This is a genomic window from Bradyrhizobium sp. SZCCHNS2022 (assembly GCF_032377575.1).
Taxonomy (GTDB): Bacteria; Pseudomonadota; Alphaproteobacteria; order Rhizobiales; family Xanthobacteraceae; genus Bradyrhizobium; species Bradyrhizobium aeschynomenes.
In genome coordinates, this window is record NZ_JAUHHZ010000001.1 from 3565831 (window position 1) to 3680334 (window position 114504).

General features: G+C 64.2%; 106 protein-coding genes (2 of these 106 cut by a window edge). 54 read left to right on the plus strand and 52 right to left on the minus strand.

What is annotated here, in order from left to right; genetic code table 11:
* Positions 1-345, plus strand: the 3' portion of a protein-coding gene (locus tag QXZ94_RS15815; protein WP_315721182.1) for an alanyl-tRNA editing protein. 387 nt of this gene lie to the left of the window's left edge; only the last 345 of its 732 coding nucleotides appear in the window; its start codon lies beyond the left edge, outside the window; the stop codon is at positions 343-345.
* Positions 346-397: 52 nt separating this feature from the next.
* Here QXZ94_RS15815 and QXZ94_RS15820 read toward each other — a convergent pair whose 3' ends face one another.
* Positions 398-889, minus strand: a complete 492-nt coding sequence (locus tag QXZ94_RS15820; RefSeq protein WP_315721183.1) for an ATP-binding protein — start codon at positions 887-889, stop codon at positions 398-400.
* 314 nt (positions 890-1203) lie between these two features.
* Between QXZ94_RS15820 and QXZ94_RS15825 the strand changes: the two genes are divergently transcribed.
* The 5 genes from QXZ94_RS15825 to QXZ94_RS15845 all read left to right on the plus strand — a co-directional run bounded on the left by QXZ94_RS15825 (position 1204) and on the right by QXZ94_RS15845 (position 5204).
* Positions 1204-1905 carry a DUF6881 domain-containing protein gene (locus QXZ94_RS15825; RefSeq protein ID WP_315721184.1) on the plus strand — a complete coding sequence of 234 codons (702 nt, stop codon included), beginning with the start codon at positions 1204-1206 and terminating at the stop codon, positions 1903-1905.
* A 185-nt stretch (positions 1906-2090) separates the two neighbouring features.
* Complete coding sequence (locus tag QXZ94_RS15830) at positions 2091-2369, plus strand: PepSY domain-containing protein (protein WP_172112682.1); 279 nt, start codon at positions 2091-2093, stop codon at positions 2367-2369.
* Between the two features lie 44 nt (positions 2370-2413).
* Entirely contained in the window at positions 2414-3043 is a 630-nt protein-coding gene (locus QXZ94_RS15835) for a cytochrome b/b6 domain-containing protein (RefSeq protein ID WP_315721185.1), read from the plus strand.
* Positions 3044-3188: 145 nt separating this feature from the next.
* Complete coding sequence (locus tag QXZ94_RS15840) at positions 3189-4229, plus strand: hypothetical protein (RefSeq protein ID WP_315721186.1); 1041 nt, start codon at positions 3189-3191, stop codon at positions 4227-4229.
* 102 nt (positions 4230-4331) lie between these two features.
* Positions 4332-5204 (plus strand): urea carboxylase-associated family protein, encoded by an 873-nt coding sequence (locus QXZ94_RS15845; RefSeq protein ID WP_315721187.1) that lies wholly within the window; start codon positions 4332-4334, stop codon positions 5202-5204.
* Positions 5205-5277: 73 nt separating this feature from the next.
* Here the strand turns inward: QXZ94_RS15845 and ahcY are convergent, their stop codons facing one another.
* The 3 genes from ahcY to QXZ94_RS15860 all read right to left on the minus strand — a co-directional run bounded on the left by ahcY (position 5278) and on the right by QXZ94_RS15860 (position 9516).
* Positions 5278-6699 carry an adenosylhomocysteinase gene (gene ahcY / locus QXZ94_RS15850; RefSeq protein WP_315721188.1) on the minus strand — a complete coding sequence of 474 codons (1422 nt, stop codon included), beginning with the start codon at positions 6697-6699 and terminating at the stop codon, positions 5278-5280.
* Between the two features lie 201 nt (positions 6700-6900).
* Positions 6901-8097, minus strand: a complete 1197-nt coding sequence (metK, locus tag QXZ94_RS15855) for a methionine adenosyltransferase (protein WP_315721189.1) — start codon at positions 8095-8097, stop codon at positions 6901-6903.
* 69 nt (positions 8098-8166) lie between these two features.
* The gene (locus tag QXZ94_RS15860; protein ID WP_315721190.1) at positions 8167-9516 is read right to left on the minus strand and encodes a hypothetical protein; all 1350 of its coding nucleotides are present in this window, start codon (positions 9514-9516) and stop codon (positions 8167-8169) included.
* 152 nt (positions 9517-9668) lie between these two features.
* Between QXZ94_RS15860 and QXZ94_RS15865 the strand changes: the two genes are divergently transcribed.
* From QXZ94_RS15865 to QXZ94_RS15885, 5 genes are all read left to right on the plus strand, one after another.
* A complete protein-coding gene (locus QXZ94_RS15865) occupies positions 9669-10769 on the plus strand; it encodes an aspartyl protease family protein (protein ID WP_315721191.1) in 1101 nt (366 codons plus the stop codon).
* A gap of 134 nt (positions 10770-10903) precedes the next feature.
* Positions 10904-12562 carry a caspase family protein gene (locus QXZ94_RS15870; RefSeq protein WP_315721192.1) on the plus strand — a complete coding sequence of 553 codons (1659 nt, stop codon included), beginning with the start codon at positions 10904-10906 and terminating at the stop codon, positions 12560-12562.
* A 186-nt stretch (positions 12563-12748) separates the two neighbouring features.
* The gene (locus tag QXZ94_RS15875; RefSeq protein ID WP_172112673.1) at positions 12749-13126 is read left to right on the plus strand and encodes a DUF2147 domain-containing protein; all 378 of its coding nucleotides are present in this window, start codon (positions 12749-12751) and stop codon (positions 13124-13126) included.
* Positions 13127-13402: 276 nt separating this feature from the next.
* Positions 13403-14095 carry an SGNH/GDSL hydrolase family protein gene (locus tag QXZ94_RS15880; RefSeq protein WP_315721193.1) on the plus strand — a complete coding sequence of 231 codons (693 nt, stop codon included), beginning with the start codon at positions 13403-13405 and terminating at the stop codon, positions 14093-14095.
* A 106-nt stretch (positions 14096-14201) separates the two neighbouring features.
* Entirely contained in the window at positions 14202-15332 is a 1131-nt protein-coding gene (locus QXZ94_RS15885; protein WP_315721194.1) for an acyltransferase, read from the plus strand.
* Between the two features lie 51 nt (positions 15333-15383).
* Here QXZ94_RS15885 and QXZ94_RS15890 read toward each other — a convergent pair whose 3' ends face one another.
* The 6 genes from QXZ94_RS15890 to QXZ94_RS15915 all read right to left on the minus strand — a co-directional run bounded on the left by QXZ94_RS15890 (position 15384) and on the right by QXZ94_RS15915 (position 21751).
* Positions 15384-16502: a cobalamin-independent methionine synthase II family protein gene (locus QXZ94_RS15890; protein WP_315721195.1), complete on the minus strand. Its 1119-nt coding sequence runs from the start codon at positions 16500-16502 to the stop codon at positions 15384-15386.
* A gap of 447 nt (positions 16503-16949) precedes the next feature.
* The gene (locus tag QXZ94_RS15895; RefSeq protein WP_315721196.1) at positions 16950-17666 is read right to left on the minus strand and encodes an ABC transporter ATP-binding protein; all 717 of its coding nucleotides are present in this window, start codon (positions 17664-17666) and stop codon (positions 16950-16952) included.
* Positions 17666-18412, minus strand: a complete 747-nt coding sequence (locus tag QXZ94_RS15900; RefSeq protein WP_315721197.1) for an ABC transporter ATP-binding protein — start codon at positions 18410-18412, stop codon at positions 17666-17668. Before QXZ94_RS15900 ends, QXZ94_RS15895 begins: the two co-directional genes overlap by 1 nt.
* Positions 18409-19446 carry a branched-chain amino acid ABC transporter permease gene (locus tag QXZ94_RS15905; protein WP_315721198.1) on the minus strand — a complete coding sequence of 346 codons (1038 nt, stop codon included), beginning with the start codon at positions 19444-19446 and terminating at the stop codon, positions 18409-18411. The genes QXZ94_RS15900 and QXZ94_RS15905 overlap by 4 nt, the downstream gene beginning before the upstream one ends.
* A gap of 7 nt (positions 19447-19453) precedes the next feature.
* The gene (locus QXZ94_RS15910) at positions 19454-20323 is read right to left on the minus strand and encodes a branched-chain amino acid ABC transporter permease (RefSeq protein ID WP_315721199.1); all 870 of its coding nucleotides are present in this window, start codon (positions 20321-20323) and stop codon (positions 19454-19456) included.
* 246 nt (positions 20324-20569) lie between these two features.
* Complete coding sequence (locus QXZ94_RS15915) at positions 20570-21751, minus strand: ABC transporter substrate-binding protein (protein ID WP_172182421.1); 1182 nt, start codon at positions 21749-21751, stop codon at positions 20570-20572.
* Positions 21752-21868: 117 nt separating this feature from the next.
* On the opposite strand from QXZ94_RS15915, the gene QXZ94_RS34420 reads away from it, so the two are divergent.
* Positions 21869-22318 carry a hypothetical protein gene (locus tag QXZ94_RS34420; RefSeq protein WP_409998491.1) on the plus strand — a complete coding sequence of 150 codons (450 nt, stop codon included), beginning with the start codon at positions 21869-21871 and terminating at the stop codon, positions 22316-22318.
* Between the two features lie 12 nt (positions 22319-22330).
* Here QXZ94_RS34420 and purU read toward each other — a convergent pair whose 3' ends face one another.
* Positions 22331-23194, minus strand: a complete 864-nt coding sequence (purU, locus tag QXZ94_RS15925; RefSeq protein WP_315721200.1) for a formyltetrahydrofolate deformylase — start codon at positions 23192-23194, stop codon at positions 22331-22333.
* A gap of 156 nt (positions 23195-23350) precedes the next feature.
* On the opposite strand from purU, the gene QXZ94_RS15930 reads away from it, so the two are divergent.
* On the plus strand, positions 23351-24193 hold the full coding sequence (locus QXZ94_RS15930) for a uroporphyrinogen-III synthase (RefSeq protein ID WP_315721201.1): 843 nt from the start codon (positions 23351-23353) through the stop codon (positions 24191-24193).
* A 39-nt stretch (positions 24194-24232) separates the two neighbouring features.
* Here the strand turns inward: QXZ94_RS15930 and QXZ94_RS15935 are convergent, their stop codons facing one another.
* Positions 24233-25207: a GDP-L-fucose synthase gene (locus QXZ94_RS15935; RefSeq protein ID WP_315721202.1), complete on the minus strand. Its 975-nt coding sequence runs from the start codon at positions 25205-25207 to the stop codon at positions 24233-24235.
* Between the two features lie 24 nt (positions 25208-25231).
* The gene (locus QXZ94_RS15940; RefSeq protein WP_315721203.1) at positions 25232-25906 is read right to left on the minus strand and encodes a Crp/Fnr family transcriptional regulator; all 675 of its coding nucleotides are present in this window, start codon (positions 25904-25906) and stop codon (positions 25232-25234) included.
* A gap of 290 nt (positions 25907-26196) precedes the next feature.
* Here QXZ94_RS15940 and QXZ94_RS15945 point away from each other — a divergent pair, with 290 nt between their 5' ends.
* The 10 genes from QXZ94_RS15945 (at position 26197) to QXZ94_RS15990 (ending at position 41003) form a co-directional block, all read left to right on the plus strand.
* Positions 26197-27066, plus strand: a complete 870-nt coding sequence (locus tag QXZ94_RS15945; RefSeq protein WP_376698597.1) for an ABC transporter ATP-binding protein — start codon at positions 26197-26199, stop codon at positions 27064-27066.
* Entirely contained in the window at positions 27063-28994 is a 1932-nt protein-coding gene (locus tag QXZ94_RS15950; protein ID WP_315721204.1) for a long-chain fatty acid--CoA ligase, read from the plus strand. Before QXZ94_RS15945 ends, QXZ94_RS15950 begins: the two co-directional genes overlap by 4 nt.
* A 202-nt stretch (positions 28995-29196) precedes the next feature.
* Positions 29197-30090, plus strand: coding sequence for a branched-chain amino acid ABC transporter permease (locus QXZ94_RS15955; RefSeq protein ID WP_315721205.1), 894 nt, complete (start codon positions 29197-29199; stop codon positions 30088-30090).
* A gap of 3 nt (positions 30091-30093) precedes the next feature.
* Positions 30094-31167 carry a branched-chain amino acid ABC transporter permease gene (locus QXZ94_RS15960; RefSeq protein WP_315721206.1) on the plus strand — a complete coding sequence of 358 codons (1074 nt, stop codon included), beginning with the start codon at positions 30094-30096 and terminating at the stop codon, positions 31165-31167.
* Positions 31168-31225: 58 nt separating this feature from the next.
* On the plus strand, positions 31226-32512 hold the full coding sequence (locus tag QXZ94_RS15965) for an ABC transporter substrate-binding protein (protein ID WP_315721207.1): 1287 nt from the start codon (positions 31226-31228) through the stop codon (positions 32510-32512).
* A gap of 164 nt (positions 32513-32676) precedes the next feature.
* Positions 32677-33516 carry an ABC transporter ATP-binding protein gene (locus QXZ94_RS15970; protein WP_315721208.1) on the plus strand — a complete coding sequence of 280 codons (840 nt, stop codon included), beginning with the start codon at positions 32677-32679 and terminating at the stop codon, positions 33514-33516.
* 123 nt (positions 33517-33639) lie between these two features.
* Positions 33640-34863 carry a phenylacetate--CoA ligase family protein gene (locus QXZ94_RS15975; protein WP_315721209.1) on the plus strand — a complete coding sequence of 408 codons (1224 nt, stop codon included), beginning with the start codon at positions 33640-33642 and terminating at the stop codon, positions 34861-34863.
* Between the two features lie 129 nt (positions 34864-34992).
* Positions 34993-36183, plus strand: coding sequence for a CoA transferase (locus tag QXZ94_RS15980; RefSeq protein ID WP_315721210.1), 1191 nt, complete (start codon positions 34993-34995; stop codon positions 36181-36183).
* Positions 36184-36351: 168 nt separating this feature from the next.
* Entirely contained in the window at positions 36352-36513 is a 162-nt protein-coding gene (locus QXZ94_RS15985) for a hypothetical protein (protein ID WP_172112654.1), read from the plus strand.
* A gap of 524 nt (positions 36514-37037) precedes the next feature.
* Positions 37038-41003 carry an autotransporter domain-containing protein gene (locus tag QXZ94_RS15990; protein WP_315721211.1) on the plus strand — a complete coding sequence of 1322 codons (3966 nt, stop codon included), beginning with the start codon at positions 37038-37040 and terminating at the stop codon, positions 41001-41003.
* 222 nt (positions 41004-41225) lie between these two features.
* Here the strand turns inward: QXZ94_RS15990 and QXZ94_RS15995 are convergent, their stop codons facing one another.
* The 6 genes from QXZ94_RS15995 to QXZ94_RS16020 form a co-directional block, all read right to left on the minus strand.
* A complete protein-coding gene (locus tag QXZ94_RS15995) occupies positions 41226-42746 on the minus strand; it encodes a tripartite tricarboxylate transporter permease (protein WP_315721212.1) in 1521 nt (506 codons plus the stop codon).
* Positions 42747-42876: 130 nt separating this feature from the next.
* A complete protein-coding gene (locus QXZ94_RS16000; RefSeq protein WP_315721213.1) occupies positions 42877-43419 on the minus strand; it encodes a tripartite tricarboxylate transporter TctB family protein in 543 nt (180 codons plus the stop codon).
* Between the two features lie 32 nt (positions 43420-43451).
* Entirely contained in the window at positions 43452-44438 is a 987-nt protein-coding gene (locus QXZ94_RS16005; RefSeq protein WP_315721214.1) for a tripartite tricarboxylate transporter substrate binding protein, read from the minus strand.
* A 132-nt stretch (positions 44439-44570) separates the two neighbouring features.
* Positions 44571-45368, minus strand: a complete 798-nt coding sequence (locus QXZ94_RS16010; protein ID WP_315721215.1) for an enoyl-CoA hydratase/isomerase family protein — start codon at positions 45366-45368, stop codon at positions 44571-44573.
* On the minus strand, positions 45368-46561 hold the full coding sequence (locus QXZ94_RS16015) for a pyridoxal-phosphate-dependent aminotransferase family protein (protein WP_315721216.1): 1194 nt from the start codon (positions 46559-46561) through the stop codon (positions 45368-45370). Before QXZ94_RS16015 ends, QXZ94_RS16010 begins: the two co-directional genes overlap by 1 nt.
* A 208-nt stretch (positions 46562-46769) precedes the next feature.
* A complete protein-coding gene (locus tag QXZ94_RS16020) occupies positions 46770-47975 on the minus strand; it encodes an alanine--glyoxylate aminotransferase family protein (protein ID WP_315721217.1) in 1206 nt (401 codons plus the stop codon).
* A 126-nt stretch (positions 47976-48101) separates the two neighbouring features.
* Between QXZ94_RS16020 and QXZ94_RS16025 the strand changes: the two genes are divergently transcribed.
* From QXZ94_RS16025 to QXZ94_RS16045, 5 genes are all read left to right on the plus strand, one after another.
* Positions 48102-48869 (plus strand): GntR family transcriptional regulator, encoded by a 768-nt coding sequence (locus tag QXZ94_RS16025; protein ID WP_315726298.1) that lies wholly within the window; start codon positions 48102-48104, stop codon positions 48867-48869.
* Between the two features lie 117 nt (positions 48870-48986).
* Positions 48987-51941 (plus strand): FAD-binding and (Fe-S)-binding domain-containing protein, encoded by a 2955-nt coding sequence (locus tag QXZ94_RS16030; RefSeq protein WP_315721218.1) that lies wholly within the window; start codon positions 48987-48989, stop codon positions 51939-51941.
* A 125-nt stretch (positions 51942-52066) separates the two neighbouring features.
* The gene (locus tag QXZ94_RS16035; RefSeq protein WP_315721219.1) at positions 52067-52495 is read left to right on the plus strand and encodes a GlcG/HbpS family heme-binding protein; all 429 of its coding nucleotides are present in this window, start codon (positions 52067-52069) and stop codon (positions 52493-52495) included.
* Between the two features lie 154 nt (positions 52496-52649).
* Positions 52650-53654 carry an SDR family oxidoreductase gene (locus tag QXZ94_RS16040; RefSeq protein WP_315721220.1) on the plus strand — a complete coding sequence of 335 codons (1005 nt, stop codon included), beginning with the start codon at positions 52650-52652 and terminating at the stop codon, positions 53652-53654.
* 75 nt (positions 53655-53729) lie between these two features.
* Positions 53730-54092 carry a VOC family protein gene (locus QXZ94_RS16045; RefSeq protein WP_172112644.1) on the plus strand — a complete coding sequence of 121 codons (363 nt, stop codon included), beginning with the start codon at positions 53730-53732 and terminating at the stop codon, positions 54090-54092.
* A gap of 1 nt (position 54093) precedes the next feature.
* Here the strand turns inward: QXZ94_RS16045 and QXZ94_RS16050 are convergent, their stop codons facing one another.
* The 4 genes from QXZ94_RS16050 to QXZ94_RS16065 all read right to left on the minus strand — a co-directional run bounded on the left by QXZ94_RS16050 (position 54094) and on the right by QXZ94_RS16065 (position 60397).
* Positions 54094-54966 (minus strand): GNAT family N-acetyltransferase, encoded by an 873-nt coding sequence (locus QXZ94_RS16050; RefSeq protein ID WP_315721221.1) that lies wholly within the window; start codon positions 54964-54966, stop codon positions 54094-54096.
* A 416-nt stretch (positions 54967-55382) separates the two neighbouring features.
* Positions 55383-56162, minus strand: a complete 780-nt coding sequence (locus tag QXZ94_RS16055) for an enoyl-CoA hydratase/isomerase family protein (protein WP_315721222.1) — start codon at positions 56160-56162, stop codon at positions 55383-55385.
* 72 nt (positions 56163-56234) lie between these two features.
* Complete coding sequence (locus QXZ94_RS16060) at positions 56235-56972, minus strand: esterase/lipase family protein (RefSeq protein WP_315721223.1); 738 nt, start codon at positions 56970-56972, stop codon at positions 56235-56237.
* Complete coding sequence (locus QXZ94_RS16065) at positions 56972-60397, minus strand: acyl-[ACP]--phospholipid O-acyltransferase (protein WP_315721224.1); 3426 nt, start codon at positions 60395-60397, stop codon at positions 56972-56974. The genes QXZ94_RS16060 and QXZ94_RS16065 overlap by 1 nt, the downstream gene beginning before the upstream one ends.
* A gap of 256 nt (positions 60398-60653) precedes the next feature.
* Between QXZ94_RS16065 and QXZ94_RS16070 the strand changes: the two genes are divergently transcribed.
* On the plus strand, positions 60654-61118 hold the full coding sequence (locus QXZ94_RS16070) for a hypothetical protein (protein WP_315721225.1): 465 nt from the start codon (positions 60654-60656) through the stop codon (positions 61116-61118).
* A gap of 116 nt (positions 61119-61234) precedes the next feature.
* On the opposite strand, the gene QXZ94_RS16075 is transcribed toward QXZ94_RS16070, so the two are convergent.
* Complete coding sequence (locus QXZ94_RS16075; RefSeq protein WP_315721226.1) at positions 61235-63325, minus strand: molybdopterin oxidoreductase family protein; 2091 nt, start codon at positions 63323-63325, stop codon at positions 61235-61237.
* Positions 63326-63682: 357 nt separating this feature from the next.
* On the opposite strand from QXZ94_RS16075, the gene QXZ94_RS16080 reads away from it, so the two are divergent.
* Positions 63683-64369 carry a GntR family transcriptional regulator gene (locus QXZ94_RS16080; RefSeq protein ID WP_315726299.1) on the plus strand — a complete coding sequence of 229 codons (687 nt, stop codon included), beginning with the start codon at positions 63683-63685 and terminating at the stop codon, positions 64367-64369.
* 64 nt (positions 64370-64433) lie between these two features.
* The gene (locus tag QXZ94_RS16085; RefSeq protein ID WP_315726302.1) at positions 64434-65432 is read left to right on the plus strand and encodes a TRAP transporter substrate-binding protein; all 999 of its coding nucleotides are present in this window, start codon (positions 64434-64436) and stop codon (positions 65430-65432) included.
* Between the two features lie 78 nt (positions 65433-65510).
* Here the strand turns inward: QXZ94_RS16085 and QXZ94_RS16090 are convergent, their stop codons facing one another.
* Together QXZ94_RS16090 and QXZ94_RS16095 are read right to left on the minus strand one after the other, a co-directional pair.
* Positions 65511-66242: a Crp/Fnr family transcriptional regulator gene (locus tag QXZ94_RS16090; RefSeq protein WP_172112638.1), complete on the minus strand. Its 732-nt coding sequence runs from the start codon at positions 66240-66242 to the stop codon at positions 65511-65513.
* A 585-nt stretch (positions 66243-66827) separates the two neighbouring features.
* Positions 66828-67541, minus strand: a complete 714-nt coding sequence (locus tag QXZ94_RS16095; RefSeq protein WP_172112637.1) for a helix-turn-helix domain-containing protein — start codon at positions 67539-67541, stop codon at positions 66828-66830.
* A gap of 137 nt (positions 67542-67678) precedes the next feature.
* Here QXZ94_RS16095 and QXZ94_RS16100 point away from each other — a divergent pair, with 137 nt between their 5' ends.
* Positions 67679-67996, plus strand: a complete 318-nt coding sequence (locus QXZ94_RS16100; RefSeq protein WP_315721227.1) for a cytochrome c — start codon at positions 67679-67681, stop codon at positions 67994-67996.
* Between the two features lie 15 nt (positions 67997-68011).
* Here the strand turns inward: QXZ94_RS16100 and QXZ94_RS16105 are convergent, their stop codons facing one another.
* Genes QXZ94_RS16105 through QXZ94_RS16115 form a run of 3 tightly spaced genes read right to left on the minus strand, consistent with a single transcriptional unit; the run spans position 68012 to position 71036 of the window.
* Complete coding sequence (locus QXZ94_RS16105) at positions 68012-69115, minus strand: ABC-type transport auxiliary lipoprotein family protein (RefSeq protein WP_315721228.1); 1104 nt, start codon at positions 69113-69115, stop codon at positions 68012-68014.
* 2 nt (positions 69116-69117) lie between these two features.
* Positions 69118-69897, minus strand: coding sequence for an ABC transporter ATP-binding protein (locus QXZ94_RS16110; RefSeq protein ID WP_315721229.1), 780 nt, complete (start codon positions 69895-69897; stop codon positions 69118-69120).
* Between the two features lie 2 nt (positions 69898-69899).
* Positions 69900-71036 carry an ABC transporter permease gene (locus tag QXZ94_RS16115; protein WP_315721230.1) on the minus strand — a complete coding sequence of 379 codons (1137 nt, stop codon included), beginning with the start codon at positions 71034-71036 and terminating at the stop codon, positions 69900-69902.
* A gap of 164 nt (positions 71037-71200) precedes the next feature.
* On the opposite strand from QXZ94_RS16115, the gene QXZ94_RS16120 reads away from it, so the two are divergent.
* Together QXZ94_RS16120 and QXZ94_RS16125 are read left to right on the plus strand one after the other, a co-directional pair.
* Complete coding sequence (locus tag QXZ94_RS16120) at positions 71201-71470, plus strand: hypothetical protein (RefSeq protein ID WP_315721232.1); 270 nt, start codon at positions 71201-71203, stop codon at positions 71468-71470.
* The gene (locus QXZ94_RS16125; RefSeq protein ID WP_315721233.1) at positions 71471-71974 is read left to right on the plus strand and encodes a phage holin family protein; all 504 of its coding nucleotides are present in this window, start codon (positions 71471-71473) and stop codon (positions 71972-71974) included.
* Between the two features lie 25 nt (positions 71975-71999).
* Here QXZ94_RS16125 and QXZ94_RS16130 read toward each other — a convergent pair whose 3' ends face one another.
* Positions 72000-74693, minus strand: a complete 2694-nt coding sequence (locus QXZ94_RS16130; RefSeq protein ID WP_315721234.1) for a bifunctional acetate--CoA ligase family protein/GNAT family N-acetyltransferase — start codon at positions 74691-74693, stop codon at positions 72000-72002.
* A gap of 255 nt (positions 74694-74948) precedes the next feature.
* Between QXZ94_RS16130 and QXZ94_RS16135 the strand changes: the two genes are divergently transcribed.
* Positions 74949-75938 carry a zinc-dependent alcohol dehydrogenase family protein gene (locus QXZ94_RS16135; protein ID WP_315721235.1) on the plus strand — a complete coding sequence of 330 codons (990 nt, stop codon included), beginning with the start codon at positions 74949-74951 and terminating at the stop codon, positions 75936-75938.
* A 26-nt stretch (positions 75939-75964) separates the two neighbouring features.
* Positions 75965-77509: an AAA family ATPase gene (locus QXZ94_RS16140; RefSeq protein ID WP_315721236.1), complete on the plus strand. Its 1545-nt coding sequence runs from the start codon at positions 75965-75967 to the stop codon at positions 77507-77509.
* Between the two features lie 42 nt (positions 77510-77551).
* Here the strand turns inward: QXZ94_RS16140 and QXZ94_RS16145 are convergent, their stop codons facing one another.
* Entirely contained in the window at positions 77552-79303 is a 1752-nt protein-coding gene (locus tag QXZ94_RS16145; protein WP_315726304.1) for a PHA/PHB synthase family protein, read from the minus strand.
* Between the two features lie 134 nt (positions 79304-79437).
* A complete protein-coding gene (locus tag QXZ94_RS16150) occupies positions 79438-79797 on the minus strand; it encodes a hypothetical protein (RefSeq protein WP_315721237.1) in 360 nt (119 codons plus the stop codon).
* Between the two features lie 161 nt (positions 79798-79958).
* On the opposite strand from QXZ94_RS16150, the gene QXZ94_RS16155 reads away from it, so the two are divergent.
* Complete coding sequence (locus tag QXZ94_RS16155) at positions 79959-80687, plus strand: CBS domain-containing protein (RefSeq protein WP_172112627.1); 729 nt, start codon at positions 79959-79961, stop codon at positions 80685-80687.
* A 64-nt stretch (positions 80688-80751) separates the two neighbouring features.
* Here the strand turns inward: QXZ94_RS16155 and QXZ94_RS16160 are convergent, their stop codons facing one another.
* The 6 genes from QXZ94_RS16160 to QXZ94_RS16185 form a co-directional block, all read right to left on the minus strand.
* Positions 80752-82020 carry a CoA transferase gene (locus tag QXZ94_RS16160; protein ID WP_315721238.1) on the minus strand — a complete coding sequence of 423 codons (1269 nt, stop codon included), beginning with the start codon at positions 82018-82020 and terminating at the stop codon, positions 80752-80754.
* 179 nt (positions 82021-82199) lie between these two features.
* On the minus strand, positions 82200-82661 hold the full coding sequence (locus tag QXZ94_RS16165) for a GNAT family N-acetyltransferase (RefSeq protein WP_315721239.1): 462 nt from the start codon (positions 82659-82661) through the stop codon (positions 82200-82202).
* Positions 82662-82665: 4 nt separating this feature from the next.
* Positions 82666-82965, minus strand: a complete 300-nt coding sequence (locus QXZ94_RS16170) for a hypothetical protein (protein ID WP_315721240.1) — start codon at positions 82963-82965, stop codon at positions 82666-82668.
* The gene (locus tag QXZ94_RS16175; protein ID WP_015665516.1) at positions 82962-83198 is read right to left on the minus strand and encodes a hypothetical protein; all 237 of its coding nucleotides are present in this window, start codon (positions 83196-83198) and stop codon (positions 82962-82964) included. Before QXZ94_RS16175 ends, QXZ94_RS16170 begins: the two co-directional genes overlap by 4 nt.
* Positions 83199-83221: 23 nt before the next feature.
* Positions 83222-84055, minus strand: a complete 834-nt coding sequence (locus QXZ94_RS16180; protein WP_315721241.1) for a hypothetical protein — start codon at positions 84053-84055, stop codon at positions 83222-83224.
* Between the two features lie 233 nt (positions 84056-84288).
* Entirely contained in the window at positions 84289-84645 is a 357-nt protein-coding gene (locus tag QXZ94_RS16185) for a hypothetical protein (RefSeq protein WP_315721242.1), read from the minus strand.
* Between the two features lie 308 nt (positions 84646-84953).
* On the opposite strand from QXZ94_RS16185, the gene QXZ94_RS16190 reads away from it, so the two are divergent.
* The gene (locus tag QXZ94_RS16190) at positions 84954-85160 is read left to right on the plus strand and encodes a hypothetical protein (protein WP_315721243.1); all 207 of its coding nucleotides are present in this window, start codon (positions 84954-84956) and stop codon (positions 85158-85160) included.
* 237 nt (positions 85161-85397) lie between these two features.
* On the opposite strand, the gene QXZ94_RS16195 is transcribed toward QXZ94_RS16190, so the two are convergent.
* From QXZ94_RS16195 to QXZ94_RS16205, 3 genes are all read right to left on the minus strand, one after another.
* A complete protein-coding gene (locus QXZ94_RS16195; RefSeq protein WP_172112594.1) occupies positions 85398-85661 on the minus strand; it encodes a hypothetical protein in 264 nt (87 codons plus the stop codon).
* A 652-nt stretch (positions 85662-86313) separates the two neighbouring features.
* Positions 86314-87252 (minus strand): hypothetical protein, encoded by a 939-nt coding sequence (locus QXZ94_RS16200; RefSeq protein WP_315721244.1) that lies wholly within the window; start codon positions 87250-87252, stop codon positions 86314-86316.
* Between the two features lie 102 nt (positions 87253-87354).
* Positions 87355-91242: a response regulator gene (locus QXZ94_RS16205; RefSeq protein WP_315721245.1), complete on the minus strand. Its 3888-nt coding sequence runs from the start codon at positions 91240-91242 to the stop codon at positions 87355-87357.
* A 140-nt stretch (positions 91243-91382) separates the two neighbouring features.
* Here QXZ94_RS16205 and QXZ94_RS16210 point away from each other — a divergent pair, with 140 nt between their 5' ends.
* Both QXZ94_RS16210 and QXZ94_RS16215 read left to right on the plus strand, forming a co-directional pair.
* Complete coding sequence (locus QXZ94_RS16210; protein ID WP_409998504.1) at positions 91383-92681, plus strand: NRAMP family divalent metal transporter; 1299 nt, start codon at positions 91383-91385, stop codon at positions 92679-92681.
* A gap of 188 nt (positions 92682-92869) precedes the next feature.
* Complete coding sequence (locus tag QXZ94_RS16215; RefSeq protein WP_315726308.1) at positions 92870-94501, plus strand: NAD-dependent malic enzyme; 1632 nt, start codon at positions 92870-92872, stop codon at positions 94499-94501.
* A gap of 70 nt (positions 94502-94571) precedes the next feature.
* Here QXZ94_RS16215 and rocF read toward each other — a convergent pair whose 3' ends face one another.
* Positions 94572-95546: an arginase gene (gene rocF, locus QXZ94_RS16220; protein WP_315721247.1), complete on the minus strand. Its 975-nt coding sequence runs from the start codon at positions 95544-95546 to the stop codon at positions 94572-94574.
* Positions 95547-95760: 214 nt separating this feature from the next.
* Here rocF and QXZ94_RS16225 point away from each other — a divergent pair, with 214 nt between their 5' ends.
* Positions 95761-96021 carry a hypothetical protein gene (locus QXZ94_RS16225; RefSeq protein WP_315726310.1) on the plus strand — a complete coding sequence of 87 codons (261 nt, stop codon included), beginning with the start codon at positions 95761-95763 and terminating at the stop codon, positions 96019-96021.
* A gap of 6 nt (positions 96022-96027) precedes the next feature.
* On the opposite strand, the gene QXZ94_RS16230 is transcribed toward QXZ94_RS16225, so the two are convergent.
* A complete protein-coding gene (locus QXZ94_RS16230; RefSeq protein WP_315721248.1) occupies positions 96028-97179 on the minus strand; it encodes an OpgC domain-containing protein in 1152 nt (383 codons plus the stop codon).
* 879 nt (positions 97180-98058) lie between these two features.
* On the opposite strand from QXZ94_RS16230, the gene QXZ94_RS16235 reads away from it, so the two are divergent.
* Positions 98059-98193, plus strand: a complete 135-nt coding sequence (locus tag QXZ94_RS16235; RefSeq protein ID WP_315721249.1) for a hypothetical protein — start codon at positions 98059-98061, stop codon at positions 98191-98193.
* Positions 98194-98347: 154 nt separating this feature from the next.
* On the plus strand, positions 98348-98662 hold the full coding sequence (locus QXZ94_RS16240) for a c-type cytochrome (protein WP_315721250.1): 315 nt from the start codon (positions 98348-98350) through the stop codon (positions 98660-98662).
* Positions 98663-98830: 168 nt separating this feature from the next.
* On the opposite strand, the gene QXZ94_RS16245 is transcribed toward QXZ94_RS16240, so the two are convergent.
* The 3 genes from QXZ94_RS16245 to QXZ94_RS16255 all read right to left on the minus strand — a co-directional run bounded on the left by QXZ94_RS16245 (position 98831) and on the right by QXZ94_RS16255 (position 100792).
* Positions 98831-99184, minus strand: a complete 354-nt coding sequence (locus tag QXZ94_RS16245; protein ID WP_172112587.1) for a phasin — start codon at positions 99182-99184, stop codon at positions 98831-98833.
* Positions 99185-99275: 91 nt separating this feature from the next.
* Positions 99276-99569 (minus strand): hypothetical protein, encoded by a 294-nt coding sequence (locus tag QXZ94_RS16250; RefSeq protein ID WP_315721251.1) that lies wholly within the window; start codon positions 99567-99569, stop codon positions 99276-99278.
* A gap of 203 nt (positions 99570-99772) precedes the next feature.
* Positions 99773-100792, minus strand: coding sequence for a GlxA family transcriptional regulator (locus QXZ94_RS16255; protein ID WP_315721252.1), 1020 nt, complete (start codon positions 100790-100792; stop codon positions 99773-99775).
* Here QXZ94_RS16255 and QXZ94_RS16260 point away from each other — a divergent pair.
* From QXZ94_RS16260 to QXZ94_RS16275, 4 genes are all read left to right on the plus strand, one after another.
* Positions 100773-101567: a hypothetical protein gene (locus tag QXZ94_RS16260; RefSeq protein ID WP_315721253.1), complete on the plus strand. Its 795-nt coding sequence runs from the start codon at positions 100773-100775 to the stop codon at positions 101565-101567. The two genes, QXZ94_RS16255 and QXZ94_RS16260, sit on opposite strands and share 20 nt — an antisense overlap.
* Entirely contained in the window at positions 101567-102859 is a 1293-nt protein-coding gene (locus QXZ94_RS16265; protein WP_315721254.1) for an MFS transporter, read from the plus strand. The genes QXZ94_RS16260 and QXZ94_RS16265 overlap by 1 nt, the downstream gene beginning before the upstream one ends.
* Before the next feature lie 118 nt (positions 102860-102977).
* Complete coding sequence (locus QXZ94_RS16270) at positions 102978-103640, plus strand: YqcI/YcgG family protein (protein WP_246739252.1); 663 nt, start codon at positions 102978-102980, stop codon at positions 103638-103640.
* Positions 103637-103963 (plus strand): cupin domain-containing protein, encoded by a 327-nt coding sequence (locus QXZ94_RS16275; protein ID WP_315721255.1) that lies wholly within the window; start codon positions 103637-103639, stop codon positions 103961-103963. Before QXZ94_RS16270 ends, QXZ94_RS16275 begins: the two co-directional genes overlap by 4 nt.
* A gap of 2 nt (positions 103964-103965) precedes the next feature.
* On the opposite strand, the gene QXZ94_RS16280 is transcribed toward QXZ94_RS16275, so the two are convergent.
* Positions 103966-104154: a hypothetical protein gene (locus QXZ94_RS16280; RefSeq protein WP_172112580.1), complete on the minus strand. Its 189-nt coding sequence runs from the start codon at positions 104152-104154 to the stop codon at positions 103966-103968.
* Here QXZ94_RS16280 and QXZ94_RS16285 point away from each other — a divergent pair.
* Positions 104135-104365, plus strand: a complete 231-nt coding sequence (locus QXZ94_RS16285) for a hypothetical protein (RefSeq protein ID WP_246739251.1) — start codon at positions 104135-104137, stop codon at positions 104363-104365. The two genes, QXZ94_RS16280 and QXZ94_RS16285, sit on opposite strands and share 20 nt — an antisense overlap.
* Before the next feature lie 224 nt (positions 104366-104589).
* The gene (locus QXZ94_RS16290; protein WP_315721256.1) at positions 104590-104823 is read left to right on the plus strand and encodes a DUF6894 family protein; all 234 of its coding nucleotides are present in this window, start codon (positions 104590-104592) and stop codon (positions 104821-104823) included.
* A 288-nt stretch (positions 104824-105111) separates the two neighbouring features.
* On the opposite strand, the gene QXZ94_RS16295 is transcribed toward QXZ94_RS16290, so the two are convergent.
* Positions 105112-106167, minus strand: a complete 1056-nt coding sequence (locus tag QXZ94_RS16295; RefSeq protein WP_172112578.1) for a hypothetical protein — start codon at positions 106165-106167, stop codon at positions 105112-105114.
* A 232-nt stretch (positions 106168-106399) separates the two neighbouring features.
* On the opposite strand from QXZ94_RS16295, the gene bamA reads away from it, so the two are divergent.
* Positions 106400-108721: an outer membrane protein assembly factor BamA gene (gene bamA / locus QXZ94_RS16300; RefSeq protein WP_315721257.1), complete on the plus strand. Its 2322-nt coding sequence runs from the start codon at positions 106400-106402 to the stop codon at positions 108719-108721.
* 50 nt (positions 108722-108771) lie between these two features.
* On the opposite strand, the gene QXZ94_RS16305 is transcribed toward bamA, so the two are convergent.
* Entirely contained in the window at positions 108772-109206 is a 435-nt protein-coding gene (locus QXZ94_RS16305) for a hypothetical protein (protein WP_315726311.1), read from the minus strand.
* 246 nt (positions 109207-109452) lie between these two features.
* Between QXZ94_RS16305 and QXZ94_RS16310 the strand changes: the two genes are divergently transcribed.
* A complete protein-coding gene (locus tag QXZ94_RS16310; protein ID WP_172182358.1) occupies positions 109453-109809 on the plus strand; it encodes a hypothetical protein in 357 nt (118 codons plus the stop codon).
* A 64-nt stretch (positions 109810-109873) separates the two neighbouring features.
* Here QXZ94_RS16310 and QXZ94_RS16315 read toward each other — a convergent pair whose 3' ends face one another.
* Entirely contained in the window at positions 109874-110473 is a 600-nt protein-coding gene (locus tag QXZ94_RS16315) for a DUF6456 domain-containing protein (RefSeq protein WP_315721258.1), read from the minus strand.
* Between the two features lie 54 nt (positions 110474-110527).
* Entirely contained in the window at positions 110528-111064 is a 537-nt protein-coding gene (locus tag QXZ94_RS16320) for a GcrA family cell cycle regulator (RefSeq protein ID WP_315721259.1), read from the minus strand.
* Between the two features lie 142 nt (positions 111065-111206).
* Here QXZ94_RS16320 and QXZ94_RS16325 point away from each other — a divergent pair, with 142 nt between their 5' ends.
* The 3 genes from QXZ94_RS16325 to QXZ94_RS16335 all read left to right on the plus strand — a co-directional run bounded on the left by QXZ94_RS16325 (position 111207) and on the right by QXZ94_RS16335 (position 114223).
* The gene (locus tag QXZ94_RS16325) at positions 111207-111824 is read left to right on the plus strand and encodes a helix-turn-helix transcriptional regulator (protein ID WP_315721260.1); all 618 of its coding nucleotides are present in this window, start codon (positions 111207-111209) and stop codon (positions 111822-111824) included.
* A gap of 769 nt (positions 111825-112593) precedes the next feature.
* Positions 112594-113589 (plus strand): hypothetical protein, encoded by a 996-nt coding sequence (locus QXZ94_RS16330; protein WP_315721261.1) that lies wholly within the window; start codon positions 112594-112596, stop codon positions 113587-113589.
* 358 nt (positions 113590-113947) lie between these two features.
* The gene (locus QXZ94_RS16335) at positions 113948-114223 is read left to right on the plus strand and encodes a hypothetical protein (RefSeq protein WP_315721262.1); all 276 of its coding nucleotides are present in this window, start codon (positions 113948-113950) and stop codon (positions 114221-114223) included.
* A 49-nt stretch (positions 114224-114272) separates the two neighbouring features.
* Here QXZ94_RS16335 and QXZ94_RS16340 read toward each other — a convergent pair whose 3' ends face one another.
* A protein-coding gene (locus QXZ94_RS16340; protein ID WP_315721263.1) for a quinone oxidoreductase crosses the window boundary here: on the minus strand, positions 114273-114504 show its 3' end. The gene runs 743 nt beyond the window's last position; 232 of the gene's 975 nt are visible here — the last part of the coding sequence; its start codon lies beyond the right edge, outside the window; its stop codon occupies positions 114273-114275.

The window sequence follows — 114504 nt, forward strand, 5'->3', positions numbered from 1 at the left end:
GAATTCAGCGTCGACTTCGACCTGCCCAAGGTGGCACCGGAGCAGCTGCGCGCCGTGGAGCACACCGTCAACACCGCGATCGCCGACGACCGCCCGGTGACCACCTTCGACATGGACTACGATGCCGCGCAAGCCACCGCCGGACTCTTCCGCGCCAAATCTGTCGCCCCCCCGCGCCAGGCCGACGGCCTGATCCGCATCGTCGACATCGACGGCCTCGACCGACAAGCCTGCGGCGGCACGCATCTGGTCTCGACGGCGCGGGCGCGGCGCATCCGGATTCTGAAGGTCGACAACAAGGGCCGGCAGAACCGGAGGTTCAGGATCGGGCTATGGAGCGATTAGCAACGGCCGCGTAGCCCGGACAAGCCGCTCATCCGGCTACGCGGGCTGATAACTACGGCCGATGCAGGATCACGTCGAACCCTTCCTCGGCCGTCGGCGCCACGAAGTAGGACGTAAACAGATCGAACTCCTCCTCCGTCACATTGAACGCGTGCCGCCCCTCGTCATTGCGCGCCCGCAGCCGCGCCTTGCAGATCTCGTCGGGGACGTCGAGATGATGCAGCTGATGCGGCACGCGGGCCGCCTCGAACAGGCCGCGCATCCAGGCACGGCTCGCCAGCGTATTGGCCGGAAAATCGAGCACGACCGAGACGCCAGCACGCAGCAGAGCCACGACATGCGGCCCCATGACGGCCCGCAGCCGCGACGAATTCCGGACATAGTCGGCAAGGCTGGTCTGCTCGCCCGGATAGAGCTGCGCCAGCCAGTCGTCCTCGGCTAGGACAACGGTGGCCGGACGCCGGCCGAGCTCCGCCACGAGCGTCGACTTGCCGGCAGCGATCTTGCCGCACACCAGGTGCAGCGTGGGTGGGTTCGGGGACATGATGAAAGACCTCCGGCGCCAGCTCGGGCGCTCGACACGTTCACAGATAGTTCGCAGGCAGCATCGCCCGGCCCGACCGATCAGGCCGGGTCGGTAATTCGGCGCCCTAGGGCCGCGCCTGCGAGGTGAACGTGTGAGATCATGCCGGTGATCTTGTCAGAGATCGGAGGCGTCGTCCAGGGAGCACCTTGCCGGCGTTGACGATCCGCGTGCCCATCCCGTTACAATGGCGTGCTGCGCCGATCACCATTCTCCCCTTGCGTTCGATGTGCGCAGCATCGGCACCTCCGGCCTATTCGATGACGAGCCCTTCCATGACGCCCGCCGAACAGATCTTCGACTATCGCTTTCCAACCGTCGACATGGCCATCGTGACGGTAAGCCGACGGCTGACGGAGCTCGCGGCAAGCCACGGCTGGACGGTCGAGGCATGGCAGGAGGGCGGGCTCGGCGACGCGTCAGGCCTGCTCCTTAGACTCGGGTCCGGTCGCATTGTTCTGCTGATGGAGATGCGTCACCAGATCGAGCATTTCGGCGCGACGGGACCGACCGCCTTCATCGATGGCGCCGAACTCGCCACACATGGCGTCGCGCTCCTGGTCACCGAGCTCCTTGCGACGCTGGGATTGAGCGAGCAGGAGACGAGCTGGATCGCGTCCCCCGAAAGCCAACAAGCCGCGCTGGACTTCATCAACCATCTTCGCTCCCGGCCGCCGCCGCCGTCGGTCGGACCGCCGCACAGCTACATGCACACGATCAATCCCCCGGACGGCGATACCGAAATCGAGTGCTATGGCGAGCTCGACCGCGATCGTTGTCCGATCCGGTGGATCAGGATGTATCCCGACGGACGGCTCGAGACCTGCAGTTTCGCTCAGGCGAATTGGCGCGACGTCATGCCGGAAGGCGCGATTCTGTCGCTTTCCGAGATCAATGCCATCAGCGGATTTTCCGCGCGAGAGATCTCGGCGTCCGACTTCGAGGCGGTGTGGCGGAAGGCACTGGGCTTCAAGTGATGAGCGAGACGTAACGTCGCGGATGCGGTGGCAAGCGCGGCGCCCCTTGTTTTGCAGCTTCGGGACGAATTTGGAAGTCCTCTAAGAGCGATTCCAGCTGCCGCTCCGTTGACACATTCGCGCCATTGCCGTCTCCACTGGAGCCACGATGCATCGTGTTTGATTTTGCTTCATTGGAGGGATTGATGAGACTGACCACCGCCGCCCTGCTCGGCGCCGCACTCGCCGGCTTCGCCATCTCGCCGGCCCTGGCCGACGGCTACAAGGACTGCACCAAGCTCGACAAGGCCCAGTGGAAGCCGGCGGCCGAGGCCGAGGCGAAAGCCAAGGCGCTGGGTTACGAGGTGCGCCGCTCCAAGATCGAAGGCTCCTGCTACGAGGTCTACGGCGTCAAGGAAGGCAAGCTCTACGAGCTGTTCTACAGCCCGGAAGATCTGAGCCTGAAGCACACGGTCGCCAAGTAATCGGGACTGCGTGCGGCTTCGCTGCACGCTGCGATCTGACGGCCATGCACGGCACAGCTCCCAGAGCCAGCGCGAAGAAACCAGACCAGGCAGAGACCGTGCTGGTCTGGGATCTTCCGTTGCGCCTGTGGCACTGGATGCTGGCCGTGCTGGTGCTGATCGCCTGGGTCACGCCGAACGTCCATGACGGGCTGCATAGGGTGGCGGGCTACGCGATCCTCGGGCTGCTCGCCTTCCGCCTGATCTGGGGCATCATCGGCACGCGCCATTCGCGCTTTCGCAGTCTCCGCGCCCGGCTGCGCGCCACGCCGATCTATCTGTGGAATCTGCGGCGCGGCAAGACCGGGCGCTATCTCGGGCTCAACCCCGCGGGCACGGCCATGCAGCTGGCGCTGCTGCTGCTGCTGATCGTCTCCGCCGTGTCCGGCGCGATGCAGGTCACGGTGCGTTTCTTCGGGCTCTGGTGGGTCGAGGACACCCACGAGGTGACGTCGTATCTCCTGATCCCCCTGGTCGTGCTGCATGTCGCGGGCGTCGTACTGGTGAGCCGTCTGCAGCGCGAGAACCTCGCCCGCGCCATGCTGACGGGGCACAAGCTGCTGCGCCGAACGACGCAGCGCGGTGTCCAACGCCAAACGGACTCATCGGGGACACACGGAACTCACAATCTCTGATCGTTGCGCGCGGGCCACAGTTCCCGCAAAAGCTGCCGACGACGCCCGCTGTGTTATTGCACCTCGCGCCCAAGCGCCGAACAATCGCAGGTATCGGATGCCTGACCGCTCTTGCCTGCAGGAGCACGGATCTTGGGGAGGCCGGATGATGAGCTCGCAGCAGTTCACCACGCGTGCGTTGTGCCGATCGGTTGTTCTCGCAGGCTGCGTCATCGCCTGGCCAGCTGGCGCCGCCGAACCGGAGGCAACGACGACGCCGGTCATCGCGGAGGTCACGGCCTCGACGACCGCCGAGCCGATGACCACCCCGCCGCTCTCGTCAGAGACGGCGCTGACGACGGCATCGATTGCACCATCGGCCGTGCTACCTGCGGAAGAGGCCGCATTGCCGACGACGTCAGGCGAAATGCCCAGGTCTACGGTAGCAAGCGCCGATCGCACCGAGATCCTCGACGAGTGCCCCGACATCGACGCCTGCGTCGATCGCTATCTGTTTGCGCTGTATGAGCGCGCGCCGAAGCTCGACAAGATCAGGGAGACCGAGCGGCGCGTCGTCACGGTCAAGCGCAAGGGTCGCATGGTGAAGGTGACGCGCAGCTTCACCAGGCTCGTGGACAATGATTTCACCTGGAAGGATCCGAAGGCCGCCGAGCGCGTCGGCCGCAGCATGGCGGACTATGTCATCGGCGGCATGGATCGCGGCTTCAAGCTGAGGCTGTTTCATGCCCTGCACGCCGCCGAAGCGGCAGGCCTCGCGCCCGGCATCACCAGCGGCTTCCGCGACGACTATCGCCAGGAGATCGCCAGCGGGCTGAAGGCGGCCAGCAACCGCTCCTATCATGGCGGCAGCCTGCGCGGCGGCTACGGCCACGGCCTCGCCGCCGACATCGTCAGCGTCAACGGCGCGACGCGCGCGCAGCGCTGGGTTGCGACCGAGCAGCTGTGGAAATGGGTCGACGCCAACGGCAAGAGCTTCGGCGTCGGACGCCCCTATCTCGACCGCGACCCGCCGCATGTCGGCCCTGTCGACGGCGAGGAATACACCAAGCATCGCACGCCGGCCGTGAAGCTCGCGGCGGCGGAGACGAAGAAGCATAAGCGGATCGCAGCGCGGTCAGAGCATCATGCCGCCAAGCGTGCGAAGGCGGTGCGCGCCTCGGCGCTGGGCTCGCGACGGACCGGCTGACGTCGCTCCCCCGGCGTGATCGACCCGCGACTTCCTATCCGGGACAGAAGCGGCCAAGAGGCGCTATGCTGACGGCTGTCCCGTCCGTCGCTTGAGAACAGCATGCCATCTCGTCGTCCGCCCGAGCCCGCTGATGCCGCCGCAAGGCGCGCAGTCCGTCCTGCCATCGTCTATCCCGCCGACTCTCTGCCGCGACCGGACATGACGATGCTCGATGCAGCGCGGCAGACGATGAGCAAGATCGACGAGGTGATCGTGCCGCCGCGCGATGCGCGCAGCTTTCGAGTCGCCCGTGGGCAGTTCTTCCGGATCGTCAGCCTAGAAGGCCCGCAGGTCGGCGACCTCAATCTGTGGAATGCCGACGACCTGTCCGAGCGCTTCTTCAGCGGCAAGACGCGCGCGCTGCATGCCACGCACGTCTCGACCGGCGATCGGCTGTGGAGCACCATGCCGAACCTGCGGCCGATGGCGACGATCAGTCACGACACGCTCGGCTGGTACGGCTTCGACGCCGACGGCGCCGGCATCCATGACGTGATCGGCACCCGCTGCGATCCCTACACCAATCGCCTGCTCAGCGGCGGCAGCTACGACTTCTGCTGCCACTCGAATCTGTCGCGTGCGCTGGCCGCCGAGCTGAACGCGGATCCGCGAGCGGTCGAGCATCACGTCCACGACGTGCTCAACGTGTTCATGTGCACCGGCTTCAGCCGCGACACGCACCAGTACTTCATGAAGGCGAGCCCGGTGCGTCCCGGCGACTACATCGAATTCCTGGCCGAGATCGACCTGCTCGGCGCGCTCTCGGCCTGCCCGGGTGGCGACTGCGGCGCGACGCATTCAAGCGATGCCGCCGCCTGCCATCCGCTGCGCGTCGAGATCTACGAGCCCGACCGGACGCGGCTGGCCGACTGGCCCTGGCCGTCGTCCAGCAACTATCACCGCGGCCACGGCGCGATGCGCGCGGGCGGCTGAACGGAGCTGGACAAACAAAAGGCCGGGGCGATGCCCCGGCCTTCGTCGTCTCCGCCGCGCGTGAGCGCTGCGATCAGTAGCGGTAGTGGTCCGACTTGAACGGGCCTTCCTGCTTGACGCCGATATAGGACGCCTGGTCGGGACGCAGCTTGGTGAGGTTCACGCCGATCTTGGCGAGGTGCAGCATCGCGACCTTCTCGTCGAGCGACTTCGGCAGCACGTAGACTTCCTTCTTGTACTTGCCGTCCTTGTTGTTGGCGTAAAGCTCGATCTGCGCCAGGGTCTGGTTGGTGAAGGACGCCGACATCACGAAGGACGGGTGGCCCATCGCATTGCCGAGGTTCACGAGGCGGCCTTCGGACAGCAGGATCATGCGCTTGCCGTCGGGGAAGGTGATCTCGTCAACCTGCGGCTTGATGTTGGTCCACTTCAGGTTCTTCAGCGAGGCGACCTGGATCTCGTTGTCGAAGTGGCCGATGTTGCAGACGATGGCGCGATCCTTCATCGCGCGCATGTGCTCGATGGTGATGATGTCCTTGTTGCCGGTGGCGGTCACGAAGATGTCGGCGCGCGGGGCTGCGTCCTCCATCGTCACCACCTCGTAGCCCTCCATCGCCGCCTGCAGCGCGCAAATCGGATCGATCTCGGAGACCAGGACGCGGCAGCCGGCCTGGCGCAGCGAGGCGGCCGAGCCCTTGCCGACGTCGCCGAAGCCCGCGACCATCGCGACCTTGCCCGACATCATCACGTCGGTGCCGCGGCGGATGCCGTCGACCAGCGACTCGCGGCAGCCATAGAGGTTGTCGAACTTCGACTTGGTGACGCTGTCGTTGACGTTGATCGCCGGCCACAGCAAGGTGCCCGCCTTCTGCATGTCGTACAGGCGATGCACGCCCGTGGTGGTCTCCTCGGAGACGCCCTTGATCGACTGCGCGATGGCGGCGAAGTAGCCCTTCGGCTTCTCCTTGAGCTGCTTCTTCAGCAGCGCGAAGAACACTTCCTCTTCCTCGGAGGCCGGCTTGTCGAGAAACGCCGTGTCGCCGTTCTCGGCGCGCAGGCCGAGATGCACGTACATGGTGGCGTCGCCGCCGTCATCGAGGATCATGTTGGGATGGCCGCCGCCATGCCAGTCGAACAGCTTGGCGGTGTAGTCCCAATAATCGACCAGGGTCTCGCCCTTGACGGCGAACACCGGAATGCCGGCGGCGGCGATCGCGGCAGCGGCGTGATCCTGGGTCGAGTAGATGTTGCAGGAGACCCAGCGGATGTCGGCACCGAGGGCGGCGAGCGTCTCGATCAGCACGGCAGTCTGGATGGTCATGTGCAGGGAGCCTGCGATTCGCGCGCCCTTCAGCGGCTGCTTCGGGCCATACTCCTCGCGCGTCGCCATCAGGCCGGGCATCTCGGTCTCAGCGAGCGAGATCTCCTTGCGGCCGAACTCGGCGAGCGACATGTCCTTGACGATGTAGTCGGTGAAACCTGGCTTGGCGGTCATGTGGGGTTCCTGGTCGGATGAATTCGAAACTGGTCGTGACAAACGAAGAGAGACGCGTCGAGGCGCAGTCCAGATCACTCTCCCCGTTCCTCACGGGGAGAGGCAACGGCGGCCTTCTGCCGCCGTCTTCAATCTAACGACACCGATGCGGAGCATCGGCTGTCATCTCTCCCCGCGCGCGGGGAGAGATGGACGTATGGATCACACAGCGCGCTTCAACGCCTCGACGAGGTTGGTCTTCTCCCAGGAGAAGCCGCCCTCATTGTCCGGCGTGCGGCCGAAATGGCCGTAAGACGAGGTACGCGCGTAGATCGGACGGTTGAGGTCGAGATGGGTGCGGATGCCGCGCGGCGTCAGGTCCATCGCCTGGGCGACGGCCTTCTCCAGCACGTCCTCCGACACCTTACCCGTGCCGTGGGTATCGATGTAGATTGACAGCGGCCGCGCCACGCCGATCGCGTAGGCGAGCTGCAGGGTGCAGCGGTCGGCGAGGCCGGCAGCCACGATGTTCTTCGCGACGTAGCGCGCGGCATAGGCGGCGGAACGATCGACCTTGGTCGGATCCTTGCCCGAGAAGGCGCCGCCGCCATGCGGGGCCGCGCCACCATAGGTGTCGACGATGATCTTGCGCCCGGTGAGACCAGCGTCGCCGTCGGGACCGCCGATGAAGAACTTGCCGGTCGGATTGATGTGCCAGATCGTCTTGGGGGTGATCCAGCCTTCCGGCAGCGCCTTGCGGACATAGGGCTCGACGCGCTCACGGACCTGTGCCGAAGTCATGTCCTCGACCAGATGCTGATGCGACACCACGATCTCGCGAACGCCGACCGGCTTGCCGTTCTCGTACTGCACGGTCACCTGGCTCTTGGAGTCCGGTCCCAGCACCTTTTCGACGCCGGAGTGGCGGGCTTCCGAGATCAGGCGCAGGATCTTGTGCGCGTAGAAGATCGGCGCCGGCATCAGGTCGGGCGTCTCGTTGGTCGCGTAGCCGAACATGATGCCCTGGTCGCCCGCGCCCTCTTCCTTGACCTCGCCGGGCTGCAGGGCGTCGACGCCCTGCGCGATGTCGGCGGACTGCGGATGCAAGAGGATCTCGATGTCGCAGGTCTTCCAGTGGAAGCCTGCCTGCTCGTAGCCGATGTCCTTGATCGCTTCACGGACAACGTGCTCGATGTGCTCGTTGGTGACCGAGGCGGGCCCCCGGGTCTCACCGGCGATCACGACCTTGTTGGTGGTGGCGAGCGTCTCGCAGGCGGCGCGGATGTGCCAGGGGTCGATGCCGGCCTTCGGTCCTTCACGGTAGAACAGGTCGACGATCTCGTCGGAAATTCGGTCGCAGACCTTGTCCGGGTGGCCTTCGGACACCGACTCCGAGGTGAACAGATATGACGCGCGCATCAAGCAACCCCTTCTTCGCCGCCCACGGCGGTCGTTTGTATTGATCCCAAGTTTCCTGATCCCAGGATGTCAATCGCGACGCCGCGAGATGACGTAGGACTCGTCGTAGAACCACAGCCCGTTGTGCTTTCGCAGGACCTCTCTGGCGGCGTCGAGCGCGCGGGACGAGTGGGCCACCTCGGTCAGGCGGTCTTCCTCGATCTGCGCGACATACACCGCCGCGTTCCAGGCTGCAAAGGCCGTCGAGGTTCCGATCGCACCGGTGACCTCGTTGGGCAGAGCCTCCATCTCATACCTGAAAATCGAGCGATTGTCCGCATAGGCGTTAAAATTTAAGTCTCGCCCACTGGAGCCCAACTCGTACTTGACGGCGCGCAATAGCTCATGCCGGCTGACCGAGAAAGGATTTTCTCCGGGCCACACCGCCTGGATGATGTCCAGGCCCGGATCCTGGCCGTGGGAGTGGATTCCGATCAGACGGCCGCCGGGCTTCAGCGCCCGCGCCAGCGGTGCGATGATGCGCTTGGCGCGGAAATTGACCGAGGAGCGGGCCCGATAGGGCTGCGAGGCGATGATCAGGTCGAAATTGGCCTCGACCCGCCCTGCCCTGGGAATGATGTTGTCGAGCAGGAAGCGGTGATCCTCGCGGTACAGCACCAGCGCGATCGGCCGCTCATACACCGGCATGCCGGTGCGCTGGGAGACGTTGGCGCGCCAGTTCTGCTCCAGGAACGGCTTCAGGGCCGTGATCTGGGCCTCGAAATCTCCCGAGGAATCGCCCTGCAGCACGACCTCGTGCCAGATCATCGACGCCGCCACCGACGGCGAGGCCGGCGTCAGCCACGGCGCCTCGGCATAGTTCATGTTGGTGAACACGAACACCGAGGCCGGATGCTCGAACAGGCGGTCCGGCACCTTTTCCAAGGTCAGCCGGACGTCCTCGAGGCTCAGTTCCTTGCCGGCGACGTAGAAAGGAATGTGTGGAAAACGGCCGTGCATCGTGCGCAGCACCTTCGACAGCACGGTGCCGTCGCCAACGCCGGCGTCGAACAGCCGCAGCGCCGGGGGGCGCGGATGGATGCTGGCGAGCTCGAGGCCGACGCGCTCGGCCACCACCCGCTTCTCGCTGCAGGTGTGCACGAACAGCAGGTATTTCTGCCGGTTCTCGAAGAAGCGGAAATTGCTCTTGGGATCGCGCTTCTCCGGCACGACGTCGAGCCGCGGCGGCGGCAGGGTGCCGGTGGAGGCCGCGATATAGGCCTGGATGCGATCCAGCGTGTCGATGGTGATGCGCTTGCCCTCGCGCAGCCGCTGCACGAGCTTGCCGTCGTTGACGGCACGCCGGCCGAACGTCGATTCCGCCATGTCCGAGTGGCGGCAGAACTCCGTGATCTGGGCGAGCAACTGGTCGTTCTTCATCGGCCGGAGGGGGTGGGAAGTGTGGGTGGGCAGATGCCCGCTAGCCCAACGCTGTAGCACCTTCTGCCCACCATGCAAAGCCGCCGGTCGGTACCTTGTTCCGCGACGCTTAGAAGCGATACAGTTCCCGCGGGATCAACGCTGGGATGCGCATGTCGAGGTATTTGGGGTCCACGCTATCCGTGGCCGCGCTGCTATTTGTCGCGACGCTGGGCCAGGCGGCCGCGGGCTACCTCGATGAGAACCCGGACGAGGTCTTCGCGGGTGTCTACGAACGGCTGGGCGCGCTGCCGCTGCAGGCCGCCCGCGACCCGTTCGTCTGGCTGCGGCTGCAGGAGCTGAAGCGCGAGCCCTGCGACCAGAAGAGCATCGGCGACCTCGCGCTGATGCTCGACAAGCTCGGCTATCGCCGCCAGGCCGCCGAGAGCCAATTCCGCTTCGTGAAGGAGTGCGGCGCCCCGCTCATGGCCCTGCACCGCGCCGCCGACACCTACATGAAGCTGACCGACTATCCCCGGGCGGTCGAAGTCGCCGACGAATATGTGCGCCGCGCGCCGTCCAATCGGGATGCGCATTATCTGCGCGCCACGGCGCTGGCCGGTGCCGGCGATCATCAGCGCGCCCTGACCGACTACTCCGACACGATCGAACTCTCGCCGGACAAGGCCCGGGTGGCCAGCCGCGTCTTCACGCAGATGGCCGAGGCCTATGCGGCGATGAAGCGCTATTGCGAGGCGGTCGCGCCGATCAGCCTGTGGGTGTCGTTCGACCCGGTGGCCCGCGATACCAGCCAGACCCGGCGGATGATCGCGGACTATGAGCGGCAGGGCAACTGCGTCGCCCCGACGGAGGCCCGCAACGAGCGATTTCCCCTCGGCAGGCAGAAGGACGTAGTGGTGGTCAAGGCGGAGATCAACGGCGTCAAGGGATCGTTCATCCTCGACACCGGCGCAAGCTACGTGTCCGTCCGTTCGGCCTTCGCCGAGCGAGCCAGGCTGCCGCTGAACGCCGGCAGCGACATCACGCTGATGAGCGCGAACGGAGAGACGAAAGCGCGGCTGTCCCGCGCCGACAAGGTCAAGCTCAACTCGCTTCTGGCGACCGGGATTCCGGTCGCGGTTCAGGCCGGCGATCAGAAGGATTACGGCAGCGGCATCGACGGGCTGCTGGGCATGAGCTTCCTCTCCCGCTTCGACGTCCAGATCGCCGCCGATTTCGTCGAGGTTCGTCCCCATAAGGCGCGAAAGCCGTAGCACAGTTCACATCGGCAATGACGGCCCTCCTCCTTGGCGTCCTGCTGAGTCAAGGAGGACACGTCGGCGCGACTTGAACCCCGCCATGCCCGGCGGCAACAAAGGACCAAAGCCACCAGCCGCCATGGTCCTGCATGCGCCGTTCGCTCCCGCTGCTCTGCTTGCTTCTCGCGCTGCTCGCGCCGCCGGCCTCCGCCCAATCCCGCTCGCAACTCGGCCCGCTCTGCACCACCGAGACCACGCCGGCGGACCAGATGATCGCCGCCTGTAACAAGATCATCGCGCTGAAGGTATTTTCCGGCAGCCAGCTGGCGACGATCTATTTCTGGCGGGCGGTCGGCTGGAATAAGAAGGGCGACTATGCCCGTGTGATCTCGGATGCCACCCAAGCCCTGCGGCTGCAGCCGGCGCAGGCGATCTACAATTTGCGCGGCTCAGCCTATTACGACAAGGGCGAGTACGAGATCGCGATTGCCGACTTCAACGACGCACTCAAGAGCGGCCCCCCGAGCGGCACGATCTACCACAACCGCGGCAACGCCTATCGCGGCAGCGGCGACTACGCCAAGGCGATCACCGATTATGACCAGGCGATCAGGCTGACGCCGAAATCCGCGCTGTCCTGGCAGAACCGCGGCATCTCCAAGGAGGCGACCGGCGATCTCGACGGCGCGCTGACCGACATTAACGAGGCGATCCGGCTCGACCCGGCGCTGGCCTCGCCGCTGATCAATCGCAGCGTGATCTGGCGCGCCAAGGGGCATCTCGATCGCGCCATCGCCGACGGCTCCGAAGCGATCAGGCTGGCGCAAAGTCCGCCCGTCAACGTGATGACGCCGCCGGGCAGCGTGACGATTTCGGCGCATGTGCACCGTGCCCTGGCCTATGAGGCCAAGGGCGATCTCGACGCCGCCAAGGCAGACTATGCCGCGGCGCTGAAGCCCACGGCCTCCGATGCCGGCAGCAAGGCCAACCAGGCGACCGCGAAGGTGCGGCTGTCGCTGCTGTCGGAGCCGGTCGTGCGACCGCAGCTGCGAGCAGAGCCGGCTGCCGGCTCCGCTGCGGCGCCGGCCGGCCAGCGCATGGCGCTGGTCATCGGCAACGGCGCTTACGGCCATGTCCAGCCGCTGCCCAATCCGCCGCGCGACGCGCGTGCCGTTGCCAGGAGCCTGCGCGACATCGGCTTCACGGTTGTCGAAGGCATCGATCTCGACCGCGCGACGATGCAGGCCAAAACGCGCGACTTCCTGCGCGAGGCGGCGCGGGCCCAGGTGGCTGTCGTGTTCTATGCCGGGCATGGCGTACAGATCGACGGCCGCAACTATCTCGTGCCCACCGACATCGCGTTCGCAGCCGGGAGCAATGTCACGGCAGAGATGGTCGACATGGACCAGATCCTGGCCGGACTCGATGACCAGGTCCGCACCAACATCCTGATCCTCGATGCCTGCCGCAACAATCCGTTCGCGCTGCCGGACGCCGCAGGCACAGGGGCGAGCCGGAGCCTGAGCGCGAGCGGGCTTGCCGCGCCGTCCACGCTCGGCGTCGGCGCGACCTCCGGCGCGGGCACGCTGATCGCGTTCGCCACCGCGCCCGGCAAGGTCGCGCTCGACGGAGAAGGTGACAACAGCCCGTTCTCGGCAGCCTTGTCGCGGCACATCGGCACGCCCGGTCTTGAGGTGCAGCAGATGCTGACGCGGGTGCGCGCCGAGGTCGTCGCCGGCACCAGAAACAGGCAGGTGCCATGGTCGAACTCCTCGCTGCTCGGCGAGGTCTATCTGGCGGCGAAATAGACCGGCGCGCGCGCAGACGCTGCGACAGCCTGCCCCCTCGCAGCCACCTTCGCGACGGGTGCAGCACCGCCGAATCCTGATATCTTCCGACCAACAGAGACGAAGACCAGGGCCGTCGGCATGCCGCGTCACCGACACGATCCATGGGCAACAATCTGCGTCTCGAACGATACAGGGGAGGCTCGCATGATCGGTCGTTTTGTCCTTGGACTTGGTTTTTCGCTCGCACTGGCCGCGGGCCCGGTGCTCGCCGACGATGTCACCGGCGTCTGGCTGCGCGAGAGCGGCGCGTCCAAGGTCAAGTTCGCGCCGTGCGGCGGCGCCATCTGCGGCACGCTGGTCTGGATCAAGGACGGCACCGACACCCCGGCCAAGGTCGGCCAACGGCTGTTCTCCGGCATGAAGCCGACCGGGCCCAACGCCTGGGCCGGCAGCTATAGCAACCCCGACGACGGCAAGACCTATGACGCCAAGATGACGCTTTCCGGCGGCACGCTGACGACCGCGGGCTGCGCGCTCGGCGGCATCGTCTGCCGCTCCTCGACCTGGACGCGGGCGAATTAATACCACTGCGTCGGAAAAGGGCTTTGCTCCCTCCGTGTCGTTCCGGGGCGCCCGAAGGGCGAGCCCGGAACCCATACCCACAGGCAATAGTGTAAGGCAGGCTGGTTGTGGGCACTTTGTCGCCAAACATCTGTCTGTGGCTATGGATTCCGGGCTCGCCCTTCGGGCGCCCCGGAATGACGACGGATAGCGGGCAGTGTTTCTGACGCAGTAGCATTAGAGATCTCTTCGCGAATTCGCGATAGCGTCGGGGATCGAGGAGCATCAATCGTCAACATGGCAGCGAAGACGCAGGCGCGGCTGGGATTCGTGCTGTTTGCGGTGATTGCCGCGGCAGCCGCGACGTTCGCGCTGGTGCGCCGCTCTGCGACGCCCTCCGCCAGCGATCATCGGACGGTTCGCCAGCTCGTCGTCCATTACAACCTGCTGTCGCGCGCCGGTGACCCGATCGTCGTGCTCGGTGACAGCATCGTCGAGGCCGCGACATTGCCTACCAGCGCCTGCGGACACCCGATCGTCAATGCGGGCCTCGCCGGTGCCGGAACACGCAGCGACCTCGCCAGCTGGCTCAAGCCGGCGCTTGGACCCAAGCAGCCGTTCGCGATCATCGTCTCGCTCGGCGTCAACGATGCGCTCGTTGCAAAGCCGGACTCCAGCCAGGTCTTCGCCGGGCGCTACGAGGCGCTGCTGCGCGAACTCGCGACGCTGACGCCACGCCTCTTCGTCCTCGAGTTTCCGGCCGTCGAGGCGCGCGGGCCGTTCACGGCGACGATGGAAAAGACCGCGACGGCGAGCATCACCGGCTATCGCGCCGCACTGCCGGACCTGGCGAAGCGCACGGGTGTGACCTTCCTGGCTCTGCCGCCGATGGAGTCGCCGTTCACGCTCGAGGGCATCCATCTCAATGCCGCGGGCTACCGATCCTGGGACCAAGCGATCCAGCAGGCCACCGAGCTCGCCTGCCGCTAAAGCCGTCTCGTCGAGCCGTCATCAAGCACGGGCGAAAACAATCCTTCACTCCCTTCGGGCTAGGATCGGGCAGCGCCTTCCCTCGACACGGTTAACAAATCAACGCATGGCCTTGCCCGAAACACCGACGTCGCCAGGGACACACAAGCTCGTCGGACTGGAGCTGCTACGATTCCTCGCCACGATCTCGGTGCTGCTGTGGCACTATCCGCACTTCGCCTATGTCGCCGACGCGCCGGTCGGTCTCGTCCGCAGCGCGCTGCCGTTCTACAGCGTGCTGTTTCCGTTCTATGAGCTCGGCGAATACGGCGTCGTGATCTTCTGGTGCATCTCGGGCTTCATCTTCTTCTGGAAGTATGGCGCCCTCATCCCGAACGGCACCGTCGACGGCTGGAGGTTCTTCGTCAACCGGCTGTCGCGGCTCTACCCGCTGCATCTCGCGACGCTGCTGCTGGTTGCAGGGCTGCAAGCCGCCTACGTCGCACAGCACGGCTACGCCTTCGTCTACCAGAGCAACGATCTCGGCCATTTCGTCGCGCAGCTGTTCATGGCGAGCGACTGGCTGCCGCCGACCGGCGTGAGCTTCAACGGACCGATCTGGTCGGTCTCGATCGAGGTGCTGGTCTATGCCGCGTTCTTCCTGGGCTTGCGCTTCGTCACCACGTCGCCGCTGCTCAATCTGGCGCTGATCCTGGCGGGGATCGCGAGCGGCACGCTGGTCGGCAAATGTTTCGTATTCTTCTATGCGGGCGGGCTCGCCGCGATGGCGCGGCAGAGCGTTGCCGATGCCTGGTATCGGCCAAAGCTCGAGGCGCTCGCCGCGGGCGCCGTCGTCGGCATTCCCTTGTTACTCTGGCTTTCAGGCGCCGATCTGGCCGAGCGAGCGGCCGCGTTGCTGCTCATCTACACGCCGGTGCTGTTGTTCGTCTGCACAATCCCGCTGACACTGCCCAGGCGTGTCGAAGACCTGTTGCAGACTGCCGGCAACATGACCTACTCGTGCTACCTGCTGCACTTCCCGATCCAGCTGGCGATCGCGCTGGCCTTCGCATCCTGGCGGCAACCGATCCCGTATGACAGCCATATGTTCTGGATCGGCTTCATGGGGCTGACGCTGAGCGCGGCATATCTCACCTATGACTGGTTCGAGGCTCCCGCCCAGCGGCTGATCCGCCGCGCCCTGCTGCGCAAAAAAGAAGCGGGGCGGATTGCTCCGGCCCCGCTTCCACATCATTGATCGGCACGATCAGCGCGCCTGATCGCCAGCCGCGCAATCTCGGGCAGCTGACTACTTCCCCCAGATCTCCTCGGCGAGCTCGACGCAGAGGCGCAGCTTGGCCCACTGCTCTTCTTCGCTCAGGATGTTGCCTTCCTCGGTCGAGGCGAAGCCGCATTGCGGGGACAAAGCGAGCTGGTCGAGCGGAGCGAACTTCGAGGCTTCTTCCATGCGGCGCTTGATGTCGTCTTTCTTCTCGAGCTCGCCGACCTTCGAGGTCACGAGGCCGACGACGACGACCTTGTTGCCCTTGGGCAGGAAGCGCAGCGGCTCGAAGCCGCCGGCGCGCTCGCTGTCGTACTCCAGGAAATAGCCGTCATAGTTGGTATTGGCGAGCATGGTCTCGGCCACCGGCTCGTAGCCGCCCGAGGAGATCCAGGTCGAGCGGAAATTGCCGCGGCAGACATGGGTCGTGATCGTCATGTCGGCGGGACGCTCGGCGATCGCGTAGTTGATGATGCGCGAATAGATCTGCTGCAGACCGTCCGGATTGTCGCCGCGCTCCCTGGCCTTCTTCAGCTCGTCCTGCGAGCACAGATAGGCCCAGACCGTGTCGTCGAACTGCAGATAGCGGCAGCCGGCGTCGTAGAACGCCTTCACGGCCTTGCGGTAGGTCTTGCCGAGATCCTCGTAGAAGGCATCGAGATCGGGATAGACCTCCTTGGAGATCGACTTGCGGCCGCCGCGGAAATGCAGCACGGCCGGCGACGGGATCGTCATCTTGGCCGTCACATGCGCCGTATCGGCGTGCTTCTTGAGGAAGCGGAAGTGATCGAGCATCGGATGATCATCCGGGAAGTCCAGCTTGCCGATCACGCGCACCGCGTCGTGACGGGTCTGCACGCCGGTGAACTGGATGCCGGTGTCCGGGTGAAACAGCTCACAGCCGGTCAGCTTGGCGAGGAAATCGAAATGCCACCAGGAGCGGCGGAATTCACCGTCGGTCGCGAGCTTCAGCCCGGTCGAGGCCTGGCGATGGACGACCTTCTCGATCTCCATGTCCTCGATCTTCTTGAGATCGTCGGCCGAGATCTCGCCCTTCTCGAGCTTGGCGCGGGCGTCCTTGATCTTCTGCGGCCGCAGGAGGCTGCCGACTTCGTCGGCACGGAAGGGGGGCTTGGTGCGTTGCATGGGCTCACTCCTTGGAAGACGTCGATTCGTTGAGTATGCTTGTTGGACCGGGCGCGAGATGTCCTGGCTGGGTCACCCCGGCAAACCGTCGCGGACTGGGTCCATCCCCTACCCCGTATCCGATCGGTATACAATTCCGTCGGCGAGAGATCGTGCGGAGGCGTGGCGCGATTGCGGCACAGCATGGATCTTCTGGGCCGCTTTAGGCTCGTTTGCCGAACAATCCTGAGGTGACCTCATCAAATCCATCTCCAGGACGCGCGGCCGGCTGGATGGCAAAGCCCCCGCTGATTCTGCAAAGAGCAGCGTCCTGCATACCGATTGGGCGACGACGGGACCGTATCGCCACACCTTCGATCGCCTCCCACCCGCTGAACGCGCGAAGACAGCCGCTCCTGCAACCGAGGATGACGCCTCGCGTGCGGCCGTTCAAGCCCGCCGATCAGGTCAATGCGCCGCGGCGCTGGAGACGCCGAGATGCCGCTCGAGCGGCGCCGGATCGGCCTTCAGCGCGCTGGACGGCGCGTCGTGCACGATGGTGCCGCGCTCCAGGATCACGACGCGGTCGGCCAGCGCGAGCAGCTTCTGCGCGTGCTGCTCGACGATAATAGAGCACAGCCCGCCGGCGCGGCTGATGGTGCCGATCGCGGCCAGCAGCTCCTCGACGATGATCGGCGCCAGACCTTCGGTCGGCTCGTCCAACAACAACACCTTCGGATTGAGCGTCAGCGCGCGGCCGATCGCCAGCATCTGCTGCTCGCCGCCGGAGAGCTGGTTGCCGAAATTGTTGCGGCGCTCCTTGAGCCGCGGAAACATCTGGTAGACGCGCTCGACCGTCCACGGCCCGGGCTGAGCCACCGCGGTCATGTTCTCCTCCACCGTGAGCGAGCGGAAGATGTTGCGCTCCTGCGGCACCCAGCCGATGCCGGCGCGGGCGCGCTGGTCGGCGCGCAGTCCGGTGATGTCGGTCCCCGCCAGAGCGAGCTTGCCCTGGAAGCGCCGAGTGACGCCGACGATGGAGTTGATCAACGTGGTCTTGCCGGTGCCGTTGCGGCCGAGCAGCGCCAGCACCTGGCCCTCCGGCAGCTTCAGCGACATGTCCGGCAGTACGACCGCCTGACCATAGCCAGCGCGGAGGTTCTCGATTGAGAGCAGATCGGTCATCACGCGGCCTCGCCGAGATAGACGGCCTTGACCTGCGGATCGCGCGCGACCTCGTCAGGCGCGCCTTCCACGAGCAGCGCTCCGGAGACCAGAACCGAGATGCGGTCGGCGAAGGAGAAGACGAGGTCCATGTCGTGCTCGATCAGGAGCACCGTCACGTCGCGCGGCAGCGCGGCGACGGCGGCGAGAATATCCTTGCGCTCGCCCTCCGGCACGCCTGCGGCGGGCTCGTCGAGCAGCAGCACCCGCGGTTTGGCGGCGATCGCCACCGCGATCTCCAGCAGGCGCTGCTTGCCATAGGGCAAGGTCGCGGTGCGGTCGTTCATCACGTCGAGCAGGCGGAAGCGCTCCAGGGTCTCGGCAATCTCGGCGTTGATGTCGTCGCGCGTGCCCATGCGCCGCCACCAATTGCCGCCGCCGCCGAGCCGCTCGGAGACCGCAAGGCCGATGGTCTCGAGCGGCGTCAGATCCGGATAGAGCTGGTTGATCTGGAAGGTGCGCGACAGGCCGCGCAGCACGCGCTTGTGCACCGGCAGATCGGTGATGTCCTGGCCTTCGAGCAGGATGCGGCCCGCGCTCGGCTCCAGCACCCCGGTCAGCTGATTGATGACGGTGGTCTTGCCGGCGCCGTTCGGGCCGATCAGCGCGTGCCGTGCGCCGGGTACGATCTTGAGCGACAGATCGCGCGTGACATGGAGGCCGCCGAAATGCTTGTCGAGGCCGCGGGTTTCCAATGCGTAGGTCATGGCGCCTCGTTATCGGTGAGGGCCACCGCGGCCTTGCGGCCGGCGATCTGCCGAAGGATCAAATTGGGCAGCCACAGCGCGTAAGCGTGAATGCGGTGGCGGCCGACCAGCACGATGATGACGAGCACGAGGCCGATCCAGAACATCCAGTATTGCGGCGTGATCCACTGGAACAGCTCCTGCAGCATCCGGAACACGGCCGCGCCGATCAGTCCGCCATACAGATAGCCGGAGCCGCCGATGACCAGCAGCAGCACGAGGTCGGCGGAACGCTCGAACGAGAACACGTCGAGCGAGGCCAGCGCCGTGGTCTGCGTGAACAGCGCCCCGGCGACACCGGCGTAGAACGCCGCGACCGTGTAGATCGCGATCAGGCGCTTGTTGACGGGAATGCCGACCGCGGCGGCGCGCAGCGGATTGTTCTTGATCGCGCGGAGCGACAGGCCGAACGGCGAATGCACGATCACCCGCGCCAGCAGGAACAGCAGAAACAACACCGCGAGCGAATAGAAAAAGCCGGTCTTGCCGAACATGTCGAAGGCGAACACGCCGAAGATGGGCTGGATGTCGATGCCTTGGAGACCGTCGGTGCCGCCGGTGATGTTGGAGAAGCGCTCCGCGAGCGCCTCCATCAGGAGCGCGATGCCCAGCGTCACCATCAGCCGCGTCAGGTCGACGCCGCGAATGACGAGAAAGCTGGTGGCGAATCCGAGCACGGTGGCGGCAAGGCCGGCCGCGATCAGCGCCAGCACCGGCTCGTTGATGATCCCGTGCACCGACAGCAGGCCGGCGCAATAGGCGCCGACACCGAAGAAGGCGGCGTGGCCGAGCGAGACGATGCCGGCATAGCCGAGGATCAGATCGAGCGACAGCGCGAACAGCGCCAGGCGCAGGATCTCGGTCATGATCAGATAGCGCGAGGGAAACGCCAGCCCGACCGCCAGGACGATGATCCAAAAGGCGAACTCGCTCCAGTGCCAGCGGCCGTGCTGCCGGGCGTGGAAGCCGACCTCGGTTTGTGCGTTCGTGGTCATGCGATCCTCACCGCGTCGCCGTGCGTCCGAACAGGCCGTTCGGGCGCCAGATCAGGATCACGATCATGATGGTGTAGATGACGAAGGGTCCGAGCTTCGGCACGTAATACTTGCCGGCAACGTCGCCGATGCCGAGCAACAGCGAGGCCAGGAACGGTCCGGTGATCGAGGACGAGCCTCCGACGGTGACGACGATCAGGAAGTAGATCATGAACTTCAGCGGGAAATACGGGTCGAGGCCGAGGATCTCCGCGCTGAGCGCGCCGCCGAGGCCGGCGAGGCCGCAGCCGAACGCGAAGGTGAAGGCGAACACCTGGGGCACGTTGATGCCGAGACCGCTGGCCGCGCGCGGATCATCCACGGCGGCGCGCAGCCGGCTGCCGAACCGCGTCTTGGAGAGCACCAGCTGCAAGCCGAGCGTGAGCAGCCCGCAGATCACGATGATCATCAGGCGGTAGCGTCCGATGCCGACGCCGAAGATGTCGAACTGGCCCTGCAGTACGTCAGGCAGCTTGATGAAGATGCGCGACGAACCCATGATGTAGTCGACGGTCGCGACCGTCATGAACACCAGGCCGATCGAGAACAGCACCTGGTCGAGATGGCTGCGCGCGTAGAGATGCTGGTAGAGCGTCCGCTCCAGGAGCGCGCCGATCAGGGCGCTCGCCACGAAGGCCATCGGCAGCGCGGCGAAGAACGGCCAGCCGATCCGGTTGACGAGCACGGCGCAGACATAGCCGCCGGCCATGGCGAAGGCACCGTGGGCGAGATTGACGAAGTTCATCAGGCCGAGCGTGACGGCGAGCCCGCAGGCCAGCACGAACAGCAGCATGCCGTAGGCGACGCCGTCGAACAGGTTGGTGAGGATGGAGGTCATGGAAGTCTGGTCGGTCCCCGTCTCATCCCCTCGTCAGAAGGGCACGCCTACAACGCTTGCTCGGTCGCGCCTCCCCCGCGCGCGGGGGAGGTCGGATCGCATCGAACGATGCGATCCGGGTGGGGGAAACTCTCTCCACACGAGCAGTGTGCCGCGGGGCGCCCCCACCCCCGCCCTCCCCCGCACGCGGGAGAGGGAGCGCACCGCTTATGCGGTGCGCCTCGTGATCACCACACCAAGGCTAGCTCACTTCTTCGCCTTGCCCGGATCCTTGACGGCTTCGAAGGTCTGGAACTCGACGTTGTAGAGCTCGCCGTCGACCTTCTCCACCTTGCGGATGTAGATGTTCTGCACGATATCGCGGGTTTCCGGATCGATCGAGATCGGGCCGCGCGGGCTCTCCCAGGCCATGCCCTTCATCGCCGCAAGCAGCGAGTCGCCATCGGTCTTGCCGCCGCTCTTCTTGAGCGCCTCGTAGATCAGATGGATGCCGTCATAACCGCCGACGGCCATGAAGCCCGGGCGGCTGTTGAAGGCCTTCTTGTAGGCGGCGACGAACTCCTTGTTCTTGGCCGACGGATGCGCAGCCGAATACATGTGGGCCGTGACTGCACCGAGCACGGCATCGCCCATGTCGTTGAGGAGGTCGTCGTCGGTGACGTCGCCCGGCCCGATCACCTTGATGCCGCTCTTGTCGAGACCGCGCTCGGCATATTGCTTCATGAAGTTGCCGCCCTGGCCGGCCGGCACGAACACGAACATCGCATCCGGCTTGGAGTCCTTCATGCGCTGCAGGAACGGCGCGAAGTCCGGGTTCTGGAGCGGAACCTTCACTTCCTCGACGATCTCGCCGCCACCGGCAGTGAAGCGCTCCTTGAAGGAAGCCAGCGCGTCATTGCCCGGCGCGTAGTCCGAGGTGAGGGTCGCGACCTTCTTGATGCCGTTCTTGACCGCCCAGTCACCGATGATGGTCGAGGACTGCGGCAGCGTGAAGCTGGTGCGAACGATATAGGGCGACTTCTCGGTGATGATGGACGTACCGGCGGCCATGACGACCTCCGGGATCTTGCCCTGGGTGGCGAGCGGCGCAGCCGCGAAGGCGGCGGGGGTCACGCCGAAGCCGGCGATGACGTTGACCTTGTCGTTGACGATCAGCTCCTGCGCCAGCCGCTTGGTGTTGTCGGGCAGCGCGGCGTCGTCCTTGAGGATGACCTGGATCTTCTTGCCGGCGACGGTGTCGCCGTTCTGCTGCATGTAGAGCTTGATTGCGTTGTCGATCTGCTTGCCGGTCGACGCCTGGCCGCCGGTCATCGGCACGATCAGGCCGATCTTGAACACATCTTCGGCGCGCGCCGCACCGGACGCGAGTGCAGCCGCGGCGAGCGCCGCACTGGCGGCGAGCGTCAGTGTCTTGTTTCGCACGAACATTGAAACTACCTCCCTGGTCGGATCAGGACCGCAGCCCCCGGCCATTGTTGTCTTAACCGTGCGCTATCGTTCACGATGTCGCGCGCGCATCGCTGCGGACTCGGCACGATATTGTCAATGGCGTTCATGGGAGCGTTGGTGGACGGTCGGTTTCCGGAACAGACCATGCCGGCAATAGGTATAATAATACACCGACTTCGAACCGCCAAGTTTTTGCGAATTGATGGCAAACCGCTAGGGTCGCGCAGCGACGATGAAAGGTCCCTCTCCATGCCGGCCCGGACTGCATTTTTCGCGCGATCGCTTGCCGCGATGACCGTGCTGGCCTTGGCTGCGCCGGTCCTGGCCGGCTGCTCGTCGATCAACGAGAAGGTGGGTGCGGGCATGGGCGACCTGATGCCGCAATGGGCCGGCGGCCTGCCGGCCGGCGCTCCGCCCCGGCCGGGCACCGTCGAGTACGACCGTTTCATGCAGGAGCGCGAACGACAGCGGCAGTTGCCGGCAGCCGAACGCGACAAGGAGACGCAGTCGAGCACCAACGCGCAGGCGACCGTCTCCGGCCGCTGACGCCCGGCACCGTCAATCCATGAAGACGACCGTCTTGCGGCCGTTGAGAATGACGCGGTCCTCGAGGTGGTAGCGGATCGCCCGCGCCAGCACCCGCCGCTCGATGTCGCGCCCCTTGCGCACGAGATCCTCGGGCGTGTCGCGATGGCTGATGCGTTCGACGTCCTGGTCGATGATCGGACCTTCGTCGAGGTCGCGGGTCACGTAATGGGCGGTGGCGCCGATCAGCTTGACGCCACGCTCATAGGCCTGGTGATAGGGCTTGGCCCCCTTGAAGCCGGGCAGGAACGAATGATGAATGTTGATGCAGCGGCCGGACAGGCTGGCCGACATCTCATCCGACAGGATCTGCATGTAGCGCGCGAGCACGACGAGATCGGTCCGGGTCTCCTCCACCAGCTTCAGGATCGCCTGCTCCTGGTCGCGCTTGGTGTCTTTGGTGACTGGCATGTGGTGGAAGGGAATGTCGCCGAAATCGAGCCCGGCATAGGTCTCACGCGGATGGTTGGAGACGATCGCGGTCGGGATCATCGAGAGGTCGCGGGTGCGCCAGCGATAGAGGATGTCGACCAGGCAGTGGTCGAACTTCGACACCAGCAGCATCACCCGGCGCTGACCGGCACGGTCGCGCATCTGCCAGTCCATGGAGAAGCGCTCGGCGATCGCGGCGAAGCCGGTCTGCAGCGCCGGCAGATTGACGGCGAGATCGGCGGCCGTGAACACCACGCGCATGAAGAAGTGACCCGTCTCGAAGTCGCCGAACTGCTGGGCGTCGAGAATGTTCTGGCCGTTATGGGCGAGAAAAGTGGAGACGGCCGAAACGATCCCGGGGCGATCCGGGCAGGACAAAGTCAGGACATATTGGTGGTCGGACATGGCGATGACGTCACCGGGCGGATGATGTGGGGAAGAATGATGCGGCAGGCTTGGCCCCCGTTCGGGCCCTGCTCTATCACCCTCCGCGCCCTTGCGCCAACGCTCGACGCGAGGGCAGGATGAACAAAACATCACCTCTCATGGTGGAGCATGGCCATGGCTGACCGGCTGACCGGCAATCGCATCCTGATCCTGGAAACGCGCGAGGAGGCGCAGTTCTCGCGACTGCTCGCCGAGCAAGGCGCCGACGTGCTGCAATGTCCGATGTTCACGATCCAGGATGCGCCGGACCCGGCCCCGGTCGAGGCGTGGATCCGCCGCTGCATCGAGCGGCCGTTGGACGATCTGGTGCTGATGACCGGGGAGGGCCTGCGCCGACTGATGACCGTGGCGCGCCGAATCGGCGTCGAACCCGAGTTCATCGCCGCACTCGAAAAGGCGCGCAAATTCACCCGTGGTCCGAAACCGGGGCGCGCGCTGCGCGAGCTTGGGCTGGAATCGCAGGTCACGACCGAGAAGCCGACGTCGGAGGGCGTCGCCGAGCTGCTGGCCCGCTACGACCTGAAGGGACATAGGCTGGGCCTGCAGCTCTACCCGGACAAGGACCATTCGGCGCTGATCGGCGCCATCAAGGCCGGCGGCGCCGAGGTCGATCCCGTGCTGCCCTATGTCTACGACGCCAAGGCGGCGGATGCGAACATTCTCACCGCGATCGACGAGATGACCGCCGGCAAGGTCGATGCGATCGCGCTGACGAGCTCGGGGCAGCCGCGACGCTTGTTCGATGTCGCCAAGGCGCACGGTGTCGAAGAGCGGCTGCGGCAGGGTTTGGCGCGGACGCCCATCGCCTCGGTCGGGCCGGTGGTGACGGAGGAGCTGGCTGCGCACGGGCTGTCACCCTCGATCACGCCGGCGGGCGAGGCCTACTTCATGAAGCCGCTGATCTCGGCCATGGCCAGCACGCTGGGCGTGAAGGCACAACGAACCGCGCCCAACTGACGGTGTTGTCCCGCCTTGCGCCGGGACGACAGCCGAGTGCTAAGTAGCCGCCTGCCCCGTCTCCTGCAGGAACGACTGGTACGCGCGCGCGATGCCGTCCTCGAGGGAGGTCGTCGCACGCCATCCGAGCCTGGCAAGTCGCGACACATCGAGCAGCTTGCGCGGTGTGCCGTCGGGCCGGGAGGGATCGAAGCCGATGCGGCCGTGATAGCCGACAGCGGCCGCGACCACGCGGGCGAAATCGGCGATGGTGATGTCCTCGCCGGTGCCGATATTGACCAGTTCGTGATCCGAATAGGTCTTCATCAGGTGCACGCAGGCATCCGCCATATCGTCAACATAGAGAAACTCGCGCCGCGGCGTGCCGGTGCCCCACACCACGACTTCAGCTGCCCCGGCAAGCTTGGCCTCGTGGAAGCGCCGGATCAGCGCCGCCACGACGTGGCTGTACTCCGGATGATAATTGTCACCGGGGCCATAGAGATTGGTCGGCATGACATTGATGAAGTCCGCGCCATACTGGCTGCGATAGGCCTCGACCATCTTGATGCCCGCGATCTTGGCAATGGCATAGGGCTCGTTGGTCGGCTCGAGCGGCCCCGTCAGCATCGAATCCTCGCGCAGGGGCTGGGCTGCGAGCTTGGGATAGATGCAGGACGAGCCGAGAAACATCAGCTTCTCGGCGCCGTTCACATGGGCGGCATGGATGACATTGGTCGCGATGGCGATGTTGTCGTAGATGAACTCGGCGCGCAGCGTGTTGTTGGCGACGATGCCGCCGACCTTGGCGGCTGCAAGGAACACGACCTGAGGCCGGGACTTTGCGAACCACGAGAACACGGCAGCTTGATCACGCAGATCGATCTCGCTGCGCGACACCGTCGTGAGCGCGACGTCCTCTTGCGCCAGACGTCGCACCAGGGCGCCGCCGACCATGCCGCGATGGCCGGCGACAAAGACGCGTTTTCCGGCGAGGTCAAAGCGGGACGCCACGGGCCATCTCCTCAGTTGCATCGTCAATCACGCCGCATCACGGCTCTAATCCCCGTAGCAGCGCAGGCGATCGAGGTCGAGGACCGTCACCCCGCCATATTCCACCCGCAGCAGGCCCTCGCGCTCCAGCGTCTTCAGGCATTGATTGGCGTTCTGCCGCGACAGGCCCGAGAGCGCGCCGATCTCCTCCTGGGTGATCTCCAGGTGGCGCGTCGTGTTCGGGTAGAGGATCGGGTTGAACAGCGAGGCGATGCTGCGGGCGAGCCGCGCCGTCGCATCCAGCGTACGGCCGACCTCGACGAGGCCGATGAACTGGCCCAGCCGCTCGTTGAGCTGGGTGACCAGGAAACGGTTGAAGCCGACGCTGTTCTCGAACAGCCACATGAAGGTCGGCCGCTCCATCAGCGCGGCGCGCGTGTCGCGCAGCGCCACCACGTCGTAGCGGCGCGGCTCGTTCTTCAGCACGCTGCCCTCGCCGAACCAGGCGCCCGCCGACATGCCGGCAAAGGTCGTGGCCTTGCCGCCACGCGAGACCGTACTCATGCGTGCCAGGCCCGTCACGATGCCGGTCCAGTAGTCGAACTGGTCGCCGCGCAGAAAGATGTGCTCGTTGGCCGCGACGGAACGCTCGACGACGCCGGCCGAGGCGACCTCGACCTCCTCGGGCTTGAGATGGCGCGACCAGGGCGCGATGCGCAGCAGGGTGTCGGGGGCGATCAAGCCGTCATCTCGTCTCGTCGAATCTCGCGGCAATCATATTGCATCGCAACAATCACGTCATGAATTTTGCCTGGGAATTGTCAGGCGCAAGACAGTTCCTGATAGCGCTTTCCCCTATCGAGGACCACCGCATTCGAATCGGTGCCTCCCTGATGCGTGGAGGATGCCGGTCGGCCCTCGGATGCGGCAAAGTGCACCGCATCCCGCTGGCCCGTCATTCGTCGGATGGCGCGGAACCGGTGAGCGGGCTAGGATTGCGACGACAGCGACGAAGGATACGTCGCGACACGATGCTTGAAGAGCGCGACAAGCGCCGACAAGGACTTCGGGAGGACGACTTGGACTATACGTTGGAAGCGCGCGGAGTCTCGCTGCGTTTCGGCGGGGTGAAGGCCCTGACCGACGTCAGCTTCGGCGTGCGCGAGGGCGAGCTGTTCTCGATCATCGGCCCGAACGGCGCCGGCAAGACCTCGATCGTCAACTGCATCTCCGGCCGCTACAAGCCGACCGAGGGCCGCCTGTTCCATCGCGGCCGCGACATCACCGGCCTGCCGCCGAACGCGCGCGCCAATATCGGCATCGGCCGCACCTTCCAGAACCTCGCGCTGTTCCACCACATGAGCGTGCTCGACAACATCATGGTCGGGCGCCATCACCTGCTGAAGAACAACTTCCTCACCGGTTCGCTGTACTGGCTCACCGGCGCACGGCGGGAGGAGTTGAAGCATCGCGAGAAGGTCGAGCAGATCATCGACTTCCTCGACCTGCAGTCTGTGCGCAAGGCGCCGGCCGGCACCCTCTCCTACGGCTTGCGCAAGCGCGTCGAGCTCGCCCGCGCGATGGCGTTGGAGCCGCATCTGATCCTCCTCGACGAGCCGATGGCCGGGATGAACTTCGAGGAGAAGGAGGACATGGCCCGCTACATCGTCGACCTCAACGAGGAATACGGCATGACCGTCGTGATGATCGAGCACGACATGGGCGTCGTCATGGACATCTCGCACCGCGTCATGGTGCTCGATTTCGGCCGCAAGATCGCCGAGGGCGATCCCGCAGCGGTGCTCGCCGATCCCCACGTCAAGCGTGCTTACCTCGGCGAGGAGGACGAACTGCTGGTCGATCCCGACGATGCGCCCTCCATCGCGGAGGACGCTGCATGATGGACTACGCGGGCCGCGTCAAGCAGGCCGACACCTATCCGAAGCTCTTGCGGTTGAATGCAAAGGAGCACGGCAAGGAGATCGCGCTGCGCGAGAAGGACCTCGGGCTGTGGCGCACCTTCACCTGGGCGGACTACCAGACGCGCGTGCGCGATTTCACGCTGGGCATGACCGAGCTCGGGCTCGGCAAGGACGACGTGATCGGCATCATCGGCGACAACCGGCCCGACTGGGTCGCTGCGGAGATCGCAACCCATGCGATCCGGGGCCACAGTCTCGGTCTCTATCGCGACGTCCTCGACGACGAGGCGGCCTATCTCTTGAACTATGGCGAGGCCCGGCTGGTGTTCGCCGAGGACGAGGAGCAGGTCGACAAGCTCCTGAACCTCGCCGACCGCGTGCCGGTGCTCAAGCACATCATCTATTCCGATCCGCGCGGCATGCGGAAGTATGATGATCCTCGGCTTCTGCCGGCCGACAAGCTCGCCGAACTCGGCCGCGCCCGTGCCGCGCGCGAGCCCGATCTCTACGATCGCATGGTCGACGCGACCGAGGGCGAGGATGTTGCGATCCTCTGCACCACCTCGGGTACGACGTCGCATCCCAAGCTCGCGATGCTGTCGGCGGCGCGCGTGCTGAAGCATTGCGCCACCTATCTCGCCTTCGATCCCAAGGGACCGCACGACGAATACGTCTCGGTGCTGCCGCTGCCCTGGATCATGGAACAGGTCTATGTGCTCGGCAAAGGTCTGCTCTGCCGGATGAAGGTCAACTTCGTCGAAGAGCCGGACACCATGATGAACGACTTTCGCGAGATCGCGCCAACCTTCGTGCTGTTCGCACCGAGAGTATGGGAGCAGATCGCGGCCGACGTCCGTGCCGCCGTCATGGATGCCTCGCCGCTGAAGCAGCGACTCTATCATCTGGGCATGACGACAGGCCTGGCGGCGCTGGAGAAGGGCGAGCATTCTGGCCTGGCCGACATGCTTCTCTTCCGCGCCCTGCGTGACCGGCTCGGCTTCACGCGCCTGCGCTCCGCGGCGACCGGCGGCGCGGCGCTCGGGCCCGATACGTTCAAGTTCTTCCGCGCCATGGGCGTGCCGCTGCGCACCCTGTACGGCCAGACCGAGCTGCTCGGCGCCTACACGCTGCATCCCGAGAACAAGGTCGATCCCGATACGACCGGCGTGCCGATGGCCGAGGACATTGAGATCAAGATCGACCAGCCCGACAGCCAGGGCATCGGCGAGATCCTGGTGCGTCATCCCAACATGTTCTTGGGCTACTACAAGGCCCCGGAGGCCTCGGCCGCCGATATCAAGGACGGCTGGATGCATTCGGGCGACGCCGGCTACTTCAACGACGCGAAACAGCTCGTCGTCATCGACCGCATCAAGGACCTCGCGGAGACCGCGCGCGGCGAGCGCTTCTCGCCGCAATATATCGAGAACAAGCTGAAATTCTCGCCCTACATCGCAGAAGCCGTCGTGCTCGGCGCCGGCCGCGAGCATCTCGCCGCGATGATCTGCATCCGCTACTCGATCATCTCGAAATGGGCCGAGAAGAACCGCATCGCATTCACGACCTACTCCGACCTCGCTTCGCGGAACGAGGTCTATAAGCTGCTGCAGAAGGAGGTCGAGACCGTCAACGCGCATCTGCCGCCGGCCCAGCGCATCGCCCGCTTCCTGCTGCTTTACAAGGAGCTCGACGCCGACGACGGCGAACTGACCCGCACCCGAAAAGTCCGCCGCAGCGTGATCAACGAGAAGTATGCCGACATCATCGACGGCATCTACGGCGGCAAGCCGGAGATCCCCGTCGATACCATCATCCGCTTCCAGGACGGCACGACGCAGCGGATCCGAACGACACTGAAGGTCGTGGACTTGGGTGGGCGTGGACCGATGGCGGAGGCGGCGGAATGATGCGCGAGCCTCAGCGAGCGACCCTGCGCATGACTGCGCCCTCTCCCCTTGGGGGAGAGGGCATCTCCGCCGGTCGACGCAAGCGCGGTCGGGTGAGGGGTCCCTCTCCTCTCGCTCGCCCGCGGAGAGAACCCCTCACCCGGCTGCGCTGCGCGCAGCCACCCTCTCCCACAAGGGGAGAGGGTTACAGCGTGCCCGCATCATGAACACCGCCTTCCTCATCCAGCTCCTGGTCAACGGCCTCGTCGTCGGCACGCTCTATGGCGTGGTCGCGATGTCGTTCGTGCTGATCTACAAGGCGACCCAGGTCGTCAACTTCGCGCAAGGTGAGCTGCTGCTGATCGGCGCCTGGGTATGTTGGCTGCTGCTCACCAAATACCAGGTGCCGTTCTGGGTCAGCATGCCGCTGACGCTCGTCTTCATGTTCGCGTTCGGCATCGCGGTTCAGGTCGTGATCCTCCGGCCGATGATCGGCGAGCCGATCATTTCCGTGATCATGGTGACGATCGGTCTCTCGACCGTGTTCCAGGCCGCGCTGAAATGGATGTTCGGCGTCAATCCGCAGCCGTTCCCGCCGGTGTTCGCCAGCAAGGCCGTCGATCTGTTCGGGCTGCAGATTCAAACCGTCTACGTCATGAGCCTCGTGGTGTCCGTGCTGATGATGCTGGGCATGGCCTGGTTCTTCAAGGTCTCCAAATACGGCCTCGCGATGCGGGCCACTGCCTTCAATCAGCAGGTGGCGCAGTCGCTCGGCATCTCCGTGAAGAACGTCTTCGCGATGGCCTGGGCGATCTCAGCCACGGTCTCGGCCGTGGCAGGTGTGGTCGTGGCCGTGGTCAACGGCGTCTCATCAGGCTTGTCGGCCTACGGCATCAAGGTATTCCCGGCGGCAATCCTCGGCGGACTCGATTCAGTCGGCGGCGCGGTGCTCGGCGGCATCATCATCGGGCTGCTAGAGAACGTCGCGCAGTATGTCGACAGCCAGTACCTGCATTGGGGCAATCTCTACGAGATCGCGCCGTTCTACGTCCTGATCATCATCCTGATGATCAAGCCCTACGGCCTGTTCGGCACCAAAGACATCGAGCGGATCTGAACCATGGTTGCGCGTTCCACGATACCCGCCGGCGATTTCCGCACCTCCTACGCGGCGGACACCACGATCTTCCCGACCAGAACGAGCCGCAATTTCGCGATCGCCGGCGTGATCCTGCTGTGCTTCGCGCCGCAGGTGTTCTCCGAATACTGGCTGTCGGTCGCGATCCAGATCGGCATCTTCGCCATCGCCGCCCTCGGCCTCAACATCCTGGTCGGCTTTACCGGGCAGATATCGATCGGCCAAGCCGGCTTCTTCCTGCTCGGCGCCTTCACCTCGGCCTACATCAACAACACCTATGCGATCCCGGTTTTCTTCGCGATCCCGCTCGCCGGCGTGATCACGGCGCTCGTGGGGCTCGTCTTCGGCCTGCCGGCGGCGCGGCTGAAGGGGCTCTATCTCGTCATTGCGACGCTTGCCGCGCAATACATCCTGCTCGACTTCTTCTCGCGCGCCGAATGGTTCTCCGGCGGCTCGGTACCGGCGTCGGCCAATCCGTTCTCGATTTTCGGCTACACCCTGCGCGGCGACCGGCAATATTTCTACGTCGTGCTGGCCTATGTGCTGGTCTGCTACCTCCTGGTCACCAACCTGATGCGCACCCGCGACGGCCGTGCGCTGATCGCGATCCGCGACCACTATCTCTCGGCCGAGATCATGGGCATCAACCTGACCAAATATCGCACATTGTCGTTTGGCCTCGCCGCCTTCTTCGCCGGCATCGCCGGCGCGCTCTATGCGCACTATCAGCTGGTAATCTCGCAGGAAGGCTTCGGCATCGAGCGCTCCATCCTGTTCCTGGCCATGATCATCATCGGCGGCACCGGCTCGATCATGGGCACCCTGATGGGGACCGCCTTCGTCGTGCTTCTGCCCGAAGCCATGGAATGGCTCAGTCACTTCCTCAAGGGCGGCGCCATCGACAAGGCGCTCGCGCTCAACAACAACATCACCTTCCTGCGGGAGATCGCCATCGGCCTGATCATCATCGCCTTCCTGATGTTCGAGCCCGACGGGCTCGCGCATCGCTGGCGCCAGATCAAGACATACTGGAAGCTCTACCCGTTCTCACATTGATTCCAACCAAAAGGGACCGGCGACAATCCGGCCCGAAACGCACACAGGAGGAAGCACTATGACGATGACATCATGGCTAGGCTCGGCTGCCCTGGCGCTGCTCGCAGGCACCTTCGCCTCGACGGCAAATGCGCAGCAGATCGCCATCGGCCATCTGCAGGATCTGTCGGGCGGCACGTCCGACGTCGGTACGCCCTACGGCCAGGCCGTGGTCGACACCTTTGCCTGGGTCAACAAGAACGGCGGCATCGGCGGCAAGCAGCTCGCTGTCGACAGCAACGACTATGGCTACCAGGTGCCGCGCGCGATCGCGCTGTACAAGAAGTGGTCGGCGCCGGACAACAAGGTCGCCGCCATCATGGGCTGGGGCACGGCCGACACCGAGGCGCTGACCGGCTTCCTCGCCAACGACAAGATCCCGGACATGTCCGGCTCCTACGCCGCCGCATTGACCGATCCCGAAGGCACCAGCGGCAAGGCCAAGCCTGCGCCGTACAACTTCTTCTACGGCCCGAGCTACTCGGACGCGCTGCGCGCCGAACTGACCTGGGCGGCCGAGGACTGGAAGGCGAAGGGCAAGCCCGGCAAGCCGAAATTCGTCCACATGGGCGCCAACCACCCCTATCCGAACGCGCCGAAGGCGGCGGGCGAGGCGCTCGCCACCGAGCTCGGCTTCGAAGTGCTGCCGCCGCTGGTGTTCGCGCTCGCACCGGGCGACTACAGCGCGCAGTGCCTGAGCCTGAAGAGCTCCGGTGCCAACTACGCCTATCTCGGCAACACCGCGGCCTCGAACATCTCGGTGATGAAGGCCTGCAAGAATGCCGGCGTCGACGTCCAGTTCCTGTCCAACGTCTGGGGCATGGACGAGAACGCCGCCAAGACCGCAGGGGATGCCGCCGACGGCGTGATCTTCCCACTGCGCACCTCAGTGGCGTGGGGCGGCGATGCGCCGGGCATGAAGACGGTGCAGGAGATCTCCAAGATGTCCGACCCCACCGGCAAGGTCTATCGCCCGGTGCACTACGTCGCCGCGGTCTGCTCCTCGCTCTACATGAAGGAGGCGATCGAGTGGGCAGCGAAGAATGGCGGCGCCACCGGCGAGAACGTCGCCAAGGGCTTCCACCAGAAGAAGGACTGGGTGCCCGCGGGCATGGAAGGCGTCTGCAGCCCGTCGACCTGGACCGAGAAGGACCACCGCGGCACCATGAAGGTCGACCTCTATCGCGCCAAGGTGACCGGACCGACCGAGGGCGACCTCAACGACCTCATGGCCAAGGGCGTCATCAAGCTCGAGAAGGTCAAGACCATCGAGCTGCCGCGCAAGGCCGAATGGGCGGGTTGGTAAGCCGATGAGCTGCTGCCGAATGAGCTCGGCAGCAACTCCACACACGATCGTCATCCCCGCGAAAGCGGGGATCCAGTACGCCGCGGCTTCTCGGTGAAGCAACGGCGTCTCTGGAATACTGGGTCCCCCGCCTTCGCGGGGGACGACAGCGGTGGACAACCACAATGACCGAGACACTCGACACTCCGCGAACCAGCGCCGCCAGCGCGAGCGCAGCCCCGCTACTCTCCGTGCGCAACATCGAGGTCGTCTATGACGACGTCATCCTCGTCCTGCGCGGGCTCAGCCTCGATGTGCCCAAGGGAGCGATCGTCGCGCTGCTCGGCGCCAACGGAGCCGGCAAGTCGACGACCCTCAAGGCGATCTCCGGCCTGCTCAAGACCGAGGATGGCGAGGTCACGCGCGGCGAGATCATGTTCGACGGCGCGCGCATCGACGGCATCGATCCGGAGAAGATCGTCCGCCGTGGCATCTTCCAGGTCATGGAGGGCCGCCGCATCGTCTCGGACATGACCTCGCTGGAGAACCTCAAGCTCGGCGCGTTCACGCGATCCGATCGCGATGTCAACCGCGACATCGAGATGGTGTTCAACTATTTCCCGCGGCTGAAGGAGCGCACCGGCCTTGCCGGATATCTCTCAGGCGGCGAGCAGCAGATGCTGGCGATCGGCCGCGCGCTGATGGCCCGACCGAAGATGATCCTGATGGACGAGCCGTCGATGGGCTTGTCGCCGCTGCTCGTGAAGGAGGTGTTCGCTATCATCAAGGAGATCAATAGGGATCTCGGCGTCACCATTCTCCTTGTCGAGCAGAACGCGCGTGCGGCGCTGTCGGTCGCCAGCCACGGCTACATCATGGAGCAAGGCAAGGTGGTGCTCGACGGCACCGCGGACAGCTTGCGCGACAACGAGGACGTCAAGGAGTTCTACCTCGGCGGCGCCGGCGACCAGCGCAAGAGCTTCAAGAACCTGAAGAGCTTCAAGCGGCGAAAGCGGTGGCTGTAGCCGAGCTTCTCTCCTCGTCATGGCCGGGCTTGACCCGGCCATCCACGCGCGAGCCGCAACGACGAACGACGTGGATGCCCGGGACAAGCCCGGGCATGACGGTGCAAGACTGAAGGACCGGGCATGACCACCCACTACGACGCCCTCGAATCCCGTGATCCCACTGAGCGTGAGCAGGACCTCTTCAGCCGCCTGCCCGACGTGCTGCGCGCGGCGATGCAGGCGCCGGCCTATGCGGCGCTGCTCCAGGGCATCGATCCGCAGGACATCACCAGCCGTGCCGCGCTGGCGCAGCTTCCGGTCCTGCGCAAGTCAGAACTCCCCGCCCTGCACAAGGCGGCGCCGCCGTTCGGCGGCTTCGTCGCGCAAGCACCGGGCGCGTTCTCGCGGCTGTTCACCTCGCCCGGGCCGATCTTCGAGCCGGAAGCCGCACACAGCGATCCCTGGCGCGGCGCCCGCGCGCTGTTCGCCTCGGGCTTCCGCAGCAGTGACGTCGTGCTCAACACGTTCAGCTATCATTTGACCCCGGGCGGCTTCATCTTCGACGCCTCGGCGCGCGCGCTCGGCTGCGCGGTGATCCCGGCCGGTCCAGGCAATACCGAGGCGCAATTCGAGTTGATCGAGGCCTATCGCCCGATCGGCTACAGCGGCACGCCCGACTTCCTCAAGATCCTGCTCGACGCCGCTGCCAGCGCCGGCCGCGACGTCTCCTCGCTCAAGCGCGCGCTGGTGTCGGGCGCAGCGTTCCCGCCGTCGCTGCAGGCCGAGATCAAGGCGCGCGGCGTCGACGCCTACCAGGCGTTCGGCACCGCCGATCTCGGCATCATCGCCTATGAGACCTCGGCGCGCGAGGGCATGGTGGTCAATGAGGACCTGATCTTCGAGATCGTCCGCCCCGGCACCGGCGATCCCGTCGCGGAGGGCGACGTCGGCGAGATCGTGGTCACCTCGCTCGATCCGCATCACCCGTGGATCCGCCTCGCGCTCGGCGACCTCACCGCCGCCCTGCCCGGCCTCAGCGCCTGCGGCCGTACCAACATGCGCATCAAGGGCTGGATGGGCCGCGCCGATCAGACCACCAAGGTCAAGGGCATGTTCGTGCGGCCCGAGCAGGTCGCCGAGATCGGCAAGCGCCATCCCGAGCTCGGCCGCCTCCGCCTGGTCGTCACCCGCGCCGGCGAGACCGATGCGATGACGTTGAAGGCCGAATGCGCCTCGCCGTCGGACGGTCTCACCGAGGCGCTGAACGCCAGTCTGCGCAGCGTCACCAAGCTCGGCGGCAGCGTCGAGCTGGTCGCACCCGGATCTTTGCCCAACGACGGCAAGGTGATCGCCGACCAACGCTGAGACTTGTTCCAGCGCGGCCAAGCCCTGCATCACCGTCATGAGCGCGGCCGTGCGCACGTCCCATGCGCAATTGTCGCCTCACGCGCGCTCTCCTATACAGCCATGTCACGTTCCCTGGAGTTCGTCCGCATGGCCTTCCCGCGCGCGTCCAAAGCCCTGTCCCGCTTCACCGTGCTCGATCTGACACGGGTGCGCGCCGGCCCGACCTGCGCCCGGCAGTTCGCCGATTGGGGCGCCAATGTCATCAAGATCGACGCGATGATGGAGGACGGCGGCGAGGCGCTCGGCGGCCCGCGCCGCGGTTCCGACTTCCAGAACCTGCATCGCAACAAGCGCGCGATGACGCTCAACCTGAAGGACCCTAAGGGGGTCGACGTATTCATGCGGCTGGCGAAGCAGGCCGATGTCGTGATCGAGAACTATCGCCCCGACGTGAAGACCAAGCTCGGCATCGACTACGAGGCCGTGCGCAAGGTCAATCCGCGCATCGTCTATGGCAGCATCTCCGGCTTCGGCCAGGACGGCCCTTATTCCAAGCGGCCGGGCTTCGACCAGATCGCGCAAGGAATGGGCGGGCTGATGTCGATCACCGGCGCGCCCGGCGAGGGCCCCATGCGCGCGGGCATTCCGATTGCCGATCTCTCCGCCGGCCTGTCCTGTGCGATGGGCATCCTCACCGCGCTCTTGGAGCGCGAGGTCTCCGGCGAAGGCCAGTGGGTGCAGACCTCGCTGCTGCAGGCGCAGATCTTCATGCTCGATTTCCAGGCCGCGCGCTGGCTGATGGAAAAAGACGTCGCGCCGCAGGCCGGCAACAATCATCCGACCAGCATCCCGACCGGTGTCTTCAAGACCTCCGACGGCTACATCAACATCGCCGCGACCGGCGGGCGGATCTGGGAGCGGCTGTGCCAGACGCTCGGCGCGCCCGAATGGATCGACAATCCGGACTACGCCACGGCGCCGGCGCGATCGAAGAACCGTGACGCGCTGAACGCCGAAATCAACGCGCGCACGCTGGCCAAGACCAGCGAGCAATGGGTCGCCGAGCTCAACGCCGCCGGCGTGCCCTGCGGGCCGATCTACGCGATCGATCAGATGTTCGAGGATCCCCAGGTGAAGCATCTCGGCATGGCACAGCCCGTGCCGAGCGACGACGGACGCGACATCACGCTGGTGGCGCAGCCCTTCACGTTGTCGCGCACGCCGAGCCGTATGGCGGCGCGGCCGCCGGAGTTCGGCGAGCAGACCGAGGAGATCCTCGCCGAGTTCGGCTTCACTGACGGCGAAATCGCCGATCTCCGGCTGCATCGGGTGGTGTGAGCAGGTGCAATATGACTGAGCCGTGGCATTCCGCCGCTGTGGCCCAGATGTCACCACGTTGGAACTTCCACCTTGACCGGATTGAGGCCAAGGCAAGACCGCGTTAATCTCTTCTCATCAGTTGACGCGGACCTGAAGTGGCCCGCGGGCGTGAGGAGTAACGGGGTCATGAGCGCATCCGAGTTGAACGAGTTTCTGACGGCGATGGACATGGTTCGCGACGTCAACGCGGCTGCCCTGAACCACGGCAGTGCTCTTCCGTTTGACGAGACGATGCTCGACAACGAGTCCGACTGGTACCACATGCCGGTCGAGGAAACCGTCAACTGAGACCAAGCTGACGCGAGTTCAATCGCGTCCTGGCAATGTTTCCCGATGAAGCCTTCGTTCGATCAGCCGGACGAGGGCTTTTGCTTTTCTGCTCCCGAATGAGCTGAAACACGCTGAATTCAGCGATCGAACCGTGCGCAAAAAAAAGCCCGACGCAAGCGCCGGGCAAGAGATCGTCTCGGGAGGAAACATCAGGGCGCGATGACCATCCATGCGGCGTCACCACGCTGAGCAGGACGAAATCTGCCCATGAATGAAGCCTACCACCGCTCTGCCTAAAATGCTGTCATCGCAAAGACACAACCTCTGGAGAAGCGCCGGAGCGAATCGAACAACGGTCCGGCGAAGTCAATCCAGCTGCTGGTGAACGTGGCGGCGGTGCCACAGTCCGGCTGAGAACGGCTCTGCCGCGCTATTCACCCAAAAAGTCACAGTTCCCGTCTCCGCAATTTTGCGTGCTTTGGATGACGGCCTCTGCCCGTCGATCGGCACTGGCCTGACATCGCGTTGCGCAAAGGGCTGGCGTGCTGATCCCAGAAACATCGAACACCGAGCGTGCGGCCGGTTCTCTCCGACGGACCCGCCTGCATTGGCTCACGGCGACCACGGCGCTGCTATCGCTCGCGCTGGCAAGCCCAGCGCTCGCCCAGGCGACCAGCGGCGGCTCCGGCGGCAACGTCAACGGCACCAGCAACGGCGGCGCCAGTTCGGCAACCGGCACCGGAGCGAACGGTGTTGCGGGAGGCAACCTCACGCAAGGGGGCGGTGGCGGCGGCGCAGGCGCGGTCGGCGGCGACGGTGGTGGCGATTATTCCGGCGCGTTCAGCGGCGGCCAAGGCGGCAGAGCGCCGGGTGAATCGGGGCATGCCGGCCAGGGCGGCGGCGGCACGTCGAGCGGCGGCGGCGGCGGTGGCGGTGCTCATGGTGCGGTGGTCACGACGGACGGCAGCAATACCGCGACCATTACCGGCGGCTATGGGGGACGCGGCGGCTCCGCCAGCCTGAGCTGGGGCGGCGGCGGCGGCGGCGCAGCCGGCTATGGGCTCGTCCTCGACGGCACTGGCCTCAACTACACCAACACCGGCGCGATCGCCGGTGGCATCGGCGGCCCGGGCGGCACGGCCAACAACAATGGGCACGGCGGCGCCGGCGGCGATGGCGGCTACGGCGTCTATCTGACCGGCACGGGCGTTCTCACCAATTCCGGCAGCATCACCGGCGGCAATGGCGGCGACGGCGGCAATGCTCTCAACAGCAGCCAGCCCAACGCGGGCGGGGACGGAGGCAATGGTGGCGCGGGCGTCGTCTTCGCGACCGGCGGCACGCTGATCAATTCCGGCAGCATCACGGGCGGCGCGACAGGTGTCCGCGGCATCGGCGGCAGTTCGTCTAATGGCGTCTTCGGGTCAGCCGGAGACGGCGTGCGCGGGGCCAATCTCACCATCATCAACAGCGGCGCGATCGCGGCGGGATCCAATTTGAGTGGCGATCCCTTGTTCGACGCCAACGCCATCACCTTCACCGGCGGCAGCAACGTGCTGGAGATCTGGGCGAGCTCGATCATCAACGGCAACGTGGTCGGCAACGGCAGCGACACGTTCCGGCTGGGTGGCACGGCGAACGGCACATTCGACGTCTCCAGCATCGGCGGCTCGGCGCAGTATCAGGGCTTCTCGAGCTTCGTGAAGACCGGCACGAGCACGTGGACGTTGACCGGCACCACGGCCGCCGTCACGCCCTGGGCGATCAACCAGGGCACGCTTGCGGTTTCATCCGATGCCAATCTCGGCGCGGCCTCCGGCGGGCTGTCGTTCGGCGGCGGCACGCTGCAAGTTCTGGCGGGCTTCAGCTCCAGCCGCAATATCACGCTCAATGCCGGCGGCGGCAGCTTCGATACCAATGGCAACAACGCCACGCTCAACGGCACGATCTCCGGCAGCGGCGGCCTGACCAAGCTCGGCACCGGAGTCCTGACGCTGAGCGGGGTCACCAGCTACGCCGGCGACACCCTCGTCAGCGGCGGCACGCTTCGGACCGGCGCGTCCGGCGTTCTCTCGGTCGCCAGCAGCTACATGATCGCGACTGGTGCGACGCTCGATATCGATGGCACCGGCCAGACCATCGGAGGATTGAGCGGCAGCGGCAACGTGCTGCTCGGGAGCAATGGAACACTGGCGATCGGCGACAATGGCGGAGCCGCGGTGTTCTCTGGCACGATTTCTGGGAGCGGCACCTTCGTCAAGAGCGGGCCCGGACTCCTCACGCTCAGCGGCACCAACACCTACGCCGGCCTGACCATCGTCGATGGCGGCACGCTGCGCGCGGGCGCGGCCGGCGCATTCGCACCCTTGAGCTCATTCGAGGTCGATAGCGGCACCACGCTCGATCTCAACGGCTTCAACCAGACCATCGCCTCGCTCACGGGCGGCGGCGCCGTGCTGCTCGGCGCGGCCACGCTGACATCGGGCGGCGACAATACGAGCACGAACTTTCTCGGCACGATCTCCGGCAGCGGCGGCTTCACCAAGGTCGGCACCGGCACGATGCGGTTCGACGGAGCGACCACCTATACCGGCGCGACGACGATCAGTGCTGGTACCCTGCAGGCCGGCGCCTCGGGCGTGCTCGCCTCGGCCAGCGCGTTCATAATCGCGTCAGGCGCAACGCTCGATCTCAACGGCTTCGATCAGGCCATCGGCTCGCTCGCGGGCAGCGGCAATGTCCTGCTCGGCGCGGCAATGCTGACGGCGGGCGGCAACAACGGCAATACCAGCTTCTCCGGCGCGATCTCCGGCAGCGGCGGCTTCACTAAGACCGGCACCGGCCGGATGACGCTCACCGGCACGAACAACTATACCGGCGCCACCATCGTCAACGGCGGCGTGCTCGAAGTCGCCGGCGCCATCACCAACACCTCGGGCGTGACGGTCAATGCCGGCGGCACGCTGATGGGCGCGGGTCTCGTCGATCCGCCGATGACGGTGAGCATCAACAATGGCGGCACGCTGGCGCCGGGCAACGGCACCGCCGGCTCGTCGATGACCATCATCGGCAATCTCGCCTTCCAGTCGGGCGCGTACTATCTCGTGCAGCTCGATCCGACGACGGCTTCGTTCGCCAGCGTGAGTGGATCTGCCTCCCTCGGCGGTGCGACTGTCAACGCCGTGTTCGGCACCGGCGGCTATGTCGACAAGCGCTACACGATCCTGACGACCAGCGGCGGCATCTCAGGCAGCTTCGGATCGGTCGTGAAGACCAACCTGCCGTCCGGCTTCAAGACCAGCCTGAGCTACGACGCCAACAACGTCTATCTCGACCTGATCCTCGCGTTTGCCCTGCCCGGCGGCCTCAGCGGCAACCAGAAGGCGGTGGGCGACACGTTGTCGGCCTACTTCGATCGCACCGGCGACATTCCGCTCGTGTTCGGCAAGCTGAATCAGGCGGGGTTGACGCAGGCCTCTGGCGAGAGCGCCACGGGCGTGCAGCAGACCACCTTCAATGCGATGAGCCAGTTCGCCGGCCTGCTCACCGATCCGTTCGCCCAACGCCAGGGCAGCGGTGGTGCGAGCAGCTACGCCGACGCGGCGCGCAAACGCACCGATGCCTTTGCAATGCTGCCCGACGAACGGCCTGCGGATTTTGCGCAGCGCTGGAACGTGTGGGCGGCCGGCTTCGGCGGCTCGCAATCGACCAGCGGCAATGCTAGCGTCGGCTCCAACGACACCACCAGCCACCTTGCCGGCACCGCCGTCGGCGCCGACTATCGGATCGCGCCGCGCACCATCGCAGGCTTTGCCCTCGCCGGAGGCGGCACCAGCTTCAGTGTCAACGGTCTCGGCTCCGGCCGCTCCGACCTGTTCCAGGCCGGCGCCTATCTGCATCATCACATTGGTCCGAGCTATCTGAGGGCCGCGCTGGCTTACGGTTGGCAGGACGTCACCACCGACCGCACCGTCACCATCTCCGGCACCGATCGCTTACGCGCGAGCTATCAGGCCAATGCGTGGACCGGCCGCATCGAGGGCGGCACGCGTTTCGTCGCGCCGCTTGGCGGCGTCGGTGTCACACCCTATGCGGCAGCGCAGGTGAACAGCTTGCGCCTGCCCACTTATATCGAACAGGCCACAGCCGGCGCCGCGACCTTCGCCCTGACCTACGCCGGGAAGACCGTCACCGACACGCGCACCGAGCTCGGCCTGCGCTCCGACAAATCCTATGCACTGGCAGACGGCAATCTCACCTTGCGCGGCCGCCTCGCCTGGGCTCACGACTTCAATCCCGATCGCTCCGTAGCCGCGACGTTCCAGACGCTGCCCGGCGCGAGCTTCGTCGTCAACGGCGCAGCGCAGGCGCGCGACTCTGCATTGACCACGACCTCAATCGAGATGAACTGGCTGAACGGCTGGAGCGCGATGGCGACGTTCGAGAGCGAAATCTCGAACGTGACGCGGTCGTATGCCGGCAAGGGGACAGTGCGCTACGCGTGGTGAGAGCCGGTGTGGCGATTGACACCGCCGAGTTGATAGGCGCGTGGCCCATCGCGCCTCCAACGTCATTCCGGGGCAATCGACAGCGCGAAGCCGCGCAGCGGCTACGCGTTGGCGATTGAACCCGGAATCCCGAGCTGTCGAAAAGAACGCCACCCAATCTCGAGATTCCGGGTTCAAGGCCTGCGGCCTTGCCCCGGAATGACCGTGGGTGGAAGACCGCGCCTACGCCTCAGCCTTCGCTGCCGGCGGGGTCGACTTGCTGACGCTCGCCACCAGCCGGTCGATCAGCGGCCAGAACAGCAGCACGATCGCCAGCGTCGTGATGGTGCCGACCAGGCCGTTCGCCCAGAACACCTTCATGTTGCCGCCGGAGATGATCATCGACTGCCGGAACGCGTCCTCGGCGCGGCTGCCGAGCACCAGCGCCAGCGTGAACGGCGCCAGCGGAATCTTGATCTTCTTGAAGACGTAGCCGACGACGCCGAAGCCGAGCATCAGCCAGACGTCGAACATCGCGTTCTGGATCGCATAAGCGCCGATCGCGCAGGACACCACGATCATCGGCGCCACCGCCGCGAACGGCACGCGCAGGATCGAGGCGAAGATCGGCACGGTCGAGAGCACCAGCACGAGACCGACCACGTTGCCGAGATACATCGAGGCGATCAGGCCCCAGACGAAATCCTTGTGCTCCACGAACAGCAGCGGGCCGGGATTGAGGCCCCACACCATCAGACCGCCGAGCAGGATCGCCGCGGTGCCCGAGCCGGGAATGCCGAGCGCGAGCATCGGCAGCAGCGCCGCGGTGCCCGAGGCGTGCGCCGCGGTCTCAGGCGCGAACACGCCCTCGATGCGGCCCTTGCCAAAACTGTCCTGGTCCTTGGAGAAGCGCTTGGCGAGGTTATAGCCCATGAAGGAGGCCGCGATGGCGCCGCCCGGCGTGATGCCGAGCCAGCAGCCGATCACCGAGGAGCGGAAAAGCGTCATCCAGTACTTCGGCAGGTCCTTCCAGACGGCGAGCACCGTGCGCAGCGAGATCGATGCGGCGTGGCCGCGCAGCGCCAGACGCTCTTCCATCGTCAGCAGGATCTCGCTGATGCCGAACAGGCCGATCACGGCGACCAGGAAGTTGATGCCACGCAAGAGGTCGGTCGAGCCGAAGGTCATGCGCAGCTGGCCGGAGACGGTGTCCATTCCGACGCCGGCGAGCAGCAGGCCGAGCGCCATCGCGATAACGGTCTTGTGCTTGTCCTCACGTCCCAAGCCGACGAAGGAGCAGAAGGTCAGCAGATAGACGGCGAAGAACTCCGGCGGCCCGAACTTCAGCGCGAAGGACGAGATCCATGGTGCCAAGAAGGTGATCAGCAGCACCGCGACCAGCGAGCCGATGAAGGACGAGGTGAAGGCCGCGGTCAGCGCCTCCGCCGCCTTGCCCTGCTGTGCCATCGGATAACCGTCGAAGGTGGTCGCGACGGACCAGGCCTCTCCGGGAATATTGAACAGGATCGAGGTGATGGCGCCGCCGAACAGCGCGCCCCAGTAGATGCAGGACAGCATCACGATGGCCGAGGTCGGGTCCATCGAGAAGGTGAGCGGCAACAGGATGGCGACGCCGTTGGGACCGCCGAGCCCCGGCAGCACACCGACGAACACGCCGAGCACCAGCCCGACCATCATCAAGAGCAGCGTCTTCCAGGTCAGGAGGACCGCGAACCCGTGCAGCAGCAGACCCAGAGCTTCCATTACTTGGCTTCCATTGGTGCAGTTCCACTTCCTCCGTCATCGCGAGGAGCGAAGCGACGACGCGATCCAGGAGTTGTCAGGCTCGAGTCTGGATTGCTTCGCTCGCAATGACGACTGGTGAGAGAATTGGTTAGTACCCGAACGCCGCTTCGAGCGGTCCCTTGGGCATGATCACGTCGAACACGACATCGAAGGTCACGAACATCACGGCGCTGAACAGGAACGCCGTGAGCAGCGATTTCCAGATCGCGATCTTGCCGACGATCCGCATGAAGCCGGCGATCAGGAGAAAGCTCGCCACGTAGATGCCGAGAAACTGCATGGCGATGCAGAAGAGCAGCGTCGGCACGAATACCGCCATCACGCGTCGCAGCTGCGCCCGCGTCACGAAGGTCTCGCGCGCTTCCTTGCTCGACAGGAAGGCGGCGCCGATTCCGTAGAGGCTGGCGCCACCGAGGATCACCGACAGATAGAACGGGAAGTAGCCGGGCTCGGGACCGGTCGAGTCCCAGGACGCGCCGGTCCGCCAATTGTCCCAGGCGAGCAGGACAGCGAGCCCGAGCAGCAGCAGCGACACTCCGACGTCGACGGTCCGGTTGGAGGTGACGGCCGGAGAATTCTCCTCCGGCGCCGTCGGATCGTCGACCGCGATCTCGAGCTCAGCGTTGGACATCGATCTTCCTCATCCCCTCAGCTTCGCCGGCCTTACTTGGCTACGAAGCCGGCTTCCGTCATCAGCTGCTTGTTCAACGAACCGTCCTCTTCGAGGAACTGCAGCATGTCTTTGCCGGTGAGGAAGATCGGCTTGAGCGCCTGCTTCTCCATATAATCCTTGTATTCCGGCGTCTGAACCAGCTTGCTGAACAGGTCGACATAGAACTCCTGCTGCTCCTGGGTCACCTTGCCCGGCAGGAACATGCCACGCAGCATCAGGTACTGCACGTCCAGCCCCTGCTCCTTGCAGGTCGGAATATCGTTCCAGGACTGGGTTTCCGTGACCTTGGTCGTGTAAGAGATGCGCTCCTTGTCGAACACGCAGAGCGGACGCACCTGGCCGGCGCGCCAGACTTCAAGGTTCTCGGAAGGATTGTTCACGTTGGCCTCGGTGTGCCCGCCGACCAGTTGGGTCGCAGCCTCACCGCCCGACTTGTAGGGCAGATAGGAGAACTTCGCGCCGGTCTTCTTCTCCATGAAAACGGTCAGCACGTGGTCTTCGCGCTTGGATCCGGTGCCGCCCATCTTGAACGGCGAGCTCGATGCCTTGGCGGCGTCGATGAACTCCTTCACCGTCTTCGGGCCGTTGACATTGTCCCACAGCACGAACTGGTCGAGCGCGATCACGGCAATGGGCGACAGCTCACGCCAGTCGAACGGCAGCTTGGCCGACAGCGGCAGCATGTAGATCAGCGAATAGGCGATCAGGACCTTGTTCGGATCGCCGTCGCTGGATTTCATGTACATCAGCGCTTCGGCCCCGGAGGCGCCGCCCTTCAGCGACACGACCACCGGCTGCTTCAGAAGATTGTTCTTCTGGATCGCGGCCTGCATCATCCGCGCCATCTGATCGGAAGCACCGCCGGCGCCGGCGGCGACGACGATCTCGACCGGCTTGGTCGGCTCCCAACCGGCAGAGGCCGGCGCGCTTGCGAAAATGGCAGCCGCAGCGGCTGCGATCGTGATCAGATTACGCACGTGTTTCATCCCCCGTTCAAAGCACCAGCTTGTGTCCTACCAGGATACTGCCGGCTTATTGTGGTCACTTCAAGAACACAAGCGAGATGCGGCCTCATGACATCAGCATAAGGTCGCACGATCAGCATCGGACTACTTGCCCTTCCAGTTCGGCGTCCGCTTGTTCAGGAACGCGTCCATGCCCTCGCGGAAATCCTCGCTCATATAGGCGCGCAGGATCAGGTCTTCGCCCTCGTCGCGGGACAGCGTACGGCGGATGCGGCGCACGGCCTCTTTCGTGACTTCGAGCGTGATCGGTGCATGCGAGGCAACCAGTCTTGCCGTCTCCAACGCTCGCGCCTGCAGGGTGTCGACGTCGGGCACGATCTCGCTGAGCAGGCCGAGCGCGAGCGCCTCCGGCGCCTCGACAAGGCGCGCCTTGAAGATCAGGTCCTTGGTCCGCGCCGGTCCGATCAGCGAGACCACGCGCGAAATATTCGACATCGACAGACAATTGCCGAGCGTGCGCGCGATCGGAAAACCGATGCGCGTGCTCTCGGTGCCGATGCGGATGTCGCAGCAGGCGGCGATGCCCGCGCCACCGCCTGTGCATGCGCCCGCGATCGCCGCGATGACCGGCACGCGGCACAGTTCGAGAGTTCCGAGCACGCGGTCGATACGCGCCTCATAGTCGAGCGCGTCCTGCGCGGTCTTGAAGGCGCGGAATTGGGAGATGTCGGTGCCGGAGGCGAAGGCCTTGTCGCCCGCCCCGGTCAGGATCAGCGCCTTGATCGAGCGGTCGGCGTTGATGGCCTCGCAGATCGAGGCCATCCGGTCGTACATCGCGAACGTCATCGCGTTGCGCGCCTGCGGCCGGTTGAAGGTGATCTTGGCGATGCCGTCGTCGACGGCATAGATCAGATCGTCGGAGCCGGTCGCAGGAGCGTTCATCAGGCCACCTTCGGAATCGGCGCAGCCTCGCGCGCCTTCAGGACGTCCATTGCGGCGAGCACGCCACCGGCGCGATGCGGGACATTGGCGAGCGCGAGGCCCATCTCGACGCCAGACAGCGTGCCCATCAGCATCAGGTCGTTGAAATGGCCGATATGGCCGATGCGGAACACCTTGCCCTTGATCTTGTTCAGGCCGGTGCCGAGCGACATGTCGAAGTTCTCGAGCACGGTCTTGCGGAACGCATCGGCGTCATGGCCCTCGGGCATGACGACGCCGGTCAGCGCCGGCGAATGCGCCTGCGGATCGGCGCATTGCGTGTCGAGGCCCCAGGCCTTCACCGCCGCGCGCGTCGCGAGGCTGTGGCGGCGGTGGCGTGCGAACACGTTCTCGTGGCCCTCCTCCTCCAGCATCTTCAGCGCCTCGTTGAGGCCCATCAAGAGATTGCAGGCCGGCGTATAGGGGAAGGTGCCGAGCTTGTTGAAGGTGATGATCTCCTGCCAGTCCCAATAGGAGCGCATGCCGGGATTGGCCTTGGCGACGGCGAGCGCCTTCTCGGAGACGGCGTTGAAGCCGAGGCCCGGCGGCAGCATCAGCCCCTTCTGCGAGCCGGCGACGGAGACGTCGATGCCCCAGGCGTCGTGCTCATACTCCATCGAACCAAGGCCCGAGATGGTGTCGACCATCAACAGCGCCGGATGGCCGGCACGATCGAGCGCCTTGCGCACCTCCAGCGGCGGTGTCAGGCAGCCCGTTGAGGTCTCGTTGTGAACGACGCAGACGGCCTTGATCTTGTGCGCCTTGTCGTCGACGAGGCGCTGCTCGATCGCCGCGATATCGGCGCCGTGACGCCAATCGCCGGGGATGAAATCGACGTCGAGCTTGAACTTCTCGGCGATGCCCCGCCACAGCACCGCGAACTGGCCGGTCTCGGCCATCAGCACCTTGTCGCCGGGCGCGAGCGTGTTGACGATTGCGGCTTCCCATGCGCCGGTGCCGGACGACGGATAGATGATCACCGGCTGCTTGGTTCGGAAGATCCGTTGCGAGGCGGCCAGCACCGCGAAACCGAGTTCCGCGAACTCCGGACCGCGATGGTCGAGCGTCGGCATATCCATCGCGCGGAGCACGCGGTCGGGCACGTTGGTCGGCCCCGGAATCTGAAGAAAATGCCGTCCTGTGTGCACAGTCATTGGCGTCCATCCCCGGTCATTTGGTTGGCGCGCGGACGTGGCATCCCACGCGTTCGCCGCGCTTTTCTCCCGCCAGACCGCTGGCGTCAATAAAGAAGACGCGAGCACCGAGCGCTTCGGGCTGACATCCCTCAGATGCACACGATTCCCCTTTTTCTGTGCAGTGCGGCACGAGCCGTTGTGCCCCGGAGCCGCACGCGATTTCGCCTCATTTCACAACCGCGAGATGCCGCGGCGCATTGCCGGGCAGCGGCTGCTCCAGGAGCGCCATGGCCGCATCGACGCCACCGCCACGATGCGGCACACCGGCGACACGCATCCCCATCTCGACACCGCTCAGCGCCGCCATCAGGGTCAGCTCGTTGCACTCGCCGAGATGGCCGATGCGGAACACCTTGCCGGCGACCTTGGACAAGCCCGAGCCGAGCGACATGTTGAAATTGTCCAGCACGACCTGGCGGAACTCGTCGGCATTATGGCCCGGCGGCATCAACACCGCGGTCAGTACCGGAGAGTAGTCCTTCGACTCCTGGCACAGCACTTCAAGACCCCAATGCTCCACTGCCGCCCGGGTCGCTGCCGCGAGGCGCTGGTGACGCGCGAACACCTGATCGAGCCCCTCCTCGAGCAGCATCGCGATCGCTTCACGCAGGCCGTAAAGCAGATTCGTCGCCGGCGTATAGGGGAAGAAGCCGTTCGCATTCAGCTTCAGCATGTCCTCCCAGTCCCAGAACGAGCGCGGCATCTTGTTGGTCTTGGCCACCGCGCGCGCCTTGTCCGAGACGGCGTTGAAGCCGAGCCCCGGCGGCAGCATGAAGCCCTTCTGGGAGCAGGACACGGCGACGTCGACCTTCCACTCGTCGAAGCGGAAGTCGGCCGAGGCGAGACCGGAAATGGTGTCGACCATCAGCAGCGCCGGATGCTTGGCGCGATCCATCGCCGCGCGCACCTCGGCGATCCGGCTGGTCGCGCCGGTCGAGGTCTCGTTGTGCACGACCATGACCGCCTTCAGCTGATGCGCGGTATCGGCCGTCAGCTTCTCCTCGATGACCGAGGGATCGACGCCCCGGCGCCAATCGCCGGGAATGAAATCGACCTCGATGCCCCAGCGCGCCGCCATCTGCCGCCACAACGTCGCGAAGTGGCCGGTCTCAACCATCAGCACCTTGTCGCCAGACGACAGCGTGTTGACGATTGCGGCCTCCCAGGCTCCGGTACCGGAGGACGGATAGATGACGACGGGGCTCGTGGTCTTGAAGATCTTCTGCGAGCCGTCGAGAACAGCCTTGCCGAGTTCGGCGAACTCGGCACTGCGGTGATCGATCACCGGCATATCCATGGCTCGCAACACCCGCTCGGGCACCGGACTCGGGCCCGGGATGTGCAGGAAATGACGGCCTTGGTGACGGGTCACAGCGCAACTCCAGAGAATAGCGGCATTCTGACACCCATGATTGCATGCAATTTTTTGCTTTACAAGTGTCATACGCATGCATTTCTGCGGTCGACCATATCTGTAACACCCGCTACAATCGCACCGATGAGTTCCACGATTCCACATATCGAAACCGTCCCTTTGGCCGAGCCGACAGGCCGCCCTTCCCCTGCGCGCGACGAGACCTCGCTGCACGAGGAGATCCTGGCGCGGCTGCGCGACTACATTGTCGAGGGTCATGTCGCAGATGGCGGCCGGCTGTCTGAGCGGCAATTGTGCGAGATGCTGGGCGTCTCGCGCACGCCCTTGCGTGAAGCTCTCAAGGTCCTTGCGGCTGAAGGGCTGGTGGAGCTGCTGCCCAATCGCGGCGCCCGGGTGCGCCCCTTGAGCGCTGCCGACATTCAGGAATTGTTCGATCTGATGGGCGGCCTGGAGGGCCTCGCCGGCCGCCTCGCCTGCGAGAAGATCTCGGATGAAGGCGTCGAAAAAATCGCGCAGTATCATCACGATATGTACGGTTTTTACATGCGACAGGACATGCAGGGCTATTTCCGCATGAACCAGCTCATCCACCGTGCGATCGTCGATGCGGCCGCCAATGCCACACTTCACGCGACGTATGAGAGCCTCGCAGGCCGTATCCGGCGGGTCCGCTTCTCGGCGAACTTCGCCCGCAAGCGCGAGCGTTGGAGCGAGGCCATGCGCGAGCACGAATTGATCCTCGACGCGCTGCGCCGGCGCGCCGGCAGCGAGCTGTCGGACATCCTATTCCAACACCTGCGCAACAAGGGCGCCGCGGCGATCGCCTATTTCGGCGAGGAGCAGACGACCGCCGCACCGGCGACCGAGGGAAAGCCGGCCAGAGTAGACTAAGGTCGAGATCGCTCCCTCAAAATTGCATGCAATCTGGTTGACGATATCTCATAAATGATTGACACCGGGCCGAGGCCCGTGGAACTGCGACGCCACCAGGCCCGACCAGGGATCATCATGCCGAACGCCAAAGCCGGTCCGTCCAGGCTCGAACAGAAGCTCCGTGCCGAGATCACGGGCGATGTCTTCTTCGATCGGTTCAACCGGGGCCGCTACGCCACCGATGCCTCGTTCTACCAGGTCATCCCGGCCGGCATGGTCGTGCCGCGTACCATGGACGAGGCGCTGCGGGCGCTCGCCATCGCCCGCGACGACGGCTACATCGTCACCCCGCGCGGCGGCGGCACCTCGCAATGCGGCCAGACCGTCAACGAAGGCCTCGTGGTCGACTTCTCCAAGCATTTGAGCCGGATCGTCTCGCTCGACGTCGAGGGGCGGACGTGTGTGGTCGAGCCGGGCATCGTGCTCGATGACCTCAACCGCCAGCTCAAGAAGCACGGGTTGTGGTTTCCGGTCGACGTCTCCACCGCCTCGCGCGCCACGATCGGCGGCATGGCGGGCAACAATTCCTGCGGCGGCCGCTCGCTGCGCTACGGCACGATGCGCGACAATACCATTGCGATCGACGCCGCGCTGGCCGACGGCACGCTGGTCCGCTTCGGAGAGGTGCCGCGCGACCTCAAAGACGTCAACGCGCCCGACGAGGCCCGCGCGCTGTTCCGCGACATGCTGGCGCTCGGCGAGCGCGAGGCTGCGGAGGTCGCCGACAAGTTTCCCAAAGTGCAGCGCCGCGTCGGCGGCTATAATCTCGATGCGCTGACTCCGCGCAACTCCGCCAATAATCTCGCGCACCTCCTGGTCGGCTCCGAAGGCACGCTGGCCTTCTCGACCCGCATCGAGCTGAAGCTGTGGCCGTTGATCCGCACCAAGGTGCTCGGCGTCTGCCATTTCGGCAGCTTCTACGAGGCGATGGATGCGGCCCAGCATCTGGTCAAACTGAAGCCGATCGCGGTCGAACTGGTCGACCGCACCATGATTGGACTGGGACGCGATATCGCGATGTTCCAGCCGGTGATCGCGGCGGCCGTGCGGGGCGATCCCGACGCCATCCTCGTGGTGGAGTTCGCCGAGGAGACGACAGACGAAAACCTCGCCAAGCTGAAGCAGCTCGGCGAACTGATGGGCGACCTCGGCTTTGCCTGGACGAACGAGCCTCGCAAATGGGGCGGTGTCGTCGAGATCACCGAGCCCGCGCTGCAGACCGCCGTCGCCGATTTCCGCACCGCCGGCCTCAACGTGATGATGTCGATGAAGGAGGCCGGCAAGCCGGTGTCCTTCGTCGAGGACTGTGCCGTGCCGCTGCCGCATCTCGCCGACTACACGGCGAGGCTCAACGACGTCTTCGCCAAGCACGGCACCCGCGGCACGATGTATGCGCACGCCTCGGAAGGCTGCCTGCATGTGCGCCCGGTGCTGAACCTGAAGCTGGAGAAGGACGTCAAGGCGATGCGCGCCATCGCCGAAGAAGCGTTCGCGATGGTGCGCGAATACAAGGGCTCGCATTCCGGCGAGCATGGCGATGGCATCGTCCGCTCGGAGTTTCACGAGCAGATGTTCGGCAGCCGCATTGTCGCGGACTTCAAGGAGGTCAAGCAGCGCTTCGACCCCAGCAACGTGCTCAATCCCGGCCGCATCGTCGATCCGCCGAAAATGGACGACCGCTCGCTCTTCCGCTATCCGCCGGACTATCGCATCGACGACATCAAGCCCGTGCTCGACTGGTCGGCCTATCCCGGCGCAGCCGGCGGTTTCCAGGGCGCGGTCGAGATGTGCAACAACAACGGCGCCTGCCGCAAGCTCGACGGCGGCGTAATGTGCCCATCCTACCGCGCCACCCGGGACGAGAAGGATGTCACGCGCGGGCGCGCCAACACGCTGCGGCTCGCGATCTCAGGCCAACTCGGTCCGGGCGCGCTGTCCTCTGACGAGATGATGGAGACGCTGAAGCTCTGCGTGTCCTGCAAGGCCTGCCGCCGCGAATGCCCGACCGGCGTCGACATGGCCAAGATGAAGATCGAGGTGCTGGCGGCGCGCGCGACCACGCATGGCCTCACGCTGCGTGACCGGCTCGTGGCCTATCTGCCGCGCTACGCCGATATGGCCGCCCGCATTGCGCCGCTCATGAACCTGCGCAATCATGTTGCGCCGTTGCGCGCGCTGATGGAGCGTGTCACCGGCATCAGCGCCAGACGCGAGCTGCCGGCGTTCCGCACCGACACCTTCCGCGTCGATGCCGACGCATTCGGTCCGACTGATGGCCGCGAGGTTGTGCTGTTCGGCGATACCTTCAACCGCATCTATGAACGTGAGAATCTCGACGCCGCGCTGCGCGTGCTGATCGCCGGCGGCTATCGCGTCTACGTGCCCAGGCCGGCCGATGGCGGCCGCGCGCTCTGCTGCGGCCGGACCTTTCTCTCCGCCGGCCTCGTCGACGAGGCAAAGTCCGAGCTGCAGCGCCTGGTCGAGACTTACGCACCGTTCGCCTCGCGCGGCGTGCCGATCATCGGCCTCGAACCAAGCTGCCTGCTGACGCTGCGCGACGAGCTGCTGTCGCTGCGCAACGACACCGTTGCGAGGACAATCAGCGCCCACGCGCTGCTGCTGGAGGAGTTTCTGGCCCGCGAGGCCGAAAGCGGCCGACTGGCGCTGCCGCTAGGCCCTCTGCCCGGGAAGGCGCTGCTGCACGGCCATTGCCACCAAAAATCCTTCGCCGCGTTCAAGCCCGTTGAGCAGGTCCTGCGCCTCATTCCAGAGCTCACGATCGAGACCATCGAGTCCTCGTGCTGCGGCATGGCCGGCGCGTTCGGCTATGGCGCCGAGACCTACGATGTCTCCTTGCAGATGGCTGAGGCATCACTGTTACCTGCAGTCCGTAAGGCCGACGCTTCGACGTTCATCGTCGCCGACGGCACCTCTTGCCGCCACCAGATCCAGGACGGCGCCGCCCGCGGCGCCGTCCACGCCGCGCAGCTCCTGGCGATGAGCCTCGAGCGAGGGCGCGCATCGACATAGTTCATCGGGTGAGCAAAGCGAAGCGTGCCCGCCGCAGACCTCCTTCTTCGCTAGATGGCGTGCACGCTTCGCTTTGCCTACCAGACCCAGCTCGCTTGACTTAACGACATAGGGAACTCATCGACATGGCCGATCTCACGCTCGACACTGCCCGCAAGATCCTCGACGCCACGCTCGCCAAGGGCGTCGAAAAGAAGCTCAAGCCGCTCGCCGTCATGGTGCTCGACGCCCGCGGCTGCCTGAAGGCAGCTGTCGCACAGGACGGCACCAGCCTGATGCGGGCCGAGGTTGCGCATGGCAAGGCCTATGGTGCGCTAGCGCTCGGCCTCGGCTCGCGCGCACTGTTCCAGCGTGCCCAGGAACAGGCCTATTTCATCGACGCTGTGAATACGCTGGCGCAAGGCCGAATGGTGCCGGTGCCCGGCGGCGTGCTGATCATGGACGGCGCCACGCTGCTCGGCGCCGTCGGCGTCTCCGGCGACACGTCCGACAACGACGAGATCTGCGCCGTCGCCGGCATCGAGGCCGCCGGCCTCAAGGCAAATCCGGGCTGAGCCGCCCGGACCCGAGGGAGCTTTCGACACTCGGCGGCTTCCTTGGTGAGATCTCCCCGGGAGCTTACCAAGGTTTCATCGGTGCGGCTCTCCGCGCCCGAAACATTGCCGGGCGCTGCACGTTTGTCCTTCGGGGCGCGTGGAGAACCCGGACATGCCTCGCAGACCAGCCCGCACCATCATCATCACCGGCGCCTCGGCCGGCGTCGGTCGCGCCATCGCCAAACGCTTTGCCGAAGCCGGCGATCGCGTCGGCCTGATCGCGCGCGACGGGGAGGCGCTGCGCGAAGTTCAGCGCGAGTTGCAGGCGCGATTTGCCCATGCCGAATACGAGGCGGTCGATGTCGCCGATGCGCAGGCCCTGTCCGATGCCGCCGAGCGGCTCGAGCAGCGACTGGGCCCGGTCGACATCTGGATCAACGATGCCATGGAGACGGTGTTCTCGACCGTCGCCGACATCACCGCCGACGAATTCCGCCGGGTCACCGAGGTCACCTATCTCGGCTTCGTCCACGGCACGATGGCGGCGCTGCGCTCGATGCGTCGGCGCAACGAAGGCAGGATCATCCAGATCGGCTCGGCGCTCGCCTATCGCGGCATTCCCTTGCAGGCAGCCTATTGCGGCGCCAAGCACGCCATCCGCGGCTTCACCGACTCGCTGCGCGCCGAGCTGATGCACGAGCGCTCGCGCATCACGCTTTGCATGGTCGACCTTCCGGCCGTGAACACGCCGCAATTCGACTGGGCACGTGCCCACCTGGCGCACACGCCCCGCCCGATGGGCCGGCCGGTCCAGCCCGAGGTGATCGCCGACGCGGTCTATCGCGTCGCCGCCGGCGGCTTCCGGGAATATTGGATCGGCTGGCCGACGCTGCTCACCATCCTCGGCAACGCCGTCGCGCCGACGGTGCTCGACCGCTATCTCGCCGCCAAGGCCTTCGCCGGCCAGCAGACGGATGTTCCGCTGGTGCCCGACCGTACCGACAATCTCGACCATCCGATCACCCGCCTGCACCGCACGCGCGGCTCCTTCAGCCAAGGCGCAGCGCAAAAGGCTGTGCTGCTGCCCGGCGATGTCGCCCGCGCCGCGACCGTCGCGATCGGAGCGGCGATCTTCTTTGCGCTGGGAGCGACGATGAGCCGGCGACGCCGGCGCTAGAGCGCGGGCCTTGCGCGACACCGGCGAGCTGCGCTTCTCTGTTCCGCGGCATTTATTGCGGTCCGGAGCGCTTCCATGACGATCGAGAGCATCAGCGCGATCACCATCGCCACCCACGACATGGCCCGCGCGGTCACCTTCTATCGCGCGCTCGGCTTCGACGATATTCCCTATGGCGGCGCGGAGTCGCCGTTCACGACCTTCCGCGTCGGCACAGGCTTTCTCAACCTGATCGCCACCCCTACGGACAAGCAATGGAGTTGGTGGGGTCGCATCATCTTCCATGTCGGCGATGTCGACGCCGTTTACGCCAAGGCGCTCGCCGCGGGATTCTCGCCCTCGACCACGCCGCGCGACGCCGAATGGGGCGAACGCTATTTCCATCTCACCGATCCCGACGGCCACGAGCTGAGCTTCGCCCGACCGCTTCGGCGCTGAGCTAGCCGAGCTCGAAGGTCGTAACGCCGAACACCCGCTCGATCCGCAGTGGGGCGACCGGCCCGGTGTACATGCGCGCGGTCTCGAACACGGGCTTCAAGCCGAGGCTTTCGGCCAGACCCACCGAATCCGGATTAATCGCGGGGGCGTCGATGAAAACCTCGGCTGCGCCGGAAACGGTCAGGAGGGCCGAGAGCACGGCCTCGGCGTCACGACGCAGATCCGCAATCAACGGGCCGATCTTGTAGCCTGTGCGGCATGGGCGGATCACTCCCCAGGCAGCCAGCGCGCCGTCGCGGATGAGCGCGCGGCCGACATGTCCCGGGCTGGCGATCCAGGCCTGCAAGAATGCCGGGCGCGCGGCAGGAAAAACTGCCGCGTCGGACGCTTCGATGTCGCCCAGCGGCACGTCGACCAGGGGGACGATATCGCCGCCCGCCGGCGCCGGCAGCGCCCCCGCAGGCATCCCGCCGTAACGCACATTGGCGTAAGCGTAGCTGAAGCCGGATCTGCGGTAGTTGTCCCGCTGCGCAACCACGCCGTCGAGACCGATGACGCGCGATCCCGCATGTCCCACAGCCGCCTGCCAGAGCCGGAGGCCGTACCCCTGTCCGCGCATGTCAGGCCGCACGATGTAGAAGCCGAGAAAGGCAAAGCGGTCGTCGTAGTTCACGCAGGACACCGTGGCCACTGGTACGCCATCACGCTCGGCCACGAGGAAGCCGTGGGGATCGACCACGGCAAAACACGCGGCGTCGGACAGGCCGGGATTCCACCCCTCGGACGCCGCCCAGTCCACGGCCAGCGCAATCTCGTCCCGACGCAGCGTCCGGATGATGAGACCATCGGTTGCATGGGTGCCTGGCGGCGTCATGTCACTATTCTAGATTCTCGAGCGCGGTCGCGCATCAACAACGAAACCTTGATTGACGGAATCTCCACTGCTTCACATTTCCACTTCGCGCCGGTTCTCGCGGCTGCAATAAAAGTTCGTACCCGCCGAGACGTGATCTTCAGCTCGTGTTCTACAGTTGTAGCTTCGGCTGTTTGGCGGCCTCAGTGTCTCGCTCGCGCTTGGCCTCATCGTCTACAGTCTGCCGGCCATCCCGCGCCGGTGGTTACTGGCGCATTTTCGCTTTGGCCCGGTTCGAATGCTGTGGCGAGGCCCGATGCTTGGCACACGCCAGCCGATACGGATAGCATCGCGGTCGGAGGTTGCGAAAGCCGGGCTTGCCCCGAAGGCTGTCATTGGAGTGGCGTGGTCTCCAGCGACTGCCCGCAATCAGCTCCCTACTTCCCCGGCCACACCGGCTTGCGCTTCTCGGCAAACGCCTTCAGGCCTTCCTTGGCATCCTCGGTCATCGCCAGCAGGGCGATCTGGCTTTCGAGATAGGCGATGGCTTCGTCGAACGACATCGAGGAAATCGCGCGCATGGCATATTTGCCGCGCCGGATCGCCGTCGGCGATTTGTCGACGATGCGGCCGATCAGCCAGTCGACCTTGGCGTCGAGTTCAGCCGCCGGCACGACATGGTTGAGCAGGCCCGCGGCCTGCGCGGCCCTGGCATCGAACGGCTCGCCCGTCAGCGCCCATTCGTTGACGAGCCGCGGCGGCGCGATGTTCTGCAGCAGGCTCAGCACCTGCATCGGGAACACGCCGACCTTCACCTCGGGCAGCCCGAAGACGACATGATCGGCGGCAACCGCCATGTCGGTCATGCACAGCAGCCCCATGCCGCCGGCCATGCAGACGCCGCCAACGCGCGCGATGGCGGGCTTGGTGGCATTCTGCGATAACCTCAGCAGATCGGCATAGTCGACATTGGGGCGCGAGAAATCCATCGCGAAGGCGGCGCCGGAGTTCTGCAGATCGGCTCCGGCGCAGAACGCCTTGTCCCCCGTCCCCGTCAGCACGATCACGCGCACCTCGGGGTCGTCATGCGCCTGGCGGTAGCCGCGGGAGATCCCTGCGATGACGGCACCATTCAGGGCGTTGCGTTTCTCGGGACGATTGATGGTGATCCACAGGGCCTGCCCGCGCTTGTCCAGAATCACGCTGTCGTCGGTCATCGCCTTGCCTGTCTCATGAGCTCGGATGAGAGATTGTGGCGGGATAGCTGTCGCCGGCAAGGAAAACTTGCGTCAGCTGGCCGCGCGTCGGCCGATCTCCGCGATCACGCCGCGCAGCAGCGGGCGGGCCGGCTCGAACTGGCCGGTGCGCAGGAAGGCAATGGTCTGCCGGAGTGACGTCGGGTGCACGAGCAGGCCCATATGCGAGGCCTTGATGGTCGTGTAGTCCGTCATTTCGGCGAGCTTGCAGCTCTCGACCGACACCCGACCGTCGTTCGGCCGCGGCAGAAGGAACAGTCCGGAAATAGGATCTAGGAAACGGTTGCCGGCGATGACGCCGATCTCGTAGTCGGCGGGAGGCAGCGACGCCAGTGTGACATTCTTGGTCGTCACCAATTGCAGGCCGGCGGGGCCGAAATAGGCGCGGTAAAGGCCGACATTCTGCAGCCGATCAGCGAGCTCACTGCCGCCGTTGGGCGTTCCCAGCATGACGACACGGCCCAGCCGTAGCGGACGGCGCCGGGCTATGATGACGCGCGCAAGGAGCCCGCCCATCGAGTGCGTGACGAAGTGGATCGGGCCATCGAGCCCGCCGGCGAAGTTCATGATCGTGGGGCCGACATCCTCGGCAAGCCGTTCCAGCGGCTTCTTACGACTTTCATAGTCGACGTTCAGCGTGGCAAAGCCCTCGCGCCGCAGCTTCTTTTCAAGCGGCCGCAGCATCAATGAACGGCCGGCGATGCCATGCAGCAGGACGACCCCCGCAGTGCGAGGGCCATGCTGCTGATCCCGCCGGCGCAACGATGCCATCACGCCACTTCGCGCTCCTCTGGGTCGCGCTCCGGATTGGCGGCAGCCGTGCTCTCCTCTGCGAGCGCCTTGGCGCCGACGTAGTCGGTCTTGCCGGAGCCGAGCAGCGGGATCTTGTCGACCACCATCACCACGGCCGGAACCGCGAGCTCAGGAGCGCCCTGCGCCTTTGCCTGACGCTGCATGGCCGCGCGCCCGGCATCCTTCTCTGTGGTGATCAGAATGATCCGCTCACCCTTGCGCTGATCTGGGATCGACACGGCAACCGACCCCGCTTGCGGCCACAGCGTAGCAGCAATCTGCTCGACGAGCGTGAGCGACACCATCTCACCGGCGATCTTGGCAAAGCGCTTGGCTCGGCCCTTGATCGTGATGAAACCCTGCGCGTCAATGGTCACGATGTCGCCGGTGTCGTGCCAACCTTCGGGCAGCGCTTCCAGCACGCCGGGATTTTCCGCCCGGAGATAGCCGAGCATGACATTGGGCCCGCGAACCGAGAGGCGGCCGCCCTCCTCGATGCCAGGGACCTTGTCGAGCCGGGCCTCCATCAACGGCGACAGTCGTCCGACGGTGCCGACGCGGTTGGCCATCGGCGTGTTCATCGCCAGCACCGGCGCGGTCTCGGTGACGCCATAGCCTTCGAGAACGCGGATGCCAAAACGCTCCATGTAGATCTGCCGTGTCCGGTCCTTGACCGGCTCGGCCCCGGCGATGACGAGGCGCAGGGTCCGGAAATCGTAAGCATGGGCGGAGCGTGCATAGCCCGTGAGGAACGTGTCGGTGCCGAACAGAATGGTCGCACCGGTCTGGTAGATCAATTCCGGCACGATCCGGTAATGCAGCGGCGACGGGTACATGTAGATCGGGATACCCGCCAACATGGGCATCATCATGCCACCGGTGAGGCCGAACGAGTGGAACACCGGCAGAACGTTGAACACGAGATCGTGGGCGTTAGCGTCGACCCTGGCCAGCGCCTGGGCGGCGTTGGCCAGGATGTTGCGGTGGGACAGGACGACGCCCTTCGGCGTACCTTCCGAACCCGAGGTGAACAGAATCACGGCCGGGTGATCGGCATTGCGAGCGACACGCGGCTTGGTGCCATCGACGATGCCCCTAAGCTTGTCGGCCAAGCCGACTGACGCCTTGACGTCCTCCATGTAGACGAGGCGAGCCTGTCCTTCGATCGCAGCGATCAGCTTGTCGAGCTTGCCCTTCTCGATGAAAGCCCGCGACGTCAGAATCGTCGTGACCTGCGCCGCCTTCATCGCCGCCAGGACGTTCACTGGGCCAGCCGAGAAGTTCAGCATCGCCGGCACCCGACCAATCGACTGCAGCGCCATGAAAACGACGGCGACTCCCGCCGAGTTCGGCAGCAACACGCCGATATTCTCGCCGACCATCGTGCCATGCTCGAGCTTCCGGCTCAGCACCTGCGCACCGAGCAGCAGCTTGCGATAGGTCAGCTTGGTGCCGAGCGGATCCTCGATCATCACCTTGCCGGTGTCGTGGTCGCGGTGGGCGTGGGCGAGCGCCTGGAACAGAGTACGGTCGAGCATGGCGTTCTTGACCATGGCCTCGATCATCACGTCCTGCAGCGCCGCGCCGGCCGCGTTGCGGCGTGTCTTACCCTTCAGCACCGGATCGATGGTCAGCTTCACCGGCGGCAGGATCGTCACAGTGACCTTGGGGAACCAGGAGCGCTTGATCTGGCCATCCTTGAGATAGCTGAGATGGGAGCGCTGCGCGCCTTCGATGCGCACCGGTACGACAACCGCGTCGGCCTTGTCGGCGATCATCGCGGTGCCGTCATAGACCTTCATCAGCGAGCCTGAGACGGTGATTCGCCCCTCCGGGAAGATCACCACCGGCTCCTGGCTGGCGACCAGCTTGATGAGGTCGCGCGCCCCGAGCGGCTTTGTCGGATCGATCGTGATGTGGCTCACCATCTTCAAGAAGATCTTCGCCCACCAGGCCTGGGAGATTCCGGTGTCGACAGCGAAGGTCGCATCGATCGGCAGCACGGCATGCAGCAGCGGGCCGTCGATCAGGCTGACATGGTTCGGTGCGATCAGCATGCGGGTGCCGGTGGGCGGAAGGTTTTCGAGCCCGCGCACCTCGGTGCGGAACAGAGCGCGGAACAGCATCGCGCCGAAGTCACGCACGCCTTCCTTGCCCCATTTGTTGAGCACGAACCAGACTGCACCGAAGCTTGCCAGGGCGAGGCCGAAGAAGATCCAAGCGACCCCGACCCCTGCGGCCTGCAGGTCGGCCACGCACAGCGAGCCGACCACCATGAAAGCGGCCTGCAGCACGTTTCCGGCGGCAATCACCCGCGCCCGTTCGGACGGCTCCGACCAGGCCTGCACGGCTGCGAATGCCGGCACCACGAACAGGCCGCCGCCGAAAGCGAACAAGGCAAAATCGAGCAGCATGCGCGCGCCAGCCCACGACCCGACGAAGGCCAGCGGGGCGATGCCACTTGCCGTTTCGGTGGTGCCAATCGCCCAGGACAGATCCAGTCCGAGCAAGCCCATGATGATGGCGCCGAGCGGGACCAGCGCAAGATTCGGCCGGACGTGGCTGAGATGAGCAGCAAACAGCGAGCCGACCGCGATGCCGACCGCGAACACTGCGAGACACAGCGTGACGACGCCCTCGGTGCCGCCGACGACGTCCTTGACGAGGGCTGGGAGCAGCGACAGCACGACCGCACCCACGAGCCAGAACCACGACACGATCACCATGCCATCCCACAGCCGGGGCGCTGCGCGAAGCGAATTCAGAAGCTGCGAAGTGGAGGTCCAGGGATTGGCTGTGATGCGCAGATCCGGCGCGGAAGGTGCCGTGTGCGGAATGCGCGAGGCCGAGGCCCAGGAGATCAATGCCAGGCCGATGACGGCGAGGGCGACCCAGCCCATATGCGAGGAGCCGGAGACGAGCTGGCCGCCGGCGATGGTGCCGATCAGGATCGCCATGAAGGTCGCCCCCTCGACCAGCGCATTGCCAGTGGCGAGCTCACCGACGGTGAGTTGATCCGGCAGCATCGCATATTTCACCGGGCCGAACAGCGCGGCGATGACGCCGAACATGCCGAGGGCGACGAACAGCAGCGGGATCGAATGGAGAAAGAAGCCGAGCGCTGCAAAGGCGGCGGCAAAGATCTCCGCAAACTTCAAGCGACGCGCAACGACGCCCTTGACAAACCTGTCGGCCAGCTCGCCGCCGAGGCCAGAAAGAATGAAGAATGGGAAGATGAACACCGCTCCGGCAACGGTCACCAGCGCGTCGCCATGCGTCGCGACGGCGCCGTAAAGCAGCATGATGACGAGCGCATTCTTGAGAACGTTGTCGTTCAGCGCCGAGGAGAATTGCGCCCAGAACAGCGGAGCAAAACGGCGCGACGACATCAACTGCTTGATCATGGTCGTTTCCTGGTGTGGTTCGGCGGGTTCGCCGCAAGGATCGCTAGAGTTTTGAAGCTTGGTAATGAAATCGAAGCCTGTGCTGATGCGAGGCTCCTGCTACACGCGGCTATGACACGGTCGCAGTCTTCGGCCGTTCCGGGACGGGTTTCGCGAGAGCAGCGCCATCGTGTCAGCCAGCGTGAAGGACGACCACACAAGCGCCAGCCCTGTCGCCAGCCCACCCCGCAGCGGCCAGTCGAGCGGCAGCGCAACGATGCCACCGCCGACCAGCACGAACGTTAGCGCGAAGGTCATGTGCAAAAAGCTTATCCAGGGCGGCGGCGGCTGCACGGGAGACATCGGACGCAAGGACATGGTGACCGCTTCGTTGCGCATGAGACCGGGATTTGAAACGAGGTCAGGTGAGTTCGGCGAGATAGTGGAAGCAGCCAAACAGTCCGCCGCCACGACGACGGCGATGGCCCTCGCGGCCCGCGGCCCGAAACAGCTGTTCTCCGGCCGTTCGCCGCACGCGCCGTGCGTTCAGCAGGCCTGCGACGTCACAGGCATTGGCGATGCGCTCGAGGCGCGCCGTCACAAGACAAGACGCTGCCCGGATCAAACCGTTCAACAATGCCTGGAGATCTCCTGCGACGAGTTGGGGACCGCGAAAATTAAGAGCATGCATGACGTGAATCCATATTTTGAGCAGCGCTCAAAATATGTAGCGCAAAAATGAGCGCCGCTCAAGCGGCTTCTGGCTGTCAAAACGGTAGAGTTAACAAATACTCGCGAGCGGCCAAGGACCCAGCACAAAACCTCGCAACAAACTGATTTAAATAATATTTTAAACGATTAGCAGATTGCCGCTTTGCGCAGCCAGACCTTGTTATCGTGGAAGGCGGCCCCGCCGATTGGAGCAACGGTGTCGGCGGCGGTGAGTGCGTTGATGCCGCGGCCGCCGAAATGGGCGGCGTTGGGATGGATCGATTCGGCGATCAGCACTCCCCGCCGAACACCGTCGAACAGCCTCGCCGTCAGCGACGTCTGCCCACGATGATTGCCAAGCGTGACGGCTTCGCCTTCCACAATGCCGAGGGAGGCCGCATCGAGCGGATGGATCATCACCGACGGCGTCCCTTCCCGCGCCTGCGAAGACGGCGTCTCGTTAAAGGAAGTGTTGAGAAAGGAGCGCGCCGGGCTCGTCGCGAGCCGGAACGGATGCTCGCGGTCCGCCTCTTCAGTCACCGCCCAATGGTCTGGCAGCGACGGCATACGCTCGGGTTGTCCCATGACTCGTCCGAATGGCGGATTCACCCAGTCGGCCTTGAAGTGGAATCTGCCGTCCTTGTGCGCAAAGCCGTCCAGATAATGCGAGGTGCGAAAGTCGGGCTGCAGGTCGCGCCAGATGTCCGCCTCGAGCGCGGCAATATCGCCATGGCCGCTCTTCTTCAACGTCGCATCGATCAACTCGCGAGGCGTCATCTCGAACCCCGGATGGTCCGCATTCAGCCGGCGCGCCAGGCCTTGCAACACCTCGTGATTGGAACGGCACTCGCCGGGCGGGTCGATCAACTTCGGCCCCACCGAGATGTGCTGGTGGCCGCCGCCGTAATAGAGGTCGTCGTGCTCCATGAACATCGTCGCCGGCAGCACGACGTCGGCCATCTGCGCAGTCTCGGTCATGAACTGCTCATGGACCGCTACAAATAGATCCTCACGCGCAAATCCCTTCCGAACCAGATCCTGCTCGGGCGCCACCGTCATCGGGTTGGTGTTCTGAATCAGCATCGCCGTGACAGCCGGCCCGCCGCACAGAGCTTCACGGTCACCGGTGAGGATACGCCCGATCTGCGATTGATCGAGAAAACGGATCGAGTGATCGATGGCGTCATGGCCTTCGATGATCGACTCGTCGAAGTGCCACAGCGCCGCGTTATTGAAGAAGGCACCGCCTCCCTCATACTGCCAGGCCCCCGTCACAGCCGGAATGCAAGACGCCGCATGCATCTGCGTCGCGCCGTTGCGGCTACGGGTGAAGCCGTAGCCCAGACGGAAGAAGGTTCGCTTGGTCTGCCCGACCAGCTTCGCAAACGCTTCGATCTCGGCGACCGGAACGCCGCAAATCTGTGACGCCCATTGGGGCGTGCGCGTCATCAAATGCGTCTTGAGCTCGTCCGGACAGTCCGTGTACTTCGCCATGTAGGCGTGGTCGGCGTAGCCATCGCGAAACAGCACGTGCATCACACCGCAGGCGAATGCGCCGTCGGTACCGGGACGCAGGATGATCTTGATGTCTGCCTGCTTCATCGTTTCGTTGTCGTAGATGTCGACTGCGGCGATCTTGGCGCCCTGCTCCTTTCGGGCGCGCGCAGCGTGGGTCATGACATTGACCTGCGTGTTCACCGGGTTCGTGCCCCAGATCACGACAAGATCCGAAAGCGCCATTTCACGCGGGTCTACGCCCGCAATCTTTCCAGTGCCGATCGCAAATCCGATGCGCGCAACATTGGCACAGATCGTCGAATAGAACCGCGAGTACTTCTTCACATGGGTCAGGCGGTTGAGGCCGTCGCGCATCACCAGGCCCATCGTGCCCGCATAGTAATAGGGCCAGACCGACTGTGAGCCGAACTCGCCCTCGGCCCGTAGAAACCGCTGAGCGATCTCATCGAGCGCCTCATCCCAGGAAATGCGCTCGAACTGTCCGGAGCCTTTTGCGCCTACACGACGAAGTGGATGCATCAAGCGCTCAGGATGATGGATCCGCTCCGCATATCGAGCCACCTTCGCGCAGACCACGCCGGCCGTGTAGGTCTGCCGCTTCGAGCCGCGAACACGGCCGATCGTCTTCTGGTCGATCACCTCGACATCGAGAGCGCAGGCCGATGGGCAATCATGCGGACAGGTTGAGTGGCGGATATTGATGCGAGTCTGCTGGTTCATAGTCCGAGTGTTAGCACTAAAGGATGCAGCAGCCGAGAGCATTCGCGAGGCATTCGCATGAACGAAGTCGGCTGGCGGATTTCCGCGCGGTCGGAACAATTCTTCGCACCATCCGATCATTCAGCGACGAACGCCTCGCGACATCCGCCCAATCTCGGGACTGCACCCAGATAATCGCGACCGCTGTCGAATCGATCACCTCTCCTCGCAACGCACCATCCAGGCATACGCTTCAGGCAACCGGGATCTCCTGTTGCCAAACAGAATTCGTATATTAGTATATCAATTGAGGAAACCAAGATGCCGAGTCGTGCTCCAAGGAAACAGGCCCCCGCGCCGCGTCCTATCGTCGCTCGCATGCGCCGCAACGGCCGGCCACGCGGCGCGACGGCAGCCTCCCGCATCTATGTTGATCTCCGAGCCGAACTGGTGTCGCTGGTCCGCCGCCCCGGGGAGCCGATTTCGGAAACGCAGATCGCAACAGCCTACGGCGTCAGCCGGACCCCGGTCCGCGAGGCCATCCTGAAGCTTTCGGACGAAGGTCTGGTGGAGATCTTTCCGCAGTCGGGCATCTTTGTATCGCGAATTCCCATTGCAACGCTTCCCGAGACGATCATCATCCGCAAGTCTCTCGAGGAGACCACTGCACGGATGGCCGCGGAGCATGCAACGTCCAGTCAGCTCCTCAACCTGCACGCGACGCTGGAACGGCAGCGCGAGGCGTGCGCTGCCAAGGATCGTGAGGCCTTTCATCAGGCGGACGAGATGTTTCATGCCGGCATCGCTGAGGTCGCGGGCTATCCTGGAATATGGAAGCTGATCCTGCAAGTGAAGGTTCACGTCGACCGCTACCGACGGCTCACTTTGCCGCAGATCGGACGAATGTCGGAAGTCATCGCCGAGCATGAGCCGATCCTGGCGTCGATAGAGCGACGCAATCCTGATGCCGCCGGTGCCGCCATGGCGCGCCATCTGGAACGGTTGCTCGACGACATTTCTGAAATCCAGACGCTTAATCCGGAATACTTCGACCAACCAACCTAGCGACTGGCCCGCGACATCCACCTGCGGTTGGACGCTCACGCAAGAGTTCGTGGGAGGGGACGCCATGAAAAGACGCGATTTTATCAGGATGACGGCAGGCCTTGCCGGCTCAACGGGCTTGCCGCCGTTCTCGACCGCGCTCGCACAATCGAAGGCCGTGTTCAAGGCTTCGGACGTGCAGCCTCCCGGCTACCCGACCGTGGTAGCGACGGAAAGCCTCGGCAAGAAGCTTGCAGTCGCCACCAATGGTCGGTTGACGATCCAGATGTATCCCTCTGCGCAGCTCGGCGCCGAGAAGGAGACCATTGAGCAGACCCAGATCGGGGCAATCCAGATGCTGCGCGTCAGCGCCGGCGCCCTGGGTCCAATCGTCGACGACGTCAACGTCGTCAACATGCCGTTCCTGTTCAAGAGCATCGAACATTCCGAGAAGATGATGGATGGTCCGATCGGGCAGGATCTGCTGGACCGAGTCAGCGCCCATCCCAGCGCAAACCTTGTCGCGCTCTGCTGGATGAACTCTGGCGCGCGCAGCATCTACAACACCAAGAAGCCGATCCGAACGGTCGAGGACGTCAAAGGTCTCAAGGTCCGCGTAATCGGCAATCCGATCTTCATCGACATGATGAATGCCCTCGGCGGCAACGGCGTTGCCATGGGCTACGACCAGGTCTTCAGCGCACTACAGACCGGCGTGATCGATGGAGCCGAGAACAATCTTCCCAGCTACGTGTTCAGCAATCACTATACGGCTGCCAGGTACTACTCGCTGACTCAGCATCTGGTCATTCCCGAAGTGCTCGTATTCTCAAAGCGGGCGTGGGCGAACCTTTCGAACGACGATCAGGCGCTGATCAAGAAGCTGGCGCGCGAAGCTCAGATGGAAGAGCGGGAGCTGTGGAAGACCTATGAACGCGAGGCCATGGAGAAGGCCAAGGCGGCAGGCAGCGAGATCATCATGATCGCCGATAAGGCTCCATTCCAAAAGGCCGTCAGGCCGGTCTGGGACAAGTACGGACCGAAGTACCAGGACATGATCAAACGCATCCAGGACATCGCATAAGGCTCCGCGCACCGGCTTGGCGGCAGCAGGTTCCCGTGGGAAGAGTTGGACCAAGACGGCAATCGCTACAGGACCTTGCTACTCGTCTTCGTCTGGACCGGCCTCCGCCAATCCACGCAATGGCTCGGGATTGAGCAGCACAATGGCGCCATGTTCGAGCCGAACCCACTCCCGCGCAGCCCAGGCGCGCAATTGCTTATTGATGCTCTCCCGCGTCATGCCCACCATTTCGCTGATCTCCTGCTGGGTGATGGCGATGGTGCGGCTGGCCGAGTCGACCTTCTGCTTCTCAGTGAGGCCGAGCAGAGCGCTGGCCAAGCGCCGGGGAAGATCCTGCAGGATGACCTGCTCGACCTGGTCGCTTGTCCAGCGTAGCCGGTCACAAAGCAGCTCGATGAACTTCATGGCCAGCACCGGCTGGCTCCTGACAAAGGGAAGGAACTCGCGACGATCGATGACCAGGATCTCGCAGTTGGTATTGGCGGTCGCGTCAGCGGTCCGTTCTCTGCCGTCGAGCACGGCCACTTCGCCGAAGATTTCACCCGCGCTGATGAGGTTCAGGATAGCATTGCGACCGTCCGGGGACGAAACGCTGATTTTGACCGTCCCGCTGATCACCGCGTACAGGCTCGAGCCGGGATCCCCCTTCGAGAAAATGGTCGCGCCGCGCTTCAGGGTCGTCGGCTTTGCGTAGCGGCAGAGCTGATCGAGCGCATCGGACTCGAGCTCGCGAAAAATCGGATGCTGCCGCAGCACCGATAGCTTGCCGCTACCGGATGATCGGCTGCTCGCCTTCTTCTCCTCAGCCACACCGCATCTCCCAGGCGTCCAAGATCCGCCGACCGAGGGAGACGTCGAACGCCGGTCACCCGCCCGACTGAAGTCAAAGGACCCCGGACGCGCCTACAGCCACCAGCAAAGACGCCCCATTCGACCAGCGACCCGCCCATCCCTCGATTTCCGCACCGTTGGAATACGGCAGATCGGCAGTTTGTCCAGGAAAATGCAGCGAAGATCAAATCGAGGCAACAATAGGCAACGCGCCCGTGGAGCACGTCAGCCCTACCACGGGCCGACACAAGGCCCTTGCAGTGCAAATTGGCCTTTCCAGCCCGCTTCCGCAGGCGGGCGGCCCTGAGCAGCAATCGGAGTGGCCCGACCGCTTCTGCCCGGATGATCGGACTTCAGGTCCGAGGTTTGGTTTGCGAATCAGCCCACAGCAGGACTGCCGCAAACGCGACGAAAACCGCCACAACCGCGAAGCTCACCACCATGGCATCGAAAGGCATGTCTCTCCCCCACTTTTGAGTTTGAGACATTGTTCCTCAGCGGCAGCTCTCCAGTCTTTGACTCAGATCAATGCAAATCCGGAGCCCTCAAGTCGCCCGCCGGGGATCAAGCAGCCGCCAGCGCCTCGGCACGGGCAGAATCCCGCAGCGAAACGCCACCTGGAAGTATGGCTATGATTCCATCTCGTTCGAGCTTCGTGAACGTCCGGCTGACCGTCTCGATCGTCAGCCCGAGATAGTCGGCAATATCTTGCCGACTCATGGGCAGCGGTACGATGTTAGAGGGCCCCCGAAGCTCAACGAGGCGATCCCTCCAACCGACCAGGAAGGTCGCAACCTTCTCCTCGGCCGATCGGCGGCCGAGCAGCACCATATGGTCACGTGCCTGATTGAGCTCCTGCACGGCCAGTTCGTTCATCCGGCGCAAAAGGTTGGGCTTGTCATCGGCGAAGCGGCCAAACGGCAGCTTGGCAAATTGGCAGACCGTCACGGGACCAATGGCGTCGGCCGAGAACCCATGTCGCTCTTCTGTCGTCATCCCCACGAAATCGCCAGGCAGTACGAAACCGACAATCTGTCTGCGACCATCGGGCAACAGCTTATAGAGCCTCATGACTCCGTCGAGCAGATTATAAAAGCACGAGGATCTGTCCTCTTGTGCGAAAACAGTCTCGCAGGATGCGAAGCTCACGCGGCGGCTGAGCTGCTCGAATTCGCGCATCTCAAACTGATCCAGCGATGCGCATACGCTGAACCCTCGCACGGCACAATCGGCGCAGCCCTGCCCGTGGAAATCGACTGCAACCAGAGACGTCTTCATACAGGGCTCCGCTGGGCCAAGCGCAAGGAGAATAGCCGCATTCTAGCGAATGCTCGAAGTTCCCGTTGATTCAAATCAAATGACCGGAGGATCGGGGCCCTATCGTGGCAGAAAATGACCGTGCCCGGACGTGATGCATGCAGCGCTTGACCTTCTGCGCCCTTCTTCTGAGCCTTTCTTTGACCTCTCCGTCACTTGCCGCATCGACGCCCGAACAACGGGGACGAGCCTACGCCAAGGCTCACTGTGCGCGATGCCATGCCATCGGCAGCACCGGAGAAAGTCCATTCAAACAGGCCCCTCCGTTTCGAACGCTGCACCTGCGGTATCCCATCGAGTCTCTTGGTGAGGCTCTCGCGGAAGGCATCGTCACCGGGCACCCGGCGATGCCGCAATTCGAGCTTGCGCCACCGCAGATCAACGACTTGTTGTCGTACCTTAAGAGCCTAGAGTAGCTTCGACGGCTCCACCTAGAGGGTCTGGACGGACCAGGCCAGGATTGACTTGGCGATTCGGCCGAAGGCCTGATCGAAAGCGTCGACCGCATCGGAAGGATCGAGCCGGCCAAGCGGCTGGCTCTCGTCGAACAAACGGGACGCAATGACCTTGCCATTCTTGTCGACGAGGCGAGCCGAGAGCCCGATCTCCGCCGCCGCCGCCGCTTCGGCATTGATTCGGAAACGGCGGACGTCGATCAGCAGTTGAACGTCCGGCTGGCCAATATCCGATGCCCGCAGTGGCGCATGGGCGACATCATAGTTTTCGAATGAATCGATCAGGCGGGCCTGCAGCAATTTCGGGATGCTGTCCGCCCACAGGAACTCGCCAAACCCGGGATAGTCCTTGGCTGGCGAGAACAGCATGCGCTGGGTCTGCAGCATCGCAACTGCCGTCGGCTCCGGGACGGCAAGCTGGCCCTTGATGGTCTTATTGACGGGACCGAACTCGCGCGGCGCCGTGAGATCATAGGTGACCTTCTGTGCTGGCGTGCCGCCCCCTGTCATTTTCTCGAGGCCGGAGACGATTCCATCCAGCTTCCCCGTATTCCGCGCCAACCCCTCCGAAAACGTCTTGAGATTGGCAATCGTGTCCTTCAGTGGCCCGGCATTCTCAGCAAGGACGGCGTCGACGCGCCGCAAAGCGTCACGTGCCGCCTGTGTCATGCTCTGACCTGCGCCCGGCTCGGCTATCAAGGTTGAGGCGGCACCAGCCGCCGCGGCCAAGGAGCCGCCCTCCAGCGCGACGACGGGGACACCCGTCAACCCCTGGAATTCCAACCCCACTCTGGTGTCGGTTCGCACCGGCGTAGTCGATGCGACCGAGATCGTCGCATTGACGCGACGCGGGTTGTCCGGAGCGAGGCTGAGGTCGGTCACCTCGCCAACGCGGATGCCATTGAACAGGACGGCAGCACCAACCAGCAGACCTGGCACGGATCCATCGAACTGAACATGGTACATGGTACGCGGCCCAAGTCCTCCAGTGTTGTTCAGCCAGTAGACGAAGCCAAAGATTGCGACGATGGCCGCTAGCACAAACCCGCCGATGACAGCAAAAGGTGCACGCGTTTCCATCTTCAACTCGCTTTCGGTTGTAGCATCTGGGATCGTTTGCCATGGAAGTAGGCTCGGACCCAGGGATGTTCTGATTGAAGCAGATCGCGCATCGGACCAATCGCCACGATCTTGCCATCGGCCAGGGCCGCGACCCGGTCGCAGACAGTATTCAAACTCGCCAGATCATGCGTCACCATGAACACGGTCAGTCCCAACGTCCGCTGCAGGGTCTTGATCAGCGCATCAAAATCGCCGGCGGAGATCGGATCGAGGCCGGAGGTCGGTTCGTCGAGAAACACGATCGCCGGATCGAGCGCGAGAGCCCGTGCCAGCGCGGCGCGCTTGGTCATGCCTCCGGAAAGCTCGGCAGGAAATTTATCGCCGTCCTCTGCCCGAAGGCCGACCATTTCGAGCTTCGCAATCGCGATCTCGTCCATCAAGGCCGGTGACATCTGCAGGTTCTCCCGCAGCGGAAACTGGACGTTTTGCTTCACCGTCAGGGACGAGAACAGGGCTCCCTGCTGGAACAGGATGCCCCAGCGCGCCGCCGCATCCTGCGTCGCACGCTCCGCCGCACCACCAAGCGGTACCCCCATCACCTCGATGGTCCCGCTGCGACGTGGAATGAGCCCGATGATCGTCCGCATCAGGACGGATTTCCCGCCACCCGAGGCGCCCACCAGCCCAAGAATCTCGCCGCGACGAACCTCCAGGGACAATTCGTTCAACACGACCTGCCGCCCAAAGCCGACGACCAGATCAGTCACCCTGATGGCGCAGGAAACCTGGAGATCATCCATTGCTACATTCCAATGGATGCAAAGAACACGGCGAACAGGCCGTCAAGCACGATCACCAGAAAAATGGACTTCACGACGGAGGTCGTCGTCTGCTGTCCCAACGATTCGGCGCTGCCTTTCACGCGAAGGCCCTCGCTGCAGGCAACGATTCCAATCACCAATGCCATGAACGGCGCCTTCAACATCCCGACCTCGAAATGCGTGACCGAGATCGCCTCGTGCAGTCGCGCGATGAAGATTGCCGGCCCCATGCCACCGTAAAGCTGGGCAACCAGTCCTCCGCCATAGAGCGCAGCCATCGATCCGATGAATGCCAAGATTGGCAGCGTCAGGATCAGCGCAATGATCCGCGGCAGGATCAGAACCTCGACGGGATCAAGTCCCATCGTAACCAGGGCGTCGATCTCCTCGCGCATCTTCATCGAGCCGATCTCTGCAGTGTAGGCACTTCCCGAGCGGCCGGCCACCATGATTGCAACGATCAGGACACCGAGCTCGCGCAGGACAAGAATGCCCACCATGTCGACGACGTAGGATTCGGCACCGAAGCGTCGAAAGTGGAAAATTCCCTGTTGGGCGATGATCGCGCCGATCAAGAACGTAATCAACATCACGATTGGAATGGCCTGCCATCCAATCCGGTACATTTGATAGACGAGCGATGTCACCCGCAACGACCTCGGCCGGCGCAGCGTTCGCAACAATGCGAAAGAAAGCGCAGCAAGCATTTCCAGGAACACGACAACGTCCTGGGCTGCGCCTAGGCTCGATCGGCCGAGATCCGTAAGCCTGGCCAGGACGGGGTTCTTCTTCGGCGCCGGTTCGACTTCGTGCCGATTGACTTGCCGCACTTCCTCGACCAGGCCGAGGTAATTTGCTGCGACCCCGGTCATCTGCACCGGACGGCCCCCAGCGGCAGCCCGGCGGCTGAGCCGCTCGAGTAACCAGGCGCCAACTGTGTCGATCTCGCTGATTGCGCCAAGGTCGAGCTTCACAGACTTCGAGGCTCCGACCTTGGCGATGGCCGCGTTGGCCAAGCTTTCGAGCTCGGTCACGTTGAGCGACACCCAGGATCCGCTGGGACGGAGCTCCAACACCTCGTCCGTTGCATCGGCGGTCAATCCTGGATGAGCACGCAATTCAATGTCTCCCTCTCTCGGCGTGCCCACAGCACCACCTGTTCCTAAAATCCCGACGATCTACCCCGCTTGACATGCATCAATGCCGTCGGCTCAAATCGTTGAGCGAAATCAAGCCTCAGCTTGCGGTCGGTTCTACAATGAATTTGAGAACAGGACAAAGCATGGCTATCGACCCTGCGATCATCAGGAACGAGCTGGACGTCCTAGGGCAAGAGCTCCGGCAGCTGTTGCGTGACGCTGGCGCACGTCATACCGACTCCAACGCTCAACCGAGTTCTGAGCCGGTCGCGGCGGCCATCGACGTTCTGAGTGCCGCCCTCAATGAGGCCGACGTCGAGGTCGAACGGCTGATTCAGGCTCGTCCGATCATGGCCACCGCTGCAGCGTTTGCGATCGGCATGACCGTTGGCCTCCTACTGCGGAGATCTTAAGTGGATACCGAGAACGTCGTCAAACATTTACGTCTTCTCTGGCGGACTGACAGGGTCATCGCCGACATCAGGCTTAGGCACCTGCTCGTCGGGCTAGGCCTGCGAGCCTTCGCCGCGTTGATTGCCGTCTTCGGTCTTCTGATGCTCGAACTGGCAGCCTACCTGGCGCTGGTGCAGATCACATCAGCGGTAGTAGCAGCCGCATCACTCGGGGCATGCAATTTTGTCATCGCGGCAATTCTGCTGGCGGTTGCGGCCCGTGCACCGTCAGGCCGCGAACTCGAACTTGCCAGCGAAATCCATTCCTCGTCCATGGATGCACTCCAGCTCGAGGCACGATCGTTGCAATCGGACATCTCGAGCGTCATCAATCATCCTCTGAACAGGCTTATTCCACTCCTCATTGTCCCTCTTGTGACGTTCATCATCAAGACTCTGCGCTCCCACGGACCAACGGAAGGCGAAACCGCAAGTTCATCGACCAATGATGCCCATCCGATTTGAATGGACTTCCGCCAAATCAGGCGATCTAGAGTCTTAGCTTGACGTTGCAGAGGTCGCGCTCGGTCGGATCGGTCTTGACCTCGAAACCGAGATTCCTACACATCTCAAGCATGACGATATTCTCCTGCAGGACGTCCCCAGAGATCATCTTAAGGCCCTCGGCCTTGGCATACTCGATGATCAACTGCATCAACGCCCAGCCGAGGCCTCGTCCTTTGAGATCCGACCGCAACAGGATCGCGTACTCTCCGCTCTCATAGACCGAATCAGAGTGGATTCTCACGACGCCGACCAGCTCGTTGGTCGATTCGTCCAGAGCGACGAACGCCATTGCCCGCGCATAGTCCAGCTGAGTCAAACGCGCGATGAACTCATGCGAGAACTCCTTCATCGGCGCGAAGAAGCGCAGGCGAAGGTCCTCAGCCGTGACATGCTTGAGGAACTCATGAATGACCGGCTCATCCTCGGGCCGGATCGGTCGCGCGAAGATGCGCCAGCCATCCTTGACCTGAAGATGCCGCTCCCATTGGCTCGGATAGGGACGGACGGCAAAATTCGAGGGGCCCGATCCCTTGAACTTCGGCGGAACCCTACCGACCGCAACGCGCGCATCGACCGCCAAGACGCCGCTTTCGTCCGCGAGTAATGGATTAATGTCGAGCTCGCGAATTTCGGGAAGGTCTGCTGCGAGCTGTGCAAGCTTGACAAGGACCATCGCGACGGCGTCGGCCTTGACCGCTGGGACATCGCGATAGGCTCGCAGCAATCGCGAGACACGCGTCCGTTCAATAAGGTTGCGCGCAAGATGGAGATCGAGTGGCGGGAGACCAAGCGCCTTGTCGTTGATGATCTCGACCGCGGTGCCGCCCCGGCCAAACACGATCACGGTACCGAACGTCGGATCGTCAGCGACGCCCATGATCAGCTCGCGGGCCTTGGCCCGGACGACCATGGCTTGCACGATCACTCCTGAAATCCGTGCATCGGGTCGAACGGCCTTGGCGCGCGCCATGATCTCGTTCGCGGCGTTGCGCACGGCTTCCGCCGTGGTCAGATTGAGAACGACGCCACCGACGTCGGATTTATGAACGATGTCCCTCGACAGGATCTTGAGGACGACCGTTGCGCCCTGCGCGAACAACTGTTCTGCATAGCCGACCGCCTCGTCGACTGAGGCCGCCGCAAACGTCGGCACCATTGCGATATCGTAAGCTTCCAGAAGTCGGCTGATTTCCACCGGATCGAGCCAGGTTCGCCCGTCCGCCAGTGCGGTCCCGGCGATCTTGCGAGCGATCTCCACGTCAGGCGCAAAGGAGCTCGGCATGGCCGGCGGGACCGCCGCGAGCGACTCGACCACTTCCCGATGGCGGACGAGATGCATGAACCCTCGAACAGCGTCATCCTCCGTCGGATAGTTCGGAATGCCAGCGCCGCTCAACGTCTCGATGACCTGCTGCTCCGCACCGACCCATGCCGCCAGCACCGGCTTGGCCCAACGACGATGCTGCTTTCGATACGCACCGATGAAATGCGTAACAGCAGTCGCGATATCGCTTGCAGACGCAATTGCGGTCTGAACGTTCATGACCAGAATTGCATCGTTGGCCTGGTCGGCGAGCAGCGTTTCAAGCGATTGCGTATAGCGGGCGGCGTCCGCATCACCGACGATGTCGACCGGATTTGATCCCGACCAGGTTGGCGGTAGAACCGCGTCCAGCTTGTCGTGCACGGCCGGCGAGAGCGTTGCCGCGACGCCTCCGAGCTCAACCAGCCGATCCACCGCAAGCACACCGATGCCTCCACCATTCGTGAGAATAGCGAGCCTCTTGCCCGTGGGCGATTCCACCCGGCCCAGTGTCTCGGCGCAATCGAACAGCTCACGCAGATCAGAGACCCGCAGGACGCCGGCACGGCGGAAGGCAGCATCATAGACCGCATCCGCTCCCGCCAGCGCACCCGTGTGCGTCGCCGCGGCCTTTGCACCGACGGCACCACGCCCCGACTTCACGACCACGACCGGCTTGACCCTGGCCGCCGCCCGCGCCGCCGACATGAACTTTCGCGCGTCCTTGACCGCTTCGATGTAGAGCAGGATTGCGCGAGTGCCACCGTCCAGCGCAAAATGATCCAGGAGGTCTGCGAGATCGACATCCAGTTGGTCGCCGATCGAGACGATGCCAGAAAATCCGACGTCGCGCTGCGCGGCCCAATCGACCATTCCCGCCGCGATCGCACCCGACTGGGAAATGAGCGCCAGACTGCCCGCAACCGGCATATGAGCGGAAAAGCTGGCATTGAGCTTGATCGTGGGCATCATGATGCCCAGACAATTCGGCCCGATCAGGCGCATGCCGTACTTTTGCGCAGCCTGTTCGGCTTGATCGGCCAGCGAGCCCGCTCCGTGTCCGAGGCCCGAGGTGATGATCAGCGCGCCGGCGCTGCCGATGGCGCCTGCGCGATCAATCAGATCAGGAATTGTAGCAGGCGGTGTCGTGATCACCACCAGCTCGGGCACGAACGGCAGCTCACCGAGGTTGCCCACTGCCGGGATACCGGATATCGCCGGATAGCGAGAATTGACCAGACCGAGCTTGCCCTCGAACTGCGCCTTGATGACATTTTCGAGAATGGCGCGTCCGACCGAATTCTGTCGTGGACTGCCGCCAACGAGGGCGATGGAGCGAGGCAACAGCAGGTTCCGCAATCGATAGGTCGACATTTCGATATCCAGATCTCGCGTGCGCAAGGCGCGCTGTTCCTCAGGCGTGCATCTTAGTTTCAATCCGCTGCGGGTCTAGCGCGACTTATCATCCCAGCGCGGGAAATGTGGCGGCTCGGCTCGTGGAAACCAGCCTTCTCCTCGCGCCGCCACATCTGTTAGGCTGTTGAGCGCGTCGAGCACCTTGACCGACATCAATGGATGCGGCCCAGGATGACCTATGCCCTGAGCGCAACGTGCCCCAGGAGGCTCTCGATGCAAGCGATGGTGTTGCACAAGGCAAGAGCGCCCCTCCAGCTCGAGACGCTCGCCGATCCCGAGCCGGGACCGGGTGAAATTCGCATTCGGGTAAGTGCGTGCGGGGTCTGTCGCACCGATCTGCATCTCTACGACGGAGAACTACCAGACATCCCTTATCCGATCATTCCTGGCCACGAGATCGTCGGCTATGTCGACCGGATCGGTGGCGATGTGGCAGCCCATCAGCTCGGGGCGCGGGTCGGCATTCCCTGGCTCGGACATACATGCGGGCATTGCGGGTTCTGCATAAGGGGAGCCGAAAACCTCTGCGACACGCCTGCCTTTACCGGCTACACTCGCGATGGCGGCTATGCCACCCACGCGGTCGTAGACGCCGACTATGCATTCCCGCTCGACGGCCTGGGCGACGACATTGCGACTGCGCCTCTCCTGTGCGCAGGTCTGATCGGTTGGCGGTCGCTGGTCATGGCCGGTGACGCAGAGCGGCTCGGCATCTACGGGTTCGGAGCGGCCGGTCACATCGTCGCACAAGTTGCTCGGTGGCAAGGTCGCCAGATCTACGCCTTTACACGCGGAGATGATCGAGCTGCGCAAGATCTCGCACTTCAACTCGGCGCGAGCTGGGCCGGTGCATCGGATCAGCGTCCCGATGTCGCCCTGGACGCAGCGATCATCTACGCCCCTGCCGGTGAGCTTATTCCGGCTGCACTGCGTGTTGTCCGAAAGGGCGGCCGTGTCGTCTGCGGTGGAATCCACATGAGCGACGTTCCAAGCTTCCCCTATTCTCTTCTTTGGGGCGAACGCCAGATCATGTCCGTGGCCAATCTGACGCGACAGGATGGCCACGATTTTCTGCGCGTTGCGCGAGAGGCTCAGATCCGTACCCACACGACGCCGTATCCGCTATCCGACGCGAACGCCGTCCTTGCCCGCTTGAGACGAGGCGAGATGACCGGCGCAGCCGTTCTTGTCCCCGGCGCCTGAACTCTGAGATATGGCAGCAAAGACCTATGGCGCCATCATCCGATCAGGCTCTCGTATTGGCCTTCTTGGGCGACCCTCATCGTCATCCAGACGTTCGCCGGATCGACACGCACGCCGCTTCCGTCTTCTTGTTCGGCGAGCACGCGCTGAAAATCAAGCGATCCATCCGGCTCCCTTTCCTCGACTATTCGACGCTTGCGCAACGACAGGCAGCATGCACGAAGGAACTGGAGATCAATCGTCCATTTGCCCCGAACATCTACCTGAGGGTTGTCGCCATCACCAAAGCGGCAGATGGGTCACTCCATATCAATGGATCTGGCACCCCGATAGAATATGCCGTCGAGATGCGTCGCTTCGATGACAGCCGGACGCTCGATCACCTCGCCGCCCAGCGTCACTTGAATACGGATCTCGCTGAGCTTCTGGCCGAGACAATCTCCGCCTCGCACACCGTTGCAGCTCAGGTCTTCTCCAGTGCATGGCCGGCATCGATCCCGCATTGGATCGACGCATTTGTTGCCGCCTTTCGAAGCAGCAATCGATTTGTCACAGCCGAGATTGAGGAACTCAGCACGCTTTGCGGCGCGGCCTTCTCACGCCTCAGTCCGCTTCTCGCAGAACGCGCGGAACACGGTTATGTCCGACGCTGTCACGGCGATCTTCATCTTGCCAACATCGTCATGATTGACGACAAGCCCGTGCTGTTTGATGCCATCGAGTTCGATGACCGGATTGCAACGATCGACATCCTCTATGATCTTGCATTCCCGGTGATGGATTTGATGCACTTCGAGCAAAGGAATGCAGCCAATCATCTCCTGAACCACTATCTGACCGTCGCAACGGCCGGGCGGCCCGATGGCTTGGCTGCCTTGCCGCTGTTCATGGCGATCCGAGCAGCGATCCGCGCCCAAGTCTTTCTTGCGAAGCTCGACCGAGAGAGTTCCGGCCAAACGAGCCCGGCTGCTTCGCCGACATTCGATGTGGCCCAAAGCTACTTCGAGCTGGCGCGTGAGTTGATTCAGCAGCCTGCTCCCACGATGATCGCCGTTGGCGGCCTGTCGGGAAGTGGAAAATCTGCGTTGGCGCGAGCGCTGGCTCCATTTTGCGTTCCGCGGCCCGGAGCGATCGTTCTGCGCAGCGACGTGCTGCGTAAGAAGCTGTTTGGCGTCGGGCCAACCGATCGGCTGCCTCCAGAAGCCTACACACCAGAAGCGAGCGCGAGAGTTTATCAAGAGCTGCTGAAGCAAGCCCATCTCGTGTTGACTCAGGGGTTCACCGTCATCGTCGATGCCGTATTTGCCCGTCCGAATGAACGCGAGGAGATCCATGCACTGGCAAAGCGGCTGAAACTGCCATTTGCCGGGCTCTTCCTCGTTGCCGACCTGCGCATCCGGCAGGAACGGATTCAGCGAAGAGTCCACGATGCGTCCGACGCGACCATCGTCGTTGCCGAAGAGCAGGAGCGCTATGACCTCGGCGCGATGGATTGGCTGCATGTGGATGCGTCGGGAGCGCCAGACGCGACATTGGAGCGCAGTCTGTCACTGCTGGGGATCAAGACATGAACTCGATCGAAGCGGCCTTCCGCGGCACTCCGGCAGTACCCGTCACGTATGGACGTAGCCACCCGGAGCGATCCCGAGATCGGCGGAGTGATCCGTTCCAAGCCGTGGCGGCGGGCCAAGCGTCCCTGACTGCTGCTCGAGCCAGGTGATCCATGTCGGCCACCATGATCCCTCGATCCGCGGGGAGCTGCCCTGCCATTCGTCGGGTCCGAGGTATGGCGCGTCGGCAGCCTTGGTGCGCACCTGATGCGAATGTCCGGGCTCGTCGGGCGGCGCAACGATGCCGGCATTGTGACCACCGCTCGCTAGCACGAAGGTGACGTCGGCGTCGACTTCGTAGTGCACCTTGTATGTCGACTTCCACGGCGCGACGTGATCGCGCATGGTCCCGACCACGAACATCGGCGTGTGAATGTCGGACAGGGAGACCGGCCGTCCCTCGACCTCATAGCGGCCTTCGGCCAGATCGTTGTTGAGGAACAGCTTACGCAGATACTCGGAATGCATCCGATATGGCAGCCGTGTCGCGTCGGCGTTCCACGCCATCAGATCGCTCGGATGGGCACGCTCGCCGAGCAGATAATCGCGCGAGACCCGCGACCAGATCAGATCGTTCGATCGCAGCAGTTGGAACGCGCCCGCCATCTGTGTCGTGTCGAGATAGCCGCGCTCCCACATCATGTCTTCCAGGAAGGCAATCTGGCTCTCGTTGATGAAGAGCGTAAGCTCTCCCGCTTCCGTGAAATCGGTCTGGGCAGCGAACAGCGTGACCGTCCTGAGACGATCGTCACCGTCTCGCGCCATGGCCGCAGCGGTGATCGAGAGCAGCGTCCCCCCAAGGCAATAGCCCGCAGCATGAATCCGGGTGTTGGGAACGATCAGCCCGATCTCGTCCAGGGCCGCCATGACGCCGAGCGATCGGTAATCGTCGAAAGCAATATCGCGATCCTCGGCTCCCGGATTCCGCCACGAGATCATGAACACGGTGAAGCCCTGATCGGTGAGATACCTGACCAGCGAATTATGCCGCGACAGATCGAGGATGTAGTATTTCATGATCCAGGCCGGAACGACCAGGATCGGTTCGGGCCGGACCTTGTCGGTCGTCGGAGCGTATTGAATCAGCTCCATCAACCGATTGCGCAGCACGATCTTGCCCGGCGCAGTCGCGACCGTTTTTCCGACGACGAACTCGGCGCTGTCGGATGCCCTCCCGGGTTGCAAGACCTGCATGAGGTCGGCGAGCCAGTTCTGCCAGCCGAAGACGAGGTTCTCACCGCCGCTTTGAAACGTCTTTTCCACGACCTCCGGATTGGTCGCCGCATAGTTCGACGGCGCGAACACATCGAGCAGTTGACGCAGAGAAAAGTCGACGATGGCCTCGTTGGCAGGGTCCACGCCACGAACGCCGGTCGTAGCCTTGTGCCACCAATCTTCCCCCAGCAGGAACGCCTGGGCGAACAGATTGAACGGCTGAGTGGTCCATTGAGGCTTGGAGAAGCGATGATCGTTGGCCTGGGGTTTGATCAGGTCCCACGGACCACGATTGGGGTCGGCAAAATGCAGGGAGCGCTTTGCGAGCCGTCTTGCAGCATGCCAAGCGCCGTGGGCGATCTCAATCTGACGCTGTGGTGCAGCCGCCAGATGACACGCCCAGTCGAGATAGGCCATCGACAGAGCAGCCGGCGAAATTCCACCCGTCAGGCGAGACAGCACAGCGCTGAACGCCTTGTCCAGCTCGTGATCCTCGCGCCGAAACTCCTTGGAGTTCGCGTCGGCCCCCTGGGAGACCAGCTTTCCGCCGGATGCGACGAGAACGTCTGCCGGTGCCGGCGATACAATCTCTTCACCGGCAACAATGTCGGTCGGGGCTTTGTCGGTCGTTCCGTTGCGCTTCCGCCGATCGGCACGCGGCGCACCCACCTTGTTCAGTTTCGCCACCGTTGCCCCATGAGATTTACGCTGGCATCAATCAGGCGCTGTCCGTGCTTGAACAGCCGATCGCAGTCCCGCCTGACAAAGTCGATCTGGTGACGGCCACATTCCTGGACCATCGTCTGAATTCCCTTGACGGAATGCACACCGGCCAGCTTCGAGACGAACTCGGCCAGCAAATGCGTTTCCGTTCGCGCACGATCCAGCGCCTCATTGCTGGCGAAGAGAATCTCCTCCAAGATAATCTGCTGGGAGCCAACGAGCAGCTCGAGCGCGTGCTTGTTGGAAAGCGCGACACGTTCGGATAGCTCGGCCGTTTCCTCGGCCATGGCATGCGCAGAGAGCTCGGACATGGGCACCTCTCCTCTCGCTGGATGGACGTGTCTCTTAGCCCGACAGTCACATGGGAACCTTGAGCTGCATCAATGACGAAGCAAACTCCGCTTTGACCTGGGTCAAGTCGCGACTTGGCCAGCGGATTACCTTTCGGCAGCCTTCGACATTGGAGTTCGCCATGCGCGCCCATCAGATCATGACCCGCCCTGTAATTACCGTCACTCCGGACACGTCGATCGTGGACGCGGCCAACATCATGTTGCAACGGCATGTCAGCGGTCTGCCGGTGGTCGATACGGGCGGCAAGCTGGTAGGCGTCGTCTCGGAAGGAGACTTCATCCGGCGGACGGAAATCGGCACCGGTCGCAAGCGCGGCCGCTGGCTGCGCTTCATTCTGGGACCCGGGAAATCGGCTGCCGACTTCGTCCATGAGCACGGACGCAAAGTGTCGGAGGTCATGACCAAGTCCCCCCTGACGATCACCGAAGACGCCGCATTGGCGGAGATCGTCGAGCTCATGGAGAAGAACCACGTCAAGCGATTGCCGGTGGTCAAGGGTGACCAGGTGGTCGGCATCGTGTCACGGGCGAACTTGCTGCAGGCGGTCGCCACGCTGGGCCGCCAGGTCCCGGATCCGACGGCGGACGACGATCACATCCGCAATCGGGTCATCGACGCCCTCGACAAGAACGACTGGTGTCCGTTCGGGCTTTCGGTCATCGTCAAGGACGGCATCGTTCATTTGAGCGGCGTCATCACGGAGGAGCGCTCGCGGCAGGCCGCTATCGTCGCCACAGAGAACGTTGCCGGCGTCAAGAAGGTCCATGATCACCTGTGCTGGGTCGACACCATGTCCGGCATGTATCTCAATTCGCCGGAAGACGAGGACATGGCCAAGGCCAGCTGATGTCACCGATCATCTGGGAGCTGGCACGCGGCTCGGCTGGCACTGGCCAAGAGCGGTCAGACCCCTAAGCCCGCAGGGTCGGATCGACCGGTCCAAAGGCGCCGACCCGGCGGAGGGCTTCGATCTCATCATCGGAAAGTTCCAGCCTTTCGCGCAGCACAGCGACGGTATGCTCGCCGAGCCGCGGTGCCGCCCGCGGTTCGACAGTCGGCGTCAGCTGCATGGCGATGGACGGCTCGATGTTCGGTATCGAGCCCGCCGTCGGATGGGGAATACGACAGATGCGGTCGCGCGCCCGGACCTCAGCCGCGTCGAATGCCTGCTCAACGTTCCGTACGCGCCCTACGGGAACTCCGGCCTGGTTCATGCGGGAAATCCATACGTCCATCCGCTCAGAGGCGAGCATCTCGGCAAGAATGCTGCGCAGTTGAACCCGGTTGGTCGATCTCGCCTTTCGCGAATTGAATCGGGGATCGGTCAGAAGGTCCGGGCGCGCAAGGACGTCCGTCACCAGCCGCTGATAAAGTCGATCATTGGCACAGGCGACGTAGAGCGGACCATCCGACGCTTCGAAGACGCCGACCGTCGGCGAATCGTTCGGCGAGTTGCCGGTGCGCGAGGGATTCTTCCCGTTCATCAAGAAAGCCATCCCGGAGAACCCGGTCATTGACAGCGCAATGTCGAACAGAGCCACCTCGACATGCTGCCCGCGGCCGAGCCGCTGCCGGGCTGCAAGCGCCAGCAGGATGGCGTTGCAGGCGGACATGCCAGTCGCCAGGTCGATGATCGGCGGCCCGGTCCGGACCGGCGGACTGTCGGCAAAACCATTGAGCGACATGAAGCCACTCTCGGCCTGGGTGATCGGATCGAATCCCGATCGCCACGCAAACGGGCCGGTGCGGCCATAGGCCGAGATCGAGCAATAGATCAGCCCGGGATTGGTGCTCGAGACCGCAGGATAGTCCAGACCGTATTTCTCCATCACGGCCGATGAGAAATTCTCCACCACCACATCAGCCTTGTCGATCAGCGCGCGTGCAACGTCCCTGGCCTGCGGGATCGCGAGGTCCAGCACCATGCCTCGCTTGTTGCGGTTGAGACTGAGGAAGGCGGCACTTTCGCCGCCGAGCTCGGCGTGCTCGTAAGAACGGGTATCGTCTCCTGTGACCGGTTGCTCGATCTTGATGACGTCGGCACCGAAGTCGCCGAGCGTTTGCGTGCATGCCGGTCCTGCCACCACGCGCGTGAAGTCGATGACGCGCACCCCCGCCAGCGCGGCCGGCGCATCGGCCGACCGCGGCTTACGATCTGGCAGCGCCACGACAGGCGGCATTCCAGAGCCCTTCCCCGTTCCGTCAATCGTCTGATGCGATCTTGGCGTTCGCGCCCCGGCGCCGATTCCTCCCACGTCAGGACAAGAGAGAGTTAGCCTAATCACATCGGCAAAAAAAGCCCACGTCCGGGTTGCCCGGCGGCTCTCCCTGCTGCGACGCAACGAAGCCCTTCAAGAGCTCACCGCCCGATCATCTTGCGCCAATAGAGCGAGTTCCCCCATGCCCAAGGGCGATCGGGTTGAAACAATACATAGCCGCGGCGAATGAAATTGTTTGCAGAGGCGATGTTGCTCGTCGTATCCGACACGATGCAGTACAGACCGGAGCGTCGCGCGTGCTGCTCGATCGCACGCATCATGCGGCGTTGAAGGCCGTGTCCGCAGAGTTCCCGGACAACGCCAACTCTGGAAAGATAACCGATTCCGACGCCCATCACCGACGGTATGATTCCAGCGAATGCAACGGGCTGATCGAGCTCGGTCGTGACCCACCAGTTTCCGACCTCGAAATCGGGCAAAGGCGCCCGATCGAGGAAGGTACGCATGTGGAGATCCTTCAGCGTCTCGAGGATGTCAGGCTCGCAGGCGTCGACCTCGCTGATGCGGAAGCGGCGTGCTCGCCGCGGGATTTCGCTCGGCACGACATCACCTGCCCAGCACGACTTTGATGCCGAGCCACACCGCGCCGACCAGTCCGGTTGCGATGACGGTGATGACGGCCTTGAATGTATAGCTCTGCGCCTGCTCGACGCTCTTGCGCCAGCGCCGCAAGTGCTGAAAATCGGCTCGCAGTTCCTTCCTATCCTCCTCCTCGATGCCAAAGGAGGTGAGAATGGTCACGATCGCCCTCATCACGACAGCATCGATCTCGTCGCGCTGAAGCTGACTCTGCTTGGCCAGCGTCTCCGCGACGACGGTCCTGATCTCGTCTTGCGTGATGTTCATCGCCTGATGATCCTCGCAACGTTCTCGAAGCCGCGCTTGGCGAAGTAGAAGGAAATGACGAGGTTTGCCGTCGTCGACGCAAAGCCCGCCAGCGGATCCGTCGAGCCGAGGCCAAGAACCTTGTCCCAGACGAGCAGCTTGCCCGAGCCGCGGCCACCGAACGCGCCCTTGTAGCGCGCCGGCGCGAGCAACGGCTCGAACACTTTCGCAGTGGGGATCTTGAGGGTGGACAATGATCACCTGCTTCTTCCAGGTGTTAATCTCGATCGAACAGGAATGGCACGGGCGGAGCTCCGGTTTCGAACACGGATTGGGCCCCGGAGGACACCCGCCGTGACCTCAGACGGCGCACCGGCTGACGCTCTTCGACGATCGAACCTGACTCGCCCCGCTCCGGAGGCGCGGCTCCCGCCGTTTCATCGATCCAGTCCCCAAACCGCGCATCGAAAGATGAGGCAGGCTCCGTCCGCTCGCCGCCGTTCGCTCCACTGGGAAAACGTCCCAATCGCTCGGAGGGAGTGTCAGCCCCGCCGCCTACATAGGCATAGTCCTTCTGAATTCCGCGCAGAGCTTCGGGGACCGGCAATCCCGTTCGAGCCAAGCGCTGCGCTTTAGGATCCTTCGCGAGAGTGTCGGCGATATCGGACAGATACTCATAGTTGGCTTGCGGGATCGGATAGAGATGCTTTCCGAGGCCCGCGGCTTCAGTGATGCGGTTGACGATCGTCGTACAGATCCGAGGGTCCCGGGAAAGACGGGCAAGGTCCCAACCGCTGTACCAAAGAGACTCCGCCTTGAGCTTCTCGATCTCGCGACGCGCGAAACCTGCTTGTCGTTCGGTGATCGGAACCGTGAACGTTGCATACTGGCCGTCATCTACGACACTGGAAAAGTCGTTCGGCGGTGCTTTGCCATTCTGCATCGAATGAGCGTTGAAGCTGCCCTTGTCTGAGATAGAGCCATGATGCTCCGGACCGAAACCAGCATACACTTGTCCGGCCGGATCGTTGACGACGACGGCGGCGTGGCCGGGCAATCCGGGATTGATCTGGAACGTAAATGAGTGTCGAGCGGCCACAATCGTCTCCATAGGTTCGCCGAGAGGGGCGTTTGAATAGGCTGTGCCGGATCACAGCATTGCGTTTGGCGCCATGCGACGGAGCAAACATCCACGAGCGAGCCAAGGCGGGCAATTCAGCGCCAGGCCATTTCACGATGCGGCAGCACCCGAAACGATTTGAATTCAGGATCATGCCGAGCAATGACCTTCCCGCGGTCTCAAGCTGCAATCCAGCTGAGTGAGCCAGGCGGGGTTCAGCGCCGTCAATCGCGATGACACCGTCTGATGAGACGATTGTCGAGCCGGTTCAAGCTGGGACCGACGACTCTGACGAGCAACGTCCACGATCCATGCAGTAGCCATCCAAGCATGTAGGAAATAAACAGGCTCACGGGGAAATAGAACAGATAGCTGTTCATCCAAGAGCCGGCTTCAAAGGGCGGATCATGAAGACCGAGCGCGGACCATACCGGCCCAAGAACCATACCGGCTGGAAGAACGGCGATTTCGGCCAGCAACACACTGGCCTTCAACCCCGCGAAATGAGACAGGCAGCCGAACAACGCAAAATGGATGACGTAAAGCCCCGAAGCGATCAGCCCACCCTTGTTCAATCGCACAACATCACCTCGTCGCCGATGGCTCGATCATTCGAGCCAGGACTCGACCGAAAACCGAAGACGTTTCGTCCCGTTGGTCATGTCCCATCATTCCTGCTGTTGAAGCCCCGCGACTGCTTCGCCTAGTTCGCTCGCGAAAATCGAAGGTGAATCCTGCCGATTCGTTCGTTCTGAAAGAACGCGCTCCTGACAAATTCGTCCCGGTCTCTTTTGACACGCCGATAGATCGCTAGCTGCAGCGAACCGGATCTGACTGTCGAATGGAATGTTGCGCTGGCATCGGCCACCTGGCAGCAGCCAGGTGGCCCTTGAACAGCCATATCGATGGTCGGAAGATCCGTGACGCCGCGCTGAACAACAATCCCAATGCTCAGACCCGCAGCGCGGATTTCGCAACTCTGCCCATAGCCACAGTCGTCAAGCTTACCGGCATCGATTTCCTCGTTCGCTTCGACCGCATAATTGAGGACGAAATCGTGAGCAAAACCCACGCTGCACGAGAAAACCAACAGTAGCGTTGCGACGGCGCCTAGCCGTTCGAGCGAACGAAAACTCCGTACCGACGGATCCGGCGTCAAGACTGCACTAGCTAAAAGCCCGCCCCTGCTGACACGCACCGCTACCTCCGAATGAGCCTCCGCACTATCGACAAGCCAAGAGTACAAAGCAAGAACTTTATGGCGACGATTCCTTGCAACGACCCTTCGAGCAACGAGAAGCGCGGAGCCCGGGCTGTCTCCCGCGCCCTCAGGTCACTCTTCCTCCTGCTCTTCGTCCGCCGCTTCAGGATGCACGATCACACGCTCGATGCGATGAATCAATTCCAGCGCGCCGTCTTCGCCGTTCTGCAGCGCCTGAGGCGCTTTGCCCCAGCCGCGGTCGAGGATGGCGTTGGCGGCCGACACCCGCGCCGCGTGGGTTGCCTTGGTCGAGCGCATCACGCCGACCAGCGTGTTGATCGCGGTCTTGGTATGGCTCCGCGCCATTGAGCGGATTTCGGTGATGGTTTTTGACATGGGTCGTTCCCGGAACTGACTTCAATGCAACGTGGTGGTCCTCATCAGATCGCGTCGACGAACGCCATCATCACGAGACCGATCAGGGCGAGCGTGATCAAACAGGCGGTCATCTCTCTCCCCCTGCGTTCGATAAGAAGCGCGGCAGATCGCTGCCAACGGCGCGATCGTTTCGGGCGCGAACCCTATCCCCCGGCTCATGCGAGGGGCCGCAGCAGGCGTAGCGACCGACGCCGCGCCCGCGGACCGGCCGGTTCGCGCCGGCCGGCCAATATTGATGCATCTGAGCACGCTGCGTCGCGCGCCATCGGCCCCGCGGCTCGATGGCAAAGGCCTGCAGCCGCCACGCGCGGGCGCCACATCCGGCGATTTCGGAAAATTCGATGATGGCACTATGCCGGTGATTTGCCCGACGTGTCAAATCCGATCGAAAGATGACCGTCATACGCGCCACCCGGCGCGGATGCGGCGGGCTCAACAAAAAGCCCGCGACCGAGGATTCGGTGCGGGCTCTACGATTTTTCGATGGTGCCAAAATGCGCCTGATTTGCCCGACGTGTCAAGCGCAACGATTTGCTGCGATCGTCAGCGGTCTTCGGCCTCAAAGCCCGCTCGTCGGCGTCAGGCACGATGAGCTCGTCGTCTGATGCGATCAGTCCTTGATCGCATAGAGTGGCGTCCTCACGGTTAGCTGATAGACCGGCTTCGGCGCCCAGGCGATCTGCGCGGTGATGCCGAACAGGCGGTTGTCGTCGTCGTCCATGCGATCGAGATCGAGCCTGAGCAGCGGCTGCGTGTAGGACGCAATCGGCGTGGCGGCGAGCAGCTGCGCGCCGCCGAACGACTGAATGCCGGCGCGCGCAGAAACCTTCCAGTTGTTGTCCCACTGATAGAAGCCGCCGACATAGCCGGCCGTCGTGCTCCCGACGCGCGCAAGAACCGAGTCGACCTCGACGTGGGTGTATTGAACGCCCGCGAGCCAGCCTCGCATCTCATCCGGGTCGAGCGCATATTTCGCTTCCACCACGGTATTGAACGAGGTGGTCGCCAATGGCGAGTCCGGCACCGCACGCGTCAGCGTCGATTGCAACGTCAAGGTAGGAAATATGCCGCCGCTCTGCTGATAGACATCAGCCTGGAAGCCGAGGAACCAGCTCGTGACGGCGACGTCGGACCAGCCCGACAGCCCGTTATAGGACGTGCTGCCGGTGAAGCCGCCATAGAGCGAGAGCGCCTCGCCGAGATCGACCGTCAGCGGAACGTCGACCCCGACCCCCTGGTTGGTGGGCGCCGACAAAAGCGGGCGTCCCGGCGCGGTCGGACGGTCGAGCAGCTGACGCAGGGTCGCGATCTGCGACAGGGTTCCGAACAGAGAGGAATCGCCGAGTCCGGTCGACAGCGCCCCGCCCGGCACATAGGCATAGTTCGTGCGGAAATCGATGTAGACGTTGGCGAGACCTGACGGCGGCGAATCCGGCTCATCGTCCTTTGCGAACGCGCCGCCGCTGACGACCAGCGCCGCGCCGACGACAACAGCATGGACCCTCCGCAGCGCCCAGCTGGCGCCATGCACCAATTCCTCGCACGCCATTCCGACGTCCCCCATCGGCCAAAACTACTCCGGGACAAAGTCCGGCTTCAAGCGCGGGATGAGCAAACACGACGATCAATGGGGGACAGTGGCCCTACGGCTTCACTCGGAGGGCATCGATCTGGCAGCGCCTCGCGAGGCCATCACCTGACGCAGCACGCGCGACAGCTCGTCCACCGAATAGGGTTTGTGGATCAGGCTGAAGCCGTGGCGGTCGCCGTCGGCCAGCACGTCGCTATATCCGCTGTTGAGCACAATCGGAATCGTGGGAAGCCGCCGGCGGATCTCCTGGCCGAGGGTGACGCCGTCCATTCCCGGCATCACGACGTCGCTGAGTACGAGGTCGAAGCCGTCGGGATTGTCATCGATCATCCTGAGCGCGTCGAGGCCGCTGCGCGCCAGGGCGGTCCGGTAGCCGAGGTCTTCGAGCAGCTGCGTCGAGAACTCGCCGATCTCCGGGTTGTCCTCGACAACCAGCACATTCCAGCGTGCAGCGAGCACCTCGGGACCATGCTCGCTCCGCTCGCGCGGTCCCAGCGGCTTGGAGGTGAGCGGAAGCAGCAAGGTCAGCGTGGTGCCCTTGCCGAGCTCGCTGTCGGCGAGCACCCGCCCGCCGGACTGATGGACGAAGCCGTAGACCTGCGACAGGCCGAGACCGGTGCCGCGCCCGACGCCCTTGGTGGTGAAGAACGGTTCGAAGATGCGATCGATCTGATCGGCAGCGATGCCGCATCCGGTGTCACTGACGGCCACCGATATGAATTGCTGCAAGCCGACCGGGCCGTCCTGTTGAACCCGGTCCCCGCGAATGGTCAGGACACCCCGGCCATTCATCGCGTCGCGCGCATTGGCAACGAGGTTCACGAGCGCCGTCTCGAACTGATTGACGTCGACGTCGACCGGCAGCGGCCGCGAGCGCAGGTCGAGCTCGATGACCGCCGGCGCGCCGAGCACGGTCTGCAGCATGTCCTCGATCTGCTCGATGTGCCCGGCCGCATCAAACACCTGGCGCTCCATCGGCGTGCGGCGAGCGAAGGCGAGCAGTTGCCCCGTCAGCTTGGCCGCCCGGTCAGCCGTGTCCGAGATCGCATCCACATAGCGACGCATGCGCTCCGGGGACAACTGGCGACGGCGCAGCAGATCGGCCGATGACCTGATCACGGTCAGCAGATTGTTGAAGTCGTGCGCGACGCCACCGGTGAGCTGGCCGATCGCCTCCATCTTCTGTGCCTGGCGGAATGCCTCCTCCGCCTTGCGACGCTCGGTCAGCTCCACCGCCTCGGGCACGATGGCGACGACCTGCCCGGTCTCGTCCCGCACCGGCCGCATCTGGAAATCAAACCATCGCCAACCGCCGACCGGGAGATCGAGTTGAAGCTCCCGTCGGGCCTCGTCGCCACGGGCCACTGCATCGACCAAAGATCTGATCACCTCGGGCATGCCCGGCGTGCCCGCAAACCACGGCGTCTCCCAGAACGGCAGCCCAGCGACATCGTGCAGCGGCGCGGCGATCGCCTCTAGCAACGTCGCATTGGCGTCGAGCAGCGTACCATCGGACGCCAGAAGCGCCTGGAACGTGTAGCTCGCCTCGAAGATCGTGCGCAGCCGCGCTTCCTTGGCCTGCAGCTCCGCGGTGCGCTCCGAGACCTGCGCCTCGAGCCGCTCGTTCAGCTCGCGCAGCGTGGTCTCCGCCTCGCGCCTGACACGCGCGAGGTCGATGTTGGCGCGCACCCGGGCCAGCAGCTCGCGCGCGCTGAACGGCTTGCTGAGATAATCGCTGGCCCCCGCATCGAGCCCCTCGACCTTCGCCTCTTCCCCGGCTCGCGCCGACAGCATGACCACGGGAATGTCGCGCAGCTGCGCGTCACTGCGCAGCGCCTTCAAAAGACCGAAGCCGTCGAGCTCCGGCATCATCACGTCAGTCAGGACCAGGTCAGGGCGGCGCCGGCGTGTGGCATCGAGAGCGGCACGGCCGTCCGCGACGGCCTCCACCTCGTAGTCTTCGCCAAGCAGGCGCCGCACATAGTCGCGCATGTCGGGATTGTCGTCGGCCAGCACCACGCGATCGCGACGGGCCGTCGCGGCACGGACACCAAGATCGTCGGCCGAGGATGGGTGCGGAAGATCGATCGAAGCATCGCCATTGAGCCAGCCCAAGGCCTCGTCGATATAGGCTTGCGCACGCCTGTTCGTGACGGACTGGGATTGCGAGATGCCGAGCTGGCCGGCCGGCAGATGCGCCGCCCCCAGCGGAATGCGGAGCGAGAACACCGAGCCGCGGCCGAGCTCGCTCTCGGCCGTGATGTCGCCGCCATGGAGCTTCACCAGCTCCTGCACCAGAGCAAGGCCGATACCGCTGCCTTCGAAGGACCGGCCGCGCGCTCCCTCGATGCGGCGAAACCGCTCGAACAGATGCGGCAGTTCGCCGGGCGGAATGCCGGTGCCGGTATCGCAAACCCGGAGCTCGGCGTGACGGCGATCAGCGGACACGCCGATCGACACGGCGATCTCACCCAAGGTGAACTTGAAGGCATTGGAGATCAGGTTGAGGACGATCTTCTCCCACATGTCGCGGTCGACATAGACCGGCTCGGGAAGAGCGGTCGCATCGATGCGGAGCCGGAGGCCGGCACGATCGGTTGCCGAGCGGAAGGTGGAGACGAGTTCCTCGGTGAAGGCCACGAGATCCACCGGCTCGAAGTTCGCCGTCATGCGCCCGGCCTCGATCCGCGAGAAGTCGAGCAGCGTGTTGACCAGCTTCAGCAGCCGGATGCCGTTGCGATGGATCAGACTAAGGACAGATCGTTCTTCGCTACCAATGGATGCCCCGTCGCGGCCGAGGATGTCCTCGAGCGGGCTCAACATCAGCGTCAGAGGAGTACGAAACTCATGGCTGATGTTGGAGAAGAACGTCGTCTTGGCACGATCGACCTCGGCCAGCGCCTCGGCGCGACGCCGCTCCGCCTCGTAGGCGCCGCCATTGCTGACGGCCGCCGCGATCTGTCCCGCGACGAGGTTCAGGAAGCGCGCGTAGCTTTCGTCATAGAGCCGGAACGGATTGAGCCCTGCGATGACGAAGCCGCTGCGCCCGGCCTCTCTGGACGAGGGAAGCGGCAGAACCACAGCCTGCGTCGGGGGCTGACGCCATCCCCCGCTTGGAAAGGCCGTGTCGAACCGATGCGGGAGATCGCGAACCAGCACCGCAGCCTGACGATGCAGCGCTTCGGCCAGCGGCCACGTTTCCTCCGCTTGAATCCGCGAGCGCGACTCGACCGCAGGATGGTCGCGGTCGATCCCGGTCAAGGCTTCGAGCCGCGCCGTCTCGCCATCCGGCTCGGTCATGTAGATCATCGCGAAAGGAAGATCGCGCGGCTCCCGGGCCAGGGCGCGGGCGCAGCTCGCGCAGGCCTGATCGATGCTGCGCGCCTCGGCTCCCGCATTCGCAAGCTCCCGCAACAGCGACAGCTGGCGCTCGCTGATCACTCGCTGCGTATCGTCGGTGTTGGCACAGAAGATGCCGCCGGGTGAGCCGTCGTCGTCGGGAATGGGGCTATAGGAGAACGTGTAGTAGGTCTCCTCGGGAAAGCCGTTGCGCTCCATGATCAGGAGCTGGGCCTCGACATAGGTCCCCTCGTCGCCGCCGCTGGCTTTTGCGAGCAGCGGATCGATGTCCTCCCAGATCTCGTGCCAGACCACGGCGGTCGGACGTCCCAGCGCCCAGGGATGCTTGCCGCCGATAATGGACTTGTAGGCATCGTTGTAGAGATAGATCAGGTCCTTTCCCCACCCGATCCAGATCGGCTGCTGCGACGTGAGCATGATCCGCACGGCCGTCTTCAGACTCTGCGGCCAATGCTCCGGGGGGCCGGTCGGCGTACTCTCCCAATCGTGCTTCAGCATCAGAGTGGCGAGCTCGCTCCCGCCAGCAAACAGGCGCTCGCGCTCGGCTGTGCCTGGCTTCTGATCCTGCGCTGATTGCCGATCCGGCAAACGCCCCCCCCTGCTCACGAACTCCACCGCGAGCGGCAACGTCGGTATCCGCCTCCGGTTCCAGCGCCCGGAACAAAAAGGAGCCGTTGCGACTTCGAGAGACATGCGTCGCCGCGCTCACGGGGAACCGCCACGTGACCATGATTGGACAGTCCCAGCCGAACAAACCGAGGAGATCAGCCTGGAGCGTATTCCGGCTGCTGGGTCCCGGCCTCGTGACGGGCGCCGCCGATGACGACCCCTCGGGCATCGCGACCTACTCCCAGGCCGGCGCACAGTTCGGCTACGGGCTGTTGTGGACGGTCTTTCTCACGACGCCTTTCATGATCGCGATTCAGCTGGTCAGCGCCCGCATCGGCCGCGTCACCGGAAAAGGCCTCGCCGCCAACATCACGGCGGTCGCGCCGCGCCCGATCGTGTTCGGACTCGTGGCGCTGCTGGTTGGCGCGAATACCTTCAACATCGCTGCCGACATTGCCGCCATGGCGGAGTCCCTCTCACTGGTCATCGGCGGCCTCAACCACGAGCATGCGCTGATCTTCGCCGCGGCCTCGACATTGCTGCAGGTGTTCCTGCCCTATCGCCGCTACGCGCCGGCGATCAAGGTGCTCACCCTCAGCCTGTTCGCCTACGTGGCGACGGCGCTGATGGTGAAGGTGCCCTGGAGCACGGCCCTGCTCGCCGCAGTGTGGCCGAACCTATCGACGAACGCCGACTATCTGCTGACGGTCGTCGCCGTGCTCGGCACCACGATAAGCCCCTATCTGTTCTTCTGGCAGGCCTCGCAGGAGGTCGAGGAGATGAACCAGGGCCAGGTCGATCGTCCCTTGCGCGAGCTGTCGAAGAAGGACCATCCCGAACTCAGGCGCATGAGGATCGACACGACGATCGGCATGATCTTCTCTAACGCGATCGCCTTCTTCGTCATCCTGACGACCGCGACCGTCCTGCACGGCAACGGGGTCACCAAGATCGACTCCGCGACGCAGGCGGCCGAGGCCCTGCGGCCGCTGGCCGGGGATTTCACCTTCCTGCTGTTCGCGCTGGGCATCATCGGCACCGGAATGCTGGCGATCCCAGTATTGGCGGGATCGGCGGCCTACGGCGTTGCCGAGATCTTCGGCTGGCACGCGACCCTCGAGGCCAAGCCGGGCGAGGCGGCCGGCTTCTACAGCATCATTGCAGCCGCAACCCTCATCGGCTTCGGGCTGGGCTTTACCGGCATCGATTCGATCCACATGCTGGTGTGGAGCGCCGTGCTCAACGGCATCGCCGCCGTCCCGATCATGGCAATGATGATGGTCATCGTCTCCAATGCGGACCTGATGGGCCGCTTCCGCGGCCGGTCCTGGCTCATAGCGCTGGGATGGATCGGCACCGCGATCATGGCGATCGCGGTCCTGGCGCTGCTGTGGTCATTCGTCACAGGACGCGCTTGAGCGACCACCGCGATCTCCCGTCGCCGGCAACGCAGTTGCACAACGTCATTGGTGCAACGCGAAACGCAAACTGTGTTAACAGTCCGGTCCCGCCATCCGGCCGCGATTGATCCCGATCAACGCAGGCGCGCTCCGGATTGGCGCACGAACAGAGGACCTCGGAGACTGCCTTGACCCAACCGCAACGCATGAGCGCACCGACGCTGCCCACTTTTTCCCCCCGCGGACTCGCTCTGCTGCGGGATCCCTTGCTCAACAAGGGGACCGGCTTCACCGAGCAGGAGCGCGATGCGCTGGGCCTGCGCGGCTTCCTGCCCGCGGGCGTGATGTCGATGCAGGCCCAGGCCGAGCGGATCCTGGTCAATCTTCGCAGCCTGTCCAACGATCTCGAGAAGTACGTCGCGCTCAACGCGCTGCATGACCGCAACGAGGCGCTGTTCTTCCGGGTGGTCTGCGACAACATCGACGAGATCCAGCCGCTGATCTACACGCCGACCGTCGGTCTCGCCTGTCAGAAATACGGCCTGATCTTCCAGCGCCCGCGCGGCCTGTTCATCTCGGCCAATGATCGCGGCCGGATTGCCGAGATCCTGTCCAACTGGCCTTACCGTGCCAAGCTGATCGTCGTCACCGACGGCGAGCGCATCCTCGGTCTCGGCGATCTCGGCGCCAACGGAATGGGCATTCCGGTCGGCAAGCTGTCGCTGTACTCGGCCTGCGCGGGCATTCATCCCGAGGAATGCCTCCCGGTCATGCTCGACGTCGGCACCAACAACGAGGAGCTGCTGAACGACCCGTACTACATCGGACTGCGCCAGAAGCGCCTCGGCGGCGACGCCTATGATTCATTTGTCGATGAGTTCATGACGGCGGCCCGCGCCGCCTTCCCCGGCGTGCTGATTCAGTTCGAGGACTTCGCCAACCACGCGGCCTTCAAGCTGCTTCACAAATATCGCGACGACGCTTGCGTCTTCAACGACGACATCCAGGGCACGGCAGCCGTGGCGCTGGCAGGCCTGTTCTCGGCCTTGCGTATCACCGGCGGCAAGCTGGCCGACCAGACCGTGCTGTTCCTCGGCGCCGGCGAGGCCGCGACTGGCATCGCCGACCTCGTCGTGTCCGCCATGATGGCCGAGGGGCTGTCGGAAGCCGAGGCGTTGCGACGCAACTGGCTGACGGATTCGCGCGGTCTCGTCATCAAGGGACGCGAGAACCTGCACGGCCATAAGCTGCGTTATGCGCACGACCAGGCACCGATCGCAGACTTCCTGACCGCGATCAAGACGCTCAAGCCGACGGCGATCGTCGGCGTGGCGGCGGTCGGCGGCGCGTTCACGCCGGAGGTGCTGCAGGCCATGGCGGAGTTGAACGAGCGCCCGATCATCTTCGCGCTCTCCAACCCGACCTCGAAGGCCGAATGTTCGGCGGAGGCGGCCTATCGCTACACCCAGGGCCGCGCGCTGTTCGCCTGCGGCAGCCCCTACGATCCGGTCAAGCTCGACGGCAAGACCTTCGTGCCGCGCCAGGGCAACAACTCCTACATCTTCCCCGGCGTCGGCCTCGGCGCCATCGCCAGCGGCGCGCGGCTGGTGACGGACGAGATGTTCATGGCCGCGGCCCACACGCTGGCGAACTGCGTCACCGGCGCCGATCTCGAGCAGGGCAGCCTTTACCCCGCCCTGCCGCGCATCCGCGAAGTGTCGGCCCATATCGGTGCGGCGGTCGCCGGTGTGGCCTATCAGAACGGACTCGCCACGGGGCCCGCGCCGAACGACCTGCTCGGCTTCGTGGAGTCGAAGATGTACGACGCGCGCTACTGATCGCCGGCTTGCGGATGCCTCGGCCGTTCACGAGGCATCCGCGGTTGCGAAGACCCGTTCCTTCGAAGAGCTATTGATCAGGCACGATCGCGTTGCTCGGGGTCGGCCGGTCGGTGATCTGCTGGCCGAACAGGCTCGCAATCAGCTCGACCGCCACGCGCGCGGTCCTGCCGCGCTCGTCGAGAAACGGGTTGAGCTCGACGATGTCGACGGAGCGCACCAGACCGGAATCGTGCAGCAGCTCCATGATGAGATGAGCCTCGCGGTAGGTCGCGCCGCCAGGCACGGTGGTGCCGACGCCCGGCGCCACGTCGGGATCGAGGAAGTCGACGTCGAAACTGACATGCAGGAGACCGTCGCGCGCCCGGACCTTGTCGAGCACGCGCCGCATCAACACGCCGACACCGAACTCGTCGATGGCGCGCATGTCGGCAATGCTGATGCGCCGCAGCCGCAAGAGCTCCTTCTCCGCCTTGTCGATCGAGCGGATGCCGAACAGCTCGAGCTGCTCGGGAGTGATGCTCGCCCGCGTCTCATCGCCGAGCAGGCCATCGAGGCCAGGCTCACCGCAGAGGAAGGCGGCGGACATGCCGTGCATATTGGCGGTGATGGTCGTCTCCGGCGTGTTGTAGTCGGCATGCGCGTCGAGCCAGAGCACGAATAGTTCCCGCCCCTGCTCGCGGCAATGGCGCGCGATCCCGTTCACCGATCCCATGGACAGCGAATGGTCGCCGCCGAGGAACACCGGGACCGCACCGGTCTGCGCCAATTCATGGCTGCGGCGCGCCAGCACCTGGGACCAGCGCTGGATTTGACGATAGTGCTTGGCCTTTGCAGGAGGCGCGTCGCCGAGATCCCGCACATCGCTGATGTCGACATCGCCGTAGTCGGTGACGTCGAGCCCGAGGGTCTCGAGCACGGTGATGAGACCCGCCGTGCGCAGGGCAGCCGGCCCCATCAGCGTGCCGCGCACGGACGCGCCGAGATCGATCGGCGCGCCGAGAACGGCGATGCGCTGCGGCGGAGCTGTATCCGATGAAGCCAAGACGGGATCCTTTCATGCTCGTCCGAAGCATACCTGCTGCGGAGCTCGAATGACGCACCTGCGCACGACGATACACCGGTTTCGAGACCTGCAACCATGACGACGGAACCAAACGCGTCAGCCGGCATTTGATCGAACGTCTGCGGCGTGCCGAGTGCGTTGCGCCGAGGATGACGTCTCAATGCGACCGATCAGCGTCGAGAAGGTAACGGCAGTGAGCAACGAAACGTTCGAAACATCTCCGCAGCCCGGCGTCGCCGAACGCGCCCTCGATACGGCGACCGACATGTCGCGCTCGCTGGGCGAGATGGTGGGGACCCTGAGTGCCGCCGCCGATCGGCTGAGCGAGGCAGCGAAGGAGGCGCGGCGACCCGGAACCGCCCTCTCGACCCTCGCCGCGATCACCCGCGAGGCCCCGCTTGCCAGCCTGTTCGTCGCCTTCCTGTTTGGCGTCGCCGTCGCACGCCGGGGCTGACGGTGATCAGAACAGCCGAGGCCCGCGCCGGTCGAGCTGTGATTCCCATGTCAGCAGCGTTGCGGCGCCAATCATGATCGCAATGCCGGCGACGCTGATCGCCAGCTGCATGGCAAAGCCAGCAAAGACGTCGGTCAGCAGGACCTGGCCGATGAACGCCAGGAGCACGCCGAGACAATACATCGAGAGCGAATTCTCGCCGCATCTGATCATCGCCGTCGTCAATGGGCGGATCGGGCCGCGCCACTGCGGCGGCGCCAGCCGCGAGACCACGAGAGCGAGCGCGAGAAAGTGCAACAGCCGCACCGGCGCCAGATGGCTCTTGTAGATCGGATAGATCAGGCCCGTGACGGCCGACGGGATCAGACCTTCCAGACTCTTGAACTCCCAGCTCAGCGCCATGAACAGGCTGAAGGCGAGATAGCCGAGCGCTACGATCAAGATCGTGCGCGAGCTCAGCACCGGGCGCAGGCGCGCGGCGCCGCCATGGGCATACCAGGCGCCGATGACGAACAGGAGCTGCCAGGCGAACGGATTGAAATACAATTCGCCGCTCGGCCACGCGGGCACCTGCCAGCTGAACAGCTGCACCATCATGTAGAGCAGGACCGACAGCAGGAGCGTCAGGGTCGCGCTCGTCATCATCATCCAGAGAATGAGCGGGAAGCAGATGTGCAGGATCGCGAAGGTCAGCAGGATGTCGGTGTTGACGGGCGCGAACTGCAGCAGCGCCACATGGAGCAGTGTCGGACCGGGCTCACGAAAGAAGAAGCCCGTGTTGGTCTCGTCGACGAAGCGCGTGCCGCCGCCGACGAACCAGACCAGCGCCGCATAGGCCAGCAACAGCACCAGGAACGCCGCGTAGATCTCCCAGGCGCGCCGCAGCGCGCGCACGATCGTCGTCGCCCAGCCCTGCTTTGGCAGCGCTCCGCCGTAGGCGAGCATGCACGTGTAACCGGAGATGAAGACGAACACCTCGGAGGTGTCGCTGAAGCCGTAGTTGCGCAACGTCAGCCAGGCGAGCGAATTGTCGGGCACGTGATCGACGAAGATGAACCACAGCGCCAGACCGCGGCACGCATCGAGCCGCAGGTCGCGACGCCCGTCGCCGATTTCGCCTGCGCCATCGGTCTCCGCCAGCTTTCGATCACCGGCCATCAACACCAGCCTCGTCTCGTGAGCGGGCCTGCGCTGTGAGAAGGCCCGCGTGATCTCAGAAGTCCGCAGGCAGCCGATTGGAACCCTGGAGGTTGCCCGCGAGACGATCCGGTCTTGTTTCAGATTCCATGCGCGATGTCTGTAAACCGAACAGACGCTGTGGACGTTGTTCCCTGCGACAGATTGCACGGAAACCGCGTGCGCCCGGGAACATTGTCGGCATGGTGGTGTTAACCAATTTACCTTCGCACATCTGGCAATTGTTCCAGTCCCGTAGTTGCCCGGATTGATTGTAGGTTGGTTAGACGTTGACTTGCAGTGGAAGTGTTAAAGGGGGGTTCCGTGATCCACCGAGGTGTCCAATATACGGTCGTGGCGACTGCTGAACCGGACATTTGGGAATGGCGGTACGAGTTCGGCGACCAAGTCAAAACCGGACGAACCCAGACGAGGCTTGCCGCCCTCGCCGCACGGCGCGTGAAGTCGAAGATCGACGCTGCGCTCCGAGCCACCCAGACGGCCTCCGTCACTGCGGCCAATGTCGCTGATCGGCTGGATCTGGCGAAGACCACGTCGCACGGCCTGACCTGAGGCGTCTCCGTCGCGACGCGCTGCACTCTCGGATCCATCGGCTGATCCGTGACCTCTCTCCGTTGAGACAGATCAAGGTGTCGGCCGCGCGATCCGTCATGGTCGAGCAATGGAAAACCTCGTTTTTCGCTGCTCCCACACGGGATCGAACGTGCAGATCGGTTTGACGGTGCCACCGTTTGCCGAGCACGACGATGCTTACGAAGCGGTGTCATGCCCGGCATGCGGGCGCCTGCATCTCGTCAACAAGCGCACCGGAAGAACGCTGAGCGACAGGGAGGGCTCGATATGTCCTACGTTGCAGACCAGCTGACCGCCGTCCCTGCGCCCGGCTCGTCTCTCCTGCGCCGGATCAGCGCCTTCTTGAAGGCAATCGTCAGCAAGATCGACCTCCCCGACTTTCCGAGGTCATGCTGCAGCTGAGCGCGGCAAGCCTTGCGCCCTCCGCCGGCTCGTCCCGCACGATGGATGGGACGAGGATCGTTCTTCATGCCAAGATGTTCCCCTCGCGGGTAGCCGTCGCGTCAGCGGCCGGCGTCATGCTCGCCCCCACCATCGAATTGATCGGAGTGACCGGATGCGCCCCTTGGTGATCAGAGTTCTGGCAGTTGCGGCAGCGACCGCGGCGTCGACATCGGCGTGGGCCGCCGATGCGGACCATGGCGCCGATCTCGCCCGGCGCTGGTGCGCGTCGTGCCACCTCATCGAGGGGACTCAGAAGCAGGCCAGCGCCGACGTTCCGTCATTCGCGCAAATCGCGCAGAAGGCGGATTTCACTCCCGAGAAGGTCGCGTTCTTCCTGCTCGACCCACATCCGAAGATGCCCAGCTTCCCGCTCAACCGGCTGGAGGCAGCGGACATCGCGGCCTATATCGGCTCGCTGCGCAAATAGGGAGAAGGCCCGCCGGCGGCCGAACGGCCGCCGATCTCGCATGGTCGCGCCGCACGGTTCAACTCGCGACGAGGACCATGACGAGGAGGACCATGACGAGGCCTTGGCTCTTGAGAGTTGGCTCTTGAGAGTTGGCTCTTGAGCGTTGGCCTCTCAGGACTTGTCCTCTTAAGATTTCGGCTCTGCGGCCTTGCTTGCGGCGGACATGATGCCTGCGGTAATCGTCTTCATGTGCTCGCCGGCATTGGTGAACTGGCTGCGCAGGAACTCCGATTGAATCCGCATCGCCTCCTCGAGCTCGGTCGCATGAACCAGCTTTCGCGCATGCTCGAAGGCGGTCTTGATATTCTGTTCGGTGAGGGTGAGCGCCTGCTTCGACATGTCGGCAGCCGGTCCCGGGACTGTGCCGATCGACTTGCCGGCCGCGTCGAAGAACATCTCGAATGCCCTTTCCGCCTGCGCGATGGTCTTTTCCGCAAGGTCGCGCAGCTCGGCGGGCACTTCCAGTTTGGTTTGGGTCATCGTTTACATCCTCCACGACAACTCCAACTACCACATCCGGGCGCCTTCGTCCCCGTGCAAATGCACGCGACGGCCGCGCACGCGGAGCCCGTCAGGATGCGTCCATGCGCTCACGCGCGATCTGAAGCGAATATTCGATTGCGGCGAGGTGCCGATCGAAGATGCGCCTCGCTCTCTCCTCCGTCACGAGGTCCGAGAGCTCTCGCGCATGTTGCAAAGCAAGATCGAGCAAGATGACCGTCTTCCTGACATCATCGCGGACGAGCGGCCGGGCCGCGTCGAGCGGGCCGGTGCCTGCGATCGCAGCGACAGCCTGCTGGTGAACCGCCACGAAGGCCGCCGGGGACGCGACCGTCCGTGCACGAAACGGAATGATGTTGGACATCGACTCTCTCCGCTGCATTTCGCAACGACGGATCTGATTCAATTTTTCACGTTTATACGCGCGGCATTTTACCGAAGGCTTAGGCCGATCGCAGACGGCACGGCCGGCGTGGTCCCAAAACCAGCGCCGGGATTAACCCGAAAGCAAACGGGATCGCGCCGAAACCGGCTGCTGCCAACAGATGCGGCGGACGGCCACGCCCCTCAGCCGGAAAAGCGACGACGATACTCCGTCGGCGACACACCCAGATGCCGCAGGAATGCACGCCGCATGCGCTCGTCGTCGCCAAAGCCGGCCCGCTTCGCGACCTCGACGACACTCTCGACCTGACGGCTTTCCAGCAGCAGACGGGCCGTCTCGACCCGGAGCGCCTCGACCCCTTGAGCCGGCGTCATGCCGGTCCGGTTGACATAGGTTCGGGCAAAGGTGCGCGGTGTCATGCCGGCCCTCGCGGCCAAGTTCTCGACCCTCAGGTCGCTCGCAATGTTCTCGATGATCCACGCATGCAATGAGCTGAAGCGACCCTCGACGTCCGACGCCTGCGCAGCCAGCACGGTCGAAAACTGACTCTGCCCACCCGGACGCTTCAGGAACACCACGAGCCGACGTGCGACGTCGAGTGCGATGGTGTGACCGAAATCTTCCTCGATCATCGCCAGCGCCAGGTCGATGCCGGCGCTGACACCGGCGGACGACCACACCCGGCCGTCCTGCACGAAAATCGCGTCCGGCTCGACCTTGACGTTCGGAAAGCTGTCCTGCAGGCGCGGGCAGTAGCGCCAATGTGTCGCGGCCCGTTTGCCCTCGAGCGCGCCAACCCAGGCGAGCGCAAACGCCCCGAGGCAGACGGATGCGATACGCCGGGCATCGATGAGCACCTCGCCGATCCATTGCATCGCGATGTCGTCCTGCCGCAGCTTCCAGATGCCCGGCCCGCCAGGGATCAGCAGCGTGTCGACCTCCGTGGGATTCATGGCCGAGAGCGGCTCGGTGTCGATCATCAGGCCGACATCGGTCGGCACCAGCCCGCCCTGCTTGGACACGTAGCTCAGCGCGTAGCCCGGCCCCGGCAGTTCGATCTCGCTGAGCTCGGCAAAGACCTGCGCCGGCCCGGACACGTCGAGCAGCGTCACCCCTGGGAATGCAAAGATCACCAGTCGCCTCTCGGCGCCGTCTCGTCGCACCGCAGCATGCCGGGAGGCGTTGGCAGAATTCGAGGGCATATTGTCCTTTAAGCGATCAGATGACGGCCTGTATAGCTCGACGTGCAGTGCTGGAGTTCACGTGATGTCGCGCAACCTGGAAGGCCGATATTCGACCATCGCCTCGCCCTGGGACGACTACACCGTCTACAGCTTTCCCGACGCGTCCGAGATCGCGGAGCCTGACCGGCTGCCGATCATGGATGCGATGAATTCGATCATTGCTGTTAACTGGAAAGCAGTCGAACCTCACTGGACTGCCGCGGCATCGCCATTCGACAGCAAATACGGTCTCGTTCTGGTCTACGATCCCTTGGGACTGGTGGCCTTCTCGGTCTACCGCGTGATGACCATCGCGCAGCGGCCGGCCATCTATCGCAGTGGAACTGAAGTGCTGCCCGCACACCAGGGTCGTGGCCTGTATGGGTTCTTTACGTCGCAGATCCTCAAGCATCCCGGCTGCGCCGCGCGCAGCGAAGGACTCCTCTACGGTTGGCGAACACGCAATCCGATCGTATGGGCTGCCAACGCGAAGATCTGCGAGAAGGTCGCGCCATCCCTGCTCGACGATGCTGCGGATCCCGAGCTGCAGGCTGCGTGCGTCGAGATGTGTGCACGCCTCTATCCAGGCAAGCCGCTGGAGGTGCCCCGCATGATCATGCGCGGCGCTTATGGTCATATCGAGCATATCCGGCAGGACTATCACGGCACGGCATCGCGCGTGGAGACGGCGATGTCTCGGATCATCCCGGATTCGGCGGACGCGCTGTTCTCCGTCGGCTTTGCGAGGGTGTGATGGCGGTGCTTGGACAACGAGCAGTCGTTTCGTCTCTGCCGAGATTTGCCGATCGCGCCTATGTCGCGTGGGCAACGGTCGCGTTCGCCTACGCAATTGCCTTTCTGCAACGGATGTCGCCGCAGACCGTCGGCCTCGACTTCGTACGCGACTTCGGCACCGACGCCTCCGGCGTTGCGATGCTCGCCTCGAGCTACTTCTGGGGCTACACCCTGATGCAGATTCCGGCGGGCATGCTGGTCGACCGCTACGGCGTCAAGCGCGTGATCCTTTGCAGCATGGCGGCGTCGGTGCTCGGCAGCGCCGCGTTCGCCCTGTCGCCCAACCTGATCGATGTCTTCTTCGCACGCGTGATCACGGCCTGCGGGGACGCGCTGGTGTTCACCGCGCTGTTGAAGCTCGTGGCCCAGAGCTTTTCCGACGAACGCTTCGGGCTGATGTCCGGGATCTCCCAGGTGTCCGGCTATGTCGGCGGGGTCGTCGCCACGACACCGCTCGCGGCCGCCGTCAGCGGGTTCGGCTGGCGCAACAGCTTCCTCTTCATCGCCTGCATCGGTCTTGCGAACCTCGCATGCGCGTCCGTCGCGTTGAAGGCCGCCCCCGCAAACGACAGAGCCCCGACGCTGCGGAGCGTGCTGCTGGCGAGCTGGCATGCGCTCGGATCGGCTGCGACCTGGGGCTGCGCGATGAGCTTTGCATCGCATTTCGCGGTCGTCACCACGCTGGCGGGCGTATGGGGCATCCCGATGGTGTCGCACTATTTCGGCATCTCACCGTCGGCGGCGGGCGGTCCTCTGCTGGCCTTCATGGTCGGCAACGCAGTCGGCTCGATCCTGCTTGGCCACGCGGCGGACCGGACGCGGGTGCTGGAGGCAGCCCTGATCCGCATCAGCCTGCTGCGCATGCTGCTCGTGGCGATGCTGCTTCCGGTTCTGGCCCACGCGTTCGGCCTTCTCTATGTCGGCATGGTGTTCGCCGTGCTGGGCCTGGTGGCCGGCGGCACGGTTCCGCTGATCCTGAAATGCACGAAGCGTCTCTACACGGCGGATCGCATCGGCGTGGGCGCGTCGATCAACACGACGTCCGCCGGCGTTTTCGCCGGGCTCGCGCAGCCGCTCATCGCGTTCGCCATGGTGTCCGCAAGCGGGATCGGCGGGAGTGCGGGAGCGCGCCCGTACACGGTCGCCAATGATGCGGGCTACACGACGTTGATCGCCATTCTCCTGCTGATGTCGCTGCCGGGGATACTCGGCCCGCTGATGATGAGGCGCAAATTGATACTGGCAAACTGAATATAAAGAAAAAGAGAGGGTGAGTATGTCGCGTTTGTTTTTGAGAAAGGACGAAGTTCGATCCGGCCACAGGGCCGGAAGCTGGCAGAGCGTCCTGTTTTCAGAGTTCGAAGCCCAGATGAGCAGCGAAGCCAGACCCTTTCCGTGCGTCTTCGGCGTCGCGGGCTTTCGCGCCGATCAGCTTCGTTATTTGTTCCTCGATCCCATCGACATTGAGGTTCTCGGCCGGCAGCTTGCCCTGTTCGTCTCGGAGAGCCGCTCGCACGGCCCCAATACGTCACTCGTCCTGTTCACGCGCCCGCGCCCGGTCCAGACGCTCGACGCCTACTACAAGAAGTTCTGGCGGATCCTCGATCAGCTCGCGCGCATCGACAAGCAGCCATGGCCTGCGGAGATTCCGCAGACCGTCGATCATCCGATGTGGGAGTTCTCGTTTGCCGGCGAGCCGATCTTCGTCGTCTGCAGCACACCGGCGCATGTGATGCGGCAGAGCCGGCGCTCGAGCGCATTCATGCTCACGTTCCAGCCGCGCTGGGTATTCGAGCGGATGCTCGGCACAGACGAAGCCGCCGCCAAGGCCTTCAGCGAGGTTCGCAAGCGGCTGGCCCCGTTCGACACCACGACGCCGTCTCCCCTGCTCGGCCGCTACGGCAATCCGGAGGGCCGGGAATTCAAGCAGTACTTCCTCTACGACGACAATCAGCCGCCGCCAGCCTGCCCGTTTCACCAGCTCGCCCAGGCCAAGCCGTCGTCCATCGGAGACAAGGAGCAAGCCGCATGACCCAGATCATTGCCGGAACGAAGACCGATTTTGCGATCGATCCCGACATCCTCGCGCTGCTGCCGTCGCAGGGCTGCATCGAGCTGCAGCACGACGCCGCCGGCAAGGTTCACGCTTTCCACACGCACCCCGTCGACGAGATCCTCGTCGTGATCAAAGGGCGGCTGACGTTCCGATGGGAAGGGGGCGAGCGCGTCTGCACCGCAGGCGACAAGATCCTCCTGCCGGCCGGCACGCTGCACGAATCGGAGGCTCTGGATGATGCAATCTACGCAATTGCAATGAAGCCGGTCACAACCACCACCTGTAGTCAGGATGGGTGAGGTCAGGACAGGGGACGATCGGTTTCCGCCTGCGACTCCGACGTCAGCCGCTCGACCATTTCGATCACTTCGATGCGCTGGCCCGGCGCCAGCTTCAGGAAGGCCTTCAGAAGTCGAAGGCTCTCCACCGCTTCGCTCGATGGGGCTCCGAGCTTCGTGTGCAGCTCCGCGATGAATGTCGAATTCTTCATCTCGCACCTTTGGCAGGAAACGGTAATGCCAGTCCTTAGCAAACGTGAAGGCCTTGCACGCAAGGTAGATACTGCAGCAATTGAGGCTGAAAGTCTTGGTCTGACGACTGCGACCCTGATCCTCAGAATGGCCCGCCTGGAAATCGACCGTGCGGAACCCGACCAGGTTGAAAGTATGCCAGCGAACAACTCTTGCAGCAAGCCGAACTGACCAAACGGTCGATTTCGGCGGCACAATTTGAGCTTTCTGGCAGTTTCTGGCTGACGATGCCAGCAAAAATGGTCGTTTATCGAACGAGGGAGGGGGATTACGCCGGAGGTAAGCTTGTCCTCCATATTAGAGGTCTTCTATAGTTCGAGCGGGAGGACTACGGATTGCGGACGCCGCTTTGGCGTCGTGGTCCCCTCCCGCGGCACGGGGGCTGTAGGAAGACCATGCGCACCTATTATTTCGACATGAAGGATGGCATTCCGACGAGGGACCGGACCGGGCTGGAATTTGCGACCAGTGCCGGGGCGATCGAGCATAGCCGGGATCTGGCCCGGCGGCTTCGACACGATCCCCGCATTACCGATCGCAGACTTTCGATCGTGGTGGTCGACGAATCCGGCGCGGAGATTCACCGCGAGCCGGTCTATCCAGCTGCGGTGAAAGTCGGCCTATCCTGAATCTGAGCGGCGCGGCGGCAACGTCCGTGGCCGACAACAATTTCAACTATTCGTAGACAGAACCGGGGCGACTGCAATCAGCGCGAGTATTGCAGCTGGTGATGAGGTTTGTCTCAGCCTGCCTTTGACACCGGCGTTCGTTCCCGAGCGCACACACCGATAGGGCCATGGGCAACCGCCACTCTCGACGCGCCACGCGACATCAGAATCCAAGACAGCGCGGCAGCACGCGACGGACGAGCGCCGTTCACGTCTCCCCCTGAGCATCACAAGCGCAGCCGTTCGGTGCTATTGCTGCTTCTCCCAGAACGAGAGCAGGCCTTGCGAGGCTGAACCACCGATCACGCAGGGAATGCCGACGGCGACCTGCCCCAGGGCCGCCGCGGAGACGCAGCCGAGCGCAAGCGCGCCGACACCGAGTTGTCCCCAGAAATCCATGTTGCGGCGGGCGTCGGAGCCTTTGAGCTTGAGCTCCTCGACCGCAGCGACGGCGTCCTTGCGCACGGCGCCGAGCTGCACCGTATCGGCCGCCTCGACGACCTCTCTCAGCGGCTCCTTGACGGGACCTGTCTGCCGCGCGAGCTCCTCGCGGAGATAATCGCGCAGGCTGGCATCGCGCACCGAGTAGCTGGCCAACGTGTAGCGCGCCATGCTGCCGATGGTCAGCTTGTCGACCGTATCGCGGCTCTTCGACCACGGCAGCATCTGGACGATGCGCTGGATCGGCACCCGCGAGCCGGTCGCGAAGTAGTAACCCCAGAGGATGTCGAGCAGGTCTTGATGCGTTGCGTAGCTGAGCCGGGTATCCAGCTTGCGCTCCTCCTTCTTGAACGGATTTTGCGTCAGCGCGCCACGCAGCTTGTCCATCATGCCCGGCTTGGTCTCCTCCAGCGGGATGTCCATCAAGGTCGGCTGCGTGCCGCTCAGATAGCCGTCGATCATGACCCGGCGACCCGGCATCTTCGGAGCGACCTTGCGCATGAGATTGCGCCAGTCCGGGAGGCCCGAATAGGCGATGGCCCGCACGATCACCCACTCCTCCTCCGGGGGCACGGGAAAGAAGCTGTTGACGAGCTGCTCGGCCTTGGCCGGATTGGAGCCGATCGCACCCGCAATGAAACCTAGATAGATTCCGGAGTTCTCCGGCTCCTTGAAGGTCTGCGAGTGAAACAGCACCCGCACCGCCGCCGGCACATGGGCGTAGTCCGGCTTGGTACGATAATTGTAGATCCAGTTCTGGACGACGCCGAGCGAGGCGCGTGGATCGATCTCGGGGACGACGGCGGCAGCGAGCGCCGATTGAACGAAGGTACAGGCGATGAGGGCCAAAGCGATCGCGCGCATGATCTGCTCCCGACAAACGTTCGCCGGCGACAACGACCGCCGCGGACGAATGAGCACTATGCTGACCAGCGTGTGGCTCGACTCTGCGTCGATTCTGCGACCACCCCCGGTTCCTCCGGCCCACCCTTCGCAGGCGTGATCGCAGGCCAACAAGTCTCCACAGCCCCGACATGATTTGGCCGTCCACCGGCTCTTGCATCACGGCGATGACGAGCAGGCAGGAGCGCACATCATGACCGCCCGGAACTGGCGTCACTCGCGCATCAGCAGACCGCGACCAATCGCGATGCTCGTTGCGGCGCTGTCCGTGCTGACGTCTCCCGTGATCGCAGCATCTGCAGAGGCCGTTGCGGTACAGGGCAATCGGCGCGTCGATGCCCAGACGGTGCGGTCCTATTTTCATCCTGGCGCCGACGGCCGCTACGACGCGGCCGCGCTGGACGCCGGCCTCAAGGCTCTGGTCGCCACCGGTCTCTTCGACGATGTGAAGATCGGCCGCGCCGAGGGCCGGATCGTCGTGCGGCTGACGGAAGCAAAAGTCCTCGATCGCATCGCGTTCGAAGGTAACAAGAAGGTGAAGGATACCGACCTCACAGGCGTAGTGCTGTCGAAGCCACGGGCGGGCCTGCAGCGCGCGACCGTGCAGGGCGACGTGGCCCGCATCCTCCAGGCCTATCACCGGGTCGGACGCGACGACGTCCGTGTCGTTCCCGAGATCATCGACCGCGGCAATGACCGTGTCGACCTGGTCTTCACCATCACCGAAGGCAAGAAGACGCCGGTGCGCACGATCAGCTTCGTCGGCAACAACGCCTATGGCGCGCGGCAATTGCGTGCGGTGATCAAGACCGCCGCGACCAACCCGCTCAGCTTCGTGATCGGCGGCAATGTCTATGATGCCGACCGCGTCAACGAGGATCGCGAGCTGCTGCGGCAATACTATCGCAGCCATGGCTATGCCGATGCCGAGATCTCGAATGTGAGCGTCGACTATGACGCGGCGAGCAGCGGCTACAACCTCGTCTTTGCGGTCGAGGAAGGCGGACTCTACAAATTCGGCGCGATCGATGTCTCCTGCAACGTGCAGGGGCTGTCCTGCGACCGCCTGCGACCGCTGTTGGTTGCGCAGCAAGGCGACACGTTCGACGAGAGCAAGATCGACAAGACGACCGAAGCCCTGACGACAGAGCTGGGCAAGCTCGGTTTTCCGTTCGCCCAAGTCGAGCCGCGCACCGCCCGCAACGCGCAGGCCCGCGTGGCCGACATCAGCTTCCAGATCGAGCAAGGACGGCGTAGCTATGTCGAGCGCATCGAGATCCACGGCAACAAGAATACGCGCGACGATGTGATCCGCCGCGAGTTCGACATCGGCGAGGGCGATGCCTACAACAGGATCCTGGTCGATCGCGCCGAACGGCGCCTGCGCAACCTCAACTACTTCAAGTCCGTCAAGATCACGACGCGGCCCGGCTCGGTCCGGGATCGCGTGGTGCTGGACGTGGAGGCGATCGACCAGCCGACCGGTGATTTCAACGTCTCCGGCGGCTATTCATCCACCGACGGCCTGCTCACCGAGGTCAAGATCGGCGACCGCAACGTGCTCGGCACCGGCAACACGGCACAGGCGGCATTCACATATGGACAGTTCGCGCGCGGCGCCACTTTGTCCTTCACATCGCCCTACGCGATCGGCCGAACCACGCCCGGCGTCGAATTGTTCGCGCGGCAGAGCATGGCAAGCACGTTCCAATCGTTCGGCAACAATACCTATGGCGGCGCGCTCACTCTGGGCATGCCGGTCAGCGAGCAGACGGCCATGCTGTGGCGCTATTCGCTCTACGATCAGAAGGTCGTGCTCGCCCCCGGGCTGTCGCCCGCGGCCGTATCCCTTCCGGTCCGGCAGGCCGTCGCGGCAGGACGGCAGACGGTGTCCCAGCTCGGAAACACCGTCACCTACAGCACGCTCGACAACACCAAGATTCCGACCAGCGGCATCCGCTCTCAGCTGAGCCAGGATCTCGCCGGCCTCGGTGGTGACGTCCGTTTCCTTCGCACCACCGCCGATGTCCGCTACTACCGGTCCATCAACAGCGATCTGACCGGCATGGTCCGCGCCCAGGGCGGCTACGTCACGGGATGGGGCGGGCAGCAGGCGCCGCTGCTCAACAGCTTCTTCGGCGGTCCCACGATGGTGCGTGGCTTTGCGCCGGGCGGCTTCGGACCGCGTGACCTCACACCGGGATCGACGATGGACAATGTCGGCGGCAGCTACTACTGGGCGACCACGGCGGAGCTGCAGAGCAACATTCCGGGTTTGCCCCAGGAATACGGCTTGCGCGCGTCGGCCTTCGTCGATGCCGGCACCGTGTTCGGCTATCGCGGTCCGACCCAGAACGTCCAGGTCGCCAACAAGAACGTTCTGCGCTCCTCGGTCGGCGTCGGCATGACCTGGGCCTCGCCGTTCGGGCCACTCACAGTCGACTACGCGGTGCCGATCAGCAAGGCTGCCTACGACGTCGTGCAGCCGCTGCGCTTCAGCGCAGGCGGCTTCTAGCACGGGCTGGCTCCCGGCGGCGACGTGACGGTCGTCCAGCCGGGTCGACCTCAGTAGGGGTGATAGTAGTGCACCCGCGGACCGTAATACGGATGGCCGTAATACGGACGGACATAGTGCGGCCGAGGTGCGTAGTAGACCTGCGGCGGCCCATAATAGCCGGGCCCGGGATAGTAGCCGGGCTCGTAGTAATAGTAGTCGTCGTGCTGATGCGCGGCGGCGATCGCACCGAAGGTCCCGATCATCGCGCCCATGATGGCAAGGCCGGCGGCCGGATTGCCCCTGTAGACGCGGCGATGCCGGCGACGGGCGCTGAGATCGGTCGCGTCGCCGACAGCCGCCTTCACGATCGCATGCTTGCTGGCCGGGGACGCCGGCTGCGCGAAAGCCGGCGCAGGCGGGCTTGTCATGAGGATCGTTGCCGCGGCGGCTGCAAACGCGATTGTCGCGCGGGGTGAACGGAACAGGTATCGACCGATGAACATGGGCATCCCCCGTCTCTTCGTCCGTGACGGATACAACACTCCAGCACGAACTGCTTGACCTGAATCAACGACACGAGCCGGCCGGGTGCACCGAAGCTCGCGTGACCCCGATGGGGCGTTAGACGCAGCGTCTCGCAGCCGGGTTCAATCTCGACCGCATCAATTTTTTCGCGAACCGGCGGGCGGTTGCGACAAACCAATGCCTGCACGCTCACGACCATTCGAACGAGGCGGACAGGAGATTCCATGGCTTCCGGACTGACACGCGCGATTTTCGGCTCCCTTGTACTTTTCGTCGCGACTTCGTCGATGGCGGCGGCCGGGGAAGGCAGGACCTCGTTGTTCAAGGTCGTGACCGTCAAGGACGAGATCGTCATCGGCCTCAACGGCGATGAGCTGACCGCGATCGGCGGCAACGACGCCAGCGCGGTGGCGCACGCTTTGGCGCAAAAGGGAGACCTCACGGCCTGGCAGTACAATGTCCACCGCGGCCCGAACGGCGAGTTGCAGATGACGCCGTCGGCCAAGATCGGCCTGTTGTCCCATGCGTCGTTGCGGGTCGAGCCGTACAGCACGACCTATGCGGTTGCACCGCATCCGTGAGCGGAACGGGGCGCCGGCCAGCGTTCGCGCCTCCCGATGAGACGCGAGCGCCGGCCACGCCGCGTCAGGTCTGCGTCGGACGGCTCGCTCGGACCGGCTGATCGTATTTTCGGGGGATACGATCTGTGGAAAAGCCATAGACCAGCGCCAGCCGATCCAGGCATTCCTTGAAGCGGCGGGCAAAATAGTCGTTCCAGCGCTGGCTGGCGAGACCGCGCTTCTGGCCGACCTGCTCCATCGTGAGGCCGTGCACCAGGACGTCGTGGGTGATCGCCGCGCCATCGGCCCCGAGCTCGCGCTCGGCCCGGTTCAGCCGCAACACGGCCTGTCGCTGGCCTTCGGTGACCGGCTCGCGCCCTCGGGCGCCGTCGACATGCTCGCGCGACGGATCGATGGCCTGTGGGCCTCGCTCGGCCCGCTCCCAATCGTTCTGGAACGCCCGCCCGGCACGGTATTGAGCGTCGTCGAGCTGCTTGTGCGCATGCAGCCGGCCCAGCGGATCGTTGCGGACCGAGCGCAGCGCGACGATCTTCTCGCCCGGCTCGAGGGCCAGCGGATCGTCGATCTCGACCGGGACCACGTCCGCATTGCGCGGCAGATCGTGCGCGCGGCGGTCATGGGTCTTGGGCATGCGGTGGGGCTTGCTGCGTCGGGGGCGCGCCATGTCTCGTCTCCGGAAAATGGAATGGAAGCAGGTTTGGTCGGCGAAACGCCGGGCTTACGCAGCTGCGACGAGCCGCAGGGTCAGGCGCCCGGCCGGGCGCGCAGCGGTCTCTTCAGGGGGGGTCCGCGTCAGATGGTGGTGCGGCGTGCAGTAGCAGGACCCGGATTGCCGCGGATGGCCACAGAACGTGATCGGGTCGTCGTCCCGGTCGCCGCCGTAGGGGTAGCGGCAGTCATTGGTGCCGAGCTGGTCGAGCGAAAGCAGCCGCGGGCTGATGCCGACCGAGCGCAGTCGGACCGCCGCGGCGGGTTTCGGCGGCGGTGGCAGCGCCATCGGCCCAGCAGCGGCCTGCGGGCTCCGCCGCCGGCCCCCGGCCGCCGCAGACATCGGCCGGGCCTGGGCACGCGAGGATGTCGGGGCGGCCGCAGCGACGAGCCCCATCCGCTTGCCGCGGCCGAGCGTCGCATTGCGCGTATAGGCCGTCCCGAACTGCGCATTGAGGGCGCGCGCGATCGCGGCATAGGAGAGCCCCCTGGCATGGAGCTCGCAAAGCATCTTGGAGTGTGGATCTGGCCAATCGGTGGACTGCATTGTCGCCTCTTCCTTCGGGTCGGGGGCCGTTGGGGCTTGCCCGACGCCTCTTTTTCCGTTATTCCGAAGGAAAAGTCAAGCTTGAGTTCTGATTATTCGAAACATATACTCCTTTCCGAGATTCGCAAAAGAGGTCAAAGCCATGTTGGACGTCGCCATGATCGAGCGTGCACTCGAGAAGCCAGGAAAGACCAAAGGAGGGCTCGCCCGTGCCATGGGCGTGCGCCCCGGCGCCGTCTCCGAGATTCTCGGAGGCCAGCGCCTGATCAAAGCCGCCGAGATCCCCCTGATCACGGAGTATCTGGAGCTGAATTCGGTTCCCGTCATGGGGCGGGTCGGCGCCGGCTCGGTGATCGAGCCGGATTACGAGCAGGTGCCGCTCGAGGGCCTGGGCGAGGTCGCCCTGCCCTTCCCGATCTCCGAGGAGACGATTGCTTTCGAGGTGTCGGGTGATTCGATGCTGCCGAAATACGAGAATGGCGACGTCATCGTCGTCTACCGCGAGCAGCGCCACCCGCTGTCGAGCTTCTACGGCGAGGAGGCTGTGGTGCGCCTCAAGTCCGGCGAGCGCTACCTGAAGACCATCGAGCGCGGCAAATCGCCATCGGTCGTCAATCTCAAGAGCTTCAACGCCAAGCCGATCGTCGGCGTCAAGCTGGACTGGATCGGCGAGATCTTCGTCACCCTGCCACGCGGCCAGATCTCGCGGATCCGCGCCAAGGCGGCCGCCAAGTCCCGCGCCCGCGCGGCAAACAAGTAAGACTCGAGGCCGGATGCAGGGGAGGTCGAAGCACTTCCCCTGCATCCCCTCCCTCCAGGGGAGGGTAGGCAGCGCGCCTGTGGCGCCGTCGTGATCGACAGTTCTGAGCGACATATGGGGGATGTGCGTCCATAGCCTCGCGGCGCCCAGGCGTCCGAGTGATACAGTGGTCTCACCCTCTTCAAACGAGAGGGTGCAGGGAAGGCCGGACCTCGACTGAGGCCCGTGGCCCGCCTGCTCAAAAAAATGCAGGCGGCAGGTACCACAGGTCCAGCCGGAACGATCCGGCCCTCCCTGCGCGATGGTTTTCACGGCTGCTTCGCGTTCTCCCCGGTGCGCCGGGCTTGTTGGTCACCGTCACCCACGCGGCGCTGTCAGCGCCGGCGCAGGCTTGATACCGGCATCGGAGTATCAGGACCGCGCGACTTGACCGTACGAGCCGGTGTTGTTCGTCGGCGCGAATGACCACGCTGCAAACCGGCTCGCCCATCACTCCCCGCCTCCACGTGTCGTGACGACCGCGATACGCCCCTTGCGATGAGGCGGGATGCGTCTAGACAATCACGAATTCCGAAAAAAAAGAAAGAAGAATTTTTCGCTCCGGCGGGGCGGATCGGAGCAATGCGCTGAAGCCTCGCCCGAAACAAGCGTTTCCACACACGTCGTCTGCAGACGATCGAAAGCCATGAAACGGACCATCGAGCGGGCGCATCGCCCCTGATTTGCCCGACGAGCGCGACGCCGCCTCCGACTGCCGACCGGGATGTCCATGGCGTTGACGATGTCGCGCAAGCGGATTGATCCCGATCAAGGACCAGGCGCCGCGCCGGAGCAAACTCGTCGTCAACCTGTGGCTGCACAGGCAGGAAATGGGGGAAACACCATCATGGGAAACGCCATGCGGAGATATCTTCTTGCCTTTACCTTGGTGATCGCCGCACTCGGCTTCACGTCGTCGGCACGTGCGGGATGCTGGCCGAACGAAAATTTCCACCTCGTGTGCTGGCTGGATACCTATGGAACGGCGTGCGAAGCGCACCACGCGCTGACCAGCGTCAGAGCCGTGCTGTATCCGGAGCCGCGCTACTCGTACTATGAATTCGAGGTTTCGCACTGGTGGACGGCCCACAAGACCGTGGCCTGTCCACCGAATCAAAAGACGACGTTCAGCGGTGTCTGGGACCGGGAAACCGGAAAGGCGGAGGAAACGGCGACCACCGGCATTTCGTCGGTGACGAGGCGAGTCTATTGCAGCAACAATCCCTGGACGGGCCAGGGGCCGCCGGCGGTGCCGATCTGCTCATATCCGGCCGATGATCCGAACGTGGGACTGCCCGTCAGTTCGGCGATGCTCACGCAAAGCCAGCGAGACGATCTGCTTCGCGTTCAGGAGCCGTTGCATACCCGTTGCCAGCAGATCAAGCCGCTCGAGGACGAGGTGTCGTGGCTGAACGGCCGCCCCATCGTCGAGGTGGTCGCGTCCCACCATGAGTATCAGAAGCTCGAATGGCATCTGTGGTTCATGGACTTCGGCGAGTTCGGACCATGGCATGAGGTCGCGGCACCGAAGCCGAAGGGCCCCTTGATCTGGAAGGGCACGACCTATACCGAGCGCCGCATTGCGACATCGAGGCACAGATACTGGCTGAACAAGCCCGGCCGCTGGAAGGTGGTTGCGAAGCCGAAGCCGACCGCGGCGGCGGCGCAGGCGATCCCGATCAGCGTGACCACCGAATGTCCCGGCGCGACGTTCAACGTGCAGTGATGCGCGATGGCGCGGTCTTGATGGCGTGCGGGAACATGCTTCCGCACGCCACGTTACATCGCCTGGACTATATCTGCGGCTGATTCAGGTGTGGTCGTGGCCGCGCAGGCTCGGGATGGACTCGGCTGAGGCGAGGGTGGAGGAGAGAGCGAGGACGGCGAAGACGGACTGAGCAATTTGGGCAAGTGCATGATGACCTCCTTCCTGACAAAGCTAGTGACTCAATCTCAGTTCGAAGCAGCGAGGTCACCCTCCCCCGGGAGGGACCCTGCATCCGGACCGAATCAAGCCTTGACAAAATTCTGATTTAACGAAATAATGGAGCGATCACAGTCAGCCGAAGGCGAACCGGCACTCCATGCAGTATTTCGTCGTGATGATCGACTATGGCCGGCGCGGACGCGAGGCCGTGGTCGATCCTGAAATGACCCGGCGCGACGTCGTTGCACGCATCGCGTCGGGCGAATATTCGAACATCAGCTTCATCCACGAGATCGTCGACCGGTCGGTTGCCGACATCACCGCCGACATCATGTCCGAAGCCGCCCTGCCCAAGATCGATGGGCGGGACGCCGACCTGCAGGCCGCCCGGTTCGATCACCTCCGCGACCTACGCAAGCATGAGCAGGTCTGATCCGACCGCGCCGGCCCGTGTCGGATCCGGCGACCGGATGGACGCCAGATCACACCAGAAAGACGGTCGAGCCGGTCGTCTTGCGCGCCGCGAGATCAGCGTGAGCCCGGGCCGCCTCCTTCAGCGGGTAGGTCTGGTTGACCTCGATCTTCACCGCGCCGGACTTGACGACGTCGAACAGCTCGTTGGCCATCGCAACCAGACTCTCGCGTTTGGCCGCGTAGGTGAACAGCGTGGGCCGGGTCACGAACAGCGAGCCCTTCTGCGCGAGAAGCCCGAGG

What these genes read in the sequence shown, in the direction of transcription:
- QXZ94_RS15820 (WP_315721183.1), bottom strand. Translation starts at nt 889, where the DNA reads ATGTCCCCGAACCCACCCACGCTGCACCTGGTGTGCGGCAAGATCGCT.
- QXZ94_RS15825 (WP_315721184.1), top strand. Translation starts at nt 1,204, where the DNA reads ATGACGCCCGCCGAACAGATCTTCGACTATCGCTTTCCAACCGTCGAC.
- QXZ94_RS15830 (WP_172112682.1), top strand. Translation starts at nt 2,091, where the DNA reads ATGAGACTGACCACCGCCGCCCTGCTCGGCGCCGCACTCGCCGGCTTC.
- QXZ94_RS15835 (WP_315721185.1), top strand. Translation starts at nt 2,414, where the DNA reads ATGCACGGCACAGCTCCCAGAGCCAGCGCGAAGAAACCAGACCAGGCA.
- QXZ94_RS15840 (WP_315721186.1), top strand. Translation starts at nt 3,189, where the DNA reads ATGATGAGCTCGCAGCAGTTCACCACGCGTGCGTTGTGCCGATCGGTT.
- QXZ94_RS15845 (WP_315721187.1), top strand. Translation starts at nt 4,332, where the DNA reads ATGCCATCTCGTCGTCCGCCCGAGCCCGCTGATGCCGCCGCAAGGCGC.
- ahcY (WP_315721188.1), bottom strand. Translation starts at nt 6,699, where the DNA reads ATGACCGCCAAGCCAGGTTTCACCGACTACATCGTCAAGGACATGTCG.
- metK (WP_315721189.1), bottom strand. Translation starts at nt 8,097, where the DNA reads ATGCGCGCGTCATATCTGTTCACCTCGGAGTCGGTGTCCGAAGGCCAC.
- QXZ94_RS15860 (WP_315721190.1), bottom strand. Translation starts at nt 9,516, where the DNA reads ATGAAGAACGACCAGTTGCTCGCCCAGATCACGGAGTTCTGCCGCCAC.
- QXZ94_RS15865 (WP_315721191.1), top strand. Translation starts at nt 9,669, where the DNA reads ATGTCGAGGTATTTGGGGTCCACGCTATCCGTGGCCGCGCTGCTATTT.
- QXZ94_RS15870 (WP_315721192.1), top strand. Translation starts at nt 10,904, where the DNA reads ATGCGCCGTTCGCTCCCGCTGCTCTGCTTGCTTCTCGCGCTGCTCGCG.
- QXZ94_RS15875 (WP_172112673.1), top strand. Translation starts at nt 12,749, where the DNA reads ATGATCGGTCGTTTTGTCCTTGGACTTGGTTTTTCGCTCGCACTGGCC.
- QXZ94_RS15880 (WP_315721193.1), top strand. Translation starts at nt 13,403, where the DNA reads ATGGCAGCGAAGACGCAGGCGCGGCTGGGATTCGTGCTGTTTGCGGTG.
- QXZ94_RS15885 (WP_315721194.1), top strand. Translation starts at nt 14,202, where the DNA reads ATGGCCTTGCCCGAAACACCGACGTCGCCAGGGACACACAAGCTCGTC.
- QXZ94_RS15890 (WP_315721195.1), bottom strand. Translation starts at nt 16,502, where the DNA reads ATGCAACGCACCAAGCCCCCCTTCCGTGCCGACGAAGTCGGCAGCCTC.
- QXZ94_RS15895 (WP_315721196.1), bottom strand. Translation starts at nt 17,666, where the DNA reads ATGACCGATCTGCTCTCAATCGAGAACCTCCGCGCTGGCTATGGTCAG.
- QXZ94_RS15900 (WP_315721197.1), bottom strand. Translation starts at nt 18,412, where the DNA reads ATGACCTACGCATTGGAAACCCGCGGCCTCGACAAGCATTTCGGCGGC.
- QXZ94_RS15905 (WP_315721198.1), bottom strand. Translation starts at nt 19,446, where the DNA reads ATGACCACGAACGCACAAACCGAGGTCGGCTTCCACGCCCGGCAGCAC.
- QXZ94_RS15910 (WP_315721199.1), bottom strand. Translation starts at nt 20,323, where the DNA reads ATGACCTCCATCCTCACCAACCTGTTCGACGGCGTCGCCTACGGCATG.
- QXZ94_RS15915 (WP_172182421.1), bottom strand. Translation starts at nt 21,751, where the DNA reads ATGTTCGTGCGAAACAAGACACTGACGCTCGCCGCCAGTGCGGCGCTC.
- QXZ94_RS34420 (WP_409998491.1), top strand. Translation starts at nt 21,869, where the DNA reads ATGGCGTTCATGGGAGCGTTGGTGGACGGTCGGTTTCCGGAACAGACC.
- purU (WP_315721200.1), bottom strand. Translation starts at nt 23,194, where the DNA reads ATGTCCGACCACCAATATGTCCTGACTTTGTCCTGCCCGGATCGCCCC.
- QXZ94_RS15930 (WP_315721201.1), top strand. Translation starts at nt 23,351, where the DNA reads ATGGCTGACCGGCTGACCGGCAATCGCATCCTGATCCTGGAAACGCGC.
- QXZ94_RS15935 (WP_315721202.1), bottom strand. Translation starts at nt 25,207, where the DNA reads ATGCAACTGAGGAGATGGCCCGTGGCGTCCCGCTTTGACCTCGCCGGA.
- QXZ94_RS15945 (WP_376698597.1), top strand. Translation starts at nt 26,197, where the DNA reads ATGCTTGAAGAGCGCGACAAGCGCCGACAAGGACTTCGGGAGGACGAC.
- QXZ94_RS15950 (WP_315721204.1), top strand. Translation starts at nt 27,063, where the DNA reads ATGATGGACTACGCGGGCCGCGTCAAGCAGGCCGACACCTATCCGAAG.
- QXZ94_RS15955 (WP_315721205.1), top strand. Translation starts at nt 29,197, where the DNA reads ATGAACACCGCCTTCCTCATCCAGCTCCTGGTCAACGGCCTCGTCGTC.
- QXZ94_RS15960 (WP_315721206.1), top strand. Translation starts at nt 30,094, where the DNA reads ATGGTTGCGCGTTCCACGATACCCGCCGGCGATTTCCGCACCTCCTAC.
- QXZ94_RS15965 (WP_315721207.1), top strand. Translation starts at nt 31,226, where the DNA reads ATGACGATGACATCATGGCTAGGCTCGGCTGCCCTGGCGCTGCTCGCA.
- QXZ94_RS15970 (WP_315721208.1), top strand. Translation starts at nt 32,677, where the DNA reads ATGACCGAGACACTCGACACTCCGCGAACCAGCGCCGCCAGCGCGAGC.
- QXZ94_RS15975 (WP_315721209.1), top strand. Translation starts at nt 33,640, where the DNA reads ATGACCACCCACTACGACGCCCTCGAATCCCGTGATCCCACTGAGCGT.
- QXZ94_RS15980 (WP_315721210.1), top strand. Translation starts at nt 34,993, where the DNA reads ATGGCCTTCCCGCGCGCGTCCAAAGCCCTGTCCCGCTTCACCGTGCTC.
- QXZ94_RS15985 (WP_172112654.1), top strand. Translation starts at nt 36,352, where the DNA reads ATGAGCGCATCCGAGTTGAACGAGTTTCTGACGGCGATGGACATGGTT.
- QXZ94_RS15995 (WP_315721212.1), bottom strand. Translation starts at nt 42,746, where the DNA reads ATGGAAGCTCTGGGTCTGCTGCTGCACGGGTTCGCGGTCCTCCTGACC.
- QXZ94_RS16000 (WP_315721213.1), bottom strand. Translation starts at nt 43,419, where the DNA reads ATGTCCAACGCTGAGCTCGAGATCGCGGTCGACGATCCGACGGCGCCG.
- QXZ94_RS16010 (WP_315721215.1), bottom strand. Translation starts at nt 45,368, where the DNA reads ATGAACGCTCCTGCGACCGGCTCCGACGATCTGATCTATGCCGTCGAC.
- QXZ94_RS16015 (WP_315721216.1), bottom strand. Translation starts at nt 46,561, where the DNA reads ATGACTGTGCACACAGGACGGCATTTTCTTCAGATTCCGGGGCCGACC.
- QXZ94_RS16025 (WP_315726298.1), top strand. Translation starts at nt 48,102, where the DNA reads ATGAGTTCCACGATTCCACATATCGAAACCGTCCCTTTGGCCGAGCCG.
- QXZ94_RS16030 (WP_315721218.1), top strand. Translation starts at nt 48,987, where the DNA reads ATGCCGAACGCCAAAGCCGGTCCGTCCAGGCTCGAACAGAAGCTCCGT.
- QXZ94_RS16035 (WP_315721219.1), top strand. Translation starts at nt 52,067, where the DNA reads ATGGCCGATCTCACGCTCGACACTGCCCGCAAGATCCTCGACGCCACG.
- QXZ94_RS16040 (WP_315721220.1), top strand. Translation starts at nt 52,650, where the DNA reads ATGCCTCGCAGACCAGCCCGCACCATCATCATCACCGGCGCCTCGGCC.
- QXZ94_RS16045 (WP_172112644.1), top strand. Translation starts at nt 53,730, where the DNA reads ATGACGATCGAGAGCATCAGCGCGATCACCATCGCCACCCACGACATG.
- QXZ94_RS16050 (WP_315721221.1), bottom strand. Translation starts at nt 54,966, where the DNA reads ATGACGCCGCCAGGCACCCATGCAACCGATGGTCTCATCATCCGGACG.
- QXZ94_RS16055 (WP_315721222.1), bottom strand. Translation starts at nt 56,162, where the DNA reads ATGACCGACGACAGCGTGATTCTGGACAAGCGCGGGCAGGCCCTGTGG.
- QXZ94_RS16060 (WP_315721223.1), bottom strand. Translation starts at nt 56,972, where the DNA reads ATGGCATCGTTGCGCCGGCGGGATCAGCAGCATGGCCCTCGCACTGCG.
- QXZ94_RS16065 (WP_315721224.1), bottom strand. Translation starts at nt 60,397, where the DNA reads ATGATCAAGCAGTTGATGTCGTCGCGCCGTTTTGCTCCGCTGTTCTGG.
- QXZ94_RS16070 (WP_315721225.1), top strand. Translation starts at nt 60,654, where the DNA reads ATGCCACCGCCGACCAGCACGAACGTTAGCGCGAAGGTCATGTGCAAA.
- QXZ94_RS16075 (WP_315721226.1), bottom strand. Translation starts at nt 63,325, where the DNA reads ATGAACCAGCAGACTCGCATCAATATCCGCCACTCAACCTGTCCGCAT.
- QXZ94_RS16080 (WP_315726299.1), top strand. Translation starts at nt 63,683, where the DNA reads ATGCGCCGCAACGGCCGGCCACGCGGCGCGACGGCAGCCTCCCGCATC.
- QXZ94_RS16085 (WP_315726302.1), top strand. Translation starts at nt 64,434, where the DNA reads ATGAAAAGACGCGATTTTATCAGGATGACGGCAGGCCTTGCCGGCTCA.
- QXZ94_RS16095 (WP_172112637.1), bottom strand. Translation starts at nt 67,541, where the DNA reads ATGAAGACGTCTCTGGTTGCAGTCGATTTCCACGGGCAGGGCTGCGCC.
- QXZ94_RS16100 (WP_315721227.1), top strand. Translation starts at nt 67,679, where the DNA reads ATGCAGCGCTTGACCTTCTGCGCCCTTCTTCTGAGCCTTTCTTTGACC.
- QXZ94_RS16105 (WP_315721228.1), bottom strand. Translation starts at nt 69,115, where the DNA reads ATGGAAACGCGTGCACCTTTTGCTGTCATCGGCGGGTTTGTGCTAGCG.
- QXZ94_RS16110 (WP_315721229.1), bottom strand. Translation starts at nt 69,897, where the DNA reads ATGGATGATCTCCAGGTTTCCTGCGCCATCAGGGTGACTGATCTGGTC.
- QXZ94_RS16120 (WP_315721232.1), top strand. Translation starts at nt 71,201, where the DNA reads ATGGCTATCGACCCTGCGATCATCAGGAACGAGCTGGACGTCCTAGGG.
- QXZ94_RS16130 (WP_315721234.1), bottom strand. Translation starts at nt 74,693, where the DNA reads ATGTCGACCTATCGATTGCGGAACCTGCTGTTGCCTCGCTCCATCGCC.
- QXZ94_RS16135 (WP_315721235.1), top strand. Translation starts at nt 74,949, where the DNA reads ATGCAAGCGATGGTGTTGCACAAGGCAAGAGCGCCCCTCCAGCTCGAG.
- QXZ94_RS16140 (WP_315721236.1), top strand. Translation starts at nt 75,965, where the DNA reads ATGGCGCCATCATCCGATCAGGCTCTCGTATTGGCCTTCTTGGGCGAC.
- QXZ94_RS16150 (WP_315721237.1), bottom strand. Translation starts at nt 79,797, where the DNA reads ATGTCCGAGCTCTCTGCGCATGCCATGGCCGAGGAAACGGCCGAGCTA.
- QXZ94_RS16155 (WP_172112627.1), top strand. Translation starts at nt 79,959, where the DNA reads ATGCGCGCCCATCAGATCATGACCCGCCCTGTAATTACCGTCACTCCG.
- QXZ94_RS16160 (WP_315721238.1), bottom strand. Translation starts at nt 82,020, where the DNA reads ATGCCGCCTGTCGTGGCGCTGCCAGATCGTAAGCCGCGGTCGGCCGAT.
- QXZ94_RS16170 (WP_315721240.1), bottom strand. Translation starts at nt 82,965, where the DNA reads ATGAACATCACGCAAGACGAGATCAGGACCGTCGTCGCGGAGACGCTG.
- QXZ94_RS16180 (WP_315721241.1), bottom strand. Translation starts at nt 84,055, where the DNA reads ATGGAGACGATTGTGGCCGCTCGACACTCATTTACGTTCCAGATCAAT.
- QXZ94_RS16195 (WP_172112594.1), bottom strand. Translation starts at nt 85,661, where the DNA reads ATGTCAAAAACCATCACCGAAATCCGCTCAATGGCGCGGAGCCATACC.
- QXZ94_RS16200 (WP_315721244.1), bottom strand. Translation starts at nt 87,252, where the DNA reads ATGGCGTGCGAGGAATTGGTGCATGGCGCCAGCTGGGCGCTGCGGAGG.
- QXZ94_RS16210 (WP_409998504.1), top strand. Translation starts at nt 91,383, where the DNA reads ATGATTGGACAGTCCCAGCCGAACAAACCGAGGAGATCAGCCTGGAGC.
- QXZ94_RS16215 (WP_315726308.1), top strand. Translation starts at nt 92,870, where the DNA reads ATGAGCGCACCGACGCTGCCCACTTTTTCCCCCCGCGGACTCGCTCTG.
- QXZ94_RS16230 (WP_315721248.1), bottom strand. Translation starts at nt 97,179, where the DNA reads ATGGCCGGTGATCGAAAGCTGGCGGAGACCGATGGCGCAGGCGAAATC.
- QXZ94_RS16235 (WP_315721249.1), top strand. Translation starts at nt 98,059, where the DNA reads ATGTCCTACGTTGCAGACCAGCTGACCGCCGTCCCTGCGCCCGGCTCG.
- QXZ94_RS16240 (WP_315721250.1), top strand. Translation starts at nt 98,348, where the DNA reads ATGCGCCCCTTGGTGATCAGAGTTCTGGCAGTTGCGGCAGCGACCGCG.
- QXZ94_RS16245 (WP_172112587.1), bottom strand. Translation starts at nt 99,184, where the DNA reads ATGACCCAAACCAAACTGGAAGTGCCCGCCGAGCTGCGCGACCTTGCG.
- QXZ94_RS16250 (WP_315721251.1), bottom strand. Translation starts at nt 99,569, where the DNA reads ATGTCCAACATCATTCCGTTTCGTGCACGGACGGTCGCGTCCCCGGCG.
- QXZ94_RS16255 (WP_315721252.1), bottom strand. Translation starts at nt 100,792, where the DNA reads ATGCCCTCGAATTCTGCCAACGCCTCCCGGCATGCTGCGGTGCGACGA.
- QXZ94_RS16265 (WP_315721254.1), top strand. Translation starts at nt 101,567, where the DNA reads ATGGCGGTGCTTGGACAACGAGCAGTCGTTTCGTCTCTGCCGAGATTT.
- QXZ94_RS16270 (WP_246739252.1), top strand. Translation starts at nt 102,978, where the DNA reads ATGAGCAGCGAAGCCAGACCCTTTCCGTGCGTCTTCGGCGTCGCGGGC.
- QXZ94_RS16275 (WP_315721255.1), top strand. Translation starts at nt 103,637, where the DNA reads ATGACCCAGATCATTGCCGGAACGAAGACCGATTTTGCGATCGATCCC.
- QXZ94_RS16285 (WP_246739251.1), top strand. Translation starts at nt 104,135, where the DNA reads ATGAATGTCGAATTCTTCATCTCGCACCTTTGGCAGGAAACGGTAATG.
- QXZ94_RS16280 (WP_172112580.1), bottom strand. Translation starts at nt 104,154, where the DNA reads ATGAAGAATTCGACATTCATCGCGGAGCTGCACACGAAGCTCGGAGCC.
- QXZ94_RS16290 (WP_315721256.1), top strand. Translation starts at nt 104,590, where the DNA reads ATGCGCACCTATTATTTCGACATGAAGGATGGCATTCCGACGAGGGAC.
- QXZ94_RS16295 (WP_172112578.1), bottom strand. Translation starts at nt 106,167, where the DNA reads ATGCGCGCGATCGCTTTGGCCCTCATCGCCTGTACCTTCGTTCAATCG.
- bamA (WP_315721257.1), top strand. Translation starts at nt 106,400, where the DNA reads ATGACCGCCCGGAACTGGCGTCACTCGCGCATCAGCAGACCGCGACCA.
- QXZ94_RS16305 (WP_315726311.1), bottom strand. Translation starts at nt 109,206, where the DNA reads ATGTTCATCGGTCGATACCTGTTCCGTTCACCCCGCGCGACAATCGCG.
- QXZ94_RS16310 (WP_172182358.1), top strand. Translation starts at nt 109,453, where the DNA reads ATGGCTTCCGGACTGACACGCGCGATTTTCGGCTCCCTTGTACTTTTC.
- QXZ94_RS16315 (WP_315721258.1), bottom strand. Translation starts at nt 110,473, where the DNA reads ATGGCGCGCCCCCGACGCAGCAAGCCCCACCGCATGCCCAAGACCCAT.
- QXZ94_RS16320 (WP_315721259.1), bottom strand. Translation starts at nt 111,064, where the DNA reads ATGCAGTCCACCGATTGGCCAGATCCACACTCCAAGATGCTTTGCGAG.
- QXZ94_RS16325 (WP_315721260.1), top strand. Translation starts at nt 111,207, where the DNA reads ATGTTGGACGTCGCCATGATCGAGCGTGCACTCGAGAAGCCAGGAAAG.
- QXZ94_RS16330 (WP_315721261.1), top strand. Translation starts at nt 112,594, where the DNA reads ATGGCGTTGACGATGTCGCGCAAGCGGATTGATCCCGATCAAGGACCA.
- QXZ94_RS16335 (WP_315721262.1), top strand. Translation starts at nt 113,948, where the DNA reads ATGCAGTATTTCGTCGTGATGATCGACTATGGCCGGCGCGGACGCGAG.